102 protein-coding genes, 1 tRNA gene and 3 pseudogenes (1 of these 106 only partly in view) are annotated in these 113,105 nt (G+C 71.1%); 37 read left to right on the forward strand and 69 right to left on the reverse strand.

The features are described from left to right. The first annotated feature begins 127 nt into the window (after positions 1-127). Complete coding sequence (locus OO67_RS28015; protein WP_063746174.1) at positions 128-988, forward strand: 3-hydroxybutyryl-CoA dehydrogenase; 861 nt, start codon at positions 128-130, stop codon at positions 986-988. A 66-nt stretch (positions 989-1,054) separates the two neighbouring features. Here the strand turns inward: OO67_RS28015 and OO67_RS28020 are convergent, their stop codons facing one another. From OO67_RS28020 to infC, 9 genes are all read right to left on the reverse strand, one after another. Next, a complete protein-coding gene (locus tag OO67_RS28020; protein WP_033304467.1) occupies positions 1,055-1,585 on the reverse strand; it encodes an NUDIX domain-containing protein in 531 nt (176 codons plus the stop codon). Positions 1,586-1,672: 87 nt separating this feature from the next. Further along, positions 1,673-3,013 (reverse strand): NsdA family TPR-like regulatory protein, encoded by a 1,341-nt coding sequence (locus OO67_RS28025; protein ID WP_033304468.1) that lies wholly within the window; start codon positions 3,011-3,013, stop codon positions 1,673-1,675. Positions 3,014-3,370: 357 nt separating this feature from the next. After that, a complete protein-coding gene (pheT, locus tag OO67_RS28030) occupies positions 3,371-5,881 on the reverse strand; it encodes a phenylalanine--tRNA ligase subunit beta (RefSeq protein ID WP_033304470.1) in 2,511 nt (836 codons plus the stop codon). Then, the gene (pheS, locus tag OO67_RS28035) at positions 5,881-7,008 is read right to left on the reverse strand and encodes a phenylalanine--tRNA ligase subunit alpha (protein ID WP_033304472.1); all 1,128 of its coding nucleotides are present in this window, start codon (positions 7,006-7,008) and stop codon (positions 5,881-5,883) included. The genes pheT and pheS overlap by 1 nt, the downstream gene beginning before the upstream one ends. 113 nt (positions 7,009-7,121) lie before the next feature. Beyond that, complete coding sequence (locus tag OO67_RS28040; protein ID WP_033304473.1) at positions 7,122-8,276, reverse strand: sensor histidine kinase; 1,155 nt, start codon at positions 8,274-8,276, stop codon at positions 7,122-7,124. Between the two features lie 139 nt (positions 8,277-8,415). Continuing rightward, positions 8,416-9,255, reverse strand: a complete 840-nt coding sequence (locus OO67_RS28045; RefSeq protein ID WP_033304474.1) for a TrmH family RNA methyltransferase — start codon at positions 9,253-9,255, stop codon at positions 8,416-8,418. A gap of 153 nt (positions 9,256-9,408) precedes the next feature. Next, positions 9,409-9,792 (reverse strand): 50S ribosomal protein L20, encoded by a 384-nt coding sequence (gene rplT / locus OO67_RS28050; protein ID WP_003970214.1) that lies wholly within the window; start codon positions 9,790-9,792, stop codon positions 9,409-9,411. Positions 9,793-9,906: 114 nt separating this feature from the next. After that, a complete protein-coding gene (gene rpmI, locus OO67_RS28055) occupies positions 9,907-10,101 on the reverse strand; it encodes a 50S ribosomal protein L35 (protein WP_030918579.1) in 195 nt (64 codons plus the stop codon). A gap of 120 nt (positions 10,102-10,221) precedes the next feature. Next, complete coding sequence (gene infC / locus OO67_RS28060; RefSeq protein WP_078598318.1) at positions 10,222-10,884, reverse strand: translation initiation factor IF-3; 663 nt, start codon at positions 10,882-10,884, stop codon at positions 10,222-10,224. 387 nt (positions 10,885-11,271) lie between these two features. Here infC and OO67_RS28065 point away from each other — a divergent pair, with 387 nt between their 5' ends. Further along, the gene (locus tag OO67_RS28065; RefSeq protein WP_031097477.1) at positions 11,272-11,637 is read left to right on the forward strand and encodes a DUF1844 domain-containing protein; all 366 of its coding nucleotides are present in this window, start codon (positions 11,272-11,274) and stop codon (positions 11,635-11,637) included. A 56-nt stretch (positions 11,638-11,693) separates the two neighbouring features. Here OO67_RS28065 and OO67_RS28070 read toward each other — a convergent pair whose 3' ends face one another. Then, positions 11,694-12,422 (reverse strand): SseB family protein, encoded by a 729-nt coding sequence (locus tag OO67_RS28070; RefSeq protein WP_033304477.1) that lies wholly within the window; start codon positions 12,420-12,422, stop codon positions 11,694-11,696. A gap of 86 nt (positions 12,423-12,508) precedes the next feature. Here OO67_RS28070 and OO67_RS28075 point away from each other — a divergent pair. Then, positions 12,509-13,401, forward strand: a pseudogene (locus OO67_RS28075) (serine hydrolase). A gap of 32 nt (positions 13,402-13,433) precedes the next feature. Here the strand turns inward: OO67_RS28075 and mycP are convergent. Together mycP and OO67_RS28085 are read right to left on the reverse strand one after the other, a co-directional pair. Then, positions 13,434-14,663, reverse strand: a complete 1,230-nt coding sequence (mycP, locus tag OO67_RS28080; RefSeq protein ID WP_033304479.1) for a type VII secretion-associated serine protease mycosin — start codon at positions 14,661-14,663, stop codon at positions 13,434-13,436. Further along, on the reverse strand, positions 14,660-15,523 hold the full coding sequence (locus tag OO67_RS28085) for a hypothetical protein (protein ID WP_033304480.1): 864 nt from the start codon (positions 15,521-15,523) through the stop codon (positions 14,660-14,662). The genes mycP and OO67_RS28085 overlap by 4 nt, the downstream gene beginning before the upstream one ends. Before the next feature lie 530 nt (positions 15,524-16,053). Here OO67_RS28085 and OO67_RS28090 point away from each other — a divergent pair. Beyond that, entirely contained in the window at positions 16,054-17,256 is a 1,203-nt protein-coding gene (locus OO67_RS28090) for an amino acid deaminase/aldolase (protein ID WP_033304481.1), read from the forward strand. Positions 17,257-17,264: 8 nt separating this feature from the next. On the opposite strand, the gene OO67_RS28095 is transcribed toward OO67_RS28090, so the two are convergent. Genes OO67_RS28095 through OO67_RS28110 form a run of 4 tightly spaced genes read right to left on the reverse strand, consistent with a single transcriptional unit; the run spans position 17,265 to position 21,812 of the window. Then, entirely contained in the window at positions 17,265-18,260 is a 996-nt protein-coding gene (locus OO67_RS28095) for a DUF2510 domain-containing protein (RefSeq protein ID WP_033304483.1), read from the reverse strand. A 19-nt stretch (positions 18,261-18,279) separates the two neighbouring features. Next, on the reverse strand, positions 18,280-19,071 hold the full coding sequence (locus tag OO67_RS28100) for a 3-oxoacyl-ACP reductase (protein WP_033304484.1): 792 nt from the start codon (positions 19,069-19,071) through the stop codon (positions 18,280-18,282). A gap of 6 nt (positions 19,072-19,077) precedes the next feature. Then, positions 19,078-20,442 carry an aldehyde dehydrogenase family protein gene (locus tag OO67_RS28105; RefSeq protein ID WP_033304485.1) on the reverse strand — a complete coding sequence of 455 codons (1,365 nt, stop codon included), beginning with the start codon at positions 20,440-20,442 and terminating at the stop codon, positions 19,078-19,080. A gap of 8 nt (positions 20,443-20,450) precedes the next feature. Next, complete coding sequence (locus OO67_RS28110; protein ID WP_033304486.1) at positions 20,451-21,812, reverse strand: glutamine synthetase family protein; 1,362 nt, start codon at positions 21,810-21,812, stop codon at positions 20,451-20,453. A gap of 26 nt (positions 21,813-21,838) precedes the next feature. Between OO67_RS28110 and OO67_RS28115 the strand changes: the two genes are divergently transcribed. Together OO67_RS28115 and OO67_RS28120 are read left to right on the forward strand one after the other, a co-directional pair. Next, positions 21,839-22,612: a FadR/GntR family transcriptional regulator gene (locus OO67_RS28115; protein WP_078598320.1), complete on the forward strand. Its 774-nt coding sequence runs from the start codon at positions 21,839-21,841 to the stop codon at positions 22,610-22,612. Between the two features lie 112 nt (positions 22,613-22,724). Continuing rightward, complete coding sequence (locus OO67_RS28120; protein WP_033304489.1) at positions 22,725-23,438, forward strand: gamma-glutamyl-gamma-aminobutyrate hydrolase family protein; 714 nt, start codon at positions 22,725-22,727, stop codon at positions 23,436-23,438. A 67-nt stretch (positions 23,439-23,505) separates the two neighbouring features. On the opposite strand, the gene OO67_RS28125 is transcribed toward OO67_RS28120, so the two are convergent. Continuing rightward, positions 23,506-24,441 carry a LysR family transcriptional regulator gene (locus OO67_RS28125; RefSeq protein ID WP_033304491.1) on the reverse strand — a complete coding sequence of 312 codons (936 nt, stop codon included), beginning with the start codon at positions 24,439-24,441 and terminating at the stop codon, positions 23,506-23,508. Between the two features lie 70 nt (positions 24,442-24,511). Between OO67_RS28125 and OO67_RS28130 the strand changes: the two genes are divergently transcribed. Next, on the forward strand, positions 24,512-25,666 hold the full coding sequence (locus OO67_RS28130; RefSeq protein ID WP_033304492.1) for a TDT family transporter: 1,155 nt from the start codon (positions 24,512-24,514) through the stop codon (positions 25,664-25,666). 53 nt (positions 25,667-25,719) lie between these two features. Here the strand turns inward: OO67_RS28130 and OO67_RS28135 are convergent, their stop codons facing one another. The 3 genes from OO67_RS28135 to OO67_RS28145 all read right to left on the reverse strand — a co-directional run bounded on the left by OO67_RS28135 (position 25,720) and on the right by OO67_RS28145 (position 30,021). Beyond that, complete coding sequence (locus OO67_RS28135; RefSeq protein WP_033304494.1) at positions 25,720-26,265, reverse strand: helix-turn-helix domain-containing protein; 546 nt, start codon at positions 26,263-26,265, stop codon at positions 25,720-25,722. Between the two features lie 200 nt (positions 26,266-26,465). Next, positions 26,466-28,937 (reverse strand): ABC transporter permease/substrate binding protein, encoded by a 2,472-nt coding sequence (locus OO67_RS28140; protein ID WP_033304496.1) that lies wholly within the window; start codon positions 28,935-28,937, stop codon positions 26,466-26,468. Continuing rightward, positions 28,930-30,021 carry a quaternary amine ABC transporter ATP-binding protein gene (locus tag OO67_RS28145; RefSeq protein WP_078598332.1) on the reverse strand — a complete coding sequence of 364 codons (1,092 nt, stop codon included), beginning with the start codon at positions 30,019-30,021 and terminating at the stop codon, positions 28,930-28,932. The genes OO67_RS28140 and OO67_RS28145 overlap by 8 nt, the downstream gene beginning before the upstream one ends. Positions 30,022-30,286: 265 nt before the next feature. On the opposite strand from OO67_RS28145, the gene OO67_RS28150 reads away from it, so the two are divergent. Next, positions 30,287-31,195, forward strand: a complete 909-nt coding sequence (locus OO67_RS28150) for a 5'-3' exonuclease (RefSeq protein ID WP_033304693.1) — start codon at positions 30,287-30,289, stop codon at positions 31,193-31,195. Between the two features lie 65 nt (positions 31,196-31,260). Beyond that, entirely contained in the window at positions 31,261-32,103 is an 843-nt protein-coding gene (locus OO67_RS28155; protein WP_033304499.1) for a siderophore-interacting protein, read from the forward strand. Positions 32,104-32,170: 67 nt separating this feature from the next. Here OO67_RS28155 and OO67_RS28160 read toward each other — a convergent pair whose 3' ends face one another. Continuing rightward, complete coding sequence (locus OO67_RS28160) at positions 32,171-32,833, reverse strand: MerR family transcriptional regulator (RefSeq protein WP_033304501.1); 663 nt, start codon at positions 32,831-32,833, stop codon at positions 32,171-32,173. 156 nt (positions 32,834-32,989) lie between these two features. On the opposite strand from OO67_RS28160, the gene OO67_RS28165 reads away from it, so the two are divergent. From OO67_RS28165 to OO67_RS28180, 4 genes are all read left to right on the forward strand, one after another. Further along, complete coding sequence (locus OO67_RS28165) at positions 32,990-33,901, forward strand: hypothetical protein (protein ID WP_208861098.1); 912 nt, start codon at positions 32,990-32,992, stop codon at positions 33,899-33,901. Then, a complete protein-coding gene (locus tag OO67_RS28170) occupies positions 33,898-34,338 on the forward strand; it encodes an ABA4-like family protein (RefSeq protein WP_033304504.1) in 441 nt (146 codons plus the stop codon). The genes OO67_RS28165 and OO67_RS28170 overlap by 4 nt, the downstream gene beginning before the upstream one ends. 106 nt (positions 34,339-34,444) lie before the next feature. Further along, a complete protein-coding gene (locus OO67_RS28175; RefSeq protein ID WP_033304506.1) occupies positions 34,445-35,029 on the forward strand; it encodes a sigma-70 family RNA polymerase sigma factor in 585 nt (194 codons plus the stop codon). Then, the gene (locus OO67_RS28180) at positions 35,026-35,781 is read left to right on the forward strand and encodes an anti-sigma factor (protein WP_033304507.1); all 756 of its coding nucleotides are present in this window, start codon (positions 35,026-35,028) and stop codon (positions 35,779-35,781) included. Before OO67_RS28175 ends, OO67_RS28180 begins: the two co-directional genes overlap by 4 nt. A 66-nt stretch (positions 35,782-35,847) precedes the next feature. Here OO67_RS28180 and OO67_RS28185 read toward each other — a convergent pair whose 3' ends face one another. The 5 genes from OO67_RS28185 to OO67_RS28205 are packed head-to-tail and all read right to left on the reverse strand — an operon-like array spanning position 35,848 to position 40,262. Then, on the reverse strand, positions 35,848-36,660 hold the full coding sequence (locus OO67_RS28185) for a DUF1295 domain-containing protein (protein WP_033304508.1): 813 nt from the start codon (positions 36,658-36,660) through the stop codon (positions 35,848-35,850). Next, a complete protein-coding gene (locus OO67_RS28190; RefSeq protein WP_033304510.1) occupies positions 36,657-36,956 on the reverse strand; it encodes a hypothetical protein in 300 nt (99 codons plus the stop codon). Before OO67_RS28190 ends, OO67_RS28185 begins: the two co-directional genes overlap by 4 nt. Then, on the reverse strand, positions 36,953-38,272 hold the full coding sequence (locus OO67_RS28195; RefSeq protein WP_033304511.1) for an SAM-dependent methyltransferase: 1,320 nt from the start codon (positions 38,270-38,272) through the stop codon (positions 36,953-36,955). The genes OO67_RS28190 and OO67_RS28195 overlap by 4 nt, the downstream gene beginning before the upstream one ends. Continuing rightward, on the reverse strand, positions 38,269-38,994 hold the full coding sequence (locus tag OO67_RS28200; RefSeq protein ID WP_106972835.1) for a DUF1365 domain-containing protein: 726 nt from the start codon (positions 38,992-38,994) through the stop codon (positions 38,269-38,271). The genes OO67_RS28195 and OO67_RS28200 overlap by 4 nt, the downstream gene beginning before the upstream one ends. Further along, a complete protein-coding gene (locus tag OO67_RS28205; protein WP_033304514.1) occupies positions 38,991-40,262 on the reverse strand; it encodes an NAD(P)/FAD-dependent oxidoreductase in 1,272 nt (423 codons plus the stop codon). The genes OO67_RS28200 and OO67_RS28205 overlap by 4 nt, the downstream gene beginning before the upstream one ends. Positions 40,263-40,513: 251 nt before the next feature. On the opposite strand from OO67_RS28205, the gene OO67_RS28210 reads away from it, so the two are divergent. From OO67_RS28210 to OO67_RS28220, 3 genes are all read left to right on the forward strand, one after another. Beyond that, complete coding sequence (locus OO67_RS28210; protein WP_078598334.1) at positions 40,514-42,049, forward strand: molybdopterin-dependent oxidoreductase; 1,536 nt, start codon at positions 40,514-40,516, stop codon at positions 42,047-42,049. Between the two features lie 65 nt (positions 42,050-42,114). Continuing rightward, on the forward strand, positions 42,115-42,753 hold the full coding sequence (locus OO67_RS28215; RefSeq protein ID WP_033304519.1) for a fasciclin domain-containing protein: 639 nt from the start codon (positions 42,115-42,117) through the stop codon (positions 42,751-42,753). Positions 42,754-43,164: 411 nt separating this feature from the next. Further along, positions 43,165-43,629 carry an SPW repeat protein gene (locus tag OO67_RS28220; RefSeq protein ID WP_033304521.1) on the forward strand — a complete coding sequence of 155 codons (465 nt, stop codon included), beginning with the start codon at positions 43,165-43,167 and terminating at the stop codon, positions 43,627-43,629. 117 nt (positions 43,630-43,746) lie between these two features. On the opposite strand, the gene OO67_RS28225 is transcribed toward OO67_RS28220, so the two are convergent. The 12 genes from OO67_RS28225 to OO67_RS28280 all read right to left on the reverse strand — a co-directional run bounded on the left by OO67_RS28225 (position 43,747) and on the right by OO67_RS28280 (position 55,734). Next, entirely contained in the window at positions 43,747-46,575 is a 2,829-nt protein-coding gene (locus OO67_RS28225; RefSeq protein ID WP_033304522.1) for a DEAD/DEAH box helicase, read from the reverse strand. 49 nt (positions 46,576-46,624) lie between these two features. Next, positions 46,625-47,515, reverse strand: coding sequence for a diacylglycerol kinase (locus tag OO67_RS28230; RefSeq protein WP_033304524.1), 891 nt, complete (start codon positions 47,513-47,515; stop codon positions 46,625-46,627). Positions 47,516-47,533: 18 nt separating this feature from the next. Continuing rightward, positions 47,534-48,496, reverse strand: a complete 963-nt coding sequence (tatC, locus tag OO67_RS28235) for a twin-arginine translocase subunit TatC (RefSeq protein WP_033304526.1) — start codon at positions 48,494-48,496, stop codon at positions 47,534-47,536. Positions 48,497-48,545: 49 nt separating this feature from the next. Beyond that, positions 48,546-48,839, reverse strand: coding sequence for a Sec-independent protein translocase subunit TatA (gene tatA, locus OO67_RS28240; protein WP_033304527.1), 294 nt, complete (start codon positions 48,837-48,839; stop codon positions 48,546-48,548). Between the two features lie 214 nt (positions 48,840-49,053). Continuing rightward, positions 49,054-49,251, reverse strand: coding sequence for a hypothetical protein (locus tag OO67_RS28245; RefSeq protein WP_033304529.1), 198 nt, complete (start codon positions 49,249-49,251; stop codon positions 49,054-49,056). A gap of 23 nt (positions 49,252-49,274) precedes the next feature. After that, on the reverse strand, positions 49,275-49,550 hold the full coding sequence (locus tag OO67_RS28250; RefSeq protein WP_033304531.1) for a hypothetical protein: 276 nt from the start codon (positions 49,548-49,550) through the stop codon (positions 49,275-49,277). A 37-nt stretch (positions 49,551-49,587) separates the two neighbouring features. Continuing rightward, complete coding sequence (locus OO67_RS28255; protein ID WP_033304533.1) at positions 49,588-50,544, reverse strand: helix-turn-helix transcriptional regulator; 957 nt, start codon at positions 50,542-50,544, stop codon at positions 49,588-49,590. A gap of 14 nt (positions 50,545-50,558) precedes the next feature. Beyond that, complete coding sequence (locus tag OO67_RS28260; RefSeq protein ID WP_033304535.1) at positions 50,559-51,512, reverse strand: helix-turn-helix transcriptional regulator; 954 nt, start codon at positions 51,510-51,512, stop codon at positions 50,559-50,561. Positions 51,513-51,627: 115 nt separating this feature from the next. Beyond that, positions 51,628-52,002, reverse strand: coding sequence for an FKBP-type peptidyl-prolyl cis-trans isomerase (locus tag OO67_RS28265; RefSeq protein ID WP_033304537.1), 375 nt, complete (start codon positions 52,000-52,002; stop codon positions 51,628-51,630). A 43-nt stretch (positions 52,003-52,045) separates the two neighbouring features. Next, positions 52,046-52,981 (reverse strand): FKBP-type peptidyl-prolyl cis-trans isomerase, encoded by a 936-nt coding sequence (locus OO67_RS28270; RefSeq protein WP_033304538.1) that lies wholly within the window; start codon positions 52,979-52,981, stop codon positions 52,046-52,048. Positions 52,982-53,103: 122 nt separating this feature from the next. Continuing rightward, complete coding sequence (gene pafA / locus OO67_RS28275) at positions 53,104-54,465, reverse strand: Pup--protein ligase (RefSeq protein WP_033304539.1); 1,362 nt, start codon at positions 54,463-54,465, stop codon at positions 53,104-53,106. Between the two features lie 9 nt (positions 54,466-54,474). Beyond that, on the reverse strand, positions 54,475-55,734 hold the full coding sequence (locus tag OO67_RS28280) for an MFS transporter (RefSeq protein WP_033304540.1): 1,260 nt from the start codon (positions 55,732-55,734) through the stop codon (positions 54,475-54,477). 129 nt (positions 55,735-55,863) lie between these two features. Here OO67_RS28280 and OO67_RS28285 point away from each other — a divergent pair, with 129 nt between their 5' ends. Further along, a complete protein-coding gene (locus OO67_RS28285) occupies positions 55,864-56,892 on the forward strand; it encodes a LacI family DNA-binding transcriptional regulator (RefSeq protein WP_033304542.1) in 1,029 nt (342 codons plus the stop codon). 64 nt (positions 56,893-56,956) lie between these two features. Here the strand turns inward: OO67_RS28285 and prcA are convergent, their stop codons facing one another. The 6 genes and pseudogenes from prcA to arc form a co-directional block, all read right to left on the reverse strand. After that, positions 56,957-57,796: a proteasome subunit alpha gene (gene prcA / locus OO67_RS28290; protein WP_033304543.1), complete on the reverse strand. Its 840-nt coding sequence runs from the start codon at positions 57,794-57,796 to the stop codon at positions 56,957-56,959. A 55-nt stretch (positions 57,797-57,851) separates the two neighbouring features. Beyond that, entirely contained in the window at positions 57,852-58,697 is an 846-nt protein-coding gene (prcB, locus tag OO67_RS28295) for a proteasome subunit beta (protein WP_033304544.1), read from the reverse strand. Continuing rightward, positions 58,649-58,826, reverse strand: a pseudogene (locus OO67_RS40170) (endonuclease domain-containing protein); the annotation flags it as partial. The gene prcB and the pseudogene OO67_RS40170, both read right to left, overlap by 49 nt. A 118-nt stretch (positions 58,827-58,944) precedes the next feature. Next, positions 58,945-59,163: a ubiquitin-like protein Pup gene (locus OO67_RS28300; RefSeq protein ID WP_033304546.1), complete on the reverse strand. Its 219-nt coding sequence runs from the start codon at positions 59,161-59,163 to the stop codon at positions 58,945-58,947. A gap of 120 nt (positions 59,164-59,283) precedes the next feature. Continuing rightward, the gene (gene dop / locus OO67_RS28305; RefSeq protein ID WP_033304548.1) at positions 59,284-60,795 is read right to left on the reverse strand and encodes a depupylase/deamidase Dop; all 1,512 of its coding nucleotides are present in this window, start codon (positions 60,793-60,795) and stop codon (positions 59,284-59,286) included. A 228-nt stretch (positions 60,796-61,023) separates the two neighbouring features. Further along, positions 61,024-62,790, reverse strand: a complete 1,767-nt coding sequence (gene arc, locus OO67_RS28310) for a proteasome ATPase (RefSeq protein WP_033304549.1) — start codon at positions 62,788-62,790, stop codon at positions 61,024-61,026. A 241-nt stretch (positions 62,791-63,031) separates the two neighbouring features. Here arc and OO67_RS28315 point away from each other — a divergent pair, with 241 nt between their 5' ends. After that, positions 63,032-63,343 (forward strand): ferredoxin, encoded by a 312-nt coding sequence (locus OO67_RS28315; protein ID WP_033304551.1) that lies wholly within the window; start codon positions 63,032-63,034, stop codon positions 63,341-63,343. A 4-nt stretch (positions 63,344-63,347) separates the two neighbouring features. Here OO67_RS28315 and OO67_RS28320 read toward each other — a convergent pair whose 3' ends face one another. From OO67_RS28320 to OO67_RS28330, 3 genes are all read right to left on the reverse strand, one after another. Continuing rightward, positions 63,348-63,944 (reverse strand): hypothetical protein, encoded by a 597-nt coding sequence (locus OO67_RS28320; RefSeq protein WP_033304694.1) that lies wholly within the window; start codon positions 63,942-63,944, stop codon positions 63,348-63,350. 196 nt (positions 63,945-64,140) lie between these two features. Continuing rightward, a complete protein-coding gene (locus OO67_RS28325; protein WP_033304552.1) occupies positions 64,141-65,049 on the reverse strand; it encodes a tRNA (adenine-N1)-methyltransferase in 909 nt (302 codons plus the stop codon). Positions 65,050-65,091: 42 nt separating this feature from the next. Further along, on the reverse strand, positions 65,092-66,342 hold the full coding sequence (locus OO67_RS28330) for a site-2 protease family protein (RefSeq protein WP_033304553.1): 1,251 nt from the start codon (positions 66,340-66,342) through the stop codon (positions 65,092-65,094). Between the two features lie 169 nt (positions 66,343-66,511). On the opposite strand from OO67_RS28330, the gene OO67_RS28335 reads away from it, so the two are divergent. Both OO67_RS28335 and OO67_RS28340 read left to right on the forward strand, forming a co-directional pair. Continuing rightward, positions 66,512-67,357, forward strand: coding sequence for a RecB family exonuclease (locus OO67_RS28335; RefSeq protein WP_033304555.1), 846 nt, complete (start codon positions 66,512-66,514; stop codon positions 67,355-67,357). A 9-nt stretch (positions 67,358-67,366) separates the two neighbouring features. Then, complete coding sequence (locus tag OO67_RS28340; RefSeq protein ID WP_033304556.1) at positions 67,367-68,038, forward strand: response regulator; 672 nt, start codon at positions 67,367-67,369, stop codon at positions 68,036-68,038. A gap of 78 nt (positions 68,039-68,116) precedes the next feature. On the opposite strand, the gene OO67_RS28345 is transcribed toward OO67_RS28340, so the two are convergent. From OO67_RS28345 to metH, 3 genes are all read right to left on the reverse strand, one after another. Beyond that, complete coding sequence (locus tag OO67_RS28345) at positions 68,117-69,712, reverse strand: ABC transporter substrate-binding protein (protein ID WP_033304557.1); 1,596 nt, start codon at positions 69,710-69,712, stop codon at positions 68,117-68,119. A 364-nt stretch (positions 69,713-70,076) separates the two neighbouring features. Continuing rightward, the gene (locus OO67_RS28350; RefSeq protein WP_033304558.1) at positions 70,077-70,775 is read right to left on the reverse strand and encodes an HAD family hydrolase; all 699 of its coding nucleotides are present in this window, start codon (positions 70,773-70,775) and stop codon (positions 70,077-70,079) included. A 138-nt stretch (positions 70,776-70,913) separates the two neighbouring features. Next, the gene (metH, locus tag OO67_RS28355) at positions 70,914-74,426 is read right to left on the reverse strand and encodes a methionine synthase (RefSeq protein ID WP_033304560.1); all 3,513 of its coding nucleotides are present in this window, start codon (positions 74,424-74,426) and stop codon (positions 70,914-70,916) included. A 239-nt stretch (positions 74,427-74,665) separates the two neighbouring features. Between metH and OO67_RS28360 the strand changes: the two genes are divergently transcribed. From OO67_RS28360 to OO67_RS28390, 7 genes are all read left to right on the forward strand, one after another. Beyond that, positions 74,666-75,430, forward strand: coding sequence for an IclR family transcriptional regulator (locus OO67_RS28360; protein WP_033304562.1), 765 nt, complete (start codon positions 74,666-74,668; stop codon positions 75,428-75,430). 327 nt (positions 75,431-75,757) lie between these two features. After that, a complete protein-coding gene (locus tag OO67_RS28365; RefSeq protein WP_033304564.1) occupies positions 75,758-76,549 on the forward strand; it encodes an MIP/aquaporin family protein in 792 nt (263 codons plus the stop codon). A gap of 40 nt (positions 76,550-76,589) precedes the next feature. Next, positions 76,590-78,119, forward strand: coding sequence for a glycerol kinase GlpK (gene glpK, locus OO67_RS28370; protein ID WP_033304566.1), 1,530 nt, complete (start codon positions 76,590-76,592; stop codon positions 78,117-78,119). A 12-nt stretch (positions 78,120-78,131) separates the two neighbouring features. After that, the gene (locus OO67_RS28375; RefSeq protein WP_033304568.1) at positions 78,132-79,742 is read left to right on the forward strand and encodes a glycerol-3-phosphate dehydrogenase/oxidase; all 1,611 of its coding nucleotides are present in this window, start codon (positions 78,132-78,134) and stop codon (positions 79,740-79,742) included. Positions 79,743-79,861: 119 nt separating this feature from the next. Beyond that, the gene (locus OO67_RS28380; protein ID WP_033304570.1) at positions 79,862-80,827 is read left to right on the forward strand and encodes an LLM class flavin-dependent oxidoreductase; all 966 of its coding nucleotides are present in this window, start codon (positions 79,862-79,864) and stop codon (positions 80,825-80,827) included. 33 nt (positions 80,828-80,860) lie between these two features. Further along, complete coding sequence (locus OO67_RS28385) at positions 80,861-81,919, forward strand: LLM class flavin-dependent oxidoreductase (protein ID WP_033304572.1); 1,059 nt, start codon at positions 80,861-80,863, stop codon at positions 81,917-81,919. Positions 81,920-82,132: 213 nt separating this feature from the next. After that, a complete protein-coding gene (locus tag OO67_RS28390; protein ID WP_033304573.1) occupies positions 82,133-82,804 on the forward strand; it encodes a FadR/GntR family transcriptional regulator in 672 nt (223 codons plus the stop codon). Here OO67_RS28390 and OO67_RS28395 read toward each other — a convergent pair. Both OO67_RS28395 and OO67_RS28400 read right to left on the reverse strand, forming a co-directional pair. Continuing rightward, positions 82,793-83,581, reverse strand: a complete 789-nt coding sequence (locus tag OO67_RS28395; RefSeq protein ID WP_033304574.1) for an SDR family NAD(P)-dependent oxidoreductase — start codon at positions 83,579-83,581, stop codon at positions 82,793-82,795. The two genes, OO67_RS28390 and OO67_RS28395, sit on opposite strands and share 12 nt — an antisense overlap. Beyond that, the gene (locus OO67_RS28400) at positions 83,578-84,900 is read right to left on the reverse strand and encodes an L-fuconate dehydratase (protein WP_033304575.1); all 1,323 of its coding nucleotides are present in this window, start codon (positions 84,898-84,900) and stop codon (positions 83,578-83,580) included. Before OO67_RS28400 ends, OO67_RS28395 begins: the two co-directional genes overlap by 4 nt. A 230-nt stretch (positions 84,901-85,130) precedes the next feature. On the opposite strand from OO67_RS28400, the gene OO67_RS28405 reads away from it, so the two are divergent. Then, complete coding sequence (locus OO67_RS28405; RefSeq protein WP_033304576.1) at positions 85,131-86,168, forward strand: PAC2 family protein; 1,038 nt, start codon at positions 85,131-85,133, stop codon at positions 86,166-86,168. 84 nt (positions 86,169-86,252) lie between these two features. Here the strand turns inward: OO67_RS28405 and mshC are convergent, their stop codons facing one another. The 4 genes from mshC to OO67_RS28425 all read right to left on the reverse strand — a co-directional run bounded on the left by mshC (position 86,253) and on the right by OO67_RS28425 (position 89,866). Continuing rightward, positions 86,253-87,482 carry a cysteine--1-D-myo-inosityl 2-amino-2-deoxy-alpha-D-glucopyranoside ligase gene (mshC, locus tag OO67_RS28410; protein ID WP_033304578.1) on the reverse strand — a complete coding sequence of 410 codons (1,230 nt, stop codon included), beginning with the start codon at positions 87,480-87,482 and terminating at the stop codon, positions 86,253-86,255. A 159-nt stretch (positions 87,483-87,641) separates the two neighbouring features. Continuing rightward, positions 87,642-88,496, reverse strand: a complete 855-nt coding sequence (locus OO67_RS28415) for an SCO1664 family protein (RefSeq protein WP_033304580.1) — start codon at positions 88,494-88,496, stop codon at positions 87,642-87,644. After that, positions 88,460-89,050 carry a DUF3090 domain-containing protein gene (locus tag OO67_RS28420; RefSeq protein WP_033304581.1) on the reverse strand — a complete coding sequence of 197 codons (591 nt, stop codon included), beginning with the start codon at positions 89,048-89,050 and terminating at the stop codon, positions 88,460-88,462. The genes OO67_RS28415 and OO67_RS28420 overlap by 37 nt, the downstream gene beginning before the upstream one ends. Positions 89,051-89,155: 105 nt before the next feature. Continuing rightward, positions 89,156-89,866, reverse strand: a complete 711-nt coding sequence (locus tag OO67_RS28425) for a histidine phosphatase family protein (protein WP_033304582.1) — start codon at positions 89,864-89,866, stop codon at positions 89,156-89,158. Between the two features lie 52 nt (positions 89,867-89,918). Between OO67_RS28425 and corA the strand changes: the two genes are divergently transcribed. After that, positions 89,919-90,905 (forward strand): magnesium/cobalt transporter CorA, encoded by a 987-nt coding sequence (gene corA, locus OO67_RS28430; protein ID WP_033304583.1) that lies wholly within the window; start codon positions 89,919-89,921, stop codon positions 90,903-90,905. Positions 90,906-90,919: 14 nt separating this feature from the next. Here corA and OO67_RS28435 read toward each other — a convergent pair whose 3' ends face one another. After that, positions 90,920-91,714 carry a hypothetical protein gene (locus OO67_RS28435; RefSeq protein ID WP_033304585.1) on the reverse strand — a complete coding sequence of 265 codons (795 nt, stop codon included), beginning with the start codon at positions 91,712-91,714 and terminating at the stop codon, positions 90,920-90,922. A 241-nt stretch (positions 91,715-91,955) separates the two neighbouring features. Continuing rightward, positions 91,956-93,008 carry an LLM class F420-dependent oxidoreductase gene (locus OO67_RS28440; protein ID WP_033304586.1) on the reverse strand — a complete coding sequence of 351 codons (1,053 nt, stop codon included), beginning with the start codon at positions 93,006-93,008 and terminating at the stop codon, positions 91,956-91,958. 141 nt (positions 93,009-93,149) lie between these two features. On the opposite strand from OO67_RS28440, the gene OO67_RS28445 reads away from it, so the two are divergent. Both OO67_RS28445 and OO67_RS28450 read left to right on the forward strand, forming a co-directional pair. Further along, entirely contained in the window at positions 93,150-94,133 is a 984-nt protein-coding gene (locus tag OO67_RS28445) for an aldo/keto reductase (RefSeq protein WP_033304587.1), read from the forward strand. Then, positions 94,130-96,343: a helix-hairpin-helix domain-containing protein gene (locus OO67_RS28450; protein ID WP_033304588.1), complete on the forward strand. Its 2,214-nt coding sequence runs from the start codon at positions 94,130-94,132 to the stop codon at positions 96,341-96,343. Before OO67_RS28445 ends, OO67_RS28450 begins: the two co-directional genes overlap by 4 nt. A 78-nt stretch (positions 96,344-96,421) precedes the next feature. On the opposite strand, the gene OO67_RS28455 is transcribed toward OO67_RS28450, so the two are convergent. Further along, entirely contained in the window at positions 96,422-97,084 is a 663-nt protein-coding gene (locus tag OO67_RS28455) for a hypothetical protein (protein ID WP_033304591.1), read from the reverse strand. A 47-nt stretch (positions 97,085-97,131) separates the two neighbouring features. Here OO67_RS28455 and OO67_RS28460 point away from each other — a divergent pair, with 47 nt between their 5' ends. Next, a complete protein-coding gene (locus tag OO67_RS28460) occupies positions 97,132-97,320 on the forward strand; it encodes a DUF5703 family protein (RefSeq protein ID WP_033304592.1) in 189 nt (62 codons plus the stop codon). A 53-nt stretch (positions 97,321-97,373) separates the two neighbouring features. Here the strand turns inward: OO67_RS28460 and OO67_RS28465 are convergent, their stop codons facing one another. From OO67_RS28465 to OO67_RS28475, 3 genes are all read right to left on the reverse strand, one after another. Beyond that, entirely contained in the window at positions 97,374-98,120 is a 747-nt protein-coding gene (locus OO67_RS28465; protein ID WP_033304593.1) for a chaplin, read from the reverse strand. Between the two features lie 139 nt (positions 98,121-98,259). Further along, the gene (chpH, locus tag OO67_RS28470; RefSeq protein ID WP_033304594.1) at positions 98,260-98,493 is read right to left on the reverse strand and encodes a chaplin ChpH; all 234 of its coding nucleotides are present in this window, start codon (positions 98,491-98,493) and stop codon (positions 98,260-98,262) included. A gap of 145 nt (positions 98,494-98,638) precedes the next feature. Beyond that, a complete protein-coding gene (locus OO67_RS28475) occupies positions 98,639-99,973 on the reverse strand; it encodes a M20/M25/M40 family metallo-hydrolase (RefSeq protein WP_033304596.1) in 1,335 nt (444 codons plus the stop codon). A gap of 182 nt (positions 99,974-100,155) precedes the next feature. Here OO67_RS28475 and OO67_RS28480 point away from each other — a divergent pair. Further along, positions 100,156-100,240 (forward strand) — tRNA-Leu (locus tag OO67_RS28480). A 46-nt stretch (positions 100,241-100,286) separates the two neighbouring features. On the opposite strand, the gene OO67_RS28485 is transcribed toward OO67_RS28480, so the two are convergent. The 3 genes from OO67_RS28485 to OO67_RS28495 form a co-directional block, all read right to left on the reverse strand. Further along, on the reverse strand, positions 100,287-102,839 hold the full coding sequence (locus OO67_RS28485; protein ID WP_033304597.1) for an alpha-L-arabinofuranosidase C-terminal domain-containing protein: 2,553 nt from the start codon (positions 102,837-102,839) through the stop codon (positions 100,287-100,289). A gap of 116 nt (positions 102,840-102,955) precedes the next feature. Beyond that, positions 102,956-103,993, reverse strand: coding sequence for a glycoside hydrolase family 43 protein (locus tag OO67_RS28490; protein ID WP_033304598.1), 1,038 nt, complete (start codon positions 103,991-103,993; stop codon positions 102,956-102,958). 104 nt (positions 103,994-104,097) lie between these two features. Beyond that, positions 104,098-105,150 carry a rhamnogalacturonan acetylesterase gene (locus OO67_RS28495; protein ID WP_033304599.1) on the reverse strand — a complete coding sequence of 351 codons (1,053 nt, stop codon included), beginning with the start codon at positions 105,148-105,150 and terminating at the stop codon, positions 104,098-104,100. 293 nt (positions 105,151-105,443) lie between these two features. Here OO67_RS28495 and OO67_RS28500 point away from each other — a divergent pair. Next, positions 105,444-106,667, forward strand: a pseudogene (locus OO67_RS28500) (immunoglobulin-like domain-containing protein); the annotation flags it as partial. 67 nt (positions 106,668-106,734) lie between these two features. Further along, positions 106,735-107,673 carry a pseudouridine synthase gene (locus OO67_RS28505; protein ID WP_033304601.1) on the forward strand — a complete coding sequence of 313 codons (939 nt, stop codon included), beginning with the start codon at positions 106,735-106,737 and terminating at the stop codon, positions 107,671-107,673. Positions 107,674-107,685: 12 nt separating this feature from the next. Here the strand turns inward: OO67_RS28505 and OO67_RS28510 are convergent, their stop codons facing one another. From OO67_RS28510 to OO67_RS28520, 3 genes are all read right to left on the reverse strand, one after another. Then, on the reverse strand, positions 107,686-108,315 hold the full coding sequence (locus OO67_RS28510; RefSeq protein WP_033304602.1) for an MBL fold metallo-hydrolase: 630 nt from the start codon (positions 108,313-108,315) through the stop codon (positions 107,686-107,688). Then, positions 108,315-109,400, reverse strand: a complete 1,086-nt coding sequence (locus OO67_RS28515; RefSeq protein ID WP_033304604.1) for an S-(hydroxymethyl)mycothiol dehydrogenase — start codon at positions 109,398-109,400, stop codon at positions 108,315-108,317. Before OO67_RS28515 ends, OO67_RS28510 begins: the two co-directional genes overlap by 1 nt. A 76-nt stretch (positions 109,401-109,476) precedes the next feature. Continuing rightward, a complete protein-coding gene (locus OO67_RS28520) occupies positions 109,477-110,178 on the reverse strand; it encodes a FadR/GntR family transcriptional regulator (RefSeq protein ID WP_033304605.1) in 702 nt (233 codons plus the stop codon). Between the two features lie 144 nt (positions 110,179-110,322). On the opposite strand from OO67_RS28520, the gene OO67_RS28525 reads away from it, so the two are divergent. Both OO67_RS28525 and OO67_RS28530 read left to right on the forward strand, forming a co-directional pair. Further along, positions 110,323-110,832 carry a gluconokinase gene (locus OO67_RS28525; protein WP_033304607.1) on the forward strand — a complete coding sequence of 170 codons (510 nt, stop codon included), beginning with the start codon at positions 110,323-110,325 and terminating at the stop codon, positions 110,830-110,832. 11 nt (positions 110,833-110,843) lie between these two features. Further along, entirely contained in the window at positions 110,844-112,241 is a 1,398-nt protein-coding gene (locus OO67_RS28530) for a GntP family permease (RefSeq protein ID WP_033304608.1), read from the forward strand. Between the two features lie 71 nt (positions 112,242-112,312). Here OO67_RS28530 and OO67_RS28535 read toward each other — a convergent pair whose 3' ends face one another. Continuing rightward, positions 112,313-113,105: the 3' portion of an APC family permease gene (locus OO67_RS28535; protein ID WP_033304609.1), read on the reverse strand. 779 nt of this gene lie beyond the right edge of the window; only the last 793 of its 1,572 coding nucleotides appear in the window; the start codon falls outside the window, past its right edge; it ends in the stop codon at positions 112,313-112,315.

Here is a 113,105-nt window from a genome sequence, read left to right on the forward strand (position 1 = left end):
GGGATCTCCCGACCCGCGGCCCACCGGATGGGCGTCGCGGAGTAACGTCGTGGGGTCGAGGCGGGCACCGGAATCAAACGGGAACTGCCGCACGAAGATCAGCGAAAGGCACGAGGTGACGGACTCTATGGCCGACATTGCACGCGTCGGAGTGGTGGGCTGTGGCCAAATGGGCGCAGGCATCGCGGAGGTGTGCGCCCGTAGCGGCCTCGATGTCATGGTGGCCGAGACCACCGGCGAGGCCCTGGAGATAGGGCGCACCCGGCTCCACAACTCACTCTCGAAGGCCGCCGAACGCGGCAAGATCACCCCGGAGGAACGGGACGAGACCCTCGGCCGCCTCAGCTTCACCACCGACCTCGGCGAGTTCGCGGACCGCGATCTCGTGATCGAGGCCGTCGTGGAGAACGAGCAGGTCAAGACCGAGATCTTCCAGGTGCTCGATCAGGTCGTGACCCGGCCGGACGCGATCCTGGCCTCGAACACCTCCTCCATCCCGCTGGTCAAGCTGGCCGTGGCGACCTCCCGGCCGGACCAGGTCATCGGAATCCACTTCTTCAACCCGGCCCCCGTGCAGCGGCTCGTCGAGCTGATCCCCGCGCTCACGACGTCCGACGAGACCATAAAGCGTGCCGAAGCCGTCGTGCAGAACGTGCTCGACAAGCACGCGATCCGCGCCCAGGACCGGTCGGGCTTCGTCGTCAACGCCCTGCTCATCCCGTATCTGCTCTCGGCGATCCGGATGTTCGAGTCGGGCATCGCCAGCCGCGAGGACATCGACAACGGCATGGAGATGGGCTGCGCCCACCCGATGGGGCCGCTCAAGCTCGCCGACCTGATCGGCCTGGACACCGTGGCCTCGGTCGCCGACTCGATGTACGCGGAGTACAAGGAGCCGCTGTACGCCGCTCCCCCGCTGCTCCAGCGGATGGTGGACGCGGGCCGGCTCGGCCGGAAGACAGGCTCGGGGTTCTACCCCTACGAGTGACCCGCTTCTCCGGTGCGGCGGGGCGGACGGACCGACCCGTCCGCCCCGCCGCACCGGCATGTGGCGTCACCCCAGCTGCATGTGATGGAGCAGCAGCAGTCCGGCCGCCATGTTGGCCGCCGGGATCTCACCGCGCGCGACCATGTCCGGCACGAGTTTGAGCGGGACCCACTCGCGGCGGGAGGACTCGAAGTCGTCCGCCGGATGACCGGTGTACGTCGCCTCCCGTGACCAGAAGAGATGGTGCCGGGCGTCGACGAGACCGTTGGCCGGTTCCACCGTCATCAGCGGGCGGAGCTCGCCCGGGCGCCAGCCGGTCTCCTCCTCCATCTCCCGGGCCGCCGCCGCGGCGACGTCCTCACCGTCCTCGACCACGCCGGCGGCCAGCTCCCACCCCCAGCTGCCGGTGATGAACCGGTGCCGCCACAGGAGCAGCACCTCGTTGGCCTCGTTGACCACGGTCGCCGCGGCGACGGCCCGGAGCCGGATGAGGTAGTGGTCCAGATGCCGGCCGTCGGGGAGAAGCACATCCGCCAGATTGACCCGGAACCACGGATTCTCGTACACAGTCTGTTCGTTTAAGTTCGTCCACTGCACAGTTCTGCCACCTTCCGACTGGTCGATGGCAATATCGGAGCAGGGTCCGTCTCGCAGGGGAACGCGCGGAGGCTCCTGGGGCGAGGCTCACAGGGGCACGCGCAGCGCCCCGTCGATCAGGCGGGCCGCCGCCGCGGCGTCGGCACTGCCGCTCGCGGCCAGATGCTCCCGTACGGAGCGCATCCGGCCCCGGAGCCGCCGGGATTCCATGCCCCGGGCGCGTTCCGCCATTTCCGAGGCCGTGCACGCCGCCCTGTCCGCCTCTCCCTGGAGCAGTTCGAGCTGGGTGAGCATGGCGAGCCGGTGCACGGTCCCGCGATCGTGCGCCGGGGAGCGTACGGCCGCCGCCGCGTGCTCCCGGGCACCGGGCAGGTCCCCGAGCCGCAGCAGCGCCTCCGCCACCTGGACGTTGACGAGACCCGGCTGGACGTATCCCGTCTCGTCCGGTTCGCCTCCGCTCCGGATGCGGCCGGCCTCGGTCTCGGCTCGCCGGATGCACTCCAGGGCGCTGCGGTGGTCGCCGAGCTGGGCGTAGGCCTTGGCCTGCATCGCGTGCAGATCGGTGGCCAGGGCCGGGGTGATGTGCGGGCCCGCCGCCCGTAGGGCGGCCTCGGCGAAGGCGACGGACCGGCGGAATTCGGCCAGGTACAGCGACTGGTTCACGAGGAGCGCGATCACATAGCCGCCGAGCCCACGGTCCCCGCTGGCCTTGGCGAGGCGCAGGGCCTGATGGAAGTAGCGCTGGGCGAGTCCGTGGGCGTCGGAGTCGTAGGCGCAGATGCCCGCGACGGCCACCAGCCCGGCGGTCGCGCGGTGGAGCTGACGGCCCGTGGCGTCGCTGTACCCGCCGCGCAGAAGCGGTGCGGTCTCGGCGTTGAGGAAGCCGACGATGCGGGACCTGGTCGCGATGCCGCCCGCCTTCCGGTACATCTGCTCGTAGTGCGCGCGGGCCGCTCGGAGCATCGCTATGTCCGCCATGCTCACGCGGGAGGGCCCGGGCCGGGAGACGTCACCGTCCTCGGGAGGGTTCTCCCACTCCCAGACCGGCATCACGGCTGTCGTACCCGTGACGGCGGGTGCGGTGACGAGGTGCGGACGCTGCTGTTCGTCGGAGCGCCACAAGGTGGTCGCACGCTCGACGAACCCGGAGAGGCCGGCGCCCTGGGCCGCCGTGTGCACCCCGTCGGTCCCCATGCCGATGTCGTCGAGCGTGACCGGCCGGTCCAGTCGGACCGCGAGGACATCGCAGATCAGGTCCGGGACCTGCCCCCGCGGGCGCTGGCCCTTCAGCCAGCGGGCGACCGCCGTGTGTTCGTAGCGCAGGCACAGCCCGCGGGCGCGGCCGGCCTGGTTGACGTGGCCGGCGAGCCCGGCACGGGACACACCCGCCTCGTCGATCAGGGATTCGAGCAGGACGTTGGGCTCCATTGCCCCCCCATGTGCGCGTCGCAATGAGCCTAGTGCAGCACGATTCACACGGGGTGTGAAAGGAATGCCCGAACCGTCCTGCTGTGCGCTCTGCCGCGCCGGGGCACCGCTCGCTTGAATGAGTGCCTCGCAAGAGGCGGCCGGGTCGTCGGCTCCCCCTCGTAACAGTTCGACGACCCGCCCCGCGCCGTTCGTTCTGCCGGCCTGCCCGACACTCCGTGGCAGGACGGGCGGCGCCGGGCCGTACAGCCCACTGCCCCGATGACAGGAGGGTCCCTGTGCGGCCCCCGGGCCGTCCGGCGAGAACAAAGGGGCGTATCCGGTGGCCGGATACGCCCCTTCTCACCGCCTGGACGACTACGCGCCGCGCAGCACCGCGCCCGTGCGCTCGGTGGCCAGGGCGACCGCGGTGTCGCGGGCCGCCGAGGCCTCCTCCACGGTCAGCGTGCGGTCCGGGGCGCGGAACCGCAGCGCGTACGCCAGGGACTTCCTGCCCTCCCCGATCTGCTCCCCGGTGAAGACGTCGAACAGCCGCAGCGATTCGAGCAGCTCGCCGGCGCCTTCGCGGAGCGCCTTCTCCACGGCGTCGGCGGGCACGTCCGAGGCGACGACGAGCGCGACGTCCTGGGTCGCCACCGGGAAGGTGGAGATCCGGGGCGCCTGGAGCGCACCGTCGACGGCCTGCTCCAGGACGTCGAGCTCGACCTCCATGGCGCAGGTCCGCTCGGGCAGGTGGAGCTCCTTGACGACGCGGGGGTGCAGTTCGCCCGCGTGTCCGAAGAGGGTCTCCTCGCCGCCGACCGTGACGTACAGCGCGGCGCAGCGGCCGGGGTGCCACGGCGCGTGCCGGTCGGCGCGGACCGTCACCTCGACGCCCGCCTCACGGGCGATGGAGCGAGCCGCCTCGACGGAGTCCGCCCAGTCGGCGGGGCGGCCCTTGCCCCACCAGCCGGCCTGCTCACGGGCGCCCGCGAGGACGACCGCGACGCGGCGCGGCTGACGCGGGAGCGCCGCGTCCAGTCCGGCGATCTCCTCGTCGGTGGGACGGCGGTCGACGGGCAGGCGCACGGCCTTGGTCTCCTCGCCGGTGGGCCTGAAGACCAGGCCCGTCTCGAAGAGCGCCAGGTCGTGGCTGCCGCGGCCGTCGTTGCGCCGCAGTGCGCCGAGCAGGCCCGGCAGCAGCGTGGTGCGCAGAGCGGGCTCCTCGTCGGAGAGCGGATTGACGAGGGTGACCGTACGACGGCGGGCGTCCTCCTTCTCCAGACCGAGCTGGTCGAGGACGGCCTCGCCGATGAACGGGTAGCTGAGCGACTCGACGTAGCCGGCGCCGGCGAGGGCACGGCCGATGCGGCGGTGCAGCCGCTGGCGGTCGGTGAGCCCGCGTCCGGAGGGCGGCGTCGGCAGGGTGGACGGGAGGTTCTCGTACCCCTCCAGCCGGATGACCTCTTCGGCCAGGTCGTTCGGCTCGGCGAGGTCGGGGCGCCACGACGGCACGGTGACGATCAGCTCGTCCTGCCCGTAGACGTCGCAGCCGACCTGCTGGAGACGGCGTACGACGGTCTCGCGGCCGTAGGCGACACCGGCCACCCGGTCCGGGTGGTTCGCCGGCATCGCGATGGTGCGGGGTGCGGACGGGGCGGAGATCTCCGTGACGCCGGCCTCGGCCGTGCCGCCCGCGAGGAGGACCAGCAGGTCCACCGTGCGCTGCGCGGCAGCGGCGGCGGCCTTGGGGTCGACACCGCGCTCGAAGCGCTTGGACGCCTCGGAGCTCAGCTTGTGGCGGCGCGCGGTCCGGGCGATGGCGATCGGGTCGAAGTGCGCGGCCTCGATGACGACCTCGGTGGTCCCGGCGTCCTCGGCGACATCGGCGATCTCGGTGTCGGCGCCGCCCATGACGCCCGCGAGGCCGATCGGCCCGCGGTCGTCGGTGATGACCAGGTCCTGGGCGTCCAGGACACGCTTGGCACCGTCGAGCGTGGTGAGCTTCTCGCCCTGCTCGGCGCGGCGCACCCCGATCGTCCCCTCGACACGGGTGCGGTCGTAGGCGTGCAGGGGCTGGCCGAGCTCCAGCATCACGTAGTTGGTGATGTCGACGGCCAGCGAGACCGTGCGCATCCCGGCCTTCTGCAGCCTGCGCTGCATCCAGATCGGGGAGCGCGCCTCGGGCCGCAGGCCGGTGACCGTCCGTGCGGTGAAGTTGCTGCATCCGAACGGGTCGGACACCTTCACCGGGTAGCCGTGCGCGTTGGGCGGGGGCACGTCCAGGAGCGCCGGGTCGCGCAGCGGCAGCCCGTACGCGATGGCGGTCTCGCGGGCCACGCCACGCATCGAGAGGCAGTAGCCCCGGTCGGGCGTGACGGCGATGTCGAGGACCTCGTCGACGAGCTCCAGGAGCTCGATCGCGTCGGTACCGGGCTCGAACTCCGGCGGCAGCACGATGATGCCGTGGGTGCCGTCGTCGCCCATGCCGAGCTCGTCGGTCGAGCAGATCATGCCGTGCGAGGTCTTGCCGTACGTCTTGCGCGCGGCGATCGCGAAGTCACCGGGCAGCACGGCGCCGGGGAGGACCACGACGACCTTGTCACCGACGGAGAAGTTACGGGCGCCGCAGACGATCTCCTGCGGTTCACCGGTGCCGTTCGCCGTGCCGACGTCGACGGTGCAGAAGCGGATGGGCTTCTTGAAGCCCTCCAGCTCCTCGATCGTCAGGACCTGTCCGACGACCAGCGGGCCCTTGAGGCCGGCGCCGGTCTGCTCGACGGTCTCGACCTCGAGGCCCACGGAGACGAGCTTGGCCTGTACGTCTCGGCCGGTCTCCGTCGCCGGCAGGTCGACGTATTCCCGCAGCCAGGAAAGCGGGACGCGCATCAGATCTCCATCCCGAACGGCCGGGTGAACCGGACGTCGCCCTCGACCATGTCTCGCATGTCCTCGACGTTGTGGCGGAACATCAGCATCCGCTCGATACCGAATCCGAAGGCGAATCCGCTGTACTTCTCGGGGTCCACGCCGCAGGCGACGAGCACCTTCGGATTGACCATGCCGCAGCCGCCGAGCTCGATCCAGCCCTCGCTGCCGCAGGTGCGGCAGGGGCGGTCCGGGTTGCCGACGGACTCGCCGCGGCAGACGTAGCAGACCATGTCCATCTCGGCGGACGGCTCGGTGAACGGGAAGAAGTTCGGCCGCAGCCGGGTCTTCATGTCCGGGCCGAAGAGTGCCTGGACCATGTGGTCGAGGGTGCCCTTGAGGTCGGCCATCGTCAGGCCCTCGTCGACGGCCAGCAGCTCGATCTGGTGGAAGACCGGGGTGTGCGTGGCGTCGAGTTCGTCGGTGCGGTAGACCCGGCCGGGGCAGACCACGTAGACGGGGGGCTTACGGCTGAGCAGCGAGCGTGCCTGGACGGGCGAGGTGTGTGTGCGGAGCACGACACCGGACTCGTCGCCCTTGGCACCGTCGGCGCCCTGCACGAAGAAGGTGTCCTGCATCTGCCGCGCCGGGTGGTCCGGCACGAAGTTCAGGGCGTCGAAGTTGAACCACTCCGCCTCGACCTCGGGGCCCTCGGCGATCTCGTAGCCCATGGCGACGAAGACGTCGGCGACGCGCTCCATGATGGTCGTCAGCGGGTGGCGCGCACCGGCCGGGGTGCGGTCGTAGGGCAGGGTGACGTCCACCGCCTCCTCGACCAGCACACGGGCGTCACGCTCGGCCTCCAGCTCGGCCTGGCGGGCGGCCAGCGCCTTGGAGACGGCGCCGCGGGCCTGGCCCACGCGCTTGCCCGCCTCGGCCTTGGCCTGCGGCGGCAGGGCGCCGATCTCGCGGTTGGCGAGCGACAGGGGCGAGGTACCACCGGTGTGCGCGGTCTTCGCCTGGGCGAGCGCGTCGAGGTCGCCCGCGGCGGCGAAGGCGGCGAACGCCTCGTCCCGCATGCGCTCGATCTCTTCCGGTTTCAGTGCCTCGACCTCGACTGGGTCGTACGACTTGTTCGGTGCCGACATCTCTTCCCGTGCTTCCGATTGGCTGGTGGCGACCCTGGTTCGACGACTGAGGACGCAAAGGTGCCAAAAGTCGAGTCTACGGGCCGCCGGGAGGCGAAGAAGCCCGCGGGCGCTCAGACCAGGTAGGCCGGCGCGCTCACGGGCAGGATAAATCGGAACTCGGCCCCGCCGCCGGGTGCGCGGTCGACCGTGATCGTGCCGCCGTGCGCCTCGACGATGCCCTTGACGATGTAGAGGCCCAGGCCGGTCCCGCCGCGCTTGCTGCCCCGCCAGAAGCGGGTGAAGACGCGGCCCATCGACTCCTCGGGGATGCCGGGACCTTCGTCGCTCACGGTGACTGCCGTTCCGCTCTCGTCGCTTTTCGCCGGTGCGGGCGCAGGGGCGATCTCAATGGTGACGGTTCCCTCGCCGTGGCGCACCGCGTTTTCGAGAAGGTTGCCGAGGACCTGGTCGACCTTGTCCGGGTCTGCCCAGAGCGCGGGCAGCGGCTGCCGCGTGTGTACGAGGAAGCGGTCGGGCGCCTGACCGGTCGCGGTGAGCGCCTGGACGTGGCGTTCGACGGCCGCGGAGATGTCCACGGGCTGACGGCGCAGCTCCAGCCGGCCGGAGTCGATGCGGGAGATGTCGAGCAGCTCGGCGATGAGCCGGGTGACGCGGTTGGCGTCGGCGTCGACGGTCTCCAGCATCAGCCGCTTCTGGTCGTCCGTGAACCGCTCCCACTTGGCCAGGAGCGTGGCGGTGAAGCCCTTCACCGAGGTCAGCGGCGAGCGCAGCTCGTGGGCGACGGTCGCGATCAGCTCGGCGTGGCTGAGTTCGGTGCGACGGCGCGCCTCGGTGCCGCGCAGTGACACGACGACCCGGCGGACCGGGCCGGCCGGGGTCTCGCGTACGTACCGGGCGGAGACCAGGACCTCGCGGCCGCCGGGGAGCAGCAGGTTCCGCTCGGGCTGGCCGACGCGGATGGCGAGCCCGCCGTACGGGTCGGTCAGGTCCCACCAGCGACGTCCCTTGAGGTCCTCGAGGGGCAGTGCCTGGTCCAGGGGGCGGCCGAGCGCGGTGGCCACGGGTGTGGCGGTGATCCGGGCGGCGGCGGCGTTGAAGCAGACGACCTCGCCGTTCTCGTCGGCGACGACGAGACCGTCGGGCAGGTCGTCCGGGTCGATGCCCGTCACCGGGTCACCCGCGGACCGGCTCGTGCCGGCCCCGCCGGAGAGGGCGCGCACGGCGGCCGTGTGTGTCGCTCGCGGCCTGCTCATGCCGACAGCCATCTTCCCGTACCCCACCTCTCGAACCGGTGCAGTGGGCCCCCGAGTCCGTCACCCTACTAGGCGCCGGCGGCCGGGCGACACCCTCGGGACGGGTACCGGCGGGGAGTGGCCCGTATCGATCGGTGGGGCGCCGGCGGGGTCAGCCGGCCCGCCGCGGGCGCTGGGCCCGCGCGGAGGCGTACAAGCACACGGCGGCGGCGGTGGCGAGGTTGAGGCTCTCGGCCTTCCCGTGGATCGGGACCCGGACCACGGCGTCGGCCAGGGCGCGCGTCTCCTCCGGGAGGCCCCACGCCTCGTTGCCGAACACCCAGGCGGTGGGACCGCCCATGGTTCCCGCGTCGAGCTCGTCGTCGAGGTCGTCCTCGCCCGCGCCGTCGGCCGCCAGGATGCGCACACCGGCACCCCGGAGCCCCCTCACTGCCTGCTCCACGGGGACGCCGACGGCCACCGGCAGATGGAAGAGCGAGCCGACGGAGGCCCGGACCGACTTGGGGTTGTAGAGGTCCACGGAGGCGTCGGTGAGCACGACCGCGTCCGCGCCGGCGGCGTCCGCGCAGCGGAGCACCGTGCCCGCGTTCCCGGGGTCACGCACATGGGCGAGGACGGCGACCAGCCGGGGCTTCACCGCGAGGATGTCCTCGAAGGGCGAGTCGAGGAAGCGGCAGACGCCGATCAGGCCCTGGGGCGTGACGGTCTGCGAGACGTCGGCGAGTACGCCGGCGTCGGCCAGGTGCACGCGGGCACCGGCGGCACCGGCGGCCTCGATGATGTCGGCGTACCGGTCGGCCGCCTCGACGGTCGCGAAGAGTTCGGTCAGCGTGGGTTCGCCGTCACCGCCCCGGTGCGCGGCGGCCTCCCGCACGGCCTGCGGCCCCTCGGCGATGAACCGGCGCTCCTTGCCGCGGAAATTGCGCCTGGCCAGTCGGCGTGCGGCGGCGATTCGCGGCGATCGCGCGGAGATCAGTTCGGGGGTGCCCATGGTCGGCGGCGAGCCTCTCTGCGTAAGTCAGCTTCTCTGCGTACGTTTCTCCGCGTACGGCTGACTACGTACGCGACACGTGGTGCAACGCACCGGACCCGCAGACGGCACACGCCTGCGGGTCCGGCTCGAAACGCTGGAAGACTGCCTGGGTCAGGCGGCCTTCGGGGCGTTGACGTCGCTCGGGAGGGCCTTCTGGGCGACCTCGACGAGGGCGGCGAACGCGTTGGCGTCGTTGACCGCGAGCTCGGCCAGGATCTTGCGGTCCACCTCGATGTTGGCGGCCTTGAGACCCTGGATGAGGCGGTTGTACGTCATGCCGTTCTGGCGGGCAGCCGCGTTGATGCGCTGGATCCAGAGCTGACGGAAGTCGCCCTTGCGCTTCTTGCGGTCGTTGTAGTTGTAGACCAGGGAGTGGGTGACCTGCTCCTTGGCCTTGCGGTACAGGCGCGAACGCTGACCGCGGTAACCGCTGGCGGCCTCGAGGATCGCCCTGCGCTTCTTGTGGGCGTTTACTGCCCGCTTGACGCGTGCCACTTTTAACTCCTTGCAGCGGGGCCGGGAATCGCGGTGTCGACTCACCGGCCCGGAAACGAATTGGTCCCGGTCGGATGGAGGTCGCGCCTCCGGCTCTGCCGGAGGCGGCGTCCTCTACTTGCCGAGAAGCTTCTTGATCTTCTTGGCGTCGGCCGGAGCCACGACGACCGTGCCGGTCAGCGAGCGGGTCTTCTTGGACGACTTGTGCTCGAGCAGGTGGCGCTTGCCGGCCTTCTCGCGGAGCACCTTGCCGGAGCCGGTGATCTTGAAGCGCTTGCTGGCACCGCTGTGCGTCTTGTTCTTCGGCATCGCGCCGTTATCTCCTCGTCAGTGGCGCCCCTCACGGTGCGGGCACCGGACTGCAGGGGCGTCAGATCTTTGGGTGGTTCCCGAGGGACCCGGGGGCGCCTGGGTGGCGGCCCCCGGAGGTCACGCCTCGGAAGGTGTCTCGGCCGGAGCCTCGGCCGCTGCGGCGGGGGCCTCAGCGGTCTCACCCTCGGACTCGGCGTCGGGGCTGTGCCCCTGGCGCTCCGCCTTGCGGGCGGCCTGGGCCTCACGGGCTTCGGCCATGGCTTCGGTCTTCTTCTTGTGCGGGCCCAGAACCATGATCATGTTCCGGCCGTCCTGCTTCGGGTTCGACTCGATGAAGCCGAGGTCCTCGACGTCCGAAGCGAGACGCTGGAGCAGTCGGAAACCCAGCTCGGGACGGGACTGCTCACGACCACGGAACATGATCGTGATCTTGACCTTGTCCCCCTGCTTGAGGAACCGGACGACGTGACCCTTCTTGGTGTCGTAGTCGTGCGGGTCGATCTTCGGCCGGAGCTTCATTTCCTTGATGACCGTGTGCGCCTGGTTCTTGCGCGCCTCACGGGCCTTCATGGCCGACTCGTACTTGAACTTCCCGTAGTCCATGAGCTTGCACACGGGGGGACGGGCTGTCGCCGCCACCTCGACCAGGTCGAGGTCGTACTCCTGTGCGAGTTCCAGGGCCTTGGCAAGCGGAACAATCCCGACCTGCTCGCCGCTGGGACCGACAAGTCGCACCTCGGGAACGCGAATCCGGTCGTTGATGCGGGGCTCGGCGCTGATGGATCCTCCTCGGTAGCACCACGCGACCGCCTGGCGGACAGCCGCGTAACGTCTTTCTTATGACCAACCGAGCGGGGAAAAACAGAAATGCCCCGGACGGGACACAGGCGGGGCTCCTGGAACTACCGGAACACCGCCGCGTGCAACCGCGGGGCGCAATCGGGCGGCCCCATCGTCCGTACGGAACGATGGCTGCCACCTGACCGGTGACCCGCCGTCCCTGAGGACGGTCAGGTGGGAGATCGGAGCCTCCACTTGTGGGCCGAACACATAGATGTCCGGCCGGTCGTTACACAAGGTTAGCAGCTCCCCGGGGCTGCGGCTAACCCGCTGCCCGGACGGCTCCCGCGGGAGGGACGCGTGCGGCCTGGCCTTATCGTGTGGGGCATGAGCGACGCGACCACCCCCAGCACCGAGAACCCCGGCTTCGACGACATGGCCCGCGACATCGCGGAGGTTCCCGCGGTCGAGGTGATCGTGACCGTCGCCGTCAATCTGATGAGCGCGGCAGCCGTGAAGCTCGGCCTGACGGAGGAGGGCGAGCAGCACAAGGACCTCGACGAGGCCCGCAAGCTGGTCCAGGCACTGGCCGGGCTGCTCGACGCGAGCGCCACCGAGATCAGCACGTTCCACGCCTCGCCGCTCCGCGACGGGCTGAAGTCGCTGCAGCTGGCCTTCCGGGAGGCCTCGCTCGTACCGGACGAGCCCGGCCAGGGCCCTGGCGAGAAGTACACCGGCCCCGTCTACGGCTAGCCCGGCCCCACACCTCACGAGCCCGCCGCCTGTGACAGGCGGCGGGCTCCTGTGCGTCAACGGCTGAAGAGCGGCTCGCCGGGGGCCTCGGCATCGGCCGGCAGCAGCGCCAGATCGATGCCGCGCACCAGCCGGGCGCGCAGCACCTCGCTGGCCGAGAGGGCGTCGGCGACCCGGCGGGCGGCATCGGCGACAGCGGCGTCGGGGGAAAGGACCAGGGCGAGGGTGCCGTCGGCCCGGCCGGGGCCGAGGTGGGCCCGCAGCACCGCGGGTTCCGCGGCGACCGCCTCCCGGACCGCGGCGACGACGGCGGGATCGTCGAGCGGGTCGGCACTGGTGCGGTTCTCGGCCAGGGCCAGCAGCGCCGGGCCGGTCAGCTCGAAGGCGACGGGCCCCGCCAGGTCGAGCACCACCGTGTCCGCCTTCTCGTGCGCGGCGGCCTGCAGTGCCTGGTGCAGGGGTACGGCGACGGGGCGCGCCTGCGGGTCCCAGCGGGCCAGTGAGGCGGTGGACGTGAAGGCGGGCAGGGCACGCCGGTCACCGGCCTGAAGGGTCGGCACCGCCATGTCGCTGGTCTTCTCGCGGCGCAGCCCGTTCCCGTCCTCCTCGACCTCGCCCAGGACGGCGACGACCGGCACGAGCAGCCGGGCGTCGCGGAGCGCCGCGAGGACCGGGCCGACGGCCTTCCGGTCCGCGGCCCAGGCCGCGAGGGCTGCCGTCAGTTCGGGCGAGGCAGTGCCGTCGTCGTCGGAGAAACCGGGGTCCGGGATGTTCTTGAGCGCCACAGGACGAGCGTAGTGGGTCGGTTCTCTCACCTGGGCGACAGGTCGGGCACAGGCTGCTGCCAGCTGCTCTCCCTGACGTCCGGGCCATGCCCCGTCACAGAACGCGCAGGCCCGCGCTGTCCGGCCTCGTGACCGCCGCCGTCGTGCTGCCGGCCGGTTCCGCCGCGGGAGGCGCCGTCTGGTGGGTCGCACGCCGGATGGCGCGCCCGCGGCCGTGACCGCCGTATCGTCCGCTTCGAGCCCGTCCGCCGCGACGGGCCGGAGCGAGGAGCCCGAGGTGGATCTCGACGAGGAGCTGGCCGACGCGCTGGCGCCCCTGGCGGACGGCGCCGACGTCTCGGTGGCTGTGCTGGACACGGAGAGCGGCGCGGGTGCCGCGTACGGGGACGGGGCGTATGACGCCGCCAGCATCGTCAAGGTCGACATCCTGGCCGCACTGCTGCTCCGGGCGCAGGACGAGGGCCGGGAGCTGAGCGGCGCGGAGCACGCGTACGCGGAGGCCATGATCCGGCGCAGCGACAACACGTCGGCCACCGAGCTGCTCAAGGTGATCGGCGGGGAGGAGGAGCTCGACGCGGCCAACGAGCGGCTGGGCCTGACGGGGACGAAGGCGGCCCACGCGTGGGGGCTGACCCAGACCACCGCCGCCGACCAGGTGCGGCTGCTGGAGGCGGTGTGCGGGACGGATTCGGTGCTGTCTGCGGCCTCTCGCGCGTACCTGACCGAGCTGATGGGCCAGGTCGAGGCGGACCAGCGGTGGGGGGTGTCCGCGGCGGGCACCGACGCGGTGCTGAAGAACGGCTGGATGCCCCGGACGACGACGGGGCTGTGGGACGTCAACAGCATCGGGCGGGTGGAGAGCGGCGGGCACACCCTGCTGATCGCGGTGCTGTCACGCGGGCACGCGACGAAGGAGGCGGGCATCGCTCTGGTGGAGTCCGTCGCGAAGGCGGCGGTCGACGTGACGGAAGCAGGCTGAGGCGGGTGCTGCCGGCCGGCGCTCCGGTCCGCTCAGCGCAGGGGGCCGGTGGGGAACGGGGTGTGTCCGGGTGCGGCCGCGTTCCTGCCGCCGGGGTTCCTGCCGCGCCACAGCACCACGGCCAGGGCGAGGAGTACGGCTCCGAGACCGCCCGCCGAGGGGGCCAGCCAGCCGGCCGGACCCCCGCCGCCGCCCTGCGGGGTGGGCCCGGAGCCGAAGTACTCGTCCCGGTAACCCGCCTGGGCGGACCGCGCGCCCGGATCGCCCGGGCCCTGCTTCGCCCCGGCCTCTATCGCGGCGGCGGGGTCGACCATGCCATAGCCCCTGGCGTCGTCGCGGCCGCCCGCGGGGGCGTCGCGGGCGGTGTCCGCGAGCAGTGTCTTGAGCTGCGCGGGCGAGAGATCCGGATGTGCGGCGCGCACGAGGGCCACGGCCCCGGAGACGAACGCCGACGCGGCGGACGTGCCCCACTCGATGTAGTAGTGCTGGTCGGGGTTGGCCACGACGATGTCGACTCCGGGCGCGCTGACGGTGGCGTACCAGCGGCGGGTGGAGAACGCGGCGTGCGTGCCGTACTGGTCGACGGCCGCGACGGCGATCACCCCGGGGTAGGCGGCGGGGTAGGAGATGCGGTCGCCCTTCTCCCCGCTGTTGCCCGCCGACGCGACGACGGCGACGCCCTTGCCGAGGGCGTACTGCACGGCGGCGTCCTCCCCGGGCTCCGGGTGGGCCGACTCGCTGTCGTCACCGAGGGAGAGGTTGATGACGTCGGCGCCCTGGTCGGCCGCCCAGCGGATGCCGTCGGCGAGTGCGGTTCCGCGTGACTTGCGGGCCTTGGCGCGTGCCGGGTCACCGGACTCGAGGATCACCCGCACGGGAAGGATCTTCGCTTCGGGGGCGACGCCGAGAACGCCGTCGCCCCGCCCGGGGCCGTTCCCGCGGCCCGCGATGATGCCGGCCATCGCCGTGCCGTGCAGGGCCCAGGAGCGGTCGCCTCGTCCGGCACCGAAGCCGATGAGGTCCTTGCCCGGGAGCACCTGGCCGGCGAGGTCCGGGTGGGCGTCGTCGACCCCGGTGTCCAGGACCGCGACCGTGATGCCCTTCCCCTTCGTGGTCTGCCAGGCCCTGTCGGTGTGCAGGGCTTCCAGGCCCCACTGCTGGTCGCGGATGGCGTCCGCCCGGGCGGGGACGGCGGGCAGCAGCGCGAAGGCGGTGGCCGTGGCCACGGCGGCGAGTGCGCGGAGCCGGCGGGGACGGGTCATTCCGCCTTCTCCGTGAGGTCGGTGACGGTCCTGCGCAGGGTGCGCTCCACCCGGTCGGCCACGCCCTTCGCCTCGTGGCCGAGTCCGGCCTGGGCGGGGGCGGTGGTGGCACCGGCGGCCATGGCCTCGGCCGCGGGCTGCGGCTCGGCGACCGTACGGCCGTCGGCGAAGCCGGAGACGGCGAACACGACGACGGGCAGCTCGGTCAGGACGTGGACCGTCCAGCTGGCGCGCTGCCGGTCGCCGAAGCCGGCGGCGACGGTGTCCTCGACGGGGTAGGTGCGGGGCATCAGGTCGGAGCGCCCTGCGAGGCGCTGGGTGGTGAACCGGGCACTGAGCGCGTTCATCGCGTCGGTGTCGGCCTCGGCGAAGACCATGCCGACGGTGGTGACGCTGCTGCGCGTGGCATCGGTGTAGGTGGCGCGCACCAGGCGTTCGCAGCCGACCGGGCGGAGCGTCTTCAGCAGCAGCGGGTCGAGGCCGGCCGCACAGCCACTGTCGCTCGCGACGGCGACCCTGGTCCAGACCCGGTCCGTGGCCCCCGGGCCCGCTCCGTCGCCCTTGAGGGTGCGCGGGAAGAGGGTGTCGACGGGTACCTCGTGCCAGGCGGAACGGCTGACGGAGTACGCGCTGTCGTCGCCGGACCGGGCCGCCGAGTCCCCGGTGAGCCAGCTGCCGGTGACCGCGCCGCCGATGAGCCCGAGACCGAGCACGGCGCATACCGCGGCGGCCGCGGTCCTGACGGGGTGACGGGCCCTGACGGGGCGCAACCGGGTGGTGGTCTCGGCGGGAGTCTCGGCGTACGCGTAGTAGGCGCCGGGCGGGGCGGGGGTCGCGCCGGGGCGCGGGGTGAGATCCACCGCGCCGACGGGCCTGCGCCTGGTGGCGGACGGTGGCGGCGGGCCGGGAGGGACCGGGGGTACGGGACGGGCCTGGGCCGCGGGCGGCGGGCCCGGGTGGGCCGGAGCCGGCGGCACGGGGCGGAGCCGGGTGGTCGTCTCCACCGGCGGCACGGGCTCACCGCGCGGAACCGGCGGCACGGGGGCCGGACGCTGTGACGGCGCCGCGGGGGCCGGACGCCGGGCCGGTGACGCGGGGGCGCCGCCTGGTGCGGGCGGCGCGGGCTCGTTACGCGGGACCGGTGGTACGGGCGGCGGGCCGGCCGGGCGGGGCGGCACTGGAGCGCGCTGCGCTTCGGTACTCATCCGTCCCCCTGGTCCACGTCCCCGCACCGCCCACGGGCCGCCCTTGCGCACGGGCCCGTCGGTCGATCGTGTGACGGTCACTCTACGGGGTGTACGGCGCCCCGTGGGAACGGGACCGGGGGCCCGGGAAGATCTGCACCGAACGTCCCCTACCCAGTGGTACGGCCTTCTGGCAAGCTGCGGCCATGACTGTCCGCGCCGCTGACCGGAGCCGTTACGACCGGGCCACCGCCCACCTCGACGCCCCGGTGGCCGTCGTCGACCTGGAGGCCTTCGACGCCAACGCCGACGACCTGGTGCGCAGAGCGGGGGGTAAGCCGGTCCGGGTGGCGAGCAAGTCGGTACGCTGCCGTGCCCTGCTGGAACGGGTGCTCGCACGTCCGGGCTTCGCCGGGATCATGTCGTTCACCCTCGCCGAGTCGCTGTGGCTCGCCCGTGCCGGATTCGACGACGTACTGCTGGCCTATCCGTCGGCCGACCGGTCCGCGTACGCCGAGCTGGCGGCCGATCCCAAGCTGGCGGCGGCCGTGACGGTGATGGTGGACGACCACGCGCAGCTGGAGCTGATCGACGCCGCGCGGGCCGGCGGCACCGAGGAGATCCGGGTCTGCCTGGAGCTGGACACCTCGCTGCGGCTGCTCGGCGGCCGGATCAGGATCGGCGCGCTGCGGTCCCCGCTCCGCTCCCCCGCCCAGGTGGCCGAGCTGGCCCGCTCGGTGGACCGCAGGCCCGGCTTCCGGCTGGTGGGGCTGATGGCGTACGAGGGGCATGTGGCCGGAGTGGGCGACTCGGTGGCCGGACGGCCGTTGCGTTCGCGCGCGGTCCGGCTGATGCAGTCGGCGGCACGCAGGGAGCTGGCGGCCCGGCGCGCGGAGGTCGTGCGGGCGGTCCGCGCGGTGGCGCCCGGCCTGGAGTTCGTGAACGGCGGCGGCACCGGCAGTGTGCAGCACACCGCCGCCGAGTCCGCGGTGACCGAGATCGCCGCGGGGTCCGGGCTCTACGTACCGAGGCTGTTCGACAACTACAGCTCGTTCACGGGCCGTCCGGCGGCCCTGTTCGCCCAGCCCGTGGTGCGGCGGCCGGGCGTCGGCGTGGTGACGGTGCTGGGCGGCGGCTACCCGGCGTCCGGGGCGGCGGGCCCGGACCGGCTGCCGGTGCCGTACCTGCCCGAAGGGCTGCGCTACGACCCGCAGGAGGGCCCGGGCGAGGTCCAGACACCGCTGCTCGGCGCCCCGGCGGACGATCTGCTGATCGGCGACAAGGTGTGGTTCCGCCACGCCAAGGCAGGTGAGCTGTGCGAGCGCTTCGACGAGCTGCGGCTCGTCGAGGGCGAGCGGGTCACCGCCACCGTGCCGACGTACCGCGGTGAGGGCCGCACCTTCCTCTGAGACCCCGGCTAGGGGGCCACCGTGCTGCCGACGCCGCCGCCGGTGGCGTCCCCGATCGGCCGGATGCCGCGGGTGATGGTGTCCATGAGGGAGAGCGGGAGCTCGTCCCTGCCCGCGTCGAACGCGAAGCGCACGACGACCGGTGTCTCGCTGCCCACCGCTGAGGGGAAGACGAGCGACTGCACGTAGCCGCCGGGGCCCTCTCCCGTGGTGACCTGGCGGCGCACCAGGTAGCCGGTGCGCCCCGCCACGGTCACCGACTCGGACGCGATCTCCTTCTGGGCCCTGATGCCCCCGTGGATGAGGTTGTCGATGACGTCCCGCCCGTAGGCGCGGTCGGCCGCCGTCGCGATGTCCTCCTCGGCCAGGGCCTTCATGGCCGTGAGGCCGGTGCCGCTCGCCGTCCGGACCGAGACCGTGCCGTGGTAGCAGAGGCTCCCGGAGTCGCCCGGGCAGGTGTAGGAGCCGACCGTACGCATCGTGGAGACGTCGTCGAGGGTGTTCTCCGGCTTCTCCCAGCCGTCGGGAACCGGGAGCGTGATCCCGTTGAGCTGGTCGACCAGCACCCCGGGGGCGTCCTGTGGACCCTCGGCGGGCGCCGGGGTGGCCGCGCTCGCGCTGTCCGTCGCGGTGGGCTGCGGCGTGCTGCCGGGCGCGGACCCCGGCCGCGTACCGCCGCCGTCCTCGCCCAGCAGGAGGAACCCTGTGACGGCCACGGCGACGGCGGTCAGGCCCGCCAGGGCCATGGCGGCGGCCCGGCCGCTCCGGCCGCCGCCGCCCCCGGGGGCGGCGGCGGTTCCGTGGGGTGCGTACTGCGGCTGGAGCCCCACGGACCGGGACGCGGCGGTCGAGCGGATGTGTCCGGTCCATGCCGCGCCCAGCCCCACGGACCGGGACGCGGCGGTCGAGCGGGTGTGTCCGGTCCATGCCGCGCCGTCCCACCAGCGCTCGGTACCGGGCACGTTCACGTCCGGGTACCAGCCGGGCGGCGTCACGTTGCTCATGCCACCACTCTAGGGAGCGTCAGTCGAGCGGAGTCACGTACGCTCCCGAGATTCCGCCGTCGACGAGGAAGTCGGTGGCGTTGACGAACGAGGAGTCGTCGCTCGCCAGGAAGGCGACGGCGGCGGCGATCTCCGTAGCCTCGGCGAACCGGCCGACAGGGATGTGGACGAGCCTGCGGGCGGCACGCTCCGGGTCCGCGGCGAACAGCTCCCGGAGCAGCGGGGTGTTGACCGGACCGGGGCACAGGGCGTTGACCCGGATCCCTTCGCGGGCGAACTGCACCCCGAGTTCACGGGACAGGGCGAGGACGCCGCCCTTGGACGCGGTGTAGGAGATCTGGGAGGTGGCGGCGCCCATCCGCGCCACGAAGGACGCGGTGTTGATGATCGAGCCCCGGCCCTGGCGCCGCATGTAGGGGAGAGCGGCCTTGCAGCAGAGGTAGACGGAGGTGAGGTTGACGTCCTGTACGCGTTTCCATGCCTCCAGCCCGGTCGTGAGGATGGAGTCGTCGTCCGGCGGCGAGATTCCCGCGTTGTTGAAGGCGATGTCGACGGAGCCGTACGTGTCGTCCGCCGCCGCGAAGAGGGCTTCGACCTGGCCGGGGTCGGTGACGTCGACGCGGACGAAGGTGCCTCCCGCCTCCTCGGCGGCGGCCCTGCCCGCGCTCTCGTCGATGTCGCCGCAGACGACGTGGGCGCCCTCCGACGCCAGCCGGCGGGCGGTGGCGAGGCCGATTCCGCTGCCCGCCCCGGTGATGACGGCGGTGCGGCCGGTCAGGCGGCGGCAGATGTTTCCGGTGTCGGTGGTCACGTGTGTTCAGGCCTCCGTGCCGATGAAGACGTTCTTGGTTTCGGTGAAGGCCGTGAGGGCGTCGGGCCCCAGTTCACGGCCGAGCCCGGACTGCGCGTACCCGCCGAAGGGGGTCCAGTAGCGGACGGCTGAGTGGGAGTTGACGGACAGGTTCCCGGCCCGGACGGCCTGGGAGACGCGCAGGGCGCGGCCCACGTCGCGGGTCCAGATGGAGCCGGCCAGGCCGTGGTCGGTGGCGTTGGCCAGACGGACGGCGTCGTCCTCGTCCTCGAAGGGGAGCACGACGGCGACGGGGCCGAAGACCTCCTCGGTGGCGACGGGGGCGTCGGGCGCGATCCCGGTGAGGACGGTCGGGGGGAACCAGAAGCCGGGGCCGGTGGGCGAGCTGCCCCGGATTCCGTCCGCGCCGTCCGGGACGAACCCGCGGACGCGCTCCAGCTGGGCCAGGGAGATCAGCGGTCCCATCTGTGTCTTCTCGTCCGACGGGTCCCCCACGACGACGGAGGCGACGGCCGGGACGAGGAGTTCCAGGAACCGGTCGTACGCGGACCGCTGGACCAGGATGCGGGTGCGGGCGCAGCAGTCCTGGCCGGCGTTGTCCAGGAAGGACATGGGCGCGGCGGCCGCCGCGGCCTCGATGTCGGCGTCGGCGAAGACGATGTTGGGGCTCTTGCCGCCGAGTTCGAGGGTGAGCCGCTTCACCCGGTCCGCGCACCTGGCCATGATCTGCTTGCCGACGCGGGTCGAACCGGTGAAGACGATCTTGGCGACGCCCGGGTGTTCGACCAGGGCGGCGCCCGTCACGTCCCCGGCGCCCGGCAGCACCTGGAAGAGGTGCTCGGGGAGGCCGGCGTCCAGTGCGAGCCGGGCCAGGTGGAGGGCGGTGAGCGGGGTGGTCTCGGCCGGTTTGAGAAGGACGGCGTTGCCGGCGGCGAGTGCGGGGGCGGCGCCCCATGCGGCGACCGGCATGGGGAAGTTCCACGGGGCGATCACTCCTACGACGCCCAGCGGTTCGAGGAACGTGAGGTCGACCCCGCCCGGTACCGGAATCTGGCGCCCCGTCAGGCGTTCCACTCCCCCGGCCGCGTAGTCGAGCAGGTCCCGTACGTTGGCCGCCTCCCAGCGGGCGTTGCCCAGGGTGTGTCCCGCCTCGGTGACCTCCAGCCGGGCCAGCCGCTCGGCGTGTCCGTCGACGAGCACGGCGAAGCGGCGCAGCAGCCGGGCGCGGTCGGCCGGAGCGAGGGCGGCCCAGGTGCGCTGGGCGGTGGCGGCTCGGGCGACGGCGGCGCCGACCTCGGCGGCGGTGGTGGCGGGGACCGTGGCGACGAGCTCTTCCGTCGCCGGGTTCAGGACACGGTGTTCGTTGATCACGGGGTGCCTCACAGGCGTTCGAAGGAGCGGCGGAGCTCCCAGTCGGTCACCGCTGCGTCGAAGGCCTCCAGTTCGACGCGCGCCATGTTGCGGTAGTGGGCTACGACGTCGTCGCCGAACGCCTCCCGGGCCACATCGCTGTGCTCCCAGAGCGCGGCGGCTTCGCGGAGTGTGGCCGGGACCCGGTCGTATCCGGCGGTGTAGGCGTTGCCCTCGCAGGCGTCGGGGAGTTCCAGCTCGTTCTCGATGCCGTGCAGTCCGGCGGCGACGAGTCCGGCGACCGCGAGGTACGGGTTGACGTCGCCGCCGGGCAGCCGGTTCTCGAAGCGCATGGAACGGCCGTGCCCGACGACGCGCAGGGCGCAGGTGCGGTTGTCGTGGCCCCACGCGACGGCGGTCGGGGCGAAGGAGCCGGGCTGGAAGCGCTTGTAGGAGTTGATGTTCGGCGCGTACAGCAGGGAGAAGTCGCGCAGGGCGGTGAGCTGGCCCGCGAGGAAGCGCCGCATCACGGGGGACATCGTCCCGCCCTCGCCCGCCATGACGCTCTGTCCGTCGGCGTCCCGGAGCGAGAGGTGTATGTGGCAGGAGTTGCCCTCGCGCTCGTTGAACTTCGCCATGAAGGTGAGCGCGACGCCTTCCTGGGCGGCGATCTCCTTGGAACCGGTCTTGTAGACGGCGTGCTGGTCGCAGGTGACGAGGGCCTCGTCGTAGCGGAAGACGATCTCGTGCTGGCCGGGGTTGCACTCGCCCTTGGCGGACTCGACGGTGAGCCCGGCGGCGGCCATCTCGTTCCGGATGCGGCGGAGCAGCGGTTCGATGCGGCCGGTGCCGAGTACGGAGTAGTCGATGTTGTACTGGTTGGCCGGGGTGAGTCCGCGGTAGTTGCGGTCCCATGCCTGCTCGTAGGTGTCCTTGAAGACGATGAACTCCAGCTCCGTGCCGACGTGCGCGGTCAGCCCGTGGGCGGCGAGCCGCTCCAGCTGCCGCCGGAGGATCTGGCGGGGCGCCGCGGCTACCGGCGAGCCGTCCTCCCAGGTGAGATCGGCCATGACCAGGGCCGTCCCCTCGTGCCAGGGGACGCGGCGCAGGGTGGTGAGGTCGGGGCGCATCGCGAAGTCGCCGTAGCCGTTGGACCAGGACGACATCGCGAACCCGTCGACGGTGTTCATGTCCGTGTCGACGGCGAGCAGGTAGTTGCAGCCCTCCGTGCCGTGTTCCAGCACCTCGTCGAGGAAGAAGGACGCCGCGAACCGTTTGCCCTGGAGCCTGCCCTGCATGTCCGGGAAGGCGAGGACCACGGTGTCGATCTCACCGCGCTGCACGAGCACGCGCAGCTCGTCGGTCCCCAGCGGGGGTGTTCGGTCTGCCACGGAGAACTCCTCGTTCGGTCTAAGGTATGGGAGAGAACCATTGGGGGGAAGGGGATCGGGACGTGGCGGAAGAGACCGGGGAACCCGGGCCCTCCGACCGGTTGCTGCCCGCGCTGCGGCCGGTCCGCGCGGGCAACGGCTTCGAGGAGGCGCTGGAGCAGATCCTCCAGGTGATCCGCCTCGGTCTGGTGCCCGGTGGCGGGCGGCTGCCGGCCGAGCGTGAGCTGGCCGGGCGCCTCGCCGTCAGCCGCGTCACCCTGCGCGAGGTGCTGAAGGCGCTCCAGGACCAGGGGCTGGTCGAGGCCAGACGCGGCCGCTACGGCGGCACGTTCGTGCTCCCCCGCACGGGCCCGGCCGACGATGACGAGCTGCGCCGACGGGTGGCGGACGTCGACATGGAGGACGTACTGCTCTTCCGCGAGGTCCTGGAGGCGGGGGCAGCCGGGCTCTGCGCGTCGCGCGGCCTCGACGACGAGGGAGCGGACCGGCTGCGTACGGCTCTGGCGGCGACACACGAGGCACCTCTGCCCGACTACCGCAGACTTGACACGTTCTTCCATCTGACGCTCGTCGAGCTTTCCGGCTCGCCCTCCCTCGCGGCCCGTTACGCGGCCGTGCGCGCAGGCGTCAACGAACTACTGGACTGCATACCCCTTCTGGTGCGGAACCTCGAACACTCGCAGCATCAGCACACGGCCCTCGTCGAGGCGGTGCTCGACCGCGACGAGGAGGCGGCGCGGGCGGTGACGCGCGAGCACTGCGCGGGGACGGCCGCGCTGCTGCGGGGCTTCCTGGCTTGATCTTGCCCTTCTGGATCCCCGCTCTTGCGCGGCGGCGCGGTACGAACAAAGGTATGACGCGACACCATTGCACCGGGCCGGTCCGCAGGCCGGCCGCCGGAGGGACCGCACCATGCACGAACCGCTCATCGGCGTCACGACCTATCTGGAGCCGGCGGCTCGCTGGGGCGTCTGGGAGCTCCCCGCCGCGGTGCTCCCCTCCGCATACCCTCGGCTGGTACAGCGTTCGGGCGCGCTGGCCGCGCTGCTGCCGCCCGACGACCCCGCGAAGGCGGCCGCCGCCGTGGCCCGGGTGGACGGCCTCGTGATCGCGGGCGGAGCCGATGTCGATCCCGGTCTGTACGGCGCGGAGCGTGATTTCCGGACGGGACCGCCGGCGCACGAGCGCGACACCTGGGAAGTGGCCCTGCTCCGCGCGGCGAAGGCGGCCGGCACTCCGGTGCTCGGGATCTGCCGCGGCATGCAGCTGCTCAACGTGGCACTGGGCGGCACCCTGACCCAGCATCTGGACGGCCACGCGGGCCCGTTCGGCAAATCCGGTGTCCTCGGCGAGCACCCGGTGACGCCTGTCCCGGGGACGCTGTACGCCTCGCTCGTGCCCGAGGAGGCGTCCGTACCCACGTATCACCACCAGGCCGTGGACCGGCTCGCGCCGGGCCTGGTGGCCTCGGCGCACGCGGCGGACGGCACGGTGGAGGCCGTCGAACTGCCGGGCGACCGGTGGGTGCTCGGGGTCCAGTGGCACCCGGAGATGGGTGACGACCTCCGGATCATGCGGGCCCTGGTCGCGGCGGCCCGGGCCGGGGCGGCCGTGCCCTCCTCCTGAGGCTCACGCGACCGGCGGACAAGGCTCCCGCACCCGGCCCGTCAGCGGCCACGCGCCCGACGGGCGGTCAGGGCTCGTGCGTCGCACCGGCGGTCAGGGCGAGCAGGTCGCGGGCAGGTCCCGTGGGCCGGTGGCCGGCGGGCCAGACCGCGCGCAGCTGACGGCGCAGCCGGACGCCGGCCACCCTGACCTTGACCAGGCGCCGCGCGGAGAGCTCCTCACCCAGCGCCAGTTCGCTCAGCACACAGGGACCGGCACCGCTCTCCGCGGCCCCCTTCACCGCGGTCGTCGAGGAGAGTTCGAGCAGCGGGCGCGCCAGCCCTCCGTGCACGGCGAGCGCGGCGTCCAGGACCTGGCGGGTGCCCGAGCCGTGTTCCCGCAGGATCAGGGGCGTCCCGGCGAGCTCACCGGGAGTCAGTTGGTCCCGGCGCGCCCAGGGGTGCGACGGAGCCACCACGACGACGAGTCGGTCGTGCGCGATGACCGTGCCGTCGAGCCCTTCCGGTATCGAGAGACCCTCGACGAAGCCGAGGTCCGCCTCACCGGCCAGCAGCCGCAGGGCGACCGCCGCCGAGTTGCCCGCGAGCAGGGACACGGCGGTCCCGGGCCGCTCGGCCCGCAGCGCGATCAGCCAGCCCGGCAGCAGATACTCCGCGATGGTCATGCTCGCGGCGACCCGCAGCCTGGAGTCGCGCCGGTCCCGCAGCGCCTGTGCTCCCGCGTCGAACGCCTCGGCCGCCTCCACGACCCTGCGCGCCCAGTCGGTGACGAGAGCGCCCGCGTCGGTCAGCCGGGATCCGCGCGGTGAGCGGTCGAGGAGGGCGACGCCGAGCTGCCGCTCCATCGACCGGATACGGCCGGAGGCGGCTGGCTGGCTGATGCCGACGTCCCGCGCCGCCCTGCCCAGGCTCCCGTGCCGCGCGACCGCGAGCAGCAGCACCATGGCTCCCAGGTCGGGAACCCGGTGGGACAGGGAGGGGGGCGAGGTCTCGGTACCGGACATAAGACCAGCTTATGACCTCATAGGCCGGCGCTCCCTGGTGGGAGGCGCCCCGCCCCCGGAGAATCGTGGCATGGCCATCTTTCCGCAGACCCGGGCAGAGACCCCCGCCTCCCGCGCCGTCGCCCTCCGGCTCCCGTCCCTGCGGCATTTCGGACCCAACTGGTACGCGACGGTCATGGGGACCGCCGTCGTCGCGACCGCGGGGGCCACGCTGCCCGTGGGCGTACCGGGTCTGCGGTCCGCCTGCGTCGCGGTGTGGGCCCTGTCCGCCGTACTGCTGGCCGTCGTGCTGACCGCCCGTGCCGGCCACTGGCTCCTCCACCCCGACCAGGCGCGCACCCACCTCATGGACCCTGCGGTCGCCCCGTTCCACGGCTGCCTGTCCATGGCTCTGCTCGCCGTCGGCGCGGGCACACTGGTGGCGGGCCAGGACGTCATCGGGCATCGGGCCGCGGTCGCCGTGGACGTGCTCCTGTTCACCGCCGGCACGGTCACCGGCCTCGTGGCCGCAGTGGCGATCCCGTACCTCATGGTCGTACGCCACCGTCCCGCCCCCGGAACCGCGTCTCCCGTCTGGCTGCTCCCGCTCGTGGCCCCGATGGTCTCGGCGGCGGTCGGACCGCTGCTGGTGCCCGAGCTGCCCCCCGGCCAGGGCCGCGAGGCGCTTCTGCTCGCCTGTTACGCGATGTTCGGGCTGTCCCTCCTGGCGACCCTGGTGATCGTGCCGCCGATCTTCGCCCGGCTGGTCCACCAGGGCCCCCTGCCGCTCGCACTGACCCCGACGATGTTCCTCGTGCTCGGGCCGCTGGGGCAGTCCACGACCGCCGTCAACCAGCTGGCCGATGTGGCGCCGGGCGCGATCCCGGCGCCGTACGCCTCGGCCTTCGGCGCCTTCGCCGTCCTGTACGGGGTGCCCGTGATGGGATTCGCACTGCTCTGGCTGGCCCTGTCCGCCTCGCTGGTGGTGCGTGCCGTGCGGCGCGGTATGCGGTTCACGATGACGTGGTGGGGGTTCACGTTCCCGGTCGGTACGTGTGTCACCGGCGCCGCGGGCCTGGCCCGGCACACCGGGCTGCACGCGTTCACCTGGCTGGCGGTGGCGCTCTACGCCCTGCTGGTGACCGCCTGGGCGGTCGCCGGCGTACGGACGCTGGGCGGGCTGTTCAGCGGAGAGCTGCTCGCAGGGCCCCGGCCGCTTCGGCCGGTGACGGTCCGTGCCACGTGAGGTGACGCCCGTCGACGAGTACGGCCGGCAGCCCGGAAGAGGCCTCGGGCCCGTCAGCGGCGCGAGTCGTACGTCGCGTCGATGTGCTCGGCGACGGAGACGACCAGCAGCCGGGTGCCGGGTACGGTGGCCCGCCACCGGTGCCGGACCCCGCCGGAGAGGAAGAGGGTGTCGCCCCGGCCCAGCCGGTGGGCCCGCCCTTCCGCCTCGACCTCGACGGCGCCCTCCACGACGTACATCACCTCGTCGTTGCGGTGCTGGAACTCGCGCCGCAGGTCCTGTTCGCCGATGAACTCCATCGCGCTGAGCTGGTGGCGTCCGCGCACCAGTCTGTGGACGCCGTCCTCGTCGTCCGCCCGTACGACGTCCACGGCGCGTGCGGAGTCCGCCGCGGCCCGCAGCCGCTCGGTCGTGGTCTCCAGGGCGTCCGCCACCCGGTCCAGGGACCGGGGACTGGGCCTGGCCCGTTCGTTCTCGATCTGGCTGAGGAACGGTACGGACAGGCCGCTGCGCCCGGCCACCGCGGCCAGGGTGAGTCCGAGGGTCCTGCGGCGTCGGCGGACCGCGGCCCCCACTCGAAGGGCTTCCTTCTCATCCATGTCCGGCTCCCTCCCCGGATCGCCATCCTCCCGGTTGCCAGCACCCTACGCATGTCGTCTGCGAGACGGAGGGGAAGTCTACGGACGGGGGGCGGACGGGGACCCTTCGGGGACTCCTTCAGTCAAGCGTGAAGGGGACGGCCCCGGTTCGCTACCGGGGCCGTCCCCTTCAGCGTGGGACGGGGGGTCGATCCGCGGGATCAGCCGCCGACGGGCGCCAGCTTCGCCACCACGTCGGGGTTGGCGTCCATCCAGCGGCGGGCGGACTCCTTCTCCTTGCCCGCACCGCCCTTCTGGATCTCCACCTCGAGCGAGGCGAGCTGCGCCTCGCTGAGCTCGAAGTCCTTCAGCCAGCCGGTCAGCTCCGGGAAGTCCTTGGCGAAGTCCTTCTTGGCGACCGTGTGGATCTGCTCGCCCTTGCCCCAGGCACCCTTCGGGTCCTTGAGCTTCTTCAGGTCGTGCTTGCCGTAGGCCCAGTGCGGCGACCACAGGGTCACCACGACCGGCTCCTCGTACTCACCTTCGAGGCCGTACTCCTTGAGCACCTTCTTGTTCAGCGTGCCCATCATCCCGGCGCTCGACTCGATGCCGATGATCTTGCCGTTGAACTTCTTGCCCTGGCCCTTGAGGTCCTCGAGCGAGTCGATGCCCTCGACGTACGACGGGACCGACAGCTCCAGCGAGGTGGGGCCGTACCAGGAACCGAGATCGGTGAGGTTCTCCTTGTACCGGTCCCAGTAGTCCTTGTGCGTCGTCGGCAGCCACGAATCGAACTGGACGTCGAGCTGCCCCTGTGCGAGGCCGGTGTAGAGCGGGCCCGGGTCGAGCTGCTTGACCGTGGTCTTGTAACCCCGGTCCTCCAGCATGTTCTGCCAGAGGTAGGTGCTGGCGATCGCCTCGTCCCACGGGAAGTACCCCATGTCGACGGTCTTGCCCGCGTCCTTGCCCTTCTGCGAGCCTCCCGCACCGCCCGGCACGGGGGCCAGCTTGTCGACCAGACCGGGGTTCTTCTCCAGCCAGGTGCGGACGCCGTCCTGCTCCTGGCCCTGACCGGCGTTCTGGATCTCGTTCTCGAGGCTCGTGAGCTGCTTCTCGCTGAGCTCGAAGTCCTTGAGCCACTTGGCGACGGCGGGAGCCTTCTTCGCGAAGCCCTTGTGGGCGACGGTGTGAACCTCTTCGCCCTTGCCCCAGGCACCCTTCGGGTCCTTGAGCTTCTTCAGGTCGTGCTTGCCGTAGGCCCAGTGCGGCGACCACAGGGTCACCACGACCGGCTCCTTGTTCAGCGTGCCCATCATCCCGGCACTGGCCTCGATGCCGATGATCTTGCCGTCGAACTTCTTGCCCTGGCCCTTGAGGTCCTCGAGCGAGTCGATGCCCTCGACGTACGACGGAACCGTCAGCTCCAGCGAGGTGGGGCCGTACCAGGAACCGAGGTCCTCCAGCTGGCCGCTGTACTTGTCCCAGTAGTCCTTGTGCGTGGTCGGCAGCCAGGAGTCCGTCTGGAAGTCGATGTCGCCGCGGGCGACGCCGGAGTAGAGCGGACCGGCGTCGAGCTGGGTGATCCCGGTCTCGTATCCGCGCTGCTCGAGGATCTCCTTCCACAGGAACGTGGAGGCGATGCCCTCGTCCCAGGGGATGTACCCCATGTTGATCTTCTGGCCCTGGCCGACGTTCGCGCTGCCGGCCTCCTCGGCCTTCGAGTCGCCGGAACCGGCGATGTTGAGACCGCCCGCGACGAGCGCGAGGACGACGACACCGGTCATCGCGACGGCGGTCCCGGGCTTGTAGTGCGTGAACTTGAGCCGCCGCGCACCGGCGGCGACCTTGGCGGCGGCGCGGCGGCCGAGCGGGGAGACCCGCTCGTTGAGCGCGCCGGTCATCCGGTCCAGGTACATGGCGAGGATGACGACGGCGATCCCGCTCTCGGCGGCGAGGCCGACCTGCAGCTGGGTGATCGCCGCGTACACCTTCTCGCCGAGACCACCGGCGCCGGCCATGCCGCCGATGACGACCATCGACAGGGCCAGCATGATGACCTGGTTGATCCCGGCCATGATCGTCGGCAGTGCGAGCGGCAGCTGCACCCGGGTGAGGGTGTGCTTGGGCGTGGTGCCGAAGGCTTCGGCCGCCTCGACCAGTTCGCCGTCGACCTGGCGGATGCCGAGTTCGGTCATCCGGACGCCGGGCGGCATCGCGAAGACGATCGTGGCGATCACGCCGGGGGTGACACCGACGCCGAAGAACATCACGCCGGGGATCAGGTAGACGAAGGCGGGCATCGTCTGCATGACGTCGAGCACCGGCCGCAGCGCGGCGCTGACCCTGTTGTTGCGCGCCGCCCAGATGCCCGTGGGCACCGCGATCACGATCGTGATGACGGCTGCCACGACGACCAGCGAGAGGGTCGCCATCGCCTCGTCCCAGAGGGCGAGGGAGTCGATGAGCGCGAAGCCGGCGAAGGTGAGCACCGCGGGGATGACACCGCGAAGCCAGAACGCGATGACGGCGAAGATCCCGGCCAGCAGCAGGGGCTCACCGCCGCCCAGTACGGCGTTCACACCGTCGTACATGCCGCCGAGCACGGTCTTGATGGCGTCGAAGATCCAGGTGAGGTTCGACTGGAGCCAGTCGACCGCGTCCTCGACCCACGCGCCGAAGGAGAGCCTAGGCACCGGCGTTCACCTTCTTGGTGTCGCGCTGGGCCGGGACGGCGGCCTCGACCTGCGGTTCCTCGCCGAGCGCAGCGAGCAGCCGGTTGCGGGGCACGACGCCGATGACGCCGCCGTCCGCGTCGGTCACGGCCACGGCGACCCCGCTGGTGGAGCACGGGGTGAAGAGCTCGGCTATCGGCGTGTCGGCCGTCACCGTCGCGGGAGCGCCGGCCTTGAGGTCCGTGTCGGAGCGCCCCGCTTCGGGCGCCTCCATGATCGAACCGGCGGTGAGCACCCGGGAGCGGTCGACGTCCTGGATGAAGGACGCGACGTAGTCGTTGGACGGCCGGACGAGGATGTCCTCGGCGGTGCCCTGCTGCACGATCTCGCCGTCCCGCATCACGGCGATGCGGTCGCCGAGGCGCATGGCCTCGTTGAGGTCGTGGGTGATGAAGACGATGGTCTTCTTCAGACGCTTCTGCAGTTCGAGGAGCTGGTCCTGCATGTCACGCCGGATCAGCGGGTCGAGTGCGCTGAAGGACTCGTCCATCAGCAGCAGGTCCGCGTCGGTGGCGAGCGCGCGGGCCAGGCCCACACGCTGCTGCATGCCGCCGGACAGCTCGTCGGGCCAGGACTTCTCCCAGCCGGCGAGCCCGGTCAGCTCCAGGGCCTCGGCGGCTCGCTTCTCGCGCTCCGCACGCGGGACGCCCTGGACCTCCAGGCCGTACGCGGCGTTCTCGAGCACGCTCCTGTGAGGGAACAGCGCGAAGTGCTGGAAGACCATGCTGATCTTGGTGGAGCGGACGGTGCGCAGCTCACGGGCGCTGAGGGCGGTCAGGTCCTGACCGTCGAACAGCACCCGGCCGGCTGTCGGCTCCAGCAGACCGTTGAGCATCCGCAGCAATGTGGACTTCCCCGATCCGGAGAGTCCCATGACGACGAAGATCTGGCCCGGTTCCACGGTGAACGAGGCGTCGATCACCGCTGCGGTCGTTCCGTCGGCGCGCAGCTCGTCACGGTGGGTACCGCTCTCGAGCTTCTGCACGGCTTGATCGGGTCGTCTGCCGAACACTTTGTACAAGTGCTCAGCCTGCAGCCTTGACACATACACCTCACGCGTTGAACCGAAAACGGCCTGCCACCCCCTTCGGCAGACCGTGGAGCGGTGCGGATTCGGTCCGCAGAGCACGCGCACTTGTTGAAAAATGGACGTGGTCCGCTCCGGTGCCGCGCCTGCCCTCGCTTACGCGAACCAAACACTTGTGTGACCCAGCTCACTACGGAAGACGGGGGAAGAGGGATCCGCACGCCCGCGCGTCCGGGCCGTGTCGGTGGGGTGCGGCATGATCGGGGGTGTGACGCGACGCCTGATGCTCCTCGACACCGCCTCCCTCTACTTCCGCGCCTACTACGGCGTCCCGGACTCGGTGCGCGCACCGGACGGCACCCCGGTCAACGCCGTGCGCGGACTGCTCGACTTCATCGCCAGGCTGGTGCAGGACCACCGGCCGGACGACCTGGTGGCCTGCATGGACGCGGACTGGCGTCCGCAGTGGCGGGTCGATCTGATCCCCACCTACAAGGCGCACCGCGTCGCCGTCGAGACCGGCGAGGGGGTCCCGGACGAGGAGGAGGTCCCCGACACCCTCTCCCCGCAGGTCCCGGTGATCGAGGACGTGCTGGACGCCCTCGGCATCGCCCGGGTGGGCGTCGCCCCGTACGAGGCGGACGACGTGATCGGCACGCTGGCCGGGCAGGCCGCCGGCCCGGTGGACATCGTGACGGGGGACCGGGATCTGTATCAGCTGGTCGACGACGCCCGCGGGGTGCGGGTGCTCTACCCCCTGAAGGGCGTGGGGACGCTCCAGGTGACGGACGAGGCCTGGCTGCGCGGGAAGTACGGCGTGGACGGCAGCGGATACGTGGACCTGGCCCTGTTGCGCGGCGACCCCAGCGACGGACTGCCGGGGGTGCCCGGTATCGGCGAGAAGACGGCGGCGAAGCTGCTCGACGCCTTCGGCGACCTGGCCGGGATCATGGCGGCGGTGGACGACCCCGCCGCCCGCCTGACCCCGTCCCAGCGCAAGCGGCTGGACGAGGCCCGGGACTACGTGGCGGTCGCCCCGAAGGTCGTCCGCGTCGCCGGTGACGTACCCCTGCCCGAGTTCGACCCCGCACTGCCGCGCGAACCGCGCGACCCGGCCGCCCTGGAGGCCCTCGCCACGCAGTGGGGACTGGGGAACGCGCTGCAGCGCCTGCTTCTCACGCTCCAGGACTGAAGGTGCTAGCTTAGGTAAGCCTAAGTGCATAGAACCTCATATATGCCCAGAGCAGGGAGTACCTCGTGGCAGATCGGCCGCAACGCCGGACACCGAAGGCGCAGGGCGCGCAGGTTCTGCGCACCGAGCAGATCACCCCGCACATGGTGCGCGTGGTCCTCGGTGGCGAAGGCCTGGCCGACTTCACCCTCGCGGGATACACCGACCACTACATCAAGCTGTGCTTCGCCCCGGAGGGCGCGGATTACAGCCACCCCTTCGACATGGCCGCGATCCGCGAGGAGTACCCGCGCGAGCTGTGGCCCACCACCCGCACGTACACGGTGCGCTCCTGGGACCCCGACACCCGTGAGCTCGCGGTCGATTTCGTGGTGCACGGGGACGAGGGCCTGGCGGGTCCCTGGGCGGCGCGGGCACAGCCCGGCGACCAGGTGACGTTCCTGGGCCCCGGCGGCGGTTACGTGCCGGAGGCCTCGGCGGACTGGCATCTCCTGGTGGGCGACGAGAGCGCCCTGCCCGCGATCGCCGCGTCACTGGAGCACATGCCTCAGGGCGCGCCGGTGCACGCCTTCGTGGAGGTTCCGGACCCCTCCGAGGAGCAGAAGCTCGTGGCGCCGGACGGCGTCTCGGTGACCTGGCTGCACCGCGGCGACCGTCCGGTCGGCGAGGCTCTCGTCGCGGCGGTGACCGGGCTGGAGTTCCCCGAGGGCGAGGTGCAGGCCTTCGTCCACGGCGAGGCGGGTTTCGTGAAGGAGATCCGGCGCCACCTCCGCCTGGAGCGGGGCATCCCCCTCAAGCAGCTCTCCATCTCGGGATACTGGCGCCTCGGCCAGAACGACGACGCGTGGCGCGCGGTCAAGCGTGAGTGGAACGAGCAGGTGGAGCGCGAGCAGGAGAGCGCCGCCTGACCCTCCCCCGCACCCCAGGGAACCCGGTCGCCGTCCAGGACGCCGACCGGGTTTCGTGTGCGCCTCACTACCGGGCCCCCGGCTCCGCCTCCCGTCCGCCTTCGTAGGCGCGCGCCGAGGCGTCCACATGGGCGAGCCGTCGCAGGGCTCCGAACATGGCTTCCCCGAGCACCGTGCCGACGACGACGCTCTCCACCAGGTCCTCCCGCGCCACCCGCCGCCGGACGTAGTCGAGGTCCGCGTGGGCGACGGACTCCGCCGCGTCCGCGTAGACGTCGAGCAGCTCGACGAAACCGCCGTGCCCCGCCCTGCGCAGAGCGGCCAGAACTCCTGCCAGGGACTGTGCCGCCGGGTTGTCCGGTTCCACCCGCCAGCCGCGCCGCGCCAGCAGCGCGGCGACCTCCTCGCGCGCCTCGGCGGACTCGGGCCCCACCCCTGCGGGATCCCCGGCCTGCGCGGGCGTGATGCGGACGGCCGCCACGCCGAGCACCTCGTGCAGCGGCTGCGCGGTGTCGTCGACCGCCCCCAGGACCTCCGCGATGGCGGACAGCGGCAGTCCCCCGACGTCCAGGAGGGCACGGATCAGCCGCAGCCTGCGCTCGTGGCCGTCGTCGTAACGCGCCTGGTTGGGGCTGGTCAGCCTGCCGGCGGGCAGCAGCCCCTCGCGTACGTAGTACTTGATCGTCGGCACCGGGACCCCGGACCTCCGACTCAATTCACCGATGCGCACCGTGCGTTCATCCTCCAAGCGCTTGCCAAGCCGACCCCCATCATAGATAGTTCCGCTATCGGATAGCGGACAGTGCCACTATCCATAATTCCCTGGGGGGTCTCCATGCAGTCATGGCGTACATGGCACCGGCCGTTAGTGCTGTTCGCCGCCTCGATGGTCGTGATGTCGGTCGTCGGAGCGGTGGGGATCCTGGTGGACGACCGGGTTGTCGCGGGTGCGGCGATCTGGGCCAAGCCGTTCAAGTTCGCCGTCTCGTTCGTGGCGTACGCACTGGCCCTGGCATGGATGCTGACGCTCCTGACCCGGGGCCGGCGCATCGGCTGGTGGGCCGGGGCCGTTGTCGCCCTCGCGTGCGCCGGGGAGATGGTGATCATCACCGGCCAGGTGATCAGGGGGAAGCGGAGCCACTTCAACCACGCCACACCGTTCGACTCGATGCTGTACGAGGCGATGGCGGCCACCGTCGTCGTCCTCTGGGCCGGCACGTTCGTCATCGCTCTGCTGCTGCTCCGCGCACGGATCGCCGACCGGGCCTCGGCCTGGGCCGTGCGGTCCGGGGTGCTGATCGCCCTGGTGGGCGCGGGGTTCGGCTTCCTGATGGCGCAGCCCTCGGCCGGGCAGCGTGCGGCCGGCGGTCTCGACACCGCCGATGTGGTCGGCGCCCACTCGGTCGGCGTACCCGACGGGGGGCCGTCCATGCCGCTGACGGGATGGTCGACGACGGGCGGCGACCTGCGCGTCCCGCACTTCATCGGCATGCACGCCCTGCAGGTCCTCCCGCTGTTCCTGCTCGCCCTGATCCTCCTGGCACCCCGGGTCGCCCGGCTGCGCGACCCGCGTGTGCGGCTGCGGCTGGTACTCGTCGCCTCCGGTGCCTACGCCGCGGTCGTCGCCCTGGTGACCTGGCAGGCGCTGCGCGGGCAGCCGCTGTCCCACCCCGACGGGGTGACGCTCGCCGCCGCGGGGCTGATCCTCGCCGCCACGGCCGCCGGAGCCCTCGCGGCGCTCCGCCCGCACGCCTCCGCCCCGTCGGCCCCCGCGCGGAACAAGGAGCTCGTCCCATGACCGGTGCGCTCTTCGAGATCACCTTCTTGGCGGCCGCGCCGTTCTGGCTGCTCATGATCTTCGCTCCGCGCTGGCGGCCCACCGCCCGCGTGGCCTCCTCCCCGCTGACCGTCCTTCCGGTACTCACCCTCTGGGCGGTGATGGCCGTGCCGGTCTTCCCGGAGCTGTGGGCGGCGGTGAGCGACCCGGACATCGACACCTTCCGCGAGCTCACGGCACTGGCGAACGGCGCCGGAGCGGTCTGGGCGCAGATCATCGCCTGGGATCTGCTGCTCGGACAGTGGATGTTCCTGGAGTCACGCAGACTCGGGGTGTCCCCGCTGGTGACGGGCCCCCTGCTGGTGCTGACGATTCTGCTCTCACCGATCGGCCTGGTGGTCCTCCTCGTCATCCGGGGGGTCCGGAAGTCTCCGTCCCGGCCGGCGCCGTCCGCGTAGGAGAATGTGGCGGACCGGAGAATCGGCAGGGGCACCGGCCAATCCGCGCGGCGGTCGGCTCCGAATCACCCGGGAAACCGATGCGTGCCCCGGGAGGATCGTCCGCGTGAGAGAAGCCGTACACATCAGTCGGGCCCCCGCGCCCGGTCCGGGCCTGCAGGAGCTGCTCGTCCAGGTCGCCCGTGGTGACCAGGACGCCTTCACCCAGGTGTACGACCAGGTCAGCGGGCCGGTTCTCGGCCTGGTGCGGAGCGTGCTCCGCGACCCGGCCCAGTCCGAGGAAGTGGCACAGGAGGTCCTGGTCGAGGTCTGGCGCACCGCCCCCCGCTACCAGCCGTCCCGCGGCAGTGCCATGAACTGGGTGCTGACGCTCGCCCACCACCGCGCGGTGGACCGGGTCCGGTCGGCCGAGGCGGCCGCGGCCCGGGAGCACAGGGCCGCGCTGCTCGACCGCACCCCGGACTTCGACGAGGTGTCCGAGCAGGTCGAGAGCCGGCTGGAGAGGGAACAGGTCCGGCGCTGTCTGCGGACGCTCTCCGAGCTCCAGCGGGAGTCGGTGACGCTGGCGTACTACCGCGGGCTGACCTATCGCGAGGTCGGCGAGCTGCTGTCCGTGCCACTGGGAACGATCAAGACACGCATGCGCGACGGACTCATCCGGCTGCGCGACTGCCTGGGGGTGAGCGCATGAGCACGGCCGAGTTGCACACACTGACCGGGGCGTACGCCCTGCATGCCCTGCCGGAGGAGGAGCGCCTCGCGTTCGAACGGCATCTGGGCGCCTGTGAGGCGTGCACCCAGGAGGTACGGGAGCTGTCCGCCACCGCCGCCCGGCTCGGGCTCGCCGTGTCCGCCGTCCCGCCGCCCGGGCTGCGGGAGCGGGTGCTGCGGGAGATCGCGACCGTGCGGCAGGAGGCACCGCCGCACAGCACGAGCGAGCGCTCCGGGGTCGCCCCCGGGCGGGCCGGCCGCTGGTCGTCGTACGCCCTCGCCGCGTGCCTCGCCGCCGCTGCCGCCTTCGGCGGGGTCGCCGTCTGGCAGAACCAGGTGGCACAGGACGCCCGGCAGGAGGCGCTCCAGGCCCGCCAGCAGAACGAGCAGCTGGCCCGGGTGCTGGCGGCTCCGGACGCCAGGACCAGCTCGGGGGAGCTGGAGGGCGGCGCCCGGGGCACGGTCGTGGTCTCGCGGAGCGCGAACCGGGCGGTGTTCCTGGCCTCCGACATGGCCCGGCCGCCCGGCGGAAAGGTCTACCAGCTGTGGTTCAACGACGACGGGAGCATGCGGTCGGCGGGACTGATGGACCCGTCGGCGACGGACGACACGGTGCTGCTGGACGGTCCCGTGGACGGCGCCTCCGGCATGGGCATCACCGTCGAGCCCGCGGGCGGATCGGAGGAGCCCACCACGCAGCCGGTGGCCCTCATGGACTTCCCGGACGCCTGAGCCGTCACGGCATGGGTGGGGCCCCGGCCCCGAAGGCCGGGGCCCCCATGCCGTGCACACCCGGGGTCAGCCGCGGCGGACCGTGCCCGGCGGCAGGGGGAAGAAGCCGCTGGTGCGGGCCCGGTAGCCGGCGTACCCGGGCCTCCCCTCCATGTGCCGCTCCAGCAGGGCCTTCCCGCTGCCCTTGATCAGCAGGAGGCTCATCACGACGGGCGACACGAGTGTCACGGCCGCGACCGCGGGGTCGGCGCAGACGACGAGGAAGAGCCCCCACCAGACGCAGAAGTCCCCGAAGTAGTTGGGGTGACGGGTCCAGGACCACAGCCCCCGGTCCATGATCCGGCCCTTGTTCGCCGGATCGCGCCTGAAGCGGGCCAGCTGTGCGTCGCCCACCGCCTCGAAGCCGGCTCCCACCGCCCAGAGTGCGGTCCCCGCCCAGGCCCAGCCGCCCGGTGACCCCGCCAGGTAGTACGCGGCCTGCACCGGCAGGGAGATCAGCCAGACCAGTGCCCCCTGGAGGAGGTACACCTTCCGCAGGGCGTACAGACCGCGGTTGCCCGGTGCCTTGGCCAGCATGGCCTCGTAGCGCGGGTCCTCCCCGTGGCCACGACCGCGGCGGCCGATGTGCACGGCGAGCCGCAGGCCCCAGACGGCGGTCAGCACGGTCGCCAGGACGCGGAGCGTCCCCTCCCCGTGACCGTTCGACATCGCGTACGAGACGACGGCGACGGCCGCGAAGCCGAGACCCCAGGCCACGTCGACGATCCGGTGCACGCCCTTGCGCAGGGCGATCAGGAACGTCCCGAGCATGACGGCGAGTGCGGCGCCCGCCGCCGCCGCCAGGTTCACCCCGAAGGCGCCCCATGCGAAGCCGTTCATCGTCCGGCCCCCGTACCCCGGCCCACCCTGTCCGCCGCTACGGCCTCCGCGCGCTGCGCGGGGACCGTGCCCGGATCCTTGTCCCAGCCGTCGGCGGGGCCGAGTCCACCGGGGTGCCGGCGGAGGCGGCGCAGCGCCCGGCCGGGACGGACGTGCACCGTGGGAGCGTTCCCAGGGCCGGTCTCGATGCCGTCCCCCATCCTGGTCCTGCCCGGAGGCGGGCCGCCGAGGGACTGCTCGATGACGGGTGCGCCCCGCCGGGCCGCCCGTCCGGAGGTGTCGGTGGAGGTGTTCACGCACTGTCCTCACGGGTCAGGAGAATCTGCTGCACATCGAGATAACCGGACCGGAATCCGGCCTCGGAGTAGGCGAGGTAGAAGGTCCACATGCGGCGGAAGGTCGCGTCGAAGCCCAGCGCCTCGACCTGGTCGGCCCGCTCCTCGAACCGTTCCCGCCACAGCCGCAGGGTCTCGGCGTAGTGCGTGCCGAAGCTGTCGCGCTGCTGTATGCGCAGACCCGTGTGCCCCGCGGTGACACGCTCCATCGCCTCGGTGGAGGGCAGCAGTCCGCCGGGGAATATGTACTTCTGGATCCAGGTGTACGTGCTGCGGCTGGCGAGCATCCGGTCGTCCGGCATCGTGATGGCCTGGAGTGCGATCCGCCCGCCCGGTGCGAGGCACCGCTCCAGGGTCCGGAAGTAGACGGGCCAGAACTCCTCCCCGACCGCCTCGATCATCTCGACGCTGACGATCGCGTCGTACTCCCCGGTGACGTCGCGGTAGTCGCAGAGCCGCACGTCGACCCGGTCCTCGTGGCCGGCCTCGCGGATCCGGGCCCGGGCCAGCTCCTGCTGTTCCCGGGAGAGGGTCAGCGTGGTGACGCGGGCGCCCCGAGCGGCGGCACGGAGGGCGAGTTCGCCCCAGCCGGTGCCGATCTCCAGCAGCTCGGTGCCGGGACCGGCCCCGGCAGCGTCGAGCAGCCGGTCGATCTTGCGGTGCTGGGCGTCGGGCAGGAGGTCCCGCTCGGCCGGGAAGCCGCTGAATACGGCGGCGGAGTACGTCAGCGTCTCGTCGAGGAAGAGGGCGAAGAGGTCGTTCGACAGGTCGTAGTGGTGGCTGATGTTGCCGCGTGAGCCCTCGGGGGTGTTGGCCTGCGCGGTGGGCTGCCGCAGCGCCCAGAGCCGGCGCAGCTTCTGCAGCGGTGCGGGGACGAGGTCGGCGGCGTGCCCGGCGAGTACGGTCAGGACGCCGACGAGGTCGGGGGACTCCCATTCGCCCGCCATGTACGACTCGCCGAAGCCGATGAGCCCGCTCGCGCCGATCCGGCGGAAGAACGCGTCGGGTTCGCGGATGTCCATCAGCGGTCCGCCCAGGCCGATGCTGCCGCGGCCCGCGAGTCCGGCACGCAGCGGAAGGCGGGCGAGCGCGTGCCGTACGAGCCGTTCGGCCACGGCGGTCCTGGCTCCCGAGGCCCGGGGCAGTGCGACGACATCGGGCCAGCGCTCCGGGTCCGCACCCGCGAGGAGGACCGTGGCGGCTGGTGCGGGGGCGGCGCTGCGGGGGGCCGGAGCGAGGGGGGCGACGGGCGGAGTGGGAGAGGTGGGCACCTTCACTGCATGCCTTCCTGAGTTCGGTGACGGGGGCGTGGCTGTACGGGCAGCCGGCGCAGGAACAGCCGGATGCCGTGCAGCCGGATCGCGGCGGAGACGACCGCGGTGGAGAAGGGGTGGCGCAGGAACAGCCGGAGCAGCCGGCAGGGCGTGGCGCGACGCCGGCTGCCGCGCACGGTCGCGGTGAACGGGCGTCCGCCCTCGCGCTCCAGATGGACCGTCAGGTTCAGCTGCGGGCCCGGTTCGGGCAGCCGCATCCGGTACCGCCCGTCCACCGGGAAGAACGGCGACACGTAGAAGCCCTTGCCGGTCACCGCCCGGCCCGCGGCGTCCGGGCGCAGCAGGTAGCCGTGGCGTTCCCCGTAGGTGTTGTGCACCTCGGCGACGACGCAGAGCGGGGTTCCGTCGGGGCGGCGGCACCAGTAGACGGTCAGCGGGTTGAAGACGTGGCCGAGCACCCGGGCCTGGGTGAGCATCGTGACGGTGCCGTCGGCGAGTTCGACACCTCGGGCCCGGAGGAACCGTTCGAGACCGGCCCGGATGGTGGGGGCCGTGCCGCCGAAGTGGTCACGGGCCTCGAAGCGGGCCAGCGGGCGCAGGACGGCCGGCAGCCGCGGCGGCCGGTCCGGGTCGATCAGCCACAGGTAGGTGCGGTGCCGCAGGGCGTACCTGCGGGGCGCGGTCCGTACGTGGGTGATGGTGCACGGATAGAGGGCACCGGTCACCAGGCCACTCCCAGCGCGGCGGCGGCCTCGGCGCCGGAACGGCAGCCGTCCTCGTGGAAGCCCCAGCCGTGGTACGCCCCGGCATAGGCGGTGACCGGCCCGGAGAGGGCGGGCAGCCGAGTCCGGGCGGCGACCGATTCCGGGGTGTAGACGGGGTGTTCGTAGACCGTGCGGGCCCGGACGAGGTCCGGGTCGACCCGGTCGGCGCCGTTCAGCGTCACGACGAACCGCTCGGGGGCGTCCAGGCGCTGGAGCCGGTTCATGTCGTAGCTGACGGTGACCCGGTCGGCGTCGGCCGCGCAGGAGGGCATCAGGTAGTTCCAGGAGGCGGCGGCCCTGCGGCTGCGCGGCAGCAGCGTCGTGTCGGTGTGCAGCAGCGTGGGGTTGCGGGAGTAGCGGAACGCCCCGAGGGTGCGCCGTTCCTCCTCGGTGGGATCGGCGAGCAGCCGGAGCGCCTGGTCAGGATGGGTGGCGACGACCACCTCGTCGTACTCCTCCGTGGCACCGTCCTCGGTGACGATCTCCACGCCGTCGCTGTGCCGGCGCACCGCCCGCACGGGGGTGGACGTACGCACGGAGTGCACCTGCTCGGCTATGCGGTCGACGTATGCACGCGAACCGCCGGTGACGGTCCGCCAGACCGGGGACCCGCCTGTCGAGAGCATCCCGTGGTGGTCCAGGAACCGGAAGAGGTAGCGGGCCGGGTACAGCAACGCGGTCACCGGGTCGCAGGACCAGACGGCGGAGACCATCGGCGTCAGGAAATGGGCCGTGAAGTACGGGGAGAAGCGCCGGCGGGCCACGAACTCCCCCAGGGTCATGAGTGCTGTGCCGGCCTCCTGGGCCAGGAGCGACCGCGCCGCCCGGTGGAACCGGGGCACCTCGGTGAGCATCCGCAGGTACGGGCCACGCAGCACGGCGCCCGGCCGGGCGAACAGCCCCGCGGCGCCCCGTGCACCGGCGTACTCCAGACCGCAGCCCTCGCACCGCACGGACATGCTCATCTCGGACTCCTGGGTGGCCACGCCCAGTTCGTCGAAGAGACGGAGCAGGTGGGGGTACGTACGCCGGTTGTGCACGATGAACCCCGAGTCGACGCGGTGTGTCCGGCCGTCCGACGAGATCAGGTCGTGGGTGTGCGCGTGCCCCCCGACGCGCTCGTCGGCCTCATGGAGCGTCACGTCCCGCGCCCGGCCCAGGACGTGCGCGGCAGTCAGCCCCGCCACTCCACTGCCCACCACGGCTGTGCGCCGCCGCTGCGTTGTCATTCGAGCTCCTCCTGGTGTTCCGCGGCCGTCCGGGCTCCGCCGGAGCGCCGCTCAGAGGTCATTCGGCGCAGGTCGGCCCGCGGATTGGCCGATCGGTGAACTTCCTTCGACCGAGTGAACGACCAATCCGCCGGGGCGCCCGGCGCCGAACTCCCGTTGTGAGAACAGACCGATACGTTTCGCAGAAGCACGGGGCCTCCGGGTCCCGGCGATCCCGCTGGGTACGTGCCGCCTGCGCCGCGCTCGGCGGTCTGATCGCCGGGTTCACCGCCCTGTGCGTCGCCGGACTCGTCGCGGCTGCCGTGCGTCCCGAGGCCGGTCCGGTCACAGCGGTGGGCGGGGCGGTCATCGACCGCACCCCCGCCGCCGTCAAGGACTTCGCCGTACGGAATTTCGGCACCGACGACAAGCTGGTCCTGCGGCTCGGGATCCTCGTCCTCCTGGCGGCGTTCGCCATGGCGGTGGGGTGCCTCGCGCTGCGGCACCGGTGGGGCGGCGCCGCGGCCGTACTGGTCTTCGGCGTGGTCGGGGCAGTCGCCGCGGCCGGGCGGCCGGAAGGCCGCCCGGCCGACGCACTGCCTTCGGTCGTGGGCGCGCTGTCGGCCGCCGCAGTGCTGTATCTCCTGGCCGGACGGCTGGCCCCGGCAACCGTGCCGCCTCCCGCGGCCGGGCAGACGCACGGCGGGGTGCGGGGCGCTTTCGACCGCCGCGGATTCGTGATCGCGGCGACCGCCGCCGCGGCGGCCTCGACCGGTGCGGGACTCCTGGGCCGACGGCTCCAGGCGTCCGGACTGGCCGGGGCCACCGCCTCACGCGATGGGATCGCGCTCCCCGCGCCGGCCTCGCCCGCACCCGCGACACCGGCCGGCGCGGACCTGGGGATCCGTGGTCTGAGCTCCTTCACCACCCCGAACAAGGACTTCTACCGGGTGGACACGGCGCTGGTGGTCCCCCGTGTGGACGTCGGCCGGTGGCGGCTGCGGATCCATGGCAAGGGGGTGACGCGACCCGTCTCCCTCGGCTTCCAGGACCTCCTGCGGCGCGAACTCGTCGAGCGCGACATCACGCTGACCTGCGTGTCCAACCAGGTGGGCGGTCCGTACGCGGGCACGGCCCGGTGGATCGGCGTGCGACTCGCCGATCTGCTGCGTGAGGCGGGGGTGAAGCCCCCCTCGAAGGGCGGCGTCGCGGATCAGGTCGTGGCGCGCTCCGTCGACGGGATGACCATCGGTACGCCGGTCGACGAGGTGATGGACGGCCGCGACGCCCTCCTCGCGGTCGGGATGAACGGCGAGCCGCTGCCGTTCGACCACGGCTTCCCGGTCCGGATGGTCGTCCCCGGCCTGTACGGCTACGTCTCGGCCTGCAAGTGGATCCAGGACATCGAGCTCACGACGTTCGACGCGTACGACGCCTACTGGGTGGAGCGTGACTGGTCCCGCGAGGCTCCGGTCAAGACGCAGTCGCGCATCGACACTCCGCGCCCCTTCGCCGCCCCGCGTGCGGGGACCGTGCCGGTCGCCGGCGTCGCCTGGGCCCAGCACCGGGGCATCGCACGGGTCGAGGTCCGGGTCGACGGCGGCGAGTGGCACGCCGCGCGCCTGGCCGCCGAGGCCGGCCGTGACACCTGGCGCCAGTGGGTGTGGGAGTGGCCCGCCACGACCGGCCACCACACCCTCGAGGTCCGCGCGACGGACCGTACCGGCGCCACCCAGACCGGCAAGCGGGTCGGCACCGTCCCCGACGGCGCGACCGGATGGCATTCGGTGGTGGTCGACGTGACCTGACCCGCCTGCCCGGACCCTTCCCTTCCTTTCCCCCTGTCGGACACCCGCTCACTCAGGAGAACATCATGAACAACCGCCGTTTCCGCCGCATCGCAGTGACCGTCTCCACCGCCGCCCTGCTGCCGCTCGCGCTGACCGCCTGCTCCGGCGACTCCGGCACCTCCGCGTCCGGCTCCGGGGCGGACAAGGCGGCGTCGAGCGCTCCGGCCGGGGAGACCCAGCCCATGGACCAGCCGTTCGGCCCGGGCTGCGCGACGGTCCCGAAGGAGGGCGCGGGCTCGTTCGCGGGCATGGCCCAGGACCCGGTCGCCACGGCCGCGTCGAACAACCCGGCGCTGTCCACCCTGGTCGCCGCCGTCAAGCAGGCCGGTCTCGTCGACACCCTGAACAGCGCCGAGAACATCACGGTGTTCGCCCCCACCGACGACGCCTTCGCCAAGATCCCGAAGGCCGACCTGGACAAGCTGCTCGCCGACAAGGCCCAGCTCACCAAGGTGCTCACCGCGCATGTGGTCGGCGAGAAGCTGACGCCGGACCAGCTGGAGAAGGGTTCCTTCGACACCCTCGCCAAGACCGGTCTGACGACGGCGGGTTCGGGAGAGTCCTACACCGTGAACGACTCCTCCGAGGTCGTCTGCGGCAACGTCCCGACCGCCAACGCGACGGTCTACATCGTCGACACCGTCCTGATGCCGTCGAGTTGAGCCGCCGACCCGTCGGTGCGCCGACGTCATGACCCCATCCGTCGGTGCGCCGGCGTCATGACCCCGCGAGCCCCGAGGACCACGCTCTCCGACCCGGCCGGAGCGGCGCCGGCCCCGGGGCTCGCGCCGTCGGCACGGCCGAGGCTTCGCCCGGTGCGGTGCGGGCGACCGGAGCCGTGCCGGACCGCTGCCCACTCCCACCGCACGCGACGCTGCCGGCTGCGCGGCCGGGGCCCGAAGCGGCTGAGGGGGAGGACCTGAGGCCGCTGCACCGTCGACTCGACGTAATCGCAGGATCAACCGCCAGAAAAACTACACATAAGGGGCATATAAGAGCACACTGGTCTGGAGAGCTGATGACCGCACCCCCTGACAGCGGTCGCTCCACCAAGTGCGAAGGAGTACATCCTCATGAGTAACATCTCGCACACCGGAAGGGACGTTTCCGGGCACACCGGGAGGGACATCTCCGGACATCCCGACGCCGAAGAAATGCGAGCGCGCCACGACCGCGTGGTGGGCGGTGGACGCAACACGGCCACGGACGCACCGGTGTTCCTGCTCGGCCTGTACTGCGCCGTCTCGCCGTGGGTGCTTCACTTCACCGCGAGCCAGCCCTCCCTGGTGACCCACAACCTCGTCATCGGCATCGCGATAGCCGTGCTGGCACTCTGCTTCACCGCCATGCCCCAGCGGATGACCGGAATGAGCATGGCCATTTGCGCCCTGGGCGCATGGCTCATCGTCTCGACGTGGATCGTGGGCCAGAGCCCCGACATGGGCGTCGTCCTCAACCAGATCATCGTCGGTGGCCTGGCGATCGTGCTGGGGGCCGCCTGCGCGGGACTCGCCATGAAGAACAAGAAGAAGACCTGACGGGAGAACGCACAGGAGTGGCCACAGGCAGGCACAGCCCGCCGGTGGCCACTCGCCGGTCACCTCATCCGCTCGTCCCGGGCCCGTGCGCACCATCCGTCCAGCCGCGGAGCCCGTTCACCCCACGGAGCTGTACGCCACCACACCTCGCAGCACGGCGTCGACGGCCTTGTGGGCGTTCTTCGCGACCGAGCTACCGTCCCGGGGCGCGGCGGCCGCGATCTGGCCGAGTACGTCGATGACCTGTTTGCACCACCGCACGAAGTCACCGGCCGGCATCTCCGCCTCCCGCAGCACCTCGTCCAGCGTCCGCCCCGAGGCCCACATGTAGACCGCCCAGGCGAAGCCGAGATCGGGTTCCCGCTGGCCGACCCCTTCCGTCTGGCTGATCTTGAAGTCCTCCTCCAGGGCGTCGAGGCGGCCCCAGATGCGGACCATCTCGCCCATCGCCGCCTTCGCCGGTCCGGAGGGCAGCTTGGGTGCGACCGCGTCGTCCGCCTGGCGCGCCTCGTAGACCAGCGCGGAGACGCACGCGGCCAGCTCGGCGGGGTTGAGGCCTTCCCAGACACCGTCCCGCAGGCATTCGCTGGCCAGCAGGTCGAGCTCGCCGTAGAGCCGTGCCAGCCGTCGGCCGTTGTCGGTGACCTCGCTGCCCCGCAGGTAGTCGAGCTCGGTCAGGAGCGCGACGATGCGGTCGAAGGTCCGGGCGATGGTGTTCGTCCGGCCCTCGATGCGGTGCTCCAGCTGACGCGTGTCGCGCTGCAGCCGGTGGTACCGCTCGGCCCACCGGGCGTGGTCCTCGCGCTCGTCACACCCGTGGCAGGGGTGGGCGCGCAGTTCCGTGCGCAGCCGGGCGATCTCCCGGTCGTCGGCGGCGGTGGCCCGCTGCTTGCGGTGCCTTCCCGGGTCGATGTGCCCCGCCTTGCTCCGCAGCGCGGAGGCCAGGTCACGGCGGGACTGCGGTGAGCGCGGGTTGAAGGACTTGGGCACCCGCATCCGCTCCAGCGCCTCGACCGGTACCGGGAAGTCGATCTGGGCCAGCCGCTTGACCTGCCGCTCGGCGGTCAGCACCAGGGGGCGCGGCCCGTCGTGGTACTCCAGCCCACGATGGCCGTTGGTCCGTCCGGCGGGCAGCCCTGGGTCGAGGACCAGGGCGAGTCCGGCGAACTTGCCGGTGGGGACGTGGATGACGTCACCGGGCTTCAGCTTCTCCAGGGACGACGCGGCGGCGACCCGCCGCTGGGCGGCCCCCTGCTTCGCGAGTTCCGTCTCGCGGTCCTTGAGGTCACGGCGCAGCCGCGCGTACTCCTCGAAGTCCCCGAGGTGGCAGGTCATGCCCTCCTTGTAGCCGGCGAGTCCCTCCTCGTTGCGCTGGACCTGCCGGGAGATGCCGACGACGGACCGGTCGGCCTGGAACTGCGCGAACGAGGTCTCGAGCAGCTCACGCGAGCGGTGCCGCCCGAACTGCTGCACGAGATTGACGGCCATGTTGTACGAGGGCCGGAAGCTTGAGCGCAGCGGATACGTACGGGTGCCGGCGAGCCCGGCGAGCGCCCCGGGGTCCATGCCCCGCTGCCAGAGGACGACCGCGTGGCCCTCGACGTCGATACCTCGGCGCCCGGCCCGCCCGGTCAGCTGGGTGTACTCGCCGGGCGTGATGTCGGCGTGCTGCTCGCCGTTCCACTTGACGAGCTTCTCGAGCACCACGGAACGCGCGGGCATGTTGATGCCGAGCGCCAGCGTCTCGGTCGCGAAGACCGCCTTGACCAGGCCGCGGACGAACAACTCCTCCACGACCTCCTTGAAGGTCGGCAGCATTCCGGCGTGGTGCGCGGCGATGCCCCGCTCCAGTCCCTCGAGCCACTCGTAGTACCCGAGGACGTGGAGGTCCTCGGGCGGGATCGACGCCGTCCGCTCCTCGACGATCTCCCGCACGAGGTGGCGCTTGTCCTCGTCGTTCAGCCGGAGTCCGGCCTGCAGGCACTGCTGGACGGCCGCCTGACAGCCGGCCCGGCTGAAGATGAAGGTGATGGCGGGCAGGAGGCCCTCGGCGTCGAGCCGGTCGATGACCTCGGGCCTGGACGGGGTCCAGATGCGGCTGCGCTGACGGCGCTCGCGCTCCCGGTCCGCCTCGCGCACCATCTTCCCGCGGCGGCGCTCGCGCGGGTTGTAGCCGCGCTGGTTCTCCATCCGGGCGAGCCGGACGAGGTCCGGGTTGACCTCGCGCCTGCCGGTGCCCCGGCCGCCGTGGTCGGTCTCCTCCTCGAAGAGGTCGTACATCCGGCGTCCGGCCATGACGTGCTGCCACAGCGGTACGGGCCTGTGCTCCGAGACGATCACCTGCGTGTCGCCGCGGACGGTGTCCAGCCAGTCGCCGAACTCCTCGGCGTTGGACACGGTCGCCGACAGGGACACCAGGGTCACGGACTCCGGCAGGTGGATGATCACTTCCTCCCACACGGCGCCCCGGAAGCGGTCGGAGAGGTAGTGCACCTCGTCCATGACCACATAGCCGAGGCCGGTGAGGGCCTGGGAACCCGCGTACAGCATGTTGCGCAGGACCTCGGTCGTCATGACGACCACGGGTGCGTCCGCGTTGACGCTGTTGTCACCGGTCAGCAGGCCGACCTTGTCCGCGCCGTAGCGCCGGACGAGATCGGTGAACTTCTGGTTGGACAGGGCCTTGATGGGCGTGGTGTAGAAGCACTTGCGGCCCTGCAGCAGGGCCAGGTGGACGGCGAATTCACCGACGATCGTCTTGCCCGACCCGGTGGGGGCCGCGACCAGCACCCCCTTGCCGGCCTCCAGGGCCTGACAGGCCTCGATCTGGAACGGGTCCAGCCCGAATTCGTACATCTCGCGGAAGGGCCCGAGGGCGGTGGCCTGCTCGGCCGCACGGACCCGGGACGCCTGGTATCGCTCAGCTGGTGAGAGGTCCTCTGTCATCTTGATACGAGCCTACCCGCCCCGTATGACAGTCAGCCCGATCTTTATTTCACGCTGCAAGGACCCGGACGGCGCCGGGTACGCAGGTGGCCGTGAGCGGCAGCGCGCCCAGCGGCTCACCGTCCGCGTACGCCGTGACACCGGCCGCGGCCAGCTCTATGGAGGAGACCCGGTGGACGGTGACCGCCGGGTGACCGAGGTGCCTCCCCTTGTACACCTTCGGGAAGACCTTGAGCAGAGTGGTCCGGCTGCAGTCGCCGACCACCGTCACGTCGAAGAGCCCGTCGTCCATGACCGCGTCGGCGCAGATCCGCATGCCACCGCCGTACGTGCTCCCGTTGCCCACCGCGATCAGCGTCGCCTCGATCTCGGTGACCGGGCCACCGTCCAGCCTGATGCGGTACGGGATCGGCCGGAAGGCGGCGAGCTCGGCGAGGATCGCCAGGTCGTACTTGAAGCGCCCGCCGACCCAGCGCATCCGGTTGCCCCGGTCGTTGACCCGCGAGTCGAAGCCCGAGGCCAGCACCGAGCCGAACCACCGCTCCCCGACCCGGCCGAGGTCGACGGCGCGCAGCTTCCCGCCCTTCAGCGCCTCCGCGGCCAGCCGTCCGGCGGCGGCCGGATCGCGGACCGGCAGCCCGAGGGCGCGGGCGAAGTCGTTCCCGGTGCCCACGGCGACGGCGCCGAGCGGTGTCGGGGTACCGGCGACTGCCTGCAGGGCGAGGGACATCATGCCGTCCCCGCCCACGGCTATCAGCGCTCCGGTCCCGCCGGCCACCGCCTCGCGGGCCCGCCGCAGCGCGTCGTCGGCGTCCTCACCGAGCACCGTCCGTACGGAGAAGCCGGCCTCGCGAAGCGCGGAAGCGGCCGGCTGCGCGGCACGCGCGCCCCGGCCGCTTCCCGCGGTGGGATTGACGAAGAGGGTGATCTCGCTGGTCACCCGCGGGACCTTACAAGGTCAGGTGATGTCGTCGTAACCGTTGAGCCGGTGCGACCGGCCCCCGTCCGCCGCACCGCCGGCCTGCTCGGGCAGAGCCGGCCGGGAGGACACCGGCTCGATCGCGCCGACGGCCTCGGGCGTGAGGTCCAGCTTCGACGCCTCGTCGTCGTCGAGCTCGGCGTCGGGGTTGCGCCGCCGCCTGCGCTTGTCGTTGAGCAGCGAGAACCCGACGGCGATGAAGTAGAGCACCGCGAGCGGGCCCGCGAGCAGCAGCATCGAGATGGGCTCGCCACCCGGCGTGGCGATGGCCGCGAATCCGGTCAGTCCCACGAGCATCCCGCGCCACCAGCGCAGCATGCGGGCACCGGACAGGACACCGGTCAGGTTGAGCAGGATGAGCAGCAGCGGCAGCTCGAAGGCGAGCCCGAAGACGATCACCATGCGGGTGATCAGGTCCAGGAAGTCGTCCAGCGGCAGCAGGTTCTTCACGTTGTCCGGCGTGAAGCCGAGCATGATCTCGGCGGTCTGCGGCAGGATCGCGTACGCCAGGTAGGCGCCGGCGGCGAAGAGCGGGACCCCGGCCGCGGCGAAGGCGAACGAGTAGCGCTTCTCCTGCTTGTGCAGGCCGGGGGCGACGAACGCCCACAGCTGGTAGAGCCACACGGGCGTGGCCACCAGGACGCCCGCCATCAGGGACACCTTCAGCGCGATGGTGAAGGGTGACAGCAGACCGTTGGTGGTCATCTCCGCGCAGGGGCGGCCGTTGACCATGGTCACGGCGCCGTTCTTGCAGCCGACCGAGTCCAGGATCGGCTTCATCAGGAACTCGAAGATTTCCTTCTGGAAGAACGCCGCCACGATCACGGCGATGACGATCGCCAGGACCGACTTCAGCAGCCGGTTGCGCAGCTCACGCAGGTGATCGAGGAGGGGCATCCGCCCCTCGTCGTCCTTCTCCTGCTTGCGGGCAGACTTGAGCAACCCACTTCCCTCGTCTCGTGCGGCAGCTTCCGGTGGTACGGATCAGCTGTCAGCTCTGGGTGGTGGGCTTGGCCTCGCTGACCGGACGGGAGCTGGTGACGTCTCCCGGAGCGGCCTGGATCGTGCGCGCGGTGGCCGCGGGCGGGGTGGTGTCCGCGACGTTCTCGGTGGTGGGCGCCGCGGGTTCCGCGTCGTCCTTCTTCATGGCCTTGGCCTCGCTCTTGAGGATGCGGGCCGACTTGCCGAGCGAACGCGCCATGTCGGGAAGCTTCTTGGCACCGAAGAGCAGCAGGATGACAGCGATGATCAGAACGATCTCGAGGGGCTTCAGATTGCCGATCATGTGCGACTTCCTTCTCACTGAGGCGTCTGGAGGGTGGGCTCGCTACCCGTTCGACCGGACAGATGTCCGACCTTCGCGCTGGCAGCGATCGTAACCCGCAGGGGTAAACGTGAGGCAATGCCCGCGCGTACTCCCGCTTGCGGCCCACACCTCCCTGCCTGGGCCGCTCCAGCAGCGTACCCCCCGAACCGGTGAATCTGGAGGCCGCGCCCTGCTATCGCAGGGCTTCTCCGGTGTCGGCGAGGGTGGTGGCCGCTCGTTCGAGATCCGCCGCCGCTCGGTTGATCCGCTCCGTGGTCGCGGCGACCTGCCCGGCGAGCCGCCGGGCCTCGACGAAGACCTTGACGGCCAGCACGCCGAGCACGGCGAGGCCGGCGAATCCCAGAGCGATGGCGAGCATGGGCCAGAACATGGACGGATCCTCGATGTCTCTCGTCACCGCAGGGCGGTGTGCAGGCGCAGCGTCCGCACCCCACCGCCGCTGAGGAGCTCGATGATGCGCTCCCCGGCCGGCTTGCGGACCGCCGAACCGCACGCGGGGCAGGTGAAGGAGTAGAAGGTCGTACGGCGGCTGGCGCCTATGGCCAGCCGCAGCGCTCCTGCCGCGAGCTCGAACCGCTCCCGGCAGTCCGGGCAGGCGGCCCGGAAACGTACGGTGTCGGGCACCGGAACCGGGACCGGCCCGGCCTGCGCGCTCGATATCGCGGTCATGTGGCCTCTGTCTCCTCGGTGCACCGGGGGCCGCCGCTCAGAGCGCGCCGTCGTAGGCGGCGAGTGCCTCACGCGCCGCCAGCCGGGCGCTCTCGGCCAGGTCCGGGGGCGATGTGATGCGTCCCTCGCCGCCCAGCCGCAGGGCGAGCCTGCGCAGGGAGGCAGGGTCGGGGGTGCGGAGCGTGATCCGCAGACCGCCGTCGGGCAGCTCCTCCGCGCTGTCGTGCGGGTAGTACTCGGCGACCCACCGGCCGCCGGGGCCGACCTCGATGACGACCTCCGGATCCTCGGCGGCGGGCTGCACCAGCCCTTCGCTGAGGTCGCGCAGCTCCAGCTCCGGCGGGGCGGACGGGGCGTCGAGGAGCCTGATCTCGGCGACCCGGTCGAGGCGGAACGTGCGCCGCGCCTCGGTGAGCCGGCACCAGCCCTCCATATAGGTGTGGCCGACGGCGAACAGCCGGATCGGGTCCACCTCGCGCTCGGTCAGCTCGTCACGGGCGGGAGAGTAGTAGCGCAGCCAGAGCCGTCTCCGCTCGGAGATCGCCCGGTCCACGTCGGCGAAGACACCGCCCTCGGACTCGAAGGTGACCGAGAGCCGAGAACTGGCGGCCCCCACCTCACCGGCCGCCGTCTCCAGCTTGGCGGTAGCGCGCACCAGGGCCTGCCGGTCGCTCTCCCGCAGACCGGGGAGCGTGGCGACGGCACGGGCAGCGACGAGCAGCGCGGTCGCCTCGTCGGCGGCGAGCCGCAGCGGCTCGGCGACGTCGTCCGGGTTGTGCCACCAGATCCGGTCGCCGTCGGTGTCGATGTCCAGCAGGTCCCCGCCGCGGAAGCTGGTCCCGCACATGGGGAGGACGTCGAGGTCCGAGATCAGCTCGTCCTCGGTGATCCCGAAGGCCCTGGCCACGTCCTGCACGTGCGCGCCGGGGCGCTCGCGGAGGTAGGTGACGAGGGAGAGCATGCGGCGGGTCTGGTCGATCGCGTTCGTGGCCACGAGTACGGGTCCCCTCAGTCCTTGGCCACGGCGCGCAGCCGGTCCATCACATCGGCCCGCAGATCGGCGGGCTCGCTCACGATGACGTCGGGCCCGAACTCCACGAGCCAGGCGTCCAGCCCGTGACCGTACGGGATCTCCAACTCGTCCCAGCCGTCACCGAGTTCCCGTACGGATATCGCGCGGGAGCGCAGTGGGTAGCCGGAGCCGGTACGCAGCCTGATGCGAGCGGTCCTGGTGGCGGTCTCCCCCGCCCAGCTCTCCACCGTCTCGCGGACGGTGACGGCGTCGGGAACCCTGGCGGTGAACGCCCCGGCGCGGGAGCGGACCCGGCCCGAGATCCGGGACAGCCGGAACACCCGCTCCGCTCCCCGGTCGCGGTCCCAGCCCGCCAGATACCAGTGGCCGCGCCAGCACTCGAGTGTCCAGGGCTCGACCTGGCGCTGCTCGGGGCGGGCGGCGTTGCCCTTGCGGTAGTCGAAGGTGACCGGGCGGCGGTCCCGGCAGGCGAGCATCAGCGGTTCGAAGGCCGCTTCGTGGACCGGGATACGGGGCTCGAGGGCGCTGTGCACCTCGTAGTCGTCCTCGGCCTCGGGCATGCCCGCGGCCCGCAGCTTCTGCAGGGCGCCGCTGGCGGCGCCGGCGAGCCGGGCCTGCTGCCAGACCTTGGCTGCGAGCCCGAGGGCCGCGGCCTCCTCGGCGTCGAGCGTGATGGGGGGCAGGCGGTTGCTGTCACGGCGCGCGAGGTAACCGGTGTCGCCGTCCAGGTTCTCCACGGTCTCGATGATCAGACCGAGTTCACGCAGATCGTCCTTGTCGCGCTCGAACATCCGGTTGAAGGATTCGTCGGAGCCCGCCTCCAGGTAGGCCTCGATGGACCCGCGGAGCTCACGCTTGCTGAGCGGGCGCCGGGTACCCAGCAGACACAGTGCCAGGTTCATCAGCCGTTCGGCCTTGGCAATCGCCATCGACGCCCTTTCTCGACGTGCTCTCCGACCGTCGACCGTACCGCCCCGGGGTGTCCGGACCAAAGCGAGGGCCCGTGCCTTGCGGCACGGGCCCCGACTGCTGTAGACGGACGGATCAGACGCCCACGAGGTCACAGACGAAGATCAGCGTCTCGCCCGGGGCGATCGCGCCGCCGCCCGCGCCACGGTCGCCGTAGGCGAGGTGCGCGGGAATGGTCAGCTGGCGACGGCCGCCGACCTTCATGCCCTGTACGCCCTGGTCCCAGCCGGCGATGACCTGACCGCCACCGAGCTGGAACTGCAGCGGGGTGCCGCGGTTCCACGAGGCGTCGAACTCCTCGCCGGTGGAGAAGGCCACACCGACGTAGTGCACGGAGACGGTCTGACCCGCCTGGGCCACCGGTCCGTCGCCCTCCCAGATGTCCTTGATCTCCAGGTCGGCCGGCGGCTCGCCACCCGGGAAGTCGATCTCGGGCTTCTCGATGCTCACTGAACTGCTCCTCTTACTGATGAACTGGGCAACCGGGACAGTCTTACATCTTCGTCAGGATGTCCACGGACCACACGAGCGTCGAGTTGGCGGGGATGGTCTGCTGCGCCTGGTCACCGAAACCCTGGTCCGGCGGGATGACGAGCAGGACGCGGCTGCCCACCTTCTTGCCGACCAGACCGGCCTTGAGCCCCTTGACGGTGATCTGGGTCAGCGGGAAGCTCGCGACCTTGCCCGTCTCATAGGTGCTGTCGAACTTCTTCGCGCCCTTCCACAGGTAGGCCTCGTAGTTCACGACGACGGTGTCGCTGTCCTTCACGGCCTCCCCGTCGGACTCGATGATGTAATTGGAGACCAGCTTCTTGGGCGGGTCGCTCTTGGGGATCGTGACCTTCGGTGCCTTGCCGTCGGTCTCGGCGCCGACCTTCGGCAGGTCGATGTTGTCCTGGGCGACGGCACTGCCCTTCGGGGACTTCGGGACCGACTCCCCGCTCACCACGTCCACGACGAAGACGAGGGTGGCGTTGGGCTTGATGTCCTGCCCCTGGCCCTGCTCGCCGTAGGCGAGATCCGGCGGGATGACCAACTGCACACGGCTGCCGACCTTCTGGCCGACGAGCCCCTGCTCCCAGCCCGGAATGACCATGCCGGCTCCGAGAACGAGACCGAACGGCTGCTTGCGGTCGAAACTGTTGTCGAACGGCTTGGTGGAGTCCCACGCCTGCCCGAGGTAGTTCACCTCGGCGGCGTCGCCGTTCTTCAGCTTCGCGCCGTCCCCCTCACTGATGACTTCGGTCTTCAGCTTCTTGGGTGGATCCCCCTCACCCTTCGCCAGAGTGGGCTTCTCACCGAACTTCGCTCCCGCGGTGATCGCGGGAAACCCGTTCTTGGAGGCGGAGTCGGAGGCCTTGTCGTCGCCGCATGCCGCCGTGGACAGCAGCAGAAGGGGGACGACGAGAAGGCCGGCAAGTCGGCGCACTGGTTCCTCAGATCTCAGACGGCACGTGAATGGTCCCCCGACACTCTAGGCGGATGGAAGGGCCCCGTACGAGGAACGTACGGGGCCCGGTCACATACGGGGCGGGACGTTCCTGTCCCGGGTCACATGCCCGCGATCAGCTTCTCCACCCGGTCGTCGACGGAACGGAAGGGGTCCTTGCACAGCACGGTGCGCTGCGCCTGGTCGTTGAGCTTGAGGTGGACCCAGTCGACGGTGAAGTCCCGTCGCTGTTCCTGGGCCCGGCGGATGAAGTCGCCGCGCAGCCGCGCCCTGGTCGTCTGCGGGGGCACGGACTTGCCCTCGAAGATCTTCAGGTCGTTGCAGATCCGGGCGGCCTGGCCCTTGCGCTCCAGGAGGTAGTAGAGCCCACGCCGCCGGTGGATGTCGTGGTAGGCGAGGTCTATCTGAGCGACCCTCGGATTCGACATGGTCATGTTGTGCTTCGCCCGGTACCGCTCGATGAGCTTGTACTTCATGACCCAGTCGATCTCGGTGCCGATCCGGTCGAGGTCCTCGGCCTCGACGGCGTCCAGCGTGCGGCCCCACAGCTCGAGGACCTGGTCGGTGACGCCGGTGCGGATACCGCGGCGTTCGACGAAGTCGACCGCCTTCTCGTAGTACTCGCGCTGGACCTCGATGGCCGATGCCTCGCGGCCGCTGGCCAGGCGCACCTTGCGCTGCCCCGTGATGTCGTGACTGACCTCGCGGATGGCCCGGATCGGGTTCTCCAGGGTCAGGTCTCGCATCACCGTGCCGGCCTCGATCATGCGCAGCACGAGGTCGGTGGCGCCGACCTTGAGGAGCATGGTCGTCTCGGACATGTTGGAGTCGCCGACGATGACGTGGAGACGGCGGTACCGCTCCGCGTCGGCGTGCGGCTCGTCCCGGGTGTTGATGATCGGGCGGGAGCGCGTCGTCGCGGAACTGACGCCCTCCCAGATGTGCTCCGCCCGCTGGCTGACGCAGTAGACGGCTCCGCGCGGCGTCTGCAGCACCTTGCCGGCACCGCAGATCAGCTGACGGGTGACGAGGAACGGAATGAGGATGTCCGCGAGCCGGGAGAATTCTCCGTGCCGTGCCACGAGGTAGTTCTCGTGACACCCGTAGGAGTTTCCAGCCGAGTCGGTGTTGTTCTTGAAGAGATAGACGTCGCCCGCGATTCCCTCCTCGTGCAGGCGGCGTTCGGCGTCGACGAGCAGACCTTCCAGAATGCGCTCGCCCGCCTTGTCGTGCGTGACCAGTTCGGTCACGTTGTCGCATTCGGGTGTCGCGTATTCCGGATGCGATCCCACGTCGAGGTACAGGCGGGCGCCGTTCCGCAGGAAGACATTGCTGCTGCGGCCCCATGACACAACACGGCGGAAGAGGTAGCGCGCCACTTCGTCAGGTGACAGTCGGCGCTGTCCCCTGAACGTGCACGTGACGCCGTACTCGTTCTCCAGCCCGAAAATGCGGCGGTCCATGACTGAACATTACGCCTTATGGCCTGAGCTGAAACCGGGTTCGGCAGCACCGTTTCGATCATTTTCCGAACCGGCCACAACCGTGGGCGCGCGCCCGGGATCTGCGAGGACCCTTCCGGTGGCCAGCAGAACCAGCAGCGCCGCCACTCCGCCGGCCCCCGCGACGGCGAAACTCCACGCCGTCCCGCCGATCTCGACGGCCGGACCCGCGACCGCCGTTCCGGCCGCCGCGCCCACCCCGAAGGTCGTCACGAGCCAGGAGAACGCCTCGGTCACCGTGCCCCGCGGCGCGTGCCGGTCCACCACGATGAACGAGCAGGCGATCGCCGGGGCCAGGAAGACCCCGGCGAGTGCCGCCAGCGCGGTCATCGCGGGCACACCGGGCGTCAGCATCAGCGGCAGGTAGCCCAGGGCCAGCAGCGCGACGATGACCCGCAGCCTGCGCTCGGGCTCCCCGGCCCACTGCCGCGCCCCGTACACCGCCCCGCCGATCAGCGCGCCGAAGCCGAGCGCGGCCATCAGCCAGCCGTACACGGACTCCCGGCCGTGGTCGTCGGCGTACGCGACACCGGCCACGGTGATCGAGCCGAGCGCGACGCCGACGAAGAAGAAGGCGCCCAGCAGGGCGAGCAGCCCCGGCGAGCGCAGGGCGCCGAGCCAGTGCGCCTCGCGCGGCGCCGAGCGCCAGGCCCGGGAGGGTTCCGACATGACGACGGACAGCGCTCCCAGCACTCCGATGGCGTTGATGACCAGGAGCGCGGCGGCCGGCGACCAGAGCGAGACCAGGACCGTCACGAGGAGCGGCCCCACGGTGAACATGATCTCCTGGGCCACCGCGTCCATGGCGTACGCGCGGTGCACCCGGTCCTCCCGGCCCAGGACCGTCGGCCACAGGGCGCGCAGGCCGCCCTCCAGCGGGGGCGTGAACACACCGGCGACGACCACCGCCGCGTACGCGGCCGGGAGGGAGCCGAGGCCCGTCAGGGCGAGCAGGGCCATGCCGAGCGCGGAGACGACCGCCGCGGGCAGCTGGACACGCGGCTGGCCGTACAGGTCGACGGCCCGGCCCAGCAGGGGCTGACCCACCGCCGTGGCCAGGCCGTACGCCGCCGCGAGGGCGCCGGCCAGCGTGTAGCTGCCGCCCTCCGCACGGGTGAAGAGGACGATCGCGATGTGGGCGGTGCCGTTCGGCAGCCGTCCCACCAGCGTCCCCGCCAGCAGCCGGGCGGCGTGCCGCGCCCGGAGGACGTCCAGATATCCCGCGGCCATGTCCGCCCCTCTCCCCCGACGGCGTCACAGCCTCGAGGTTTTACGTATAACGTCGGCATTCATACGTACCATGTGGGCATCCCGGGAGTCCATCCCGACGCAGCCGACCATCGCAGCACGGAGGCACGAGTGAGCAGCGCGCAGCAGCCCGCCCCGCCCCGGCCCACCAGCCGTGACGTGGCACGGGCCGCCGGCGTCTCACAGGCCACGGTCTCGCTCGTGCTCGGCGACAAATGGCGGGGCCGGGTGTCGGCGGCGACCGCCGAGCGGGTCCGTGGCACCGCCCGGGACCTCGGCTACCGGCCGAATCTCGCCGCACGCAGTCTCCGGCTGGGCCGCACGCGCACCGCCCTCCTCGTCGTTCCCGCGCTCACCAACGAATTCTTCGCCCGGGTGTACACCGGCGCCGCGGCCGTCGCCGCCGAGCACGACTTCGGCGTGGTCCTCTACCCGTCCCCCGACGGCACCGGCCCTGCCAGGGATCCGTTCGCCTCGGCGCGCGCGGCCCTCGACGGGGTGATCGCGTCGTCGATGGCGGCCGACGCCCTGGGAGCGCTGCGGGGCGCGGACCTTCCGCTGGTGATGCTGGACAGCGATCCGGAGGACCACGGCGCCGCGGCACGCGTGAACCTCGACATCGCGGACGGCATGCGTCAGGTGGCGGCCCACCTGCTGGGACTCGGCCACCGCCGGATCGTGCATCTCGCGTCCGCCGTGGACACCTGGACCTTCGCGGTGCGCGCCCGGGCGCTGCGGGAGGCGGTGCGGGACGTCCCGGGCGCCGCGCTGCTCACGGTGGCCTCGCCCCTGGACGTACGGGCCGGGCGCGAGGTGGCCGAGACGGTCCTGGCTTCCTCCGGCCCCCCGCCCACGGCCATCGTCTGTGACGACGACATCCTGGCCGCCGGCGCCTGCAAGGCCGTGCGCAGACGGGGGCTGCGGGTGCCCGAGGACATCTCCGTGACCGGCTTCGACGACCTGGCGCTCGCCACAGCGGTGGAACCGGAGCTCACCACCGTGCGCCTCCCGGCGGAACAGGTGGGCGAGCGGGGCATGAGGGCGCTGCTGGACGTCCTGGCGGGCCGCCCCGCGGCCCACCACGACCTCGCGGTCGGCCTGGTGGTACGCGGCTCCACCGCTCCGCCGCCCGCCGCGTGACAGAGCCCTCCGGCCACCGCACGCGGCGGCCGGAGGGCTCTGTCCGGAACTGTTCCGGAACGGACTACTTCTCCGTGGTCTCGTCCGAACCCTCGGCGGGGCCGTCCGCACCCTTCGCGGGGGTGTCGGTACCGGCAGCCGGGGTGCTGTCGCCTTCCGGCTCCTCCGTGTCGGACGGAGCGTCCGTCGGGGTGGCCCCGGCACCGTCCGCGTCCAGCAGCCTCGTCAGCTGGCGGCCGACGATCCGCTTGAACTTGCGCTGCTGCGGCCTCGTGCGGTCCAGGACCGCGACCTCCAGCCGCTCGGCGGGGATCTCCCGCTCATTGCCGTTGGCCTCGCGGGACAGGGCCTGCACGGCCAGCTTCAACGCCTCGGCCAGCGACATCCCGTCGCGGTGGCGCTGGTCCAGGAAGCTGCTGATCTGCTCGGCGTTGCCACCGACCGCGACCGAGCCGTGCTCGTCCACGATCGAGCCGTCGTGCGGGAGCCGGTAGATCTGGTCGCCCTCGGGCCCGGCACCGACCTCGGCGACCACCAGCTCCACCTCGTACGGCTTCTCGGCCGCACTGGAGAAGATGGTGCCCAGCGTCTGCGCGTAGACGTTGGCCAGCCCACGGGCCGTCACGTCGTCACGGTCGTAGGTGTATCCCCGCAGATCCGCGTAGCGGACCCCGCCGATGCGGAGGTTCTCGTACTCGTTGTACTTGCCGGCGGCGGCGAAGCCGATCCGGTCGTAGATCTCGCTGAACTTGTGCAGCGCGCGGGACGGGTTCTCGCCGACGAACACAATGCCGTCGGCGTACTGCAGCACAACCAGGCTGCGACCACGGGCGATGCCCTTCCGGGCGTATTCCGCCCGGTCGGCCATGGCCTGCTGGGGTGAGACATAGAACGGCGTCGACACCGGCTATCCGTCCCTTTCTGTCAGTGACGAGTGCATCGGAGAAGCATCGGGCCGGTCAGAGCAGCGCGGCACGCGGGCCGTCGGGCTGCTCGAGCCGGCGCTCCAGGATCGCGCGCGCGATCTCCGCGGATTCCGTGTCGTCCAGCCTGCGGAAGCCCTCGTCGGTGATGACGGTGACGATCGGGTAGATCCGGCGGGCCACGTCCGGGCCACCGGTCGCCGAGTCGTCGTCGGCCGCGTCGTACAACGCCTGCACGACCAGGGTGAGTGTCTGCTCCTCCGTCAGGTCGTCGCGGTAAAGCTTCTTCATCGACCCCCGCGCGAAGACGGACCCGGAGCCGGTGGCCGCGTAGCCGCGCTCCTCGGAACGGCCGCCGGTGACGTCGTACGAGAAGATCCGGCCCTTCTCACGGTCGACGTCGTACCCGGCGAACAGCGGGACGACCGCCAGGCCCTGCATGGCCATCGCCAGGTTGCTGCGGATCATGGTGGAGAGCCGGTTGGCCTTGCCCTCCAGGGAGAGCGTGGCGCCCTCGACCTTCTCGAAGTGCTCCAGCTCCAGCTGGAACAGCTTGACCATCTCCACGGCGAGACCCGCCGTGCCGGCGATCCCCACCGCGGAGTACTCGTCGGCCGGGAACACCTTCTCGATGTCGCGCTGCGCGATCATGTTCCCCATGGTCGCCCGCCGGTCACCGGCCAGCACCACTCCCCCGGGGAACGAGGCCGCGACGATGGTCGTGCCGTGCGGCGCCTCGATGGCACCCTGCAGCGGCGGCAGGCTGCGGTTGCCGGGAAGGATCTCGGGTGAGTGGTCGGACAGGAAGTCCATGAACGAGGACGAACCCGGCGTCAGGAAGGCAGCTGGTAGACGCCCGGTGCTACGAGTGTTGGCTTCCACGCGTTTCCCTCCAGGTATGCGATGGCCCTGCGCAAGGAGTCAGGATCATCCCCCAACTTGCCGATGGCCGGATTGCAGTTGCAGCAGTACGCCACGGACCCTACCCGCCCGGTGGCGGTGATCAACATGATCCCGGGTGGGGAAGCACTTCCGTGGGATGCCCCTGAGTGGGCGGGGCATCCCACGGAAGGCGCCGTGCCGACGGCGCGAGCTCGCCGACGAACGGTCCGGACCGGATCTCCGGCTGTTACTCGCCGCCTTTTTGCACGAACGAACGAACGAAGTCCTCGGCATTGGACTCGAGTACGTCGTCGATCTCGTCGAGGACGTCGTCGACGTCCTCGCTGAGCTTCTCCTGGCGCTCCGCGAGGTCCTCGGACGCCTGCGCTTCCTGCGCCTGCTCCTCGGTCTCCTCGGTGGAACGTGTCGCCTTCTGCTGTCCGCCGCCGGTGTCCTTGGTCGCCATGTAGCTCACCCCGCTCGGTTCGAAGCACTTGATCAGACCCTACCTACGGGGTCCGACATTGGCCCGGTACTTTCCTCAACGTCCGGAGGTCATCTGATTGATTCCCAGCCGGAGGCCCTTTCAGCCCCCCGTCAGCGTCCGGACCAGCTCTTCCGCGGTGCGACACCGGTCCAGGAGTTCCTTGACGTGCTCACGTGTACCGCGCAGCGGTTCCATCGTGGGCACCCGTTGCAGCGAGTCACGATCGGGCAGATCGAAGATGACCGAGTCCCAGGAGGCCGCGGCGACGTCGTCCGCGTACTGCTCCAGGCACCGGCCCCGGAAGTAGGCCCTGGTGTCCTCGGGAGGCTTCGTACGGGCCCGCTCGACATCGCTCTCGTCGAGCAGCCGCTTGATCTTCCCCCGGGCGGCCAGACGGTTGTACAGGCCCTTGTCGGCCCGTACGTCGGCGTACTGGAGGTCCACCAGGTGCAGGCGTGGGGCGTCCCAGTCCAGGCCGTCCCTGCGCCGGTAGCCCTCCATGAGCTCCCGCTTGGCGATCCAGTCCAGCTCGCCCGACAGGCTCATCGGGTCGTTCTCCAGGCGGTTGAGGGTGTCCTCCCAGCGGGCCAGGACATCCTTGGTCTGCTCGTCGGCGTCGGCCCCGTACCGCTCCTCGACGTACTTGCGGGCCAGCTCGAAGTACTCCATCTGCAGCTGCACGGCGGTGAGCGTCCGGCCGCTACGGAGCGTGACCAGCTGCTTCAGTGTCGGGTCGTGCGAGACCTGGTGCAGCGTGCGGACCGGCTGGTCGACCGCAAGGTCGACCTTGATGAAACCGTCCTCGATCATGGCCAGGACCAGCGAGGTGGTGCCGAGCTTCAGATACGTCGAGATCTCGGAAAGGTTGGCGTCGCCGATGATCACGTGCAGCCTGCGGTACTTCTCGGCGTCGGAGTGCGGTTCGTCGCGGGTGTTGATGATGGGGCGCTTGAGCGTGGTCTCCAGGCCGACCTCGACCTCGAAGTAGTCGGCCCGCTGACTGATCTGGAAGCCGTGCTCGTGGCCGTCCTGCCCGATGCCGACCCGGCCGGCGCCGGTGACGACCTGGCGGGAGACGAAGAACGGGGTCAGATGGCGCACGATGTCCGAGAAGGGGGTCTCCCTCTTCATCAGGTAGTTCTCGTGCGTGCCGTAGGACGCGCCCTTGTTGTCGGTGTTGTTCTTGTAGAGATGGATCGGCTGGGCCCCCGGGATGGCGGCGGCCCGTTCGGCCGCTTCCGCCATCACCCGTTCGCCGGCCTTGTCCCAGAGCACCGCGTCGAGCGGATTGGTGATCTCCGGTGAGCTGTACTCGGGGTGCGCGTGGTCGACGTACAGCCGTGCTCCGTTGGTGAGGATGACATTGGCCAGGCCGATGTCCTCGTCGGTGAGCTGGCTGGAGTCCGCGGTCTCACGGGCGAGGTCGAAGCCTCGCGCGTCGCGCAGCGGATTCTCCTCCTCGAAGTCCCAGCGGGCGCGGCGCGCCCGGTGCATCGCCGCCGCGTAGGCGTTGACGATCTGGGACGAGGTGAGCATGGCATTGGCGTTGGGTTGACCGGGGACGGAGATCCCGTACTCCGTCTCGATGCCCATCACTCGCCGTACGGTCATGCGGCCCTCCTTGCCCGGCGGCGCTCCCGTCCGGGAACGGCGCTCAAGTACCGCTGCTGGTCCGCGGTGCCCGTCCCCGCACTGCGCGACTCGGCGGTACGGCAGAGCCTAGAGCGCCTCTGCGCCGGTGGGGAGATCAATTGCGTCATTGTTCGGGTGTGGCCGGAGCTGCCGGGAAAACGGCCCGGCTGCGGATACCCTGCCGGGCATCCGCAGCCGGTCTGCGTTTTACAGGTACTGTCCGGTATTTGCCACCGTGTCGATGGAACGACCGGTGTCTGCGCCCTGCTTTCCGGTGACGAGTGTGCGGATGAACACGATCCGCTCGCCCTTCTTTCCGGAAATCCTCGCCCAGTCGTCCGGGTTGGTGGTGTTGGGCAGGTCCTCGTTCTCCTTGAACTCGTCCACGCACGCCTGGAGGAGATGGGAGACGCGCAGGCCCTTCTGGCCCTGCTCGAGGAATGCCTTGATGGCCATTTTCTTTGCCCGGTCCACGATGTTCTGAATCATCGCTCCGGAGTTGAAGTCCTTGAAGTACAGGACTTCCTTGTCACCGTTGGCGTAGGTGACCTCGAGGAAGCGGTTCTCCTCGGATTCGGTGTACATCCGCTCCACGACGGACTGGATCATCGCGTGGGCGGCTGCCTCCTTCGAGCCGGTGTGCTCGGCCAGATCGTCCGAGTGCAGCGGCAGCGAAGGCGTGAGGTACTTCGCGAAGATGTCCTTCGCGGCCTCCGCGTCCGGACGCTCGATCTTGATCTTCACATCGAGGCGGCCGGGCCGAAGGATCGCGGGGTCGATCATGTCCTCACGGTTGGAGGCACCGATGACGATGACGTTCTCCAGGCCCTCCACACCGTCGATCTCGGCGAGCAGCTGGGGGACGATGGTGTTCTCCACGTCCGAGCTGACACCGGATCCACGGGTGCGGAAGAGGGATTCCATCTCGTCGAAGAAGACGATGACGGGGGTACCCTCGCTCGCCTTCTCCCGGGCACGCTGGAAGACGAGGCGGATGTGCCGCTCGGTCTCACCGACGTACTTGTTGAGGAGCTCGGGGCCCTTGATGTTGAGGAAGTAGCTCTTCCCCGCGGGCTGTCCGGTGACCTCGGCGACCTTCTTGGCCAGCGAGTTGGCCACGGCCTTGGCGATGAGCGTCTTGCCGCAGCCGGGAGGGCCGTAGAGCAGGATGCCCTTCGGCGGACGGAGTTCGTGCTCCTTGAAGAGGTCCGGGTGGAGGTACGGGAGCTCGACCGCGTCGCGGATCAGTTCGATCTGGTCGCCCAGACCGCCGATCTTGTTGTAGTCGATGTCCGGGACCTCTTCGAGAACGAGCTCCTCGACCTCGCTCTTGGGGACCACTTCGTAGACGTAGCCGGACCTGGGTTCGAGCAGCAGGGCGTCGCCGGGACGGATGGTGATGTCCAGCAGAGGCTCGGCGAGCCTCACCACCCGTTCCTCGTCGGTGTGCCCGACGACCAGGGCGCGCTCGCCGTCCTCGAGGATCTCCTTGAGGGTGACGATGTCCCCGGCCCGCTCGAATTCCATGGCCTCGACCACGTTGAGCGCCTCGTTGAGCATGACTTCCTGGCCTCGCCGGAGGCCCTCGAGCTCGACGCTGGGGCTGACGTTCACCCGGAGCTTGCGGCCCCCGGTGAAGATGTCGCAGGTGTCGTCCTCGTTGGCCTGCAGGAAGACACCGAAGCCGGCCGGCGGCTGCGCGAGCCGGTCGACCTCCTCCTTGAGGGCCACGATCTGGTCGCGGGCCTCCCGGAGTGTGTTGGCGAGCCGCTCGTTCTGCGCGGACACGCCTGCCAGGTTGGTCTGCAACTCGACGATCCGCTCTTCGAGAATCCTCGTATGACGCGGAGAGTCGGCGAGCTTACGTCGCAGGACGGCGATTTCCTGCTCGAGATAGGCAACCTGGCCGGCTGGGTCTTCTGACCCCCGCCCGGGCCGGATGCCGCGGTTGATGTCGTCGTCGTGGGCTGCCACGGTCCTCACCTCCTCCAAGGGGAGCTGGACGCTTCCTGACCCTACCTGGGTGGGTGATGATTGAAACCCCTAGATCACAAAGACCCGGGAGTGTGTCCGATCTTCACCCTTGCGCCCTCCCTCACGCCAAGGGAATACCCACCCTTCGGCATCGGAAAGCAGCCGGTTGTATCGTCGAAGCGTTCAACACCCGTCAGGGCTGGCTTCAATTGGTGCAGATACGCAGGGAACGGCAGGACACATGACCGTGCAGCAGGACGCTCCGGGCGACAGTGACACGCAGGACCTCGAGGTCTGGATCGACCAGGACCTCTGTACGGGCGACGGCATCTGCGTGCAGTACGCGCCTGAGGTGTTCGAGCTGGACATCGACGGCCTGGCGTACGTGAAGAGCGGCGAGGACGAGCTCCTCCAGGAGAAGGGGGCCACCACACCGGTGCCGCTGCCCCTCCTCCAGGACGTCGTGGATTCGGCCAAGGAATGCCCGGGCGACTGTATTCACGTACGTCGCGTCTCGGACAACGTGGAAGTCTTCGGGCCGGACGCGGAGTGACGGCTCAGACGCCCCGTGCGGTGCTTCCGGCGGGGCCGGCCGACTTGATGAACGCGTTGCCCTCCCACCGCCAGGTGGCGCTCTCCAGCTCGTCGGGGCAGCAGCGGGGCACGTCGGCCGAGGAGTAGCCCAGCACGGTCGCCGAGACCCGGCCGTCACGGACCGCGAAGTCGGTGACGTTGAGTTTCTGAGCGGGGTCCACCAGGGTCGCCACGACCCGCGGTGCGGCCCCGCTCGGCTGTGTCACGACGTAGATGCCGCTGGGCGGGGTACCGGATCCGGCGGCACAACGGACGACGGCCACCGTCTCGGGCCTGCCGTCCCCGTCGAGGTCGCCCGGGGCGCTTTCGGCCACGGTGTGCCCGGCGGCACCGCATCCCAGCGGGAAGACGACGCCGGCCGGGTCGGGCGCCGCCACGGCTGACGCACTGCCGTCCTGCGTGGTGACCCCGTGCTCGGACGCCTCGGCCGTGGCGGTGGCCGCTTCGGGCTGGAGCAGGCCCGCGAGGGCGACGACCGCGGCCATCGCCGTCGCCGTGGCGAGCCAGTGCACCGGCTTGGCGTCGGTGTGCGCGAGGTCCGGGAGCGCGGAGGTCTGCACGCGGTATGTCTCCTGTGGTTCCTGGAGGCCTGGGTGGGCGGTGCCGAACGGATGTCGGCGGGCGGGGGTGGCCAGCATCGTGCCACACCTCACACCCGGGGGGAACGGCGGGGTCGTCGCGGTCGACGGAAAGGCGCCGCCGCCGGCTCCCGGGGCGGTCCGGGAACTCGGCGGCGGCGCCTGCGCGTTGTGCGGGTCAGTCCCGGGGGGCGGAGCCGCTCCGGCTGCCGGGGCCGTCGTAGTCGTCGCCGTAGGCGCCCTTGGACGGGCGGCGGCGGCGCAGCGGCGGCTCGACGCCGTCCGCGAGACGGCGGGCGGTGACGAGGAAGCCGGTGTGGCCGATCATCCGGTGGTCGGGCCGCACGGCCAGACCTTCCACGTGCCAGTTGCGGATCATCGACTCCCAGGGCTGCGGCTCGGCGAAGCAGCCGATCTCGCGGATGGACTCGACGGTCCGCGAGAGCTGGGTCGTGGTCGCGACGTACGCGCAGAGGATGCCACCGGGCACCAGGGCCTTGGAGACGGCCTCCAGGCACTCCCACGGGGCGAGCATGTCCAGGACGACGCGGTCGACGTCGGTGTCCGAGAGGTTGTCCTGGAGGTCGCCGACGGTCAGCTCCCAGGCGGGGTGCGGGGAGCCGAAGTAGCGCTCCACGTTCTGCTGGGCGATCTCGGCGAAGTCCTCGCGGCGCTCGTAGGAGTGCAGCATGCCCTGCTCGCCGATGGCGCGCAGCAGGAAGGTGCTGAGCGCTCCGGAGCCGACTCCCGCTTCGACGACGCGAGCGCCGGGGAAGATGTCGGCGAAGGCCAGGATCTGCCCCGCGTCCTTGGGGTAGACCACGGCGGCACCGCGGGGCATGGACAGGACGTAGTCGGGGAGCAGGGGGCGCAGCGCGAGATAGGCGACGTTTCCCGTGGTACGGACAACACTGCCCTCGGGAGCACCGATCAGCTCGTCGTGCGGGAAAGAACCCTTGTGGGTGTGGAAGTTCTTTCCGGCCTCGAGCGTGAAGGTGTAGTGGCGTCCCTTGGGGTCGGTGAGCTGGACCTGGTCCCCGACTTTGAATGGGCCGCGACGGCGGGCGGCACCGGTCGGTTCGGACATGTGACCAGCCTACCGGTATTTCACGGGCCGCTTTCCGGAGTGTCAGGCGGCGGGGCGGGCCATGGCCTTGATGAAGGCGCGCTCGACGTCGGCGGTGGAGAGGACGCCGTAGATCTCGCCGGTCTCCTCGACCACCAGGTACTCGGTGGCCGGGGTGGCCTTCAGCCGGTCCAGGAGGGCCTCGCCCGCCAGTTCGGCGGGGACCTTCATGCCGTCGGTGAGGTCCTGGGCGAGTCCGCTGACGGCCACCCAGGGGCGTCGGTGCTCGGGGACTCCGACGATGGCCGCCTCCCGGACGACCGCTTTCGGGGTGCCCTGACCGTCGACGACGACGAGGGCACGGGCTCCCGCCTCGTTGGCGCGGCGGAGCGCCTCGGAGAGCGGGGTGGCGGCCTCGACGGGCACGGCGCGCCGGGTGAGGGTGCGGGCTCGCAGTTCGGGGAGGTGTTCGCGGAGCCGGGCCGTTCGCAGGCTGTTCCCCGCTCCGGTCCAGATGATGGCCGCGAGGATCGCCGCGAGGAGGGCGTCGGTGACGGTCTCGAACCCGCTGATCTCACCGGTGGCGCTCCCGAGGGCGCCTGTGTGGGTGAGCAGCGGGAGGCCGACGAAGACGGTGATGGCCAGGCCCCGGCCGACCCATGCGGCGGCGATGGTGCCGCTCATCGGCTTGCCCGTGATCTTCCAGACGACCGCGCGGAGCATGCGTCCACCGTCCAGCGGCAGGCCGGGGAGCAGGTTGAAGGCGGCCACGATGAGGTTGGAGATCATCAGTCCGGCGAGGAGTACGCCGGGGACCGTGCCCGCTTGGACGAACTGGAGCGGGATGTAGAAGACGCCGCCGAGGACGAGGGAGAGCAGGGGCCCCACGAAGGCGAGGACGAACTCGCGGCCCGGGGTCTCGGACTCCTTCTCGATCTCGGACACGCCGCCGAAGAACTGGAGCTGGATGCGTCGCACCGGCAGTTTGTAGCGCAGGGCGGCGACGGTGTGGGCGAGCTCGTGCACGAGCACGGACGCGTAGAAGGCGATCGCGAAGAAGAGCGCGACCAGGTAACGGGCTCCGCCGAGCTCCGGGAGGACGCGGTCGAGCTGGCCGCCGAAGACCCAGGTGATCAGAGCCGCGACGACGAACCAGCTGGGGGCCACGTACACGGGCACACCGAAGGGGCGGCCCATGAGGATGCCGCCGCCGGGGTCTGCCGGCCGTCGCGGTTTGCCCTTGTCCGGTCCGGTGCCGGGGCCCGGGCCCCCTGCGCCGGGCTGTGGGCGCCCGCTGTCGCCGCTCTCGTCCACGAGGTCCCTTCGGTCGGTGGCACTGCCACGATCATGCTGTGCGCGAGCTCTGTGGTCGATGGTATGCCGCTGGGTGTCGGTGGCGGGCCGTAGGGTCTGCGACATGACGTCCGTACCGCGCCCGCCTCAGCCACCCTCGTCCCTGTCGCCGTCGCGCGCGAGCGATTTCATGCAGTGCCCCCTGCTGTACCGCTTCCGGGTCATCGACAAGCTCCCCGAGAAGCCCAGTGAAGCTGCTACCCGGGGCACGCTGGTGCATGCGGTGCTGGAGCGCCTGTTCGACGCCCCCGCGGTGGACCGCACGGCGCCGAGGGCGAAGGCGCTGATTCCCGGTCAGTGGGACCGGCTGCGGGAGGCGAAGCCCGAGCTGACGGAGCTGTTCGACGGGGATCCCGGGGGTGAGCGGCTCGCGGGGTGGCTCGGCGAGGCGGAGCGGCTCGTGGAGCGGTGGTTCTCGCTGGAGGACCCGACCCGTCTGGAGCCGGCCGAGCGGGAGCTGTTCGTCGAGACGGAGCTGGACTCGGGCCTGCGGCTGCGCGGGGTCATCGACCGCGTCGACGTGGCGCCCACGGGCGAGGTCCGCATCGTGGACTACAAGACCGGCAAGGCGCCCCGGCCGGAGTACGCGGAGGGCGCGCTGTTCCAGATGAAGTTCTACGCCCTGGTGGTGTGGCGTCTGAGGAACGTGGTTCCGCGCAGGCTCCAGCTGGTCTATCTCGGCAGCGGCGACGTGCTGACCTACGACCCGGTTCCGGCCGACCTCGAGCGGGTGGAACGCAAGCTGCTGGCACTGTGGGACGCGATCCGGCTGGCCACCGAGACGGGCGAGTGGCGTCCGAGGCCGACGAAGCTCTGCGGCTGGTGCGACCACCGAGCGGTCTGTCCGGAATTCGGCGGGACTCCCCCGGTCTATCCACTGTCCGTCCGCCCGGCGGAACCGGTGGAGGCTGTGCAGGGCAGAATGGAGCCGGTCCGGTCCGAGGCCGGTCAACCGGTGGCCCCCGAAGGCCCTTAAGGAGATTACGTGGCTATCCGCGTCCTGCTCGTCGATGACCAACCACTGCTGCGCACCGGTTTCCGGATGATCCTGGAGGCGGAGGGTGATCTCGCGGTGGTCGGTGAGGCCGGAGACGGCCTGCAGGCCATCGACCAGGTGCGGGCGCTTCAGCCCGATGTCGTGCTCATGGACATCCGGATGCCGCGGATGGACGGGGTCGAGGCGACCCGGCAGATCACGGGTCCGGGGCGGGACGGCCCGGCGAAGGTCCTGGTCCTGACGACGTTCGATCTCGACGAGTACGTGGTGGAGGCGCTGCGCGCCGGCGCCAGCGGCTTCCTGCTGAAGGACGCGCCGGCCAACGAGCTGGTGCAGGCCATCCGGGTGGTGGCCGCGGGAGAGGCGATGCTGGCGCCGAGCATCACCCGTCGGCTGCTCGACAAGTACGCCGATCATCTGCCCTCGGGCGAGGATCCCGTCCCGGACGTCCTGCACACCCTCACCGACCGCGAGCTGGAAGTGCTGAAGCTGGTGGCGCGCGGGCTGTCCAACGCGGAGATCGCGGCCGACCTGTTCGTGAGCGAGACGACGGTCAAGACACACGTGGGCCATGTGCTGACGAAGCTGGGCCTGCGCGACCGCGTACAGGCGGCCGTCTACGCGTACGAGAGCGGGCTGGTGCGGCCCGGCGCCCAGTGAGACGGGACCAGGAGTGAAACCGGCGCGGGCCGGGGCCGTCGGCCCCGGCCCGCGCCGGTTTCACGGACGACACCGTGATCAGGAGGACTCGCCGCGTCCGAGCTCCCAGAGCTGGAGGTCGGCCGAGGAGTTGACGGCCCACTCCACACCGGTCAGATCGTCGAGCGAGGCGACGTACTGCTTGCCCTGCCAGACCGGGAGCACGGGGACGTCGTTGGCAACGATGTCCTGGAGCTTCTCGAAGGCCGGTGCCGCGGCGCTGCGGTCCGCCTCGCGGCGGGACTGCGGGATGAGCGTCTTCTGCGCCTCGGTGGACTGGTACGGCGAGTTGAGGAAGTTGTTCTCGTCGAGGAACGGCGCGATGTAGGTGTCCGGGTCCGGGAAGTCGGGGAACCAGCCCATGCCGTAGACCGCGTAGTCGCCCTTCTTCTGGGCGGGGCGGTACTTGTCCCACGGTGTGCCCTGGACGTCGACCTCGAACAGCTTCGACTCGTTGAGCTGCTTCGCCAGGGCCTCGAACTCGGCCTTGGTGGCGGGGCCGTAGTGGTCGGTCGTGTAGTGCAGCGTGAACTTCACCGGGGTGTCGATACCGGCCTTCTCCAGCGTTTCGGCGGCCTTCGCGATACTGGGCTCGCCGTACTTGTTGAAGAACGAGTTGGTGTGGCTGGTGATGCCGGACGGGATCAGCGAGTAGAGCGGCTCGGCCGTGCTGCCGTACACCTTGCTGGCGATGGCCCCGCGGTCGATGATCCGCGCCATCGCCTGACGTACGGCCTTGTCCTTCACCACGGGGTCCTCGGTGTTGAACGCGAGGTAGCTGATGGCGAGACCGGGCATCTCGGTGAGCTTGACGCCCTCCTCGGGCTCCACCAGCATCTTCTGGGCCTGCTCGGGCGACATGTTACGCGTCATCATGTCGATCTTCTTGTCGTCGAGCGCCTTCCCCATCGCCTCCGCGTCGGGGAACAGGTCCAGCTCGACCTTCTCGTTGTTGATCTTCAGATCACCCTTGTACTTCGGGTTCCTGGTGAAGACCACCTTGACGATCTGGTTGTCCTTGACTTCCGGCTTCATGGTGTACGGGCCGGAACCGTCGACCTGGAAGCCCTCGCGGGCCACCTTCCCCGGGTACTTGTCCTTCTGGACGATGCCGGCGGGCGGTGTGGCGAGCTTGTAGGGGAAGGTCGCGTCCGGGGTGCGCAGGTGGAAGACGACCTCGTGGTCACCCTTGGTCTCGATCGTGTCGATGTTGGCGAACAGGCCGACCGGACCGCTCTCGTCCTTGATGTCGAGGACGCGCTGGATGGAGTACTTCACGTCCTCCGGAGTGACGGGGGTGCCGTCCGCGAAGGTGAGTCCGTCACGCAGCGTGCAGCGGTAGCTCTCGTTCTCCGTGTCGGTGAAGGCGCAGCTCTTGGCCGCCTCGGGCACCGGCTCACCCCCGCCACGCGGTATGTGGGTCAGGGTCTGCACCGTCTGGCGCAGCAGGTTCCACACGCCCGCCTCGTACCCGATGGCCGGGTCGAGCGGGGCCGGGTTGTCCTTCGAGGCGATGAACTGGTCCGTTGTCCCGACCACGATGGCGTCGCCCCCGTCGTCCGACCCGCCACAGGCGGCGAGCACGGGCGCGAGCAGGCCCACTACGGCCGGCAGCACCAGCGTCTTGCGGTTCATCTGGACGTTCTCCCTCATTCCGGCATGTGAGAAAACTGAGATTAGTAGGCGCCGAAGGGGCACTCGACCGGTGCCGGCCGTACACGAATTCGCTCGGTGATCACCGATGACGGGTTGTCCATGTCACGCTCGGGAACGTTTCGCACAAGGCTCCATGAATGCGGGCGTATGGGTGAGCAAAACGGACACCCGACTCGATCCCGAAGGGCCTGAAACGTCACCCCAAGTGACGAACATCACGTTCCCGCGGTATCGATTGCATTGACATGGACCTGATTTCTCCGGGGCGCGCGAGAGGAGGGCGGGGGGATTTCGGGGCGGCGTCCCGGTCACCGCCGACGGAGCGCCCCCGGTGGATCAGCGGTCACTCGGATGCGATCAGGCCCCGCAGGAAGGCGAGGTCCACCTGCTCCAGCGAGGGCACGACCGCTCTCCCCGGCGCGGGGGCGATGGGCGCCACGGACGGCACGGCGACGACGCGACAGCCCGCGGCCTCGGCCGCCGCGACCCCCGTCGCGGTGTCCTCGACGACCGCGCAGCGCCACGGATCCGCCCCGAAACCCGCGGCCGCCGCGAGGTAGGGCTCGGGGTGGGGCTTCGTGCGGACCACCTCGTCCCCCGCCACGGTGAGCGCGAAGTGATGACGGCCCACCGAGTCCAGGACCCGGTCGATGATGCGCCTGTGCGAGGCGGAGACCAGAGCGGTGGGCACCTCGTGTGCGGCGAGTTCGGCGAGCAGCCGGGCGGCGCCCGGCATCAGCGGCACACCACGTCCGATGCGCTTCTCGAAGCGGTCGTTGAGCAGCACGGTGAGTTCCTCGATGGCGATGCGGGCGCCGGTGGCCTCGATGAGGTAGCCGGCGCTGCGGGTCATCGGCCCGCCGACGACCACCTCTCGCCAGGACGGCTCGAGCCGGTGACCGAGATCGGCGAAGACCTCGACCTCCACGTCCCACCAGAATCCTTCGGTGTCGACCAGTGTGCCGTCCATGTCGAGAAGGACCGCTTGCAGCGCGGACCCTTCGGCCGTACGGGTCAGGGACGCGGGGACCGTACTGGTCATCGGCACACCTCCATGGGGACGAGAAGGCCGGCCGCCATCCCGGTGGGAACGGCGACCGGCCTGCACTGGACCGACCAGTCTACGGCTGCTGCGCGTCCACCGCGCGGAGTGGTGCCTTACCGCGCGCTGAACACCTCGCTACCGTGCGTTGAAGTACTTCGCCTCCGGGTGGTGGATGACGATGGCGTCCGTGGACTGCTCGGGGTGCAGCTGGAACTCCTCGGAGAGCTTCACCCCGATCCTCTCGGGCTCCAGGAGTTCGGCGATCTTCGCCCGGTCCTCCAGGTCGGGGCAGGCCCCGTAGCCCAGGGAGAAGCGCGCCCCCCGGTACTTCAGGGCGAACATGTCCTCGACGTCGGAGGGGTCCTCCCCGGCGAAGCCGAGCTCGCTGCGGACCCGCGCGTGCCAGTACTCGGCCAGTGCCTCGGCCAGCTGCACGGACAGTCCGTGCAGCTCCAGGTAGTCGCGGTAGGAGTTCGACTCGAAGAGCTCGGCCGTGGCACCGCCGATCTTCGAGCCGACCGTGACGACCTGGAGGCCGATCACGTCCGTCTCCCCCGACTCCTCGGGGCGGAAGAAGTCCGCGAGGCAGAGACGACGGCCGCGGCGCTGGCGCGGGAACGTGAAGCGGGTGCGCTCGGAGCCGTCCTCGTGCAGCAGGATCAGGTCGTCGCCCTTGGAGACGCACGGGAAGTAGCCGTAGACCACCGCGGCTTCCAGCAGGTTCTCGGTGTGCAGCTTGTCCAGCCAGCCGCGCAGGTGCGGCCGGCCCTCCCGCTCCACGAGCTCCTCGTACGTCGGTCCGTCACCGGCGCGGGTCTGCTTGAGGCCCCACTGCCCCTTGAAGAGTGCGCCCTCGTCCAGCCAGGAGGCGTACTCCTTGAGCTGGATGCCCTTGACGACCCGGGTGCCCCAGAACGGCGGCTCGGGGACCGGGTTGGTGACCGAGACGTCGGACCGCACACCGTCCTCCGGCTCGTCGGCCTCGATCACCGGGGTGTCCCGCTTCGGGACGCGGCGCTGCTTCAGCTCGGGGAGGCTGGCGCCCGGGACGCCGCGCTTGACCGCGATGAGGGCGTCCATCAGCCGCAGCCCCTCGAACGCGTCGCGGGCGTAGCGGACCTCGCCCTCGTAGATCTCGTGCAGGTCCTGTTCGACGTACGCCCGGGTCAGGGCCGCGCCGCCGAGGATCACCGGGTAGTCGGCCGCCATCTTGCGCTGGTTGAGCTCCTCCAGGTTCTCCTTCATGATCACGGTCGACTTCACCAGGAGGCCCGACATGCCGATGACGTCGGCGCGGTGCTCCTCGGCGGCGTCCAGGATCGCGGAGACGGGCTGCTTGATGCCCAGGTTCACGACGTTGAAGCCGTTGTTGGACAGGATGATGTCGACGAGGTTCTTGCCGATGTCATGGACGTCACCGCGGACCGTGGCCAGCACGATGGTGCCCTTGCCGTCGTCGTCGGTCTTCTCCATGTGCGGTTCGAGGTACGCCACCGCGCTCTTCATGACCTCGGCGGACTGGAGCACGAAGGGCAGCTGCATCTGGCCGGAACCGAAGAGCTCACCCACGACCTTCATGCCCTCCAGGAGGGTGTCGTTGACGATCTCGAGTGCGGGCCTGGTCCGCAGCGCCTCGTCGAGGTCGGTCTCCAGGCCGTTCTTCTCGCCGTCGATGATGCGGCGCTGGAGCCGCTCGTCCAGCGGCAGCGCCAGGAGCTCCTCGGCCTTGCCCTGCTTCATCGACTTCATGTTGACGCCCTCGAAGAGCTCCATGAGCTTCTGCAGGGGGTCGTAGCCCTCCTCGCGGCGGTCGTAGACCAGGTCGAGGGCGACCTTGACCTGCTCCTCCTCCAGCCGGGCGATGGGCAGGATCTTGGAGGCGTGCACGATCGCGGAGTCCAGACCCGCCTTCACGCACTCGTCGAGGAAGACGGAGTTCAGGACGACGCGGGCGGCCGGGTTCAGGCCGAAGGAGATGTTGGACAGACCGAGCGTGGTCTGGACGTCGGGGTGGCGCCGCTTCAGCTCGCGGATGGCACCGATCGTGGCGATGCCGTCCTTGCGGGACTCCTCCTGGCCCGTACAGATCGTGAAGGTCAGGCAGTCGATGAGGATGTCCGACTCGTGGATGCCCCAGTTGGTGGTGAGGTCCTCGATGAGCCGCTCGGCGATGGCGACCTTGTGCTCGACGGTGCGGGCCTGGCCCTCCTCGTCGATGGTCAGCGCGATCAGCGCGGCTCCGTGCTCGGCGGCCAACCCGCTGACCTTGGCGAAGCGGGACTCGGGGCCGTCGCCGTCCTCGTAGTTGACCGAGTTCAGCACGGCGCGGCCGCCCAGCTTCTCCAGACCGGCGCGCAGGACGGGCACCTCGGTGGAGTCCAGGACGATCGGCAGGGTGGAGGCGGTGGCGAAGCGGCCGGCCAGCTCCTCCATGTCGGCGACGCCGTCGCGGCCCACGTAGTCGACGCAGAGGTCGAGCATGTGCGCGCCCTCGCGGATCTGGTCGCGGGCCATCTCCACGCAGTCGTCCCAGCGCGCGTCGAGCATGGCCTCACGGAACTTCTTGGATCCGTTGGCGTTCGTACGCTCGCCGATCGCGAGGTACGAGGTGTCCTGGCGGAACGGCACCGTCTGGTAGAGCGAGGCCGCACCCGGCTCGGGACGCGGGGCACGGGGGGTGAGCTCGGAGCCGCGGACGCGCTCGACGAGCTGGCGCAGGTGCTCCGGTGTCGTGCCGCAGCAACCGCCGACGAGCGAGAGCCCGTACTCCTGGACGAAGGTCTCCTGTGCGTCGGCCAGGCCCTCGGCGTCGAGCGGGAAGTGCGCCCCGTCCTTGGTGAGCACCGGCAGCCCGGCGTTCGGCATGCAGAGCAGCGGGATGCGGGAGTGGCGGGTGAGGTAGCGCAGGTGCTCGCTCATCTCCGCGGGGCCGGTCGAGCAGTTCAGGCCGATCATGTCGACACCGAGCGGTTCGAGCGCGGTCAGCGCGGCGCCGATCTCGGAGCCGAGCAGCATGGTTCCGGTCGTCTCGAAGGCCAGCGAGCACAGCACCAGGAGGTCGCTGCCCATCGCCTCCAGAGCGCGCCGCGCACCGAGCACGGCGGCCTTGGTCTGGAGGAGGTCCTGCGTGGTCTCGATGATGAGCGCGTCGGCGCCGCCCGCGATCAGGCCTTCGGCGTTCTGCTGGAAGCCGTCGCGCAGGACCGTGTACGGGGCGTGGCCCAGCGTGGGCAGCTTGGTTCCGGGGCCGATGGAGCCGAGCACCCAGCGCTGCTGTCCGGTGGACTCGGTGAACCTGTCGGCGACCTCGCGGGCGATGCTCGCGCCCGACTCGGAGAGCTCGTGGATCCTGCCGGGGATGTCGTATTCGCCCAGGGCGGAGGCGTTGGCTCCGAACGTGTTCGTCTCGACACAGTCCACGCCGACCGCGAAGTACTCCTCGTGCACCGACCGGACGATGTCGGGCCGGGTGACGTTCAAGATCTCGTTGCAGCCTTCGAGGTTCTCGAAGTCCTCGAGGGTGGGGTCCTGGGCCTGGAGCATGGTGCCCATGGCACCGTCGGCCACCACCACCCGGGTGGCGAGCGCCTCACGGAGCGCTGCGGCTCGGGTCCGGCTGTCAGCTGAGGGGGTCGGCAACGAGGCCATGGATGTTCTCCCTGGGATGCGACGGCTGTCGGCTTTGCGCCCTTCTGCAGAGGGGGCACGCGGCCAGCGTAGCCGGGAGGCGCCCGGGCCGGTCGTCGCGTCCCACGGGGCGGACTGCATGCTGTGCGGGGAACAGGCCCCCTCAGGAGATGACGCATAATCTTCGCGCCACCGGACAGAGGTCGGCATCGACCGATAGTGTTCAGCATTGTCGAACCGAGGTGGAGGAGTACGGCGCGATGGCGAAGAACATCCAGTCGCTCGAGCGGGCAGCGGCGATGCTGCGTCTGCTGGCAGGCGGCGAGCGCCGGCTCGGCCTGTCCGACATCTCGTCGTCGCTCGGCCTGGCCAAAGGTACCGCGCACGGCATCCTGCGCACCCTCCAGCACGAGGGCTTCGTGGAACAGGACGCCGCGTCGGGCCGCTACCAGCTCGGCGCCGAGCTGCTGCGCCTGGGCAACAGCTATCTCGACGTCCACGAACTGCGGGCCCGCGCGCTGGTCTGGACCGACGACCTCGCCCGCTCCAGCGGCGAGAGCGTCCACCTGGGCGTGCTGCACCAGCACGGAGTCCTGATCGTCCACCACGTCTTCCGGCCCGACGACAGCCGTCAGGTGCTCGAGGTCGGCGCCATGCAACCGCTGCACTCCACGGCCCTCGGCAAGGTCCTCGCCGCCTACGACCCCGTCGCGCACAGCGAGGCCACAGAGGTGGAGCGGCGCTCGTTCACGCCGCGCACCGTCACCGGCGAAGCGGAGTTCGAGTCGCTGCTCGGCCTGATCCGGGCGCAGGGCTGGGCGGCCGACGTCGAGGAGACCTGGGAGGGTGTGGCGGCGGTGGCCGCCCCCATCCACGACCGGCGCAGGATGCCGGTCGGCGCCGTGGCCGTGACGGGCGCGGTGGAGCGTGTCTGCGCCGGCGGGGAGCTGCGGCCCGAGCTCGTCGCCGCCGTCCGGGACTGCGCCCGCGCCGTCTCCCGGGATCTGGGCGCCGGACGCTTCTGAGCACCCCGTGACGCCCGTGCCGATCAGGCCCGGGTGCGCGCTCCGCTCCGCCGGTGATCAAGGTCCGGCGCACCCGCGGCGCCGGTAACGATCGAGTCGCGCGTCACAGACCTCTTGACGCACCCCCCGCCGGGGAGAAACATTGCCGCTCACCGGTCGGCATTGCCGAACACCTAACGGCAATACGCGTTAGGGTGTGACAGTGCCGAGGGCCGGTCAAGCCCTACAGGTGACGTACCCGTACCTACGAGTACCCACCTGGGGCGCGATCCACCGGAGGGACCCGGTGTTTCGCCTTCCCCTGGACGAAGGACAAAGGAGTCGCGGGTGTCCAGCTCCGACATCTTCATCGGCGAGACCATCGGTACCGCCGTACTCATTCTGCTCGGCGGCGGTGTCTGTGCCGCCGTCACTCTCAAGCGATCCAAGGCACAGAACGCCGGCTGGCTGGCCATCACCTTCGGGTGGGGATTCGCCGTACTGACCGGCGCCTACATAGCCTCCGGCGTGTCCGGCGCCCACCTCAATCCGGCGGTCACGATCGGCCTCGCGATCCAGGGCGGCACCGCGTGGAGCGATGTGCCCCTGTATCTCGTCTCCGAGCTGTTCGGCGCGATGATCGGTGCCGTGCTCGTCTGGGCCGTCTACTACGGACAGTTCCACGCGCACCTCACGGATCCCGAGATCGTGAGGGACCAGCCGGCCGAGGAGGGCATGGTCGACCAGGCTTCGGCTCCGAAGGCCGGACCCGTGCTCGGAATCTTCACCACGGGTCCGGAGATCCGGCACGCGGTGCAGAACGTGGTCACGGAGGTCATCGCCACCTTCGTACTGGTCCTGGCGATCCTCACCCAGGGCCTGAACGACGAGGGCAACGGCCTCGGCGCTCTCGGGGCCCTGATCACCTCGCTGGTGGTCGTCGGGATCGGCCTTTCGCTGGGCGGCCCGACCGGCTACGCGATCAACCCGGTGCGCGACCTCGGCCCGCGAATCGTGCACGCGTTGCTGCCGCTGCCGAACAAGGGCGGGTCGGACTGGGGCTACGCCTGGGTACCGGTGGTAGGACCGCTCATCGGGGCCGCACTGGCCGGCGGACTCTACAACCTCGCCTTCGCCTGAGCCGCACACTCCACACCACACAGACTTCCGGGAGCCAACCGTGACCGACGCACACACCACCGGCCCGTTCATCGCGGCCATCGACCAGGGCACCACGTCCAGTCGCTGCATCGTCTTCGACAAGGACGGCCGGATCGTCTCCGTCGACCAGAAGGAGCACGAGCAGATCTTCCCCAAGCCGGGCTGGGTCGAGCACGACGCGAGAGAGATCTGGGAGAACGTCCAGGAAGTCGTCGCCGGGGCGATCGTCAAGGCCGGCATCACCTCCGCCGACGTCAAGGCGATCGGCATCACCAACCAGCGCGAGACCACGCTGCTCTGGGACAAGAACACCGGTGAGCCCGTCCACAACGCACTCGTCTGGCAGGACACCCGCACCGACGCGCTCTGCAAGGAGCTCGGCCGCAACGTCGGCCAGGACCGCTTCCGCCGCGAGACGGGACTGCCGCTCGCGTCGTACTTCGCCGGCCCGAAGGTCCGCTGGCTGCTCGACAACGTCGAGGGGCTGCGCGAGCGCGCCGAGCGGGGCGACATCCTCTTCGGGACCATGGACTCCTGGGTCATCTGGAACCTGACCGGCGGCACCGAAGGCGGCGTCCACGTCACCGACGTCACCAACGCCTCGCGCACCCTCCTGATGAACCTGCACAAGATGCAGTGGGACGACAAGATCGTCCAGTCCCTGGAGATCCCGCCCGCCGTCCTGCCGGAGATCCGGTCCTCCGCCGAGGTGTACGGCACCGCCAAGGGTGGCGTCCTCGACGGCGTCCCGGTGGCCTCCGCGCTCGGCGACCAGCAGGCCGCGCTGTTCGGCCAGACCTGTTTCGCCCAGGGCGAGGCCAAGTCCACGTACGGCACCGGCACCTTCATGCTGATGAACACCGGCCACACCCCGGTGAACTCGTACAACGGGCTGCTCACGACCGTCGGCTACCAGATCGGCGACCAGAAGCCGGTGTACGCCCTCGAGGGGTCCATCGCCGTCACCGGTTCGCTGGTCCAGTGGATGCGCGACCAGATGGGCCTGATCAAGTCCGCGGCCGAGATCGAGACGCTGGCCTCCTCCGTCGAGGACAACGGCGGCGCCTACTTCGTGCCCGCGTTCTCCGGCTTGTTCGCCCCGTACTGGCGCCCCGACGCCCGTGGTGTGATCGCAGGTCTCACCCGCTACGTGACCAAGGCGCACATCGCCCGGGCCGTGCTCGAGGCCACCGCCTGGCAGACCCGTGAGATCAGCGACGCCATGACCAAGGACTCCGGCGTCGAGCTGACCGCGCTCAAGGTCGACGGCGGCATGACCTCCAACAACCTGCTGATGCAGACGCTCTCGGACTTCCTGGACGCACCGGTGGTGCGCCCCATGGTGGCCGAGACCACCTGCCTCGGCGCCGCCTACGCCGCCGGTCTCGCCGTCGGCTTCTGGCCGGACACCGACGCGCTGCGCGCCAACTGGCGCCGCGCCGCCGAGTGGACACCCCGTATGGACGCGGCCACGCGTGACCGCGAGTACAAGAGCTGGCTCAAGGCCGTCGAACGGACCATGGGCTGGATCGAGGACGAAGAGAGCTGAGGAGCAATCGACATGACCACCCTGCAGAGCGTCCCCGCCCTCGGGACGCATCCGGCCTCCGGCTCCCTCCCGAGCCGTGCCGAGACCCGGGAGCAGCTTTCCAAGGCGACGTACGACCTCCTGGTGATCGGCGGCGGCATCCTGGGCATCTCCACCGCCTGGCATGCGGCGCAGTCCGGCCTGCGGGTGGCCCTGGTGGACGCCGGCGACTTCGCCGGCGCCACCTCCTCCGCCTCCTCCAAGCTGCTCCACGGCGGTCTGCGCTACCTGCAGACCGGCGCGGTGAAGCTGGTCGCGGAGAACCACTTCGAACGGCGCGCGGTGTCCCGTCAGGTCGCACCGCACCTGGCCAATCCGCTCACCTTCTACCTGCCGGTCTACAAGGGCGGGCCGCACGGCGCCGCCAAGCTCGGCGCGGGCGTCTTCGCGTACTCGGCGCTGTCCGCGTTCGGTGACGGCGTCGGCCATGTGATCAGCCCGGCCAGGGCGCAGCGCGACGTCCCCGAGCTGCGTACGGACAATCTCAAGGCCGTCGCGGTCTACGGCGACGACCAGATGAACGACGCCCGGATGGCGCTGATGACGGTCCGCGCGGCGGCCGACGCCGGCGCCGTCGTCCTCAACCACGCCGCGGTGACAGGGCTGCGGTTCACCCGGGGCCGGGTCACGGGTGCCGAGCTGGAGGACCGCCAGGACGGTACGGAGTTCGGCGTCGACGCGCGTCTGGTGCTGAACGCCACCGGGCCGTGGGTCGATCACCTGCGGAAGCTGGAGGACCCGAACGCGGCGCCCTCCATACGTCTGTCGAAGGGCGCGCACCTGGTCCTCAAGCGCACCCGCCCGTGGAAGGCCGCGCTGGCGACTCCGATCGACAAGTACCGGATCACGTTCGCCCTGCCCTGGGAGGACATGCTGCTGCTCGGTACGACCGACGAGGAGTACGAGGGCGACCCGGGCGATGTCGCGGTCACCGAGAAGGACACGGCACAGATCCTCGACGAGGCGGCGTTCTCCGTACGGGACCAGCAGCTGTCCCGCGACCTGATCACGTACTCCTTCGCGGGGCTGCGGGTGCTGCCCGGCGGTCCGGGTGACACGTCCAAGGCCAAGCGCGAGACGGTCGTGACCGAGGGCCGCGGCGGCATGCTGTCGGTCGCGGGCGGCAAGTGGACGACGTTCCGCCACATCGGCCGTACGGTGATGAACAAGCTGGCCGAGCTGCCCGGGCACCCCCTGGGCGAGGACATGGAACCGATGGCACGGCTGCCGAAGAAGCTGCCGCTGCCCGGTATCGCCAACCCGAACGCCGTCGCGCACCGGCTGCTGGTCGACGGCGGTTCGCCCGGGCCCCGGATGCCCGCCGACACCGCCCGGCACCTCGCCACCCACTACGGCTCGCTCTCCTTCGACATCGCACGGATGGCCAACGAGAACCCGGCGCTGGCCGAGCGCATCCACCCCGACGCCCCGGAGATCTGGGCGCAGGTGGCGTACGCGCGCGACCGCGAGTGGGCCGAGACGGCGGACGACGTCCTCCGCCGCCGGACGACGCTGACGATCCGTGGCCTGGCGACGGACGACATACGGTCCAGGGTCGAGGACATGCTGGCCGACGGGCGCTGAGTCCGGAGCGGCACGCGGGGGCGGTCTCCCACGGGGAGGCCGCCCCTGCGGCACGCGGCCGCCGGCGCGCGCCATGCAGCCGCCATACGGGCGCAACGTGACGCGGGGACAGTGGAGGGATGTCCGAACATCAGGGATTCCATCTGTCAGCGGCGCTGAACGGCGACGGTTCGCATCCGGCCGCGCCCGCCAGGCCCTTCACACCCGAGGAGTACGCCCGGCTCGTGCGCGGCGCCGAGGCCGGGCTGCTCGACTTCGTCACCGTCGAGGACGGCCCCGGGCGGCTCGACTCCGCGCTCCTGCTGGCCCTCGCCGCACAGGTCACCGACCGGATCGGACTCGTCCCGCTGGGGCCGACGACGGGTGATGCCACCGCATGGGCGACGCGGATCGCGACGCTCGACCATCTGAGTGAGGGGCGGGCGGGAGTCCGGCCCCGGGCCACGACGAGCAACGCCGAGCACGCCAGGCTGCTGCAGGTCCTCGGCACTCCCGAGGGCGACCGGCGGGTGGCCGAACTCTTCGCGCGGGCCGACGAGTTCCTGACCGAGGCCACCGGGGAGTGGGGCACCGCCGTGCCCTCCCCGCAGGGCAGACCGCCGCTCGCCCTGCTGGCGCACGCCACGGTCCCCTACCGGCTCGCGGCCGTGCACGGTGACGTCGTCTTCGTCACTCCGGCGGACACCGCCGGGCTGGTGGCCATACGCGAGGAGGTCGAGTCGCTGCGGGAGGAGGCGGGAAGGCCGCCCGGCGCACTGCGTGTCTTCGCCGACGTCACTGTCGTGCTGGGCGGCAGCCAGGAAGGTGCCGACGCGCGCCGGGCCGCCCTGGAGGAAGCCGCCGGGGCTCCGTTCACCTCGGACGCCGCCGTCTTCTCCGGTACGCCCGAGGGTCTGGCGGACCTTCTGGAGGAGTGGTTCCGGGAGGGCGGCGCCGACGGTTTCCGGCTGCGGCCCGCTGTGCTCCCCGACGACCTGGACGCGATCGTCTCCGGGCTGGTGCCCGTCCTGCAGCAGCGCGGGCTCTTCCGCACGGCATACACCGCCCGGACGCTGCGCGGCCACCTCGGCCTCGCCGCCGCCTGACACCCCCGCCGCAACCGGAAGGAAGGCTCCCCCTTGAAGTTCTCCGTGCTCTCTCTCGTCGGCCACGCCCCGCATCCTCTGACCGGCGAACTCCCCTCGGCCGCCGAACGGTTCCACGAGGTGATCGAGACCGGTGCCGCGGCTGAGCGGCTCGGCTTCGACGCGTACGCGATCGGGGAACGGCACGCCGGGCCGTTCCTCTCGTCGAGCCCAGGGGTGATCCTGGGCGCGCTGGCCGCCAGGACCTCCACCATCCGGCTCCTGACCGGGGTCACGGTCGTCGCGATCCTCGATCCGGTGCGGGTGGCGGAGGAGTTCGCGACACTCGACCAGATAGCGCGCGGCAGACTCGAACTCGTCGTGGGGAAGGGTGCGGAGGCCGGGCACTTCAGCCTGTTCGGGCTGGACGAGGAGCGGCAGTGGGATCTGCAGAAGGAGAAGTACGAGCTGCTGCGCCGGCTGTGGAGCGAGGAAGGGGTGGACTGGGACGGTGAGTTCCGTCCGCCGCTGAAGAACGTGACGACCGTGCCCCGCCCGTACGCCGGGCCGCCGCGGATCTGGCACGGCTCGGCGACCAGCCTCAACTCGCCCGAACTGGCGGCCCGGCACGGCGACCCCCTGTTCACCGCCAACGCGATCCAGCCGCGCGAGGCCTACGCGAGGCTGATCGCCTACTACCGCCAGCGGTTCGAGGCGTACGGGCGCGATCCGGCGGACGCGCGGGTGGCGGCGGGCTCCGGCGGCCTGCTGATCGCGGACACCACGCGGAAGGCGGTCGAACGCTACAAGGAGCTGTACGAGGCCAAGGTCGCCCAGTCCTTCAAACCGCATCTGGAGGGCAGGGCCGGCTACAACACCCCGTTCCGCACGATCGAGGACGCGATGGCCGACGGCCCGCAGCTCATCGGCTCCCCGCAGCAGATCATCGACAAGATCCTCGGCTTCCACGCGGTGTACCGGCACGATCTGCAGTCGCTCACCGTGGACGGATTCGGCCTGTCGCACGGCGAGCAGCTGGAGACGCTCCAGCGCTTCGCCGAGGAGATCGCCCCGGTGGTACGGCGTGAGGCGCCCTCCACGCTCTGGGACTGACAGGGGCGGTGGGCGGACCGGGCGGTGTACTGACAGGGGCGGTGGGGCGGACCGGGCGGCGCGGTGCCCGGTCCGTCGTCCGCGGGCCGCACAGGCCGGGGCCGGCTCCGTCCGCGACCTGTGCGGACTTTCGCAGCCCCTGAGGTTCCCCGTTCGGCAGGGGCCGCATAATGAGCACATACATCGGATGTATTGTGCGCGAGGAGGCCCCGCATGGCCGTCACCGACGAAGCGATCGAGAAGATCAAGGCAATGATCGTCTCCGGCGCCCTGGCCCCGGGAGACCGTCTTCCCAAGGAGAGCGAGCTCGCGGCCGAGCTCGGCCTGTCACGCAACTCTCTGCGCGAGGCGGTGCGCGCCCTGTCACTGATCCGGATCCTCGACGTCCGCCAGGGCGACGGCACCTACGTCACGAGCCTGGACCCGCAGCTGCTTCTGGAGGCACTCAGTTTCGTGGTGGACTTCCACCGCGACGACACGGTGCTGGAGTTCCTCGCGGTCCGCCGGATCCTGGAACCGGCGGCCACGGCGATGGCGGCGTCGCGCATCGAGGAAGAGGAACTGAACGCCCTGAGCGCCCAGTTGGACGCGCTGGGCCCCGATCCCTCGGTGGAGGCGCTGGTCGCCGGCGATCTGGAGTTCCACCGCGGCATCGTCCGGGCCTCCGGCAATTCGGTGCTGTGCTCCCTGCTGGACGGCCTGTCCGGCCCGACCACCAGGGCCAGGGTGTGGCGCGGACTGACCCAGGAGGACGCGGTCAGCCGCACCCTGCACGAGCACCGGGCGATTCTCGCCGCGCTGCGGGACCGGGACGCGGAGGCGGCCAGGTCCTGGGCGACGGTCCACGTGGCGAGCGTGGAACAGTGGCTGCGCTCAACCCTGTGAGGGTGCGGCGGGGCGCAGCCGAAGACCCTGCATCCCGCCGTCGACGGCGAGTGCGGTGCCGGTGACGGACGCGGCCGCCGGGCTCGCCAGGTAGACGACCGCGGCGGCCACCTCGTCGGCGGACACCAGCCGTCCCAGCGGCTGGCGGGCGTCGAGCGCGGCGCGCTCCGCCGCCGGGTCCTCGGCCCGGTCGAGCAGCCGGCCGATCCAGGGGGTGTCAGCGGTGCCGGGATTGACGCAGTTGACCCTGATCCCCTCACGGACATGGTCGGCGGCCATCGCGAGGGTGAGGGAGAGCACGGCCCCCTTGCTCGCGCTGTAGAGCGCGCGCTGCGGCAGGCCGGCGGTCGCGGCGATGGAGCAGGTCTGGGTGATCGACACGGCCCCGGGCCGCCCGGTGGCGGCGCGGCGCAGATGGGGCAGCGCGTGGCGGGCGACGCGGACCATGCCGACCACGTTGATGTCCAGGACGCGCGCCCACTCCTCGTCGGCGTTGTCCTCGACGGTCCCGATCGAGCCGATCCCCGCGTTGGACACCAGGGTGTGGAGTCCGCCGAGCTCCGCGGCGGCCCGGTCGACCGCGTTCCGTACGGCGCCGTCGTCCCTCACGTCGGCCTCGAGGGCCAGCGCCCCCTCGGGAGCGCCGGCGGGATCGAGGTCCAGCACGGCGACACTCGCCCCGCGCGCGAGCAGCAGTGCTGCCACCGCGGCCCCGATACCGGATGCGCCGCCCGTCACCAGCGCGGACAGCCCCTCGAAATCCTGCGTGCCGGTCATCGGACGGTCTCCTCGGGTGTGCGGCGGGCCTGCCAGACGGGGCCCTGCGGATAGCGGTGTCCGGCGATCGAGGCGGGGAGCATCCGGGCCGAGAAGCCCGGCGCGCGAGGGGTGACGTAGCGGCCGTCCTCGATCACGGCCGGGTCTGCGAAGTGCTCGTGGAGGTGGTCGACGTACTCGATGACGCGGTCCTCCCAGCTGCCGGAGACCGCGACGTAGTCGAACATCGAGAGGTGCTGGACCAGCTCGCACAGCCCGACGCCTCCGGCGTGAGGGCATACCGGGACGCCGTACTTGGCGGCGAGCAGCAGGACCGCGAGGTTCTCGTTGACGCCCGCGACGCGTGCGGCGTCGATCTGGACGAAGTCGACCGCGCCCGCCTGGAGCAGTTGCTTGAACACGACCCGGTTGGCGATGTGTTCGCCGGTGGCGACCTTGACCGGCTGCCCGGCGCGCACGGCGGCGTGGCCGAGCACGTCGTCGGGGCTCGTGGGTTCCTCGATCCAGTACGGGTCGAACGGGGCGAGCGCGTTCATCCAGTCCACCGCGCCGGCCACGTCCCAGCGCTGGTTGGCGTCGACGGCGATCCGGATGCCGGGGCCCACGGCCTGGCGGGCGAGTGCGAGCCGCCGGATGTCGTCGTCCAGATCGGCGCCGACCTTCAGCTTGATCTGGGTGAATCCGTCGGCGACGGCCTCCTTGGCCAGGCGGACGAGCTTGTCGTCGTCGTATCCCAGCCAGCCGGGCGAGGTGGTGTACGCGGGATAGCCCTGGGCGAGCAGCCGCTCGGTGCGCTCGGCACGGCCCGGCTCGGCGGCACGGAGGATGCCGAGCGCCTCCTGCGGGGTGAGGGCGTCCGTGAGGTAGCGGAAGTCGACGAGGGAGACGAGCTCCTCCGGGGTCATCTCCGCGAGGAACTGCCAGACGGGCTTCCCGGCCAGTCTCGCCGCGAGGTCCCAGGCCGCGTTGACGACGGCTCCGGCCGCCATGTGCATCACGCCCTTCTCGGGGCCGAGCCAGCGCAGCTGGGAGTCGTGCGTGAGGCTGCGGTACAGGGCGGCGAGGTCCGCGGCGGTACGCGGCACGGGGCGTCCCGCCACGTAGGGCCGGAGCGTCTCGATGGCCGCGGCCATGACATCGTTGCCGCGCCCGATGGTGAAGCAGAAGCCGTGCCCCTCCTCGCCCGCGCCGTCCGCGCGCAGGACGACGTAGGCGGCGGAGTAGTCGGGATCGGGGTTCATGGCGTCCGAGCCGTCCAGCTGCTCCGAGGTGGGAAACCGGATGTCGTCGACCTCGAAAGCCATGACGGTCAGACTCATGTGCGCCCCCAGGGCAATAACATCGGATCTCTCATTGGTCATCCGATGTATAACCCCTCACAGGTCGCGCAGTCCAGGGCCTGACGGAAGTTTGATCACTTTCGATCGGTACAGCTCGGATGAATCAAGGGGCGGCACGCTTCAGCTCTGCACGCAAACGGGCTGCGGCGGAACAGGACGGAAGCCGTAAGGTTGGTCCGTACACAAGGGAACTTCGGAAGGAGGCCTGGGTGATCGAGCTCGAGGGGGTACCCGAGCTGGTCGACCCGGTCATGGTGGCCGCGTTCGAGGGCTGGAACGACGCCGGTGACGCCGCCTCCACAGCGGTGGCGCATCTGGACCGGGAATGGAAGGGCGAGGTCTTCGCGGCGCTCGACGCCGAGGACTACTACGACTTCCAGGTCAACCGGCCCACGGTGTGGCTGGAGGGTGGGACGCGCAAGATCACCTGGCCCACCACGCGGCTCTCCGTGGTCCGGGTCGGCGGCGAGAAGCCCCGCGACCTGGTGCTGATCCGTGGCATCGAACCCTCCATGCGCTGGCGTTCGTACTGCAACGAGATCCTGGGCTTCGCCCATGAGCTGGGTGTCGGGATGGTCGTCATCCTGGGGGCCCTGCTCGGCGACACCCCGCACACCAGGCCGGTGCCCGTCAGCGGGGTCACCTCGGATCCGGATCTGGCGAGGACCATGGATCTGGAGGAGACCCGGTACGAGGGGCCGACCGGCATCGTGGGCATCCTCCAGGAGGCCTGCACGCATGCGGGGGTGCCCGCGGTGAGCCTGTGGGCGGCGGTGCCGCACTACGTGTCGCAGCCGCCTAACCCGAAGGCGACGCTGGCGCTCCTGAACAGGCTCGAGGACCTGCTCGGGCTGCGGATCCCGCTGGGCGAACTGCCCGAGGACGCCCGCGCCTGGCAGCTCGGGGTCGATCAGCTGGCCGCCGAGGACAGCGAGGTCGCGGAGTACGTGCAGACGCTGGAGGAGGCGCGCGACACCGCGGAGCTGCCCGAGGCGTCCGGCGAGGCCATCGCCCGCGAGTTCGAGCGGTACCTCCGGCGCAGGGACGTCGGCGGCCCGGGGCAGGCACCGGGGGGTCATGCCACGGAGAGCGGTGACGTGCCCTATCTCCGGGACACGTCCGGCGGACGCACGAGGCCGCCGAAGCCGCAGCGTCCGGAGAAGGGCCGGCCGAAGGATGCCGAGGGGGACGCGGCACCCGATGACAAGCCGCCCGCCGGGCCGGACGAGGACGCCTCGGACGACTGACTTCTCGCCTCCGGCGAGGAACGGCCCCGGACTTCGTCGCTCTCGCGAAGTCCGGGGCCGTTCGGCGGTGTCTGCGGATGCGGGTTACAGCGCGACGCCCAGCAGGGCGTCGACCGTGCGCGACACGAGGCCGGGCGCGCCCTCGTCCGTGCCGCCGCCGGAGCTCTGCCGCGCGGCCCAGCGGTCCACGGCGGCGAGCGCGGCCGGGGCGTCCAGGTCGTCGGCCAGGGCCTCCCGGACCTCCTCGACCAGGGCGTCGGCGGGGAGCCCGTCCGGCCGGGAGACGGCGGCACGCCACCGGGCGAGGCGCTCGACGGCATCGGCGAGCACCTGGTCGGTCCACTCCCAGTCGGACCTGTAGTGGTGCGCGAGCAGGGCGAGCCTGATCGCGGCGGGGTCCACGTCGTCCCGCCGCAGCGCCGACACGAAGACGAGGTTGCCCTTGGACTTGGACATCTTCTCGCCGTTCAGGGCGACCATGCCCGCGTGCACGTAGGCGCGGGCGAAGGGGTGCTCGCCGGTCAGCACCTGGGCGTGTGAGGCGCCCATCTCGTGGTGCGGGAAGGCGAGGTCGGAGCCGCCTCCCTGGACGTCGAAGCTCATGCCCAGGTGGTCCAGGGCGATGGCGACGCACTCGATGTGCCAGCCGGGCCTGCCGCGGCCGAGACTGCCGCCGTCCCAGCTCGGCTCGCCCTCACGGGCGGCCATCCAGAGCATCGGGTCGAGCGGGTTCTTCTTGCCGGGGCGCTCCGGGTCGCCGCCGCGCTCGGCGGAGAGCAGCCGCATGGCCTCGGCGTCCAGGCCCGAGACCTCGCCGAAGTGCGGGTCGCAGTCGACGGAGAAGTAGGTGTCGCCTTCGAGCTCGTAGGCGGCGCCCGCGTCACGGAGTCGTTCCACGAGCGGGACGATGCCGGGTATAGCCTCGACCGCCCCGATGTAGTGCTTCGGAGGAAGCATGCGCAGGGCGGTCATGTCCTCCCTGAAGAGAGCCGTCTCGCGCTCCGCGAGCTCGGTCCAGTCCTCACCGTCGCGCACGGCCCGCTCAAGCAGCGGATCATCCACGTCGGTCACGTTCTGGACGTAGTGAACCTGCCGCTTGGTGTCGAGCCACACGCGCTGAACGAGGTCGAACGCGTTGTAGGTCGCCGCATGACCCATGTGGGTCGCGTCGTACGGCGTGATGCCGCAGACGTAGATGCGGGCGACGGGACCGGGGTCAAGGGTGATCCGTCCGCCGGTCGCGGTGTCGTGGATCCGAAGGTCGCGGCCCTTGCCAGGCAGGGCGGGGACCTCAGAAGCGGGCCAGGCATGCATGTCATGAGCGTAACCGGACGATGCTTCCGGATACGAACCGGATGGCAGATCGTGGCCGAAGAGGCGGTCTTGCGCGCGGGCCTCTTTTCCTTCAACCGTCCCGGAGCCGTCCGCCCGCGGCCTTCACATACCCGTCCCGGAGCTGTCGGCCCGCGGCCGTCACACGGGCGGCCACGGGATCGGTGGCCAGTCGCCGCTGGGCTGTGGGTGCCGGCCGGACTTGCGGAGGCTCTCCACACGGGCGCGCAGGGCCTCGATCTCCACTGCGGTGATCAGTTCCCCCAACCGGGTGGCGAGCACCGCGCCCGGTTCCAGGCAGGCGGACAGCCGGTCGAGCACCTCGGCGGCCTCAGCGGTCAGCGGCTCGCCCGCCCATCCCCAGAGCAGCGTCCGCAGCTTGTCGTCCGCGTTGAAGGTGACACCGTGGTCGATGCCGTACAGCCGTCCCCCGGGTGCGGGCAGCAGGTGCCCGCCCTTGCGGTCCCCGTTGTTGATCACGGCGTCCAGGACCGCGAGCCTGCGCAGCCGGGGATCGTCCGCGTGGACCAGCAGGGCCGTCTTCCCCTCCCCTACCTCGGCGAGGCCGACGGCCTTCCAGCCGTCACCCGGCTCCTCGTCCTCGACGAGCGCGAGCAGGGGCGGCGGCCCGTCGGCCGCCGGGTCACCGTCGCCGTGCTCCGCCTCGATCCAGAGCTGGCACATCCCCTCGCCGTAGGGGCCCTCCCGCAGCACCGTGGGGGGCACGAGTCCCCAGCCGGTGGCCTCGGAGACCTCGTACGCCGCGACCTCTCGCTGGGCGAGGGTGCCGTCGGGGAAGTCCCACAGCGGCTGCTCTCCGGCGACCGGCTTGTAGACGCAGTGGCGCTCCGCGCCGTCGGAGGCGACCGTGCAGTACAGCACCGCGTTCGACGCGCCCCGGACCCGGCCGAGGACCGTGAGCTCCCCCTCGGCGAGCAGGGTGCGCAGCCCCGCGTCCGTCAGGCCCCGCGACGGTATCCGTTCTGGCGCGGGCATACGTGTCCTTCCGGGTCGAGGGGGAGGCTGCACAGCGGGCACGGCGGGCGGCCGGCGTTCACGACGTCCAGCGCGCGTTTGGCGAACGCCCGCGCCTGAGCTCCGCTCAGCCGGACACGCAGCATCGGAGGGCCGTTCTCCTCGTCCTGCAGAAGCCTTTCCTCGGCCTCCGCGAGGTCGTCCTCGGAGTCGGCGTCCAGCTCGACGAGCGCCTGCGCCTCGACGATCATGCGCTGCTCCTCGCCGTCCCAGGCGAGGGCCATGGTGCCGACCCTGAACTCCTCCTCGACGGGTGCGTCGAGCGGCGCGGTGTCGGTGACGTCCATGGGTGCCACCGCGGGCACCGGTGAGTTGCCGCCGGTCCGCCGGACGACCTCGTCGAGGAGTTCGTCGATCCGTTCGGCCAACGCGGCGACCTGGGTCTTCTCCAGGGCCACACTCGTGACCCGTCCCCGCGAGGACGCCTGCAGGAAAAACGTACGGCGGCCAGGCAGCCCGACCGTACCGGCCACGAAACGGTCCGGTGGGTCGTAGAGGAACACCTGACGGGACACGTCCTGTCTCCCTTGAGAATGTGATGGCGGATGGGGGCGGCCCCGGGCCGTGCTGGGATGTCCCACACGGCCTCTACGGCGCGTCCACCCTACTGCGCGGAGCGATCACGGTGCCCCAGCGCCGCCCCCGACGGCCGCATCCGTTGCCCTGTCCCCCGCCGCGTCGGCGCCGATGGCCTGTTCCGGCGGGGCGAGGGACGCGAAGTCGCCGGTGTCTCCGAGCCGGAGGAGGAACGGGCGCAGCCGCGTGTAGCGGATCGCGGTGACGGAACACGGGTCGGCCTGGACACGCTGGAAGAGGTCGAGGTGCATGCCGAGCGCGTCGGCGACGAGAGACTTGATGATGTCGCCGTGGGAACACATCAGGTAGGTGGCGTCCTCACCGTGTTCCGCCTCGACACGGGCGTTCCAGTCCCGCACGGCGTCGACGGCCCGCGCCTGCATGGTCCGCATGGACTCCCCGCCGGGGAAGGCGGCGGCCGAGGGGTGCTGCTGGACGACCTTCATCAGCGGTTCGTCGGCGAGCTCGGCGAGCTTGCGCCCCGACCAGTCGCCGTAGTCGCATTCACTGATCCGGTCCTCCGTGTGCAGCGGAAGGTCCGGGCGGGCGTCCAGCAGCGGCTGGAGCGTCTGCCGGCAGCGCTGCAACGGGCTGCTGACAGCCGCGGCCAGCGTGAGGGCGGACAGCCTGCCGGGCAGCGCGGCGGCCTGTTCGGCGCCGCGTTCGTCGAGGGCGACACCTGGAGTGCGGCCCGCGAGCACTCCGGAGGTGTTGGCGGTCGAGCGTCCGTGGCGTACAAGGATGAGCGTGGGCATACCTGCCAGCGTAGAGGTGCGTGAAGCCTCCGCGGCAGGGAAGAATGCGCGGGTGATCGTCGACTGCGGAATTTACCGGGACGGGCGTCGGACCGAAGGTCCCGCCGACTTCTCCGATGCCCTCGACGAGGCACGCTCCAGCGGGGACGCGTTTCTCTGGATCGGTCTGCACGAGCCGACGGAGAAGGAGTTCGACCTGGTCACGAGCGAGTTCTCGTTGCATCCGCTGGCGGTGGAGGACGCCCTGCGCGCCCATCAGCGGCCCAAACTGGAGATCTACGACGACTCACTGTTCGTGGTGATCAAGCCGGTGGTCTACGAGCAGGAGAGCGACACCGTGAGCGCCGGTGAGCTGATGCTGTTCATAGGTGATTCCTTCGTGGTGACGGTGCGGCACGGCGAGGGCGCGCCGCTCGCGGCGGTGCGGCAGCGGCTGGAGGCCGAGCCCGAGGTCCTCAGGCACGGGCCCACGTCGGTGCTCTACGCGGTCAGCGACGCCGTGGTGGACCACTACATCGAGGTCGCCGCGGAGCTCCAGGTCGACCTGGAGGAGCTGGAGGCTCAGGTCTTCGCCCCGACCGGCTCCAGGGACACCACGAACACGGCGGCGAGCATCTACACCTTCAAGCGGCAGGTGCTCGAGTTCCGCCGGGCGACGAATCCGCTGAGCGCACCGATGGCACGGCTGTCGAGCGCGGGCGTGCCGTTCGTCGACACGGATTCGCAGCCGTTCTTCCGGGACGTGAACGACCACCTGACGCGCGCCGTCGAGCAGGTGGAAGGGCTCGACCGGCTGCTCTCGGACATTCTGTCGGCGCATCTGGCGCAGGTGGGTGTGCGACAGAACGACGACATGAGGAAGATCTCGGCATGGGCCGCCATGGCCGCCGTACCCACCATGGTGGCCGGGATCTACGGCATGAACTTCGAGCACATGCCCGAGCTCGACTGGGCGTGGACCTATCCGGCGGTGATCGTGCTGATGGGCGTCGCGGTCGTCGGCCTGTACCGCCTGTTCAAGCGCCGGGGCTGGATGTAGCGCGGTCGCCCGTCTCAGGCGTACTCCGTCTCGGGCACGGCCGGGCCGCCGAGCGCGTCGCGCAGGGCCGGGGCGGGCTGTTCGAGGCTCACCATGCGCCGCCAGCCCACCAGGCGCTCGTAGGCGTACACCGCGTGGATGCCCGCGGCCAGCACGGCCGCCTTGGCCCTGGACCAGCGCAGCACGCCGCCCATGTGGCTCATCACGGCGAGGCTGACGTCGCGGTACACCCGGATCTCGGCCCGGGCGCACTCCCGCAGGACGGACTGGATCGTCCGGCCGTGTCCGGCCCGGGCGAGGCGGAGGAGTTCCTCGTGGCAGTACGCGAGGTGGTTGTCCTCGTCCCGCGAGATCATCTTCACGGCGCGGCCGAGGACGGGGTGCCCGGCGAAGTGCTTGAGCAGGAGCCGCATCTGTTCGGAGGCCCGCTGTTCGGTGACCCTGCTGTGGGCCAGGTAGACGATGACCTCCCGCTCGGTGAGCGGCTCCTCACGGCTGAGCCGGTCGTGGGCGAGCCCGATGCCCAGGCGCTCCAGCAGGAGGGTGTAGTCGGTCCCGTACGGCACCGCGACGGGCTGGAGCCCGCGCTGCTTCAGCAGGGCGTTGAAGATCCTGCCGTGCTTGTCCTCGTCGGCACCGTGCCGGGCTGCCTTGGGTGCCAGCTCGCGCAGTCCCGGCGGCATGAGTGCGGCGATGCGCCCGTTCTCCCAGCCGCCCTGCGACTCACCGCCGGCGGCGATCGAACAGAACAGCCGGAACGAATCGTCGTCGTCGAGGATCTCCTGGAAAAGACTCTTTGCCGAGAGCATCACTGCCACCCTTCGCACCGGTGTCCGCAGAGGCACAGTCAAATCCGGTACGCGCCGGTAGGCAACACGAGCGGGGCGGGGCGGGGCCGAACGGGCGCCGTGCGGCGCCCGGACCTGCCCCGGGGCCGCCGGAGCAGTGCGGGGCGTAACCCGGGGGCCGTACGGCGCGTTGTCCCGTACGACGGCCGTGGCGGGGAGGACCCCCGAGCCCCCACCACGGCCGTAGTGCTGCGCCCGGCGGTCAGGCGGCGAGGCCGGAGCGCTCCAGGGCGTCGGTGCCGGCGCGCAGGGCCGCGAGCCGCTCGTCGAGCGTGAAGCCCGCCGGTGCCAGGGTCAGCGTCGTGACGCCGGCGGCCGCGTACGCCTGCATCCGGTCGGCGATCCGCTCCACCGGGCCGAGCAGCGTGGTCTGGTCGATGAGCTGGTGCGGTACGGCGGCCGCGGCCCCCGCCTTGTCGCCGGCCAGGTACTTGTCCTGGATCTCCGCGGCTTCCTTCTCGTACCCCATGCGCTGGGCGAGCTGGTTGTAGAAGTTCTGCTTGCGGCTGCCCATGCCGCCGACGTAGAGCGCGGTGTACGGGCGGAACATGTCGGCGAGGCCGTTGACGTCGTCGCCGACCGCCAGCGGAAGGGTCGGACAGACGTCGAACCCGTCCATCGTCTTCCCGGCCTTCTCCCGGCCGGCCCGCAGGTGCTTCACCGCGGTCTCGTCGAGGTGCTCGGCGGAGGGGAAGATCAGGAGGGCGCCGTCGGCGATCTCGCCGGTCTGCTCCAGGTTCTTCGGGCCGATCGCGGCGATGTAGAGCGGGATGTGCTCGCGCTGCGGGTGGACGGTCAGCTTGATCGGCTTGCCGGGGCCGTCGGGCAGCGGGAGCGTCCAGTGCTCGCCCTCGTAGGACAGCCGCTCCCGGGACATCGCCCGGCGCACGATCTCGACGTACTCGCGCGTGCGGGCCAGGGGCTTGTCGAACTTGACTCCGTACCAGCCCTCGGACACCTGCGGTCCCGAGACGCCGAGGCCGAGGCGGAAACGGCCCCCGGAGAGCGAGTCGAGGGTGGCCGCCGTCATGGCCGTCATCGCGGGCTGACGGGCCGGGATCTGCATGATGGCGGAGCCCACGTCGATGGACTCGGTCCGGGCCGCGACCCAGGCCAGCACCGTCGGCACGTCGGAGCCGTACGCCTCGGCCGCCCAGCAGACGTCGTAGCCGAGCCGGTCGGCCTCCTGGGCGACGGCGAGGTTGTCGCCGTCCATCCCCGCACCCCAGTAACCGAGATTGATGCCGAGCCGCATACCCACGCTCCCTCTACTGATCAGTAACGTTCCTGTGCCCGGGACTCTAGCGCGGGGCGCCGGGATCCGGCAGGCTCGCCGGGGACGGGGTTGTCCACAGGCTTCCACGGCGTGGGGCCCTGGCCAGTAATCTCAGCGCCCATGGAGCAGAGGCATCTCGGCCGTACCGGCCTTCGCGTGTCCCGGATCGGGCTGGGCACCCTCACCTGGGGCCGGGACACCGACGAACACGACGCCGCCGACCAGCTCAAAGCCTTCTGGGACGTGGGCGGCACCCTCGTCGACACCGCCGACGTGTACGCCGGCGGGGAGGCCGAACACCTGCTGGGGCGCCTCCTGGACAACCTGGTGCCACGGCGAGATCTGGTCATCGCGACCAAGGCCGGCAGCGTGCCCGACCCCTACCGCCGCTTCGACGGATCGCGCGGGCACCTGCTCGCCGCGCTCGACGCCTCGCTGCGGCGGCTCGGGACGGACCACGTCGACCTGTGGCAGCTCCACGCCTTCGATCCCGTGACGCCGCTGGACGAGACCCTGCAGGCGCTGGACCTCGCTGTGTCGTCGGGCCGTGCCCGGTATGCCGGAGTGTCCAACTTCAGCGGCTGGCAGCTGGCCAAGGCGGCCACCTGGCAGCTCGCCGCGCCCGGGCTGCGCACCCGGCTGGCCTCCACGCAGATGGAGTACTCGCTGTTGCAGCGGGGCGTCGAGCGTGAGGTGCTGCCGGCGGCGCTGGACCTCGGGGTGGGGCTGCTGCCGTCGTCCCCGCTCGGCCGGGGGGTGCTGACCGGCAAGTACCGCACGGGCACGCCCTCCGACTCACGCGGCGCCTCCGAGCAGCTGGCCCCGTTCGTCGAGCCGTACCTCGACGAGGCGGCGGGCAGGATCGTGGACGCGGTGGCCACGGCCGCCGACGGCCTCGCCACGACGCCGCTCCAGGTCGCGCTCGCCTGGGTGCGGGACCGGCCGGGGGTGGTGGCTCCGGTCGTCGGGGCGCGCAACGCGCGCCAGCTGGCCGAGGCCCTGTCAGTGGAGGCGCTTAGTCTTCCTGACGAGATCTGCCAGGCGCTCGACGACGTGTCGGCGCCCGTGCACCGCTATCCCGACCAGGACTGGAGCACGCTGTGACTGCGCATCCCCGGGGAGAAGCCCCGGACCCCGCGGCCGAGGACCACGAGGCCGGCGAGGACGCCGCCCAGGCCGCCGACACGCCCGGCACGCCCGACGAGGGCGACGCGGGGAGCGCGGAGGGCGCGGAGGGCGCTCAGGACCCGGAGCAGGTTCCCGGTGTGCCCGCCGCCCCCGCACTGTCGGAGGCCGAGGCGGAGCTGGCCGCCCAGCGCGAGCTGCGCGAGCGGATCGAGCAGCGCAAGGCGGAGAAGGAAGGGCCCATCGCCGCCGGCACGAAGCTGAGCGGCCCGGCAGCGGATCTGCTCGCGGCGGTACGCGCGGTGGAGAGCGGTGAGAAACCGGGCACCGCCTTCTTCGACTCGCCCGCCTCGGCGCCCGCGCCCCGCCGGGCAGCCCCTGCCGCCGCCCCGACGGCGCCCGCCGGTCCCTCCCGGGACCCCGAGCAGCCGGCCCCTGCGGCCGCTTCCCCCGGCGCCGCGGCCGCGGTCGCGGCGGTGCTCGCCGGAGGCGGGGCCCCCGAGGCCCTGGCCCGCCCGGCGGCGGCGACACTCGGCGAAGGGGCGGCCCAGGCGCTCCGGGAGGATCCGTGGCAGCTGCTGTCCGTGCCCGGTGTACGCCCCGAGCAGGCGGACGGCTTCGCGAGGGCACTGCTGGGCGCGGAGTGCGGGCCCGACGACGAGCGGCGTACGGCGGCTCTGGTGGGCTGGCTCCTGGAGCGGGCCGCGCTCCGGGGCCACACCGCACTGGACGCCGACGAGGTGCGGACGGCCCTGGCCGGGTACGCGGTGACCGACCCCGGGGAGGCCGTGCAGCACGCCGTCGACGAGGGCGTCGTGCTGGTGTTCCAGGACGGCGTCGACGCCACGGAGCCGGAGAGCCCGGAAGGGACCGAGGAGACACCCGAGGACGGGACGCGGGGTGACGATGAGCCGGTGCCGGTCCTGCTCGGCCTCGACCGGTACGCCCTGGCCGAGGAGAGCCTCGCCGACGGCCTGGGCCGGCTGGTCAACTCCTGCGACAAGGGCGCCGACTGGACGGAGGCGGCAGCAGCCGCCCCGTCCTCCTCGGCGGGCGAGCTGATCCGGGCGGCCGCGGCGGCCGGTCTGGTGGCCCACAGCGGCGGCGAGGCCGCCCGTGCCGAACCAGCCGCCCTGATCGCCGCCGCACACGGCCTCGGTCTCCGGGTCGTGGGCACCACCCACAGCGCGGACGGGCGGCGCCGGCTGGAGGAGGCGGTCGGGGACGCGGGGTCCGCCGTCACTCTCTCCGCCCTGCTCTCCGGCGAGGACGGGCCGGGCCGGGACGCGGACGGCGCGTTCGCCCTCGACGTGCTGGTCGTGCTGGACGCCCCGCAGCTCGACGTGGAGACGGCCGCGATGCTGGTGGAATCCCTCGCCGACGGGACACGCCTGGTCCTGAGCGGTGACCCGGGCGTGCTGGGATCGGCCGGCGCGGGCCGGGTGTTCGCCGACGTCATCGCGGCGCGCGCCTGCCCTCACGTGGTCTCGCGCACGCCCGACCCCGGACCGATCGGCGAGCTGGTCTCCGGCATCGGCATCGGCGAGCTCGCCCAGGTCGACGCACCCGGCAGGGAAGTGGTGATCGTGCCCGTCCGGGACGCGGGTGAGGCCGTCCACCGCACGGTGCAGCTGGTGGCCGACTCGGTGCCGCGCGCCATCGGGGTGCCTTCCTCCGACACCCAGGTGATCACGGTGGGGCACGGCGGTTCGGCGGGCACGACGGCACTGAACGCCGCGCTCAAGGAGCGGCTGAATCCGGGACCGGGCCGGTTCGGCGGCTTCGACCCGGGCGACCGCGTGGTCCATGTCCCCGCTCCCGGCAGGGCGGTGCCCGGCTCGGTCGTCTCGGCTGACGCCGAGGGCCTGCGTCTGGACTGCGCCGGGACACCCGTCGTCGTACCGCAGGACCGGGTGGAGACCTCGGTCCGCCACGGCTGGGCGCTCAGCGCCCACCAGGCGGCCGGGATGCGCTGGCCCGCCGCTGTCGTCGTCCTGCCCGGAGACGCCGCGCAGGGTCTCAGCAGGCCCTGGGTGTACACGGCGTTCAGCCGTGGGGAGCGGCACCTGTCCGTGGTGCACGGCGTGGACCAGGCTCTGCCGCGCGCGGTGGCCGAGGTGCCGGCCCAGGAGCGGACCACCCGGCTGCGCCCCCTGCTGGAGGCGCTGCCCACGCCGGACGCCTCGTAGGGCGGTCCGCCCGGCGGGGCCCCGGAGCACGTCCGACGGGCCCGGTGCGCCGCGCACCGGGCCCGTCGGACGATGGGCTCAGGAGCGTTCCGGGAGGACGTCCTCCGGGTCCACGTCCAGCTCGTCGTCCTCGTCGAAGACGGAGCTGGCGTCGAAGCGGCAGACCACGAGGGACGGATCTGCGTCGTCGAACGGCGCACCGAGCCACTCCCCCGGGTCGGGAAGCTCGTCCACGGCGGAGACCCAGAGGGTGGAGTCCCCCTCCTCCAAGCCGAACTCCTTGTGCCGGGAGGCGATTTCGTCCGCCTCGTACTCGCCGAACACCACGCCCAGCGCGGCGTGCACACCGGCGCCGGCGGTCGGCAGGGCACTCCCGTCCTGTCCCTCCGGATCAAGATCGGCGAGCCGCTGCGCCTGGGCGAGCAGCCGCGCGGGCTCGGCCACCGCGTAGTCGCGCCTGATCAGCACAGTGACGGCGTGCGGTTCCTCCGGGCCCGCATACGGCGGGAGGGAGTCCTCCGCGGCGGGGATCTCGAAGGGGGTGACCTCGTCGTGGCGGTCGTAGAGCAGTTCGTCGTATACCTCGGCCGCGGCGGCCAGTGCGTTGAACGCGTCGTAGACAGCGGGGTCGTCGTCCCCGGTACGGCGTTCGACTGCCTGGAGGTGGCGGTCGAGCGCGGTTTTGACTGCATCGGCGGCGGCGCGTACCTCGGCAGCGGTGGGCTGCGCAGCATCAGACATGGGACAGACGCTATCCGTACCGGGGGTCTGCCCGCACAATAGATGCGATGCCGGAATACGAATTCATCGACGTGTACGTGCCGCGCGGGGTGACCCGCAAGGAGGCGGCCCGACTGCTCACCGACCGTGCCGAGTACGGGCACTGGGAGCTGGACCGACTGACGCTGCGCCGTGACGGCAGTCGCCGGGTGCGGCTGCGGCGCCGCATCATCCGCCAGCTACGGCCCACCTGGTAGGGCGGAGCGGGTTCCGCACACGCGGAACCCGCTCGTCACATGGCGCGACAGCGCTATGCGGCGCTGCGCGAGCGCCGGTACAGGACCGTGCCCGCGCCTGCGAGCAGCAGGCCCGCGCTCGCCGGGATGAGCAGGTCGAGCCCGCCCCCGCCGGTCTGCGCGAGCTGCTCACCCGCCACGAGCTGGGTCTCGGGCACCGGGGGTGCGTCCGGCGTGGCCGGCTTCTCCGGGGTGTGCGGCGTCCGCGGTACGACGGGAGGCGGGACCGTCTCCGTGTCGTTCTCGCAGTCGTTGCCGAAGACCGGGTTGAGCAGACCGCCGACGGTGACGCTGTTGCCGCAGACGTTCAGGGGGATCTCCACCGGCACCTGCACCTGGTTGCCGGAGAGGATGCCGGGGGAACCGGTCGTCTCCGCCTGGGCCGAGGTGCCGGGGGCACGGTGCCTGCCCGTCCCGGCCCCGTTGTCGCGCACGTCCTCGTGCCCGGAAGCCTGGCTCCCGGAGCCGTGACCGGACGGGGACGCCCCGTCCGGGGTGTGCGCGTGGCCGGAGTCCGAAGATCCGTTTCCGCAGTCGTTTCCGCTCGTGGGGTTGAGCAGACCGCCGACGTCCACGGAGTTTCCGCACACGTTGACGGGTACATCGATGGGGACCTGGATCGAGTTCCCCGAGAGCACTCCCGGTGAACTCGACGCGGCGCCGGCCGCACCCGCGTCGGCGTGCGCGTAACCGCCGCCGAGCGCGAGCACTCCGCCCGCCGCCGCCATGGTGATCAGGCCTTTACGTGTGACCTGTCGCATAGGTTGTCTTCCTGCCTTCTGCCTGCCGAAATGCCCCGGGCACAGCCGTGCGGGGGGCCGAACGCCCAGCGGCCCCGGAGTGCATGGCGCGCACTCCGGGGCCGACCGGACTCACACCCTCACGGGTTGACGCGCATCGTCACGCGTTGACGCAGGCGTTGCCGAAGGCGGGGTTCAGCAGCCCGATCACGGAAATCGTGTTGCCGCACACGTTCACCGGAACGTGGACCGGAACCTGGACGACGTTGCCCGAGAGCACGCCGGGGCTGCCGATGGCGGCACCCTGGGCACCGGCGTCGGCGGAAGCCATACCCGCACCCGCGAGCACGAGACCACCGGTAGCAGCCGCGATTGCGACGACCTTCTTGATCATTATTCCTCCTGATTGACAAGTGCGGTCCCAGCCGCGGACCGCATCACGTGTAACGAGGAGGGGGTGAGGGGGCTACGAGCGGGCGATCCCTTTCACCCTTTCCGGTGAGGTGCGTACAGGCTGTCGATTTCCGCCGCCGGGCGGGTCAGGAGTGGTCGATGAACCGGTCGAGCACCCGGGCGCCGAAGGTCAGCCCGTCCACCGGAACGCGCTCGTCCACACCGTGGAACATGCCGGCGAAGTCCAGCTCCGGCGGCAGCTTCAACGGAGCGAAGCCGAAGCAGCGGATACCGAGGTCGTCGAAGGACTTGGCGTCGGTACCGCCGGAGAGCATGTAGGGCACGGCGCGCGCGATCGGGTCCTCGGCCTTCAGCGCGAGCTGCATGGCGTCCACCAGGGAACCGTCGAAGTCGGTCTCCAGGGCCTTGTCCCCGTGCACGTCCTCACGCTTCACCCGCGGGCCGAGGATCCGGTCGAGGTCGGCCAGGAACTCCTCCTCGTAACCGGGCAGGAAGCGCCCGTCCACGTGCGCCGTGGCCTGTCCGGGGATCACGTTCACCTTGTAGCCGGCGCCGAGCATGGTGGGGGCGGCGGAGTTCTGCAGGGTGGCGCCGACCATCTTGGCGATCCCGCCGAGCTTGGCGAGCGTCGCCTCCATGTCCTCGGGGTCGAGGGGGGTGCCCAGCGCGTCGGACAGCTCGTCCAGGAAGGACCGCACGGTCTTGGTCACCCGGACCGGCCACTTGTGCCGGCCCAGCCGGCCCACGGCCTCACAGAGCTCGGTGATCGCGTTGTCGTTGTTGGTCATCGAGCCGTGCCCGGCGGTGCCGTCGACGGTGAGCCGCATCCAGTGCATGCCCTTCTGCGCGGTCTCCACCAGGTAGAGGCGCAGGTTCTCGTTGACGGTGAAGGAGAAGCCGCCGACCTCGCCGATCGCCTCGGTGACGCCGTCGAAGAGGTCCCGGTGGTTGTCGACGAGGTGGCGCGCCCCGTACGTGCCGCCGGCCTCCTCGTCGGCGAGGAAGGCCAGCACGATGTCGCGCGGAGGCTTGCGGCCGCTGCGCATGCGGTCGCGTACGACCGCGAGGGTCATCGCGTCCATGTCCTTCATGTCGACCGCTCCGCGCCCCCACACGCAGCCGTCCGCGATCTCTCCGGAGAAGGGGTCGTGGGTCCAGTCCGCCGCGTTCGCCGGCACCACGTCGGTGTGCCCGTGGATCAGCAGCGCCGGCCTGGAGGGATCCTCGCCCTCGATCCGGGCCACGGTGGAGGCGCGGCCCTTGTGGGACTCGATGATCTTCGGCTCGAGCCCGACCTCGGCGAGCTTCTCGGCGACGTACTCGGCGGCGGCCCGCTCCCCGGGGCCCGAGTGGTCGCCGTAATTGCTGGTGTCGATCCGGATCAGGTCACGACAGAGGTCCACGACCTCCTTCTCGGCGGTCTCGCCGATGCCGGCCGGGGACGTGTTGGTCTCGCTCACGCTGCTTCCTTCCACTGGCACGGTGGTGCTCCCCCTCATCCTCGCGCGCCCGCCCCCGTGCACCCAAGACCGCCCGGGCTCCGTCATGCGCCTTTCACATGGCCGGGGACGTGATCGAGCACCCTCGAATGTTTGCTATGGTTTTCCACGTCGGAACGGGCAGGGCCCGGAAGACACACCCGGTCCGGGTGGCGGAATGGCAGACGCGCTAGCTTGAGGTGCTAGTGCCCTTTATCGGGCGTGGGGGTTCAAGTCCCCCCTCGGACACAGCGGAAAACCCCCAGGTCGTCCTGGGGGTTTTCGCTTTTCCGTCCTACTCCTTGATGCGCAGGAAGGTCACGGAGTGTGCCGGGAAGGTGTGGGTGAATGCACGACCGTCGACGCGCAGGGTCGATTTCCGCGGTGCCACCTGACGGTCCTCGGCGGTGTTCACCGCGTCCGGGGCCGCCTGGAGCGTGGTGAGCCGGGCGGTCCGTGAGGCCGGCTTCGCCCCCAGGTCGATCCGGGTCCTGGCATCCGCCGCCTGTGCGTTGACCACCTTGACCACGAGTTCGCCGGTGGCGTCGTCCCGGGTGACCACCTGCCGGAAGGGTTCGGCCGGCTTGTCGTCGGTGAAGGTGCCCCACCGCTCACCGTCGAGGAAGAGGGTGACCTGGCGCCCGCGTACCTGTACGTGGATGTCGTAGGCGCGCCCCGTCTCGATGGTGGTGGCGTCCTCGGTCATCGTCTGCTTGGCGCCGTCGACCGTCTTCTCCACGGCGGAGCGGGTGTTGCCCCAGCCGCCGAGGTTCCACCAGTAGGTGTTCCCGGTGTCCTTGACCCCGAAGGCGACGAGGAAGCCTTCCTTCCCGGCCTTCTTGGTCGCCTTGACCTTCATGTCGTAGTTCTGCCAGCCGGTGTCCCCCGCCGTGACCAGGGTGTCCTCCGCGCTCTGGTCGGACTGGACGTACGCCCCGTCCTGGACGGCCCAGGTGCCGCGTCCGGCCGCCTTCGTCCACTGCGCGTCGCCGGCGGTGAAGTCGTCGCTCAGCAGCCGGCTGCCGTCCGCCCCGGTGACCTGGACGTCGTCGTAGGCGGCGCTGGTGGCCCAGGTCGACAGTCCGACGGCGCCGGTGATCGGTGCGGTGGTCGCCGGTGTCGAGGAGGCGGCACTCGGTACGACGCGGTCACCCACGTTGTTCATGAAGAGCTTCTGCATCTCGTAGTTGGCGGACCCCCATGACTTCTCGTTGTCGAACCAGATCATGTCCGGCCGCCACTGCGCGTCGTTCGTGTCGGCGAGGAGCGGGGCGTAGGAGGCGAGCTCCACGACGTCGGCGTTGCGTTCCAGGCCCGTCATGAAGGCCGCTTCGGCCAGGGCGTTGGAGAAACGGTTGTCGAGCGAGGCGTACTCACCGAGGAACACCTTCGGGCCCTGGCGGTCGTAGGTGTCGTAGCGGGCGTTGTTCTCCAGGAACCACTGCGGGCTGTTGTAGTAGTGCTCGTCGACCATGGCGACGCCGGCGTCGCGGTTCAGCTGCCAGGCGCGGTCGAAGGTCGCGCCGCTGTCGTCGGGTCCGGAGTTGCCGACCACGGTGATGTCGGGGTACCTGGCCTCGATGGCCTCGCGGAACTCCGTGAAGCGGGCGAAGTACTCGTCCGGCAGGTTCTCCTCGTTGCCGACCCCCAGGTGCGTGAGGCCGAACGGCGCGGGGTGACCCATCGCGGCCCGCTTCGCGCCCCAAGTGGAGTCGGCCGGGCCGTTGGCGAACTCGATCAGGTCGAGGGTGTCCTGGACGTGCCGCGCCAGCAGGGCGGGATCGTCGGTCGCCTTGTTCTGGCCGCAGCCGGTGACGAGGGCGGGCACGACCGGGAGGGCCATGGCCCCCATGTCCTCGGCGAACTGGAAGTACTCGTAGTAGCCCAGGCCGTAGGTCTGGTTGTAGCCCCAGAAGTTGGCGTTGACGGGACGTTGCTCGACCGGGCCGATGGTGTCCTTCCACTGGTAGCTGCGCTTCCGCTCCCAGTCGGGCGCCTCGTAGGCCTCGTGGCTCCCCGTGTTGACGATGCAGCCTCCTGGGAACCGCAGGAAGCCCGGATCCAGCGCGGCGGTCTTCTCCGCGAGGTCCTTGCGCAGCCCGTTCGCCCGGCCCTTGTACGTGTCGCGGGGGAAGAGCGAGATCATGTCCAGCCGTACGGTTCCGCTGCCGCCCGCCGTGACGGTGAGCCTGCCGTCCGCCGCCGAGGTGCGGGCGGTGAAGGTGCCCGTGTACTTCGTCCAGCGGTCGCCGCGGGCCGTGATGCGCAGGGGCTCGGCGAGCGCGGCGCCGTCCGCCGTCCGGGCTCCGACGGTCAGCAGGGTTCCGGTGGGACGGTCGGTGCGGGCCCAGACGGAGAAGTCGTAGCGCTCACCCCTGCGCAGGGTCAGGCCCTCGTTGTAGCCGGAGTTGGTGACGCCGAAGCCGGCCCCGCGGTCTCCGGCCCCGTCGAGGTCGAGGCGCAGGTAGCGGCGGTTGCGTTCGTTCAGCCGCTGTTCGTCGTCCACGGTCCCGGCGCTTCCCGTGCCGCCGGAGACCGAGGCCTCGCTCCAGGCGGTCATGGGTGAGTACGCGGCGTTGTCGGCGCGGTCGTACTCGAAGGAGCGGTTCTGGACGAGCTCGGCGTAGAGACCGCCGTCGGCGGCGTGGTTGATGTCCTCGTAGAAGACTCCGTACATCGAGTCACCGATGGCGGGGCCCGTGCGTCCGGGGTGCACGGTGAGGGAGTAGTCGGTCGCCTCCGCCACGGACGGGCCGTCCTCGGCGCGGGTGGGTGCTGCCACCAGCGTGCCGAGCAGGAGGGCGATGACCGGGACGGTGAGTCTCGGCCACAGGTGCGGGTGCGGCATGGACGCTCCAGAGATTATTGTTCGATATATCGGACGTTGACCAGAACTTCGAACGCAAGATAGGCAGGGCGCGGCGGCGGGTCAACGCCTCTGCCCGAACTGGCCGGGACGGACCGTCAGGAGCGCACGGGGACCCCGAAGTCCGGGGTGCCGTCCGGACGCCAGCCGAACCGCTGGACACGGGTGTGGCGGTTGGGGTCGTGCAGCGGGTCGCCGGTGATGTCCCTGTACGGCCGGGCGTGATAGACGAGCACGTCCGTGCGGCCGTCCTCGGCGACCGTGAAGGAGTTGTGGCCGGGGCCGTACTGACCCGTTTCCTCGCTGCTCACGAAGACGGGCTCCGGGGACTTGGCCCAGGAGGCCGGGTCCATCAGGTCACTGCGGGCGTCGGCGGTGAGCAGGCCCATGCAGTAGTTGGCGTCCGTCGCGCTCGCGGAGTACGTCATGAAGACGCGGCCGTTCCGCTTGATGACCGCGGCCCCCTCGTTGACCTTGAAGCCGACGCGTTCCCAGTCGTACTCGGGTGTGCTGAGCCGGATCTGGGGCCCGGTCAGCGTCAGGGGGCCGGCCATCCGCGAGAGGAAGAGTCCGGTGTTGTTGTCCAGTCCCGGTTCGTGCTGGGCCCAGACGAGGTAGCGGTCTCCGCGGTGGGTGAAGGTGTGGGCGTCGAGGGAGAAGGTGTCCCAGGCCGTGGTGAGCTGCCCCCTCTCGGTCCACGAACCACGCAGGGGGTCGGAGTCCTGGTTCTCCAGGACCCAGATCCGGATCTTCCAGATGTCGTCCGCCGGGGCCGCGGCGAAGTAGATGTACCACTTGCCGCCGATGCGGTGGAGTTCCGGCGCCCAGATGTGGGCGGCCATGTCCCCGGTGGTGTGCCTGGTCCAGATCACCGTTTCCGCGGCGGTGCTCAGGCCGCCCAGCGTGCGGGAGGAGCGCAGGATGATGCGGTCGTACTCGGGGACGCTGGCGGTGAAGTAGTAACGGCCGTCGGTGTGCCGGGTGATGTGCGGGTCGGCGCGCTGCTCGACCAGCGGATTACGGTAGGGGGCCCGTGACTCGGCGGCGTGGGCTGCGCCGGGTGCGGCGGTGAGGGCCCCCGCGGCCAGGGCTCCCCTCAGCACGGTCCTGCGGCTGGGCACTTCGGCTTGACTCACGGGTGTCGCCTTTCGGGTGGGTACTTCGGACGGGAGCGCGGGAGTGCGGGTTCCCGGCGTGTGGATTCCGCGTGCGGGCCTCGGCGTTTCGCGCGGCGACGGCCTCAGCGGACCGCACGCGAGGGGATCAGCTTCCGGTCACGCAGCTCGCCGAGCACGAGCGCGGCGTACTCGGTGGCTCCGCGCGCCGACGTGTGGGTGTTGTCGCGCTTCTCGTCGTAGAGGTAGAGGGCCTTGGACGCCTCGGGACCGAGCTCCTCGACCCGGGCCTTGGTCAGGACGGTGAGGTCGATGAGCGGGGTGTCCTGCTCGACGGCGAGCGCCCGCACCTCGGCGGGCAGGTCGACGCCCAGGCCGTTGACGAGCAGCGCGGTGCCGTTGTCGAGCGTGCCGTCGGTGTTGAACCACCGGCGGACGACCGGGGTGACGAGCACGGGCCGGCCCCCCTCGGCACGTACGTCCTCGATCATGGCGGTGAGGTTGGCCCGGTAGGTGTCACGGTCCGTCTGCTTGTCGTTGTGGGCGAGCTGGACGAGGACCAGGTCGCCGCGGTGGATGCGCGACAGGAGGGCGGGGAAGAGGGCCGGATCGTCCCGGAAGGTCTGCGAGCTCTCCCCGGAGTCCGCGTAGTTGGCGACGGAGAGGCGGTCGGTGAGGTACTGCGGGAGCTGCTGCCCCCAGCCCGTGTAGGGCTCGCCGGCCTGGTCGCAGACGGTGGAGTCGCCCGCGAGCAGGACCTGCGGCGTGCGGACGCGTTCGACGTGGAGCGAGGCGAGCTGCGGGGCCGCACCGCCGAAGGTGAGGTCGAGTCCCGGGCTGCCGGTGGCACCGGTGGGCTCGCCCTCCGGGTCGCGCACGTCCACGGTGAACGTGCGGCGGACGGTTTCACCGGCCGCGTTCGGGGTCTCGCCGAGCATGGCCCTGCGGGCCTCCGCGGCGACCGCCGTGGAGCCGGCCTCCGCACCACCACCGAGGACGGCCCGGACGCGGTAGGTGCCAGGAGCGACGTCGAAGTGGCAGACGACGGGGGCGGTTCCGGTGCAGCGATCCCGCCCGGCCGGCGTGTGGCCCTGGGCCCCGGCCGGGACGGCTGCGAGTGCGGTCAGGGCGGCAGCGGCGGTACAGGCGGCCAGCAGCACGGTTCCGGCTCTGCGCATGGCGGGGCTCCCTGGGTTGAATGGATTCAGCGGGGCCAGACCATACGCGGATCGACAAGCGCTTTCTACGGGGCGGACGGCTTTGCCCCTCCCCCTTGACGAGGGCCGCCGACAGCCCTAGCGTCGGTCCGATTTGACGAACACCGTCCGATATTTCGAACGCACGTGTCGGGAGAGCCATGCGTCCACACCTCGCGAGAAGAACCTCCGTACAACTGCTGCCGCTGCTGTCCCTCGTCGTCGGCCTGCTCGCGCTTCCCGGTGGAGCGGCCCATGCCGGCACGTCCGCGAAGGACGACAGGGCTGCCACCGCGCGGGCCGCCGCCTCGCTCACGGTCCATGGTCTCGGCGACGTACGCGGCAATCTCACCCTGCCCGTCACCGGCGCCCACGGCACCTCCGTGACGTGGAAGTCCCGCACACCCCGGGTCATCGACGCGACGGGCATCGTGCACCGCCCGGAGCCGGGTGCGGGGCCGGAGCGCGTGAAGCTCACCGCGGTCGTCACACGCGGCACGGCCTCCGCGCGCCGCACCTTCACCGCCTCGGTGCCCGAACTGCCCCGCAAGCAGGCGTACACCGGTTACGCCATGAGTTACTTCACCGGCGAGGACACCGCCGACGGCGAGCAGATCCGGATGGCGCTCAGCCGGGGTGACGACGCGCTGCACTGGCAGGAGCTGAACGGCGGCAGACCGGTACTCACCTCGGATCTCGGCACCGGGGGTCTTCGCGACCCGTTCATCATCCGCTCCCCGGAGGGCGACACGTTCTACCAGATCGCCACCGACCTCCGGATGTACGGGGGGACGGGCGGCAGCTGGGACCAGGTGCAGCGCACCGGCAGCAGGTCGGTCGTGGTCTGGGAGTCCACGGACCTGGTGAACTGGACCGATCGCCGACTGGTGCGGATCGCACCGGACACCGCCGGCAACACCTGGGCGCCCGAGGCGTACTACGACGAGAAGCTCGGCTCGTACGTCGTCTTCTGGGCCTCGAAGATCTACGCCGCGGACGACCCGGAGCACACCGGCAGCACGTACAACAAGATGATGTACGCGACCACGCGTGACTTCCGTACCTTCAGCGAGCCCGCCGTCTGGCACGACCCCGGATACTCGGTGATCGACTCGACGGTGATCCGTCACGACGGCAGCTACTACCGCTTCACGAAGGACGAGCGGAACCCCTCGTCGGACACCCCCTGCTCCAAGTTCATCACCGTGGAGAAGTCGCAGGAGCTGACCTCCGGCGCCTACGGATTCGTCGCCGACTGCGTCGGCAGGGGCTCGGTCGATCGCGGCGAGGGACCGGCGGTCTTCCGGTCCAACACCGAGGAGAAGTGGTACCTCCTCATCGACGAGTTCGGCGGACGGGGGTACGTCCCCTTCGAGAGCACCGATCTCGATTCGGGCCGGTGGACCGTGTCCCCCGACCACGCCCTCCCGGCGGGCGCCCGGCACGGCACGGTACTGCCGGTCACGCGGCAGGAGTACGAGCGGCTGCTGGGGGCCTTCACGATGGGATGATCGAGGTGCTGTGCCCGTCTCTGCCGGGCCCCCTCCGGTGAGAAGGACCGAAACGATGAGAGGACGGGCGAAGCCCCCCGCCGCCCCGCTCCCCCAGCGCGCGGGAGTCGACCCGGTGCGGGTGCGGCTCCCTCCGGATCCGGCTGGGGCCTGGCCTACCGTCCGGGACCATCTGCTGGACCGGTTCACGGGGGCGATCGGCGCCGGAGCGGTGGACACCATGCTCGCCGAAGGCAGGTTCGTCGGCGCGGACGGCGATGCGGTGCGCGCGGACGAACCGTACGCGGCCGGGCGGCATCTCTGGTTCCACCGGGACTTCGCGCCGGAGGAGCCGGTGCCGTTCCCGGTCGGTGTGGTGTACCGCGACGAGCACCTCGTGATCGCGGACAAGCCGCACTTCCTCGCGACCACCCCGCGCGGCCGGCACGTCACCGAGACGGTGGTGGCCCGGCTGCGCAGGGAGCTGGACCTGCCGGAGCTGCAGCCCGCGCACCGGCTGGACCGGTTGACGGCCGGTCTGGTGCTCTGCGTCGTACGGGCCGGGGACCGGGGCGCGTACCAGACACTGTTCCGGGACCGGCTGGTGCGCAAGGAGTACGAGGCGGTGGCGCCGTACGACCCGGCGCTCATGTTCCCCCGCACCGTGCGGAGCCGGATCGTCAAGGAGCGCGGGGTCATCGCCGCGCGCGAGGAGCCAGGGGATCCGAACAGCGAGAGCCGGGTCGAACTGCTCGAGCACCGGGGCGCCTTCGGCCGCTACCGGCTGCTGCCCGCGACCGGACGCACCCACCAGCTGCGGGTCCACATGAACGCACTGGGGCTGCCGCTGGTGAACGACCCGGTCTATCCGGTGGTGGAGCCCGAACCGGAGCACGAGGACTACGGACACCCGCTGCAACTGCTGGCGCGAGTACTGGAGTTCACCGACCCGGTCACGGGCGAGCCGCACCGCTTCGAGAGCGGGCTGCGGCTCTCCGCGTGGCCGGACCGGTGAACCCTTCAGCGGTCAGTGGCCGCGGTTGATCCAGTCCTCCAGCTGCGGGGCCTCCGCGCCGATGGTGGTGGGATCCCCGTGCCCGGTGCGGACGGTGGTCTCCGGCGGAAGGGTGAGCAGCCGGTCCCTGATCGAGTCGATGATCGTCGGGAAGTGCGAGAAGGACCGTCCGGTGGCGCCGGGCCCGCCCTGGAAGAGGGTGTCGCCGGTGAACACGGTGCCCAGCCCGGGGGCGTGGAGACAGACGGCGCCGGGGGCGTGACCCGGGGTGTGCAGCACCGTGAGGCGTGTCCCGGCGATCTCGAGCTCCTGGCCGTCGGCCAGTTCGGCGTCGGGGGCCCGGTCCGGGTGGGTCCGGTTCCACAGCGGCAGGTCGTCGGGATGCAGCAGGATCGGCGCCCCGGTCGCTTCGGCGAGGGCGGGGGCCGCGTCGATGTGGTCGTTGTGCGCGTGGGTACAGATGATCGCGCGCAGCGTGCGGCCGCCGAGCGCCGCCTCGATCGCGGCGGCGTCGTGGGCCGCGTCGATGACGACGGCCTCGGTGTCGTCGCCGACGATCCAGACGTTGTTGTCGACGTCCCACTCGCCGCCGTCGAGGGCGAAGGTTCCGGAGGTGACCAGGTGGTCGATGCGGGCGGCCATCAGAAGACCACCACCGAACGCAGGACGTCACCGTCGTGCATCCGGGCGAAGGCCTGCTCGATCTCGCCGAGCTGGATGGTCTCGGTGACGAAGGCGCCCAGGTCCAGGCGCCCCTGCTGGTGCAGGTCGATCAGCATGGGGAAGTCACGCGAGGGCAGGCAGTCTCCGTACCAGGAGGACTTGAGCGAACCGCCGCGTCCGAACACGTCGAGGAGCGGCAGTTCGATCTGCATCTCGGGGGTGGGCACCCCGACGAGGACGACGGTACCGGCGAGGTCCCGGGCGTAGAAGGCCTGCTTGTACGTCTCCGGGCGGCCGACCGCCTCGATCACGACGTCGGCGCCGTTGCCGCCGGTCAGGGCGCGGATCGCCTCGACCGGGTCGTCGGAGCGGGAGTTGACGGTGTGGGTGGCCCCCATCTTCTTCGCCGTCTCCAGCTTGCGGTCGTCGATGTCGACCGCGATGATCTTCGCTGCTCCGGCGAGCCGGGCGCCGGCGATCGCGGCGTCACCGACGCCGCCGCAGCCGATGACGGCGACGGAGTCGCCGCGTCCGACCTGACCGGTGTTGATGGCGGCGCCGATGCCCGCCATGACACCGCAGCCGAGCAGTCCGGCGACTGCCGGGGAGACCTCGGGGTCGACCTTGGTGCACTGGCCGGCTGCGACGAGGGTCTTCTCCGCGAACGCGCCGATGCCGAGCGCCGGGGAGAGCTCCGTGCCGTCCAGGAGGGTCATCTTCTGCTTGGCGTTGTGGGTGTCGAAGCAGTACCAGGGGCGTCCGCGCAGACAGGCACGGCACTGGCCGCACACCGCGCGCCAGTTGAGGACGACGAAGTCGCCCGGCTCGACGTCGGTGACACCCTCCCCGACGGACTCCACGACACCCGCGGCCTCGTGGCCGAGCAGGAACGGGAACTCGTCGTTGATGCCGCCCTGCTTGTAGTGCAGGTCGGTGTGGCAGACGCCGCATGCCTGGATCTTGACCACGGCCTCACCGGGGCCGGGGTCCGGCACCAGGATCGTCTCCACGCGAACGGGCTCGTTCTTCCCCGGTGCGATGACCCCTCGTACCTGCTGCGCCATGCCCTGGTCTCCCATCCCGACTGCCCCGTTGCCTGCAAAGATCGAACCCGCCCACCGTACCCGGGCGGGGAGCCGCTCACGGGGCGAGGACGTCCAGTTCGTGCAGCGCGCCGACCGCGATCTCCTTGGTCAGCCGTTCCGCGCCCTCGGCGTCTCCCTCTCGTACGGCTTCGGCGAGCCGGACGTGGAGCGTGACGGCGGCGGGGTCCGGGTCCTCGAACATCACCTGGTGATGGGTACGGCCGGCGAGGACCTCGGCGACGACGTCGCCGAGCCGCGCGAACATCTCGTTGCCGGAGGCGTTGAGCACGATGCGGTGGAAGGCGATGTCGTGCCGGAGGTAGCCCTCCAGCTGCTGGCCGCGCGAGGTGGCGACCATGCCGAGGGCGCATTCCGTGAGTGCCGCGCAGTGCTCGGCGGTCGCGTGTCGGGCGGCGAGGCCCGCGGCGACCGGTTCCACGGCGGACCGCAGCACGGTGAGGGAGCGCAGCTGCCTGGGCCGGTCGGAGCCGGCGAGCCTCCAGCGGATGACCTGGGGGTCGTAGACGTTCCACTCCTCGGTGGGCCGCACGGTCACCCCGACTCGGCGCCGGGACTCGACCAGGTGCATGGACTCCAGGACGCGGATCACTTCGCGTACGACGGTGCGGGACACCTCGAAGCGCTGGGCGAGCTCGTCGGTGCGCAGGACCATACCTGGCGGGCAGTCGCCCGCCGCGATCTCCAGACCCAGGGCGTCCAGCACATGCGTATGGAGCCCCTGGGCAGGTGTGGTCATACGCACAAGCCTACGGGGCGGCCTGAGGGAACAAAAAGTACGACGTTTATGTCACAGCCTCTTGAATAAGTCGTATGTAATGGGTTTCAGTAGCGCGACGGACCGATGTCGCGGACCGATGTCGATGAAGACAGCGAGGCAGCAATGAGCACCCCCCACGTCGTCGTGGTGATGGGCGTAGCAGGGACCGGCAAGACCACGATCGGCCCCCTGCTCGCCGACGCACTCGGCGTCCCCTATGCCGAGGGCGACGACTTCCACCCGCCGGCCAACATCGCCAAGATGTCCGCCGGCACACCCCTGGACGACGACGACCGCCGGCCGTGGCTGGACGCGATCGGCCGGTGGGCACACGGCCGGGCGGGGCTCGGCGGCGTCGTCAGCAGCTCGGCGCTCAAGCGCGCCTACCGTGACCGGCTGCGGGACGGGGCCCCCGGTGCCGTCTTCCTGCATCTGACCGGCGACCGCGCTCTGATCGAGCGCCGCATGGCGGACCGCAAGGGCCACTTCATGCCGACCGCGTTGCTCGACTCCCAGTTCGCGACCCTGCAGCCGCTGCAGGACGACGAGGCGGGCGTCGCCGTGGACGTGTCCGGCACCCCCGAGGAAATCACCGAACGGGCCGTCGCCGCGCTGCGCCGGCTCGCGAACTAAGGATCACCACCGTGACCAGTCTCAGCGTCGAGATGCTGGCAGCGGATGCCGTCGAACCCATCACTTCGGCCGGTAACGCACAGCTGGGCATCGCCGTACTGGCGGGCATCGCCGTCATCGTCCTGCTCATCACCAAGCTCAAGATGCACGCGTTCCTCGCGCTGACCATCGGCTCGCTCGCCCTCGGCTCCTTCGCCGGCGCCAACCCGGCGAAGACGATCACCAGCTTCACCGCGGGCCTCGGTTCGACCGTCGCGGGTGTCGGTGTCCTCATCGCCCTCGGCGCCATCCTGGGCAAGCTCCTCGCCGATTCCGGCGGCGCCGACCAGATCGTCGACACCATCCTCGCGAAGGCGAGCGGTCGGGCGATGCCGTGGGCGATGGTCCTGATCGCCTCGATCATCGGGCTTCCGCTGTTCTTCGAGGTCGGGATCGTGCTGATGATTCCGGTGGTGCTGCTGGTCGCCAAGCGCGGCAACTACTCCCTGATGCGGATCGGGATCCCCGCGCTCGCCGGGCTCTCCGTGATGCACGGTCTGATCCCCCCGCACCCCGGCCCGCTGGTGGCGATCGACGCCCTCGGCGCCAACCTGGGTGTCACACTGGCCCTCGGTGTGCTGGTCGCCATCCCGACCGTGATCATCGCGGGCCCGCTCTTCTCCCGCTACGCCGCCCGGTGGGTGGACATCGAGGCGCCGGAGAAGATGATCCCGCAGCGCCCGTCCGAGGACCTGGACCGCCGCCCCAGCTTCGGCGCGACCCTGGCGACGATCCTGCTGCCCGTCGTACTGATGCTGGTCAAGGCACTCGTCGACATCGTGGTGGACGACCCCGAGAACCACGTCCAGCGGGTCACCGACGTCATCGGCTCACCGCTGATCGCGCTTCTCGCCGCCGTGATCGTCGGCATGTTCACCCTGGGCCGTGCGGCGGGATTCACCAAGGGCCGTCTCTCCTCCACCGTCGAGAAGTCGCTCGCCCCGATCGCGGGCATCCTCCTGATCGTGGGTGCCGGCGGCGGGTTCAAGCAGACCCTCATCGACGCCGGTGTGGGCCAGATGATCCTGGACTTCTCCGAGAACTGGTCGATCCCCGCCCTGCTGCTCGGCTGGCTGATCGCCGTCGCGATCCGGCTGGCGACGGGCTCGGCGACCGTGGCCACCATCTCGGCGGCCGGTCTGGTCGCCCCCCTCGCAGCCGACCTGTCGACGTCACACGTGGCACTGCTCGTCCTCGCCGTCGGTGCGGGTTCGCTCTTCTTCAGCCACGTCAACGACGCCGGGTTCTGGCTGGTGAAGGAGTACTTCGGCATGGACGTCCCGCAGACGATCAAGACCTGGTCGGTGATGGAGACGATCATCTCCGTCGTCGCACTGGGCTTCATCATGCTGCTGTCGCTGGTGTTGTAGCCGCCCGGACGTGCGTGGACACCCGCGGCCCCCGTCACCGGGGCCCGCGGGTGTTCCGCTGTGCCGGGGGGTCAGCGCGGCGTGGCCGTTCCCTCCGCCGCCTTCTCCAGCTGGAACGCCTCGTTCCCCAGTCCGATCCGTGCGTGGACCTCGGGCCTGGTCCGGCGCAGCACCGCCCCGTAGACCAGGCCACCCGCCAGGGCCGTGACGATGACACCGGGCAGCAGCCAGTTCAGGGACGAGCCCGGGCCCGAGCCGACCAGGACGCCGAAGTCCCGGACCGTGAAGACGGCGATGGTCAGCAGGGCGAGGCCCGCGAGACCGGAGGCGACGAGCCGGGGCGCCTGGGCGCGGCCGGCGCCGCGCCGTACGAAGAAGGCGATCACGGCGAAGGAGGCCGCGGCCATCAGCACGATGACGCCGAGCGCTCCGACATTGCCCATCCAGGTGAACAGGTGCAGGACGGGCGCGGTGGGGTCTCCGACCGGGTTGTCGTCGGTGAGGGCGAAGAGGAGCACGACGACGGCGGATACCGCGGACTGCAGCATGGAGCCGGTGGCGGGGGCCCCGCTCGCCTTGTTGGTGCGGCCGAAACCGGCGGGCAGCAGCCCCTCGCGGCCCATGGCGAACGCGTAGCGGGCGACCACGTTGTGGAAGCTGAGCAGTGCGGCGAACATCCCGGTGACGAACAGGACGTGCAGGACGTCGGTGAAGGTGGCTCCGAGCCGCTCCTCGGTGAGGCCGAAGAGCATCCCCGGGCCCTCCTCGAGCGAGGTGCCCACGATGGAGGAGGGCCCCGCGGCGACGGTCAGGGCCCAGGCGCTGACGGCGAGGAACAGGGCGGCGTAGCCGACGGCCAGGAAC

Origin of the sequence: Streptomyces atroolivaceus (assembly GCF_000717025.1) — a bacterium.
GTDB lineage: Bacteria > Actinomycetota > Actinomycetes > Streptomycetales > Streptomycetaceae > Streptomyces > Streptomyces atroolivaceus.

What these genes read in the sequence shown, in the direction of transcription:
- OO67_RS28015 (WP_063746174.1), top strand. Translation starts at nt 128, where the DNA reads ATGGCCGACATTGCACGCGTCGGAGTGGTGGGCTGTGGCCAAATGGGC.
- OO67_RS28025 (WP_033304468.1), bottom strand. Translation starts at nt 3,013, where the DNA reads ATGGAGCCCAACGTCCTGCTCGAATCCCTGATCGACGAGGCGGGTGTG.
- pheT (WP_033304470.1), bottom strand. Translation starts at nt 5,881, where the DNA reads ATGCGCGTCCCGCTTTCCTGGCTGCGGGAATACGTCGACCTGCCGGCG.
- pheS (WP_033304472.1), bottom strand. Translation starts at nt 7,008, where the DNA reads ATGTCGGCACCGAACAAGTCGTACGACCCAGTCGAGGTCGAGGCACTG.
- OO67_RS28040 (WP_033304473.1), bottom strand. Translation starts at nt 8,276, where the DNA reads ATGGCTGTCGGCATGAGCAGGCCGCGAGCGACACACACGGCCGCCGTG.
- OO67_RS28045 (WP_033304474.1), bottom strand. Translation starts at nt 9,255, where the DNA reads ATGGGCACCCCCGAACTGATCTCCGCGCGATCGCCGCGAATCGCCGCC.
- rpmI (WP_030918579.1), bottom strand. Translation starts at nt 10,101, where the DNA reads ATGCCGAAGAACAAGACGCACAGCGGTGCCAGCAAGCGCTTCAAGATC.
- OO67_RS28065 (WP_031097477.1), top strand. Translation starts at nt 11,272, where the DNA reads ATGAGCGACGCGACCACCCCCAGCACCGAGAACCCCGGCTTCGACGAC.
- mycP (WP_033304479.1), bottom strand. Translation starts at nt 14,663, where the DNA reads ATGACCCGTCCCCGCCGGCTCCGCGCACTCGCCGCCGTGGCCACGGCC.
- OO67_RS28090 (WP_033304481.1), top strand. Translation starts at nt 16,054, where the DNA reads ATGACTGTCCGCGCCGCTGACCGGAGCCGTTACGACCGGGCCACCGCC.
- OO67_RS28095 (WP_033304483.1), bottom strand. Translation starts at nt 18,260, where the DNA reads ATGAGCAACGTGACGCCGCCCGGCTGGTACCCGGACGTGAACGTGCCC.
- OO67_RS28115 (WP_078598320.1), top strand. Translation starts at nt 21,839, where the DNA reads ATGGGAGAGAACCATTGGGGGGAAGGGGATCGGGACGTGGCGGAAGAG.
- OO67_RS28120 (WP_033304489.1), top strand. Translation starts at nt 22,725, where the DNA reads ATGCACGAACCGCTCATCGGCGTCACGACCTATCTGGAGCCGGCGGCT.
- OO67_RS28125 (WP_033304491.1), bottom strand. Translation starts at nt 24,441, where the DNA reads ATGTCCGGTACCGAGACCTCGCCCCCCTCCCTGTCCCACCGGGTTCCC.
- OO67_RS28130 (WP_033304492.1), top strand. Translation starts at nt 24,512, where the DNA reads ATGGCCATCTTTCCGCAGACCCGGGCAGAGACCCCCGCCTCCCGCGCC.
- OO67_RS28135 (WP_033304494.1), bottom strand. Translation starts at nt 26,265, where the DNA reads ATGGATGAGAAGGAAGCCCTTCGAGTGGGGGCCGCGGTCCGCCGACGC.
- OO67_RS28150 (WP_033304693.1), top strand. Translation starts at nt 30,287, where the DNA reads ATGCTCCTCGACACCGCCTCCCTCTACTTCCGCGCCTACTACGGCGTC.
- OO67_RS28165 (WP_208861098.1), top strand. Translation starts at nt 32,990, where the DNA reads ATGGTCGTGATGTCGGTCGTCGGAGCGGTGGGGATCCTGGTGGACGAC.
- OO67_RS28170 (WP_033304504.1), top strand. Translation starts at nt 33,898, where the DNA reads ATGACCGGTGCGCTCTTCGAGATCACCTTCTTGGCGGCCGCGCCGTTC.
- OO67_RS28180 (WP_033304507.1), top strand. Translation starts at nt 35,026, where the DNA reads ATGAGCACGGCCGAGTTGCACACACTGACCGGGGCGTACGCCCTGCAT.
- OO67_RS28185 (WP_033304508.1), bottom strand. Translation starts at nt 36,660, where the DNA reads ATGAACGGCTTCGCATGGGGCGCCTTCGGGGTGAACCTGGCGGCGGCG.
- OO67_RS28205 (WP_033304514.1), bottom strand. Translation starts at nt 40,262, where the DNA reads ATGACAACGCAGCGGCGGCGCACAGCCGTGGTGGGCAGTGGAGTGGCG.
- OO67_RS28215 (WP_033304519.1), top strand. Translation starts at nt 42,115, where the DNA reads ATGAACAACCGCCGTTTCCGCCGCATCGCAGTGACCGTCTCCACCGCC.
- OO67_RS28220 (WP_033304521.1), top strand. Translation starts at nt 43,165, where the DNA reads ATGAGTAACATCTCGCACACCGGAAGGGACGTTTCCGGGCACACCGGG.
- OO67_RS28225 (WP_033304522.1), bottom strand. Translation starts at nt 46,575, where the DNA reads ATGACAGAGGACCTCTCACCAGCTGAGCGATACCAGGCGTCCCGGGTC.
- tatA (WP_033304527.1), bottom strand. Translation starts at nt 48,839, where the DNA reads ATGATCGGCAATCTGAAGCCCCTCGAGATCGTTCTGATCATCGCTGTC.
- OO67_RS28245 (WP_033304529.1), bottom strand. Translation starts at nt 49,251, where the DNA reads ATGTTCTGGCCCATGCTCGCCATCGCTCTGGGATTCGCCGGCCTCGCC.
- OO67_RS28250 (WP_033304531.1), bottom strand. Translation starts at nt 49,550, where the DNA reads ATGACCGCGATATCGAGCGCGCAGGCCGGGCCGGTCCCGGTTCCGGTG.
- OO67_RS28260 (WP_033304535.1), bottom strand. Translation starts at nt 51,512, where the DNA reads ATGGCGATTGCCAAGGCCGAACGGCTGATGAACCTGGCACTGTGTCTG.
- pafA (WP_033304539.1), bottom strand. Translation starts at nt 54,465, where the DNA reads ATGGACCGCCGCATTTTCGGGCTGGAGAACGAGTACGGCGTCACGTGC.
- OO67_RS28280 (WP_033304540.1), bottom strand. Translation starts at nt 55,734, where the DNA reads ATGGCCGCGGGATATCTGGACGTCCTCCGGGCGCGGCACGCCGCCCGG.
- OO67_RS28300 (WP_033304546.1), bottom strand. Translation starts at nt 59,163, where the DNA reads ATGGCGACCAAGGACACCGGCGGCGGACAGCAGAAGGCGACACGTTCC.
- dop (WP_033304548.1), bottom strand. Translation starts at nt 60,795, where the DNA reads ATGACCGTACGGCGAGTGATGGGCATCGAGACGGAGTACGGGATCTCC.
- OO67_RS28315 (WP_033304551.1), top strand. Translation starts at nt 63,032, where the DNA reads ATGACCGTGCAGCAGGACGCTCCGGGCGACAGTGACACGCAGGACCTC.
- OO67_RS28325 (WP_033304552.1), bottom strand. Translation starts at nt 65,049, where the DNA reads ATGTCCGAACCGACCGGTGCCGCCCGCCGTCGCGGCCCATTCAAAGTC.
- OO67_RS28335 (WP_033304555.1), top strand. Translation starts at nt 66,512, where the DNA reads ATGCAGTGCCCCCTGCTGTACCGCTTCCGGGTCATCGACAAGCTCCCC.
- OO67_RS28345 (WP_033304557.1), bottom strand. Translation starts at nt 69,712, where the DNA reads ATGAACCGCAAGACGCTGGTGCTGCCGGCCGTAGTGGGCCTGCTCGCG.
- OO67_RS28350 (WP_033304558.1), bottom strand. Translation starts at nt 70,775, where the DNA reads ATGACCAGTACGGTCCCCGCGTCCCTGACCCGTACGGCCGAAGGGTCC.
- metH (WP_033304560.1), bottom strand. Translation starts at nt 74,426, where the DNA reads ATGGCCTCGTTGCCGACCCCCTCAGCTGACAGCCGGACCCGAGCCGCA.
- OO67_RS28360 (WP_033304562.1), top strand. Translation starts at nt 74,666, where the DNA reads ATGGCGAAGAACATCCAGTCGCTCGAGCGGGCAGCGGCGATGCTGCGT.
- OO67_RS28375 (WP_033304568.1), top strand. Translation starts at nt 78,132, where the DNA reads ATGACCACCCTGCAGAGCGTCCCCGCCCTCGGGACGCATCCGGCCTCC.
- OO67_RS28380 (WP_033304570.1), top strand. Translation starts at nt 79,862, where the DNA reads ATGTCCGAACATCAGGGATTCCATCTGTCAGCGGCGCTGAACGGCGAC.
- OO67_RS28390 (WP_033304573.1), top strand. Translation starts at nt 82,133, where the DNA reads ATGGCCGTCACCGACGAAGCGATCGAGAAGATCAAGGCAATGATCGTC.
- OO67_RS28395 (WP_033304574.1), bottom strand. Translation starts at nt 83,581, where the DNA reads ATGACCGGCACGCAGGATTTCGAGGGGCTGTCCGCGCTGGTGACGGGC.
- OO67_RS28400 (WP_033304575.1), bottom strand. Translation starts at nt 84,900, where the DNA reads ATGAGTCTGACCGTCATGGCTTTCGAGGTCGACGACATCCGGTTTCCC.
- mshC (WP_033304578.1), bottom strand. Translation starts at nt 87,482, where the DNA reads ATGCATGCCTGGCCCGCTTCTGAGGTCCCCGCCCTGCCTGGCAAGGGC.
- OO67_RS28415 (WP_033304580.1), bottom strand. Translation starts at nt 88,496, where the DNA reads ATGCCCGCGCCAGAACGGATACCGTCGCGGGGCCTGACGGACGCGGGG.
- OO67_RS28425 (WP_033304582.1), bottom strand. Translation starts at nt 89,866, where the DNA reads ATGCCCACGCTCATCCTTGTACGCCACGGACGCTCGACCGCCAACACC.
- OO67_RS28435 (WP_033304585.1), bottom strand. Translation starts at nt 91,714, where the DNA reads ATGCTCTCGGCAAAGAGTCTTTTCCAGGAGATCCTCGACGACGACGAT.
- OO67_RS28440 (WP_033304586.1), bottom strand. Translation starts at nt 93,008, where the DNA reads ATGCGGCTCGGCATCAATCTCGGTTACTGGGGTGCGGGGATGGACGGC.
- OO67_RS28445 (WP_033304587.1), top strand. Translation starts at nt 93,150, where the DNA reads ATGGAGCAGAGGCATCTCGGCCGTACCGGCCTTCGCGTGTCCCGGATC.
- OO67_RS28455 (WP_033304591.1), bottom strand. Translation starts at nt 97,084, where the DNA reads ATGTCTGATGCTGCGCAGCCCACCGCTGCCGAGGTACGCGCCGCCGCC.
- OO67_RS28460 (WP_033304592.1), top strand. Translation starts at nt 97,132, where the DNA reads ATGCCGGAATACGAATTCATCGACGTGTACGTGCCGCGCGGGGTGACC.
- OO67_RS28465 (WP_033304593.1), bottom strand. Translation starts at nt 98,120, where the DNA reads ATGCGACAGGTCACACGTAAAGGCCTGATCACCATGGCGGCGGCGGGC.
- chpH (WP_033304594.1), bottom strand. Translation starts at nt 98,493, where the DNA reads ATGATCAAGAAGGTCGTCGCAATCGCGGCTGCTACCGGTGGTCTCGTG.
- OO67_RS28485 (WP_033304597.1), bottom strand. Translation starts at nt 102,839, where the DNA reads ATGCCGCACCCGCACCTGTGGCCGAGACTCACCGTCCCGGTCATCGCC.
- OO67_RS28495 (WP_033304599.1), bottom strand. Translation starts at nt 105,150, where the DNA reads ATGCGCAGAGCCGGAACCGTGCTGCTGGCCGCCTGTACCGCCGCTGCC.
- OO67_RS28505 (WP_033304601.1), top strand. Translation starts at nt 106,735, where the DNA reads ATGAGAGGACGGGCGAAGCCCCCCGCCGCCCCGCTCCCCCAGCGCGCG.
- OO67_RS28510 (WP_033304602.1), bottom strand. Translation starts at nt 108,315, where the DNA reads ATGGCCGCCCGCATCGACCACCTGGTCACCTCCGGAACCTTCGCCCTC.
- OO67_RS28515 (WP_033304604.1), bottom strand. Translation starts at nt 109,400, where the DNA reads ATGGCGCAGCAGGTACGAGGGGTCATCGCACCGGGGAAGAACGAGCCC.
- OO67_RS28520 (WP_033304605.1), bottom strand. Translation starts at nt 110,178, where the DNA reads ATGACCACACCTGCCCAGGGGCTCCATACGCATGTGCTGGACGCCCTG.
- OO67_RS28525 (WP_033304607.1), top strand. Translation starts at nt 110,323, where the DNA reads ATGAGCACCCCCCACGTCGTCGTGGTGATGGGCGTAGCAGGGACCGGC.